Source organism: Staphylococcus simulans (genome assembly GCF_025561465.1).
In the GTDB taxonomy this organism is placed as follows: domain Bacteria; phylum Bacillota; class Bacilli; order Staphylococcales; family Staphylococcaceae; genus Staphylococcus; species Staphylococcus simulans.
This window is the reverse complement of record NZ_CP095100.1, coordinates 865,071-980,413: the sequence shown is the minus strand read 5'-3', so window position 1 is coordinate 980,413 and position 115,343 is coordinate 865,071. Positions and strand designations below refer to the sequence as shown.

The following is a 115,343-nucleotide window of genomic DNA, read 5'->3' as shown; positions in this document are numbered from 1 at the left end:
AGAACTAATGAGCACCCGCCCCCACCTTGTCTTTAATTTTTCATCAACTTCTATATAGTACCACCTTAAGCCCATTATAGCAATCATGCAATTCTCACTAGAAAGTAAAAAAGTCAGTAAGATGATAGGATTTCTCGTAATAAGAAATTTCATCATCTCGCTGACTTTCTAATTAATTTTGTTCTAATAGAGCTTGAGCTACTTCTTCTAAAGCCATACCTCTTGAACCCTTAATCAACACATTATCTTTTGGTTGAACATGTGCTAACGTATATTCGATTAATTGTGTTTTATCATCAAAATGTTCGGCAGTTTCTACAAATGCTTTACCCGCTTGATGAATATGTGCCGCTTCTTCGCCGTAAGTCAATAAATAATCGATACCTTTATCTTCTAAGTATTCACCTACTGAAGCATGCATTGCTGCACTGTTTTCTCCTAATTCTAGCACATCCGCTAAAATCAAGATTTTGCGTCCATCCATTGCAGATAGCGTATCAATAGCCGCTTTCATACTTGTTGGGCTGGCATTATAAGCGTCATTAATTACTGCGACATCTTGTTTAGAATGATGCAACTCCATACGCATTTGCGTCAATTGGACTTGCGCAATATTTGTTTTAATTGTTTCATAATCAAGACCTGACAATTTGCCGACCGTAATCGCAATTGTTGCATTACGCATATTATGAATACCTAAAATAGGAATTTGATAATGTTCTTGCTCATTGATACTAAATGCAATACCTAACGCATCATGTTGTTCAACATGACATACCACTTCATTCTCAGAACTTATGCCGATACTGATGGCTTGATTATTTTCTAACGTATGAACATGCGGTACAAGTAAAGGTTCATCGCCATCATAGAGCAGTACACCTTCTGGTTTTAAACCAGCAACAATTTCAAATTTAGCTCGGGCAATACCTTCTCTAGAACCTAAATCTTGCATATGTGATTCACCGATATTGGTAATCACTGCAATATCAGGTTGTGCGATTTCAGATAGTAGTTCAATTTGATGGAAACCTGACATACCCATTTCTAAAATGGAAATTTCAGTATCCTCATCTAACTCTAAAATCGTTAATGGCATCCCAATTTCATTATTGTAATTTCCTTGTGTTTTCTTCACTTTGAAATTCGGCTTTAAGACACTTTCAATCATATCTTTAGTTGTTGTCTTACCATTAGATCCTGTTACAGCAATTACTTTTGGTTGTACGTGCTGCAAGTAAGCTTTCGCCAGTTCTTGCAGTGCTAATAAGGTATCATCAACCCAGATGACAGGACCTTCTACTGGATGTTCTGGTTTGACATCTTTTTGATAAAAAACAGCGCCTGCACCATCTTGTAATGCTTGTTCTACAAATCGATGACCATCTGTATTTTCACCTTTAAATGGGATAAACAAATTACCTTCATCAATTTTTCTTGAGTCGATTGTGACACCTTTAATTGTATGATCTAAATATTTTTCATCAATTTCACAAGAAATCCACGCTTTAATTTGTTTTAAAGTTACTTCTATCATGTAAGTACACGACCTTAATCAATTTTGTATTTGTTCTTTTGTTTTTCGATATGTTTTTCTTTCGCTAACTCAATTAATTTTGTAATCAAGTCAGAGTATGATAAACCCATGCTTTCCCACAGACTCGGATACATACTGAATTTAGTAAATCCTGGCATCGCATTTGTTTCATTAATGTAGATTTGATTATCTTCTGTCACAAAGAAATCTGCACGTAATAAGCCTGCGCAGTCTGTTGCTTTAAATGCTTCAACTGCCATATTACGAAGTGTTGTACGTACTTCACTGTCTAATTCAGCTGGAATAGATAAACGGATATTACCATCTAAATATTTAGATTTATAGTCATAGAATGCCACATCTTTGATAACTTCCCCTGGTTCCGTTGTTTCTGGGTAATCATTACCTAATACCGCAACTTCGACTTCTCTCGCAACGACACCCTGTTCAATCACAAGTTTTCTATCGAATTGGAAAGCTTCTTCAATCCCTGCTTTTAACTCTTCTTCGTTGTTACATTTACTGATACCGACACTTGAACCTAAGTTTGCTGGTTTTACAAAGACAGGATATTCTAATTTGTCATGCACAAGTTTTAAAATATTGCTTTGATATTTGTCATACTCACTTCTTAAAAAGCTGACATATGGTAATTGCGGTAAACCTCTATGTGCAAATAATTGTTTCATGACAAGTTTATCCATTGTACTAGAAGCTGCTAACACACCATTACCGACATACGGTAAATCTAATACTTCAAATAATCCTTGAATTGTTCCGTCTTCACCATTCGGTCCGTGTAATAATGGGAATACTGCTGAATATGGCTGTCCAGAACTGCTGTTTGTAAGCAAGCTGGAAATTTCACCTTCTTTTACATCTTCTAGGCGCAAAGTTTCTGTATCTTCCACACTATCGACGATGTTATCTTTCTTTTTCCAAGCACCATCATTTGTAATGTAGATAATATCTACTTGGTACTTATCTTTATCAATAGCATTTAAGACATTCTGCGCAGTTAAAATAGAAACATCATGTTCCGCGCTTTTTCCACCATAAATGATACATATATTTTCTTTAGCCATGTTCTTTCCTCCAAACGCATTGTTAAACTTTATTTTATCACGATTTCCTAATTTATTGCATGTCAAACCTGAGAAATTAAAGTCATAATTGGTAAAACGGTATATAATAGGAAATAGCTACAGATGAAAGTTCAAATATGCTATAGTTTTTCATATGGATAACTATACATAACATACAACTATCGAAGAGTAACCTGTCAACATCAATTGAACTGATGTAAAACATGCATTAAAGGAGACTATTTATGAAAGCTTCACGTCAACAACCTAATAAATCATGGATACGGCGTATTGACTGGGTTTTAATCGGCATTTTGGTAATATTTGCTATCATTAGTGTCGTTTTTATAAAATCTGCCATGGGCGGCGGTCAATATAGCGCAAACTTCAGTATTAAACAAATCATTTATTACATACTCGGTTTTATAATCGCCTTTGCAATTATGGTAATCTCACCGAAGCGTATTATGAAATACACTTATACGTTATACGGCATTTTATGTGTTTTGTTAATTGTCTTATTGGTAATGCCGGAAACAGCGATAACACCTATCATCAACGGTGCAAAAAGTTGGTACAGTTTTGGTCCGATCAGTATCCAACCTTCTGAGTTTATGAAAATTATACTGATTTTAATGCTTGCGAAGATTGTATCTCGTCATAACAAATATACATTTAACAAATCATTAGAAACTGACTTTAAGTTATTCTTTAAATTATTAATAGTCACAGGTATTCCGATGGCTTTAATCTTTTTACAAAATGACTTAGGGACGACGTTAGTCTGCCTAGCAATCTTAACAGGTGTTTTAATCGTCAGTGGGATTTCTTGGAAAATCCTTGCACCTATTTTCTTAACGATTTTATCAATCGGTGCATTCTTTATTTTATCTATTATCTTCAAACCATCATTAATTGAAAATGGGTTCGGTATTAAAACCTATCAATTAGGGCGTATCGCTTCATGGTTAGATCCTTATTCTTATAGTTCAGGCGATGGTTATCATTTAACAGAGTCGCTGAAAGCAATCGGTTCTGGGCAATTATTAGGTAAAGGACTTAATCATGGTGAAGTTTATATTCCTGAAAACCATACTGACTTTATCTTCTCTGTTGTTGGTGAGGAATTCGGATTTATCGGTGCTGTATTATTAATCATTTTATTTATTGTGCTGATGTTCCACTTGGTACGTCTTGCGAATAAAAACACAATTATTTACAACAAGATTTATATTATTGGATTTATGACACTTGTTTTATTCCATGCAGTCCAAAACATGGGAATGACAGTTCAATTATTACCAATTACAGGTATTCCGCTTCCATTCATCAGTTACGGCGGTAGCTCTTTATGGAGTTTAATGACGGGTGTCGGTGTGATCTTATCAATCTACTATCACCAACCTGTCCCTTATCAACCAGACTTCTTACGTTCTAAATCTTATACAAACTAAAAAAACAGGTTATCGGTTGAACATTGCATTCAATGTCCGAATCGATAACCTGTTTTTTATTACTTTAATTTTGGTGTCGCTACTGAAGTATTCGGTAACGTATGCATAATCTCTAATCTGGATTTCGTTTTCTTAATATTGACACCGAGCGAAGATAACAATTGAACGACATTACGTAGTTTATCTGTATTATTATTCATTCGTGTTCACCCCATCTTCGTATTACTATAGAATAGTTACTTTTATTCTACCCTAAAAATTTTCATTTTACTACATTATTTTTATATTTTCTTTTGTGGTTTAACTTTTTGTAGTCTTAATGCATTGAGTACGACTGAGACTGAACTGAATGCCATTGCAGCGCCAGCCACCCATGGGGCAAGTAAACCGAATGCCGCAATCGGAATGCCGATTGCATTGTAACAGAATGCGAAGAATAAGTTTTGTTTAATATTCTTCATCGTACGCTGACTCATATCTAACGCATCTTCTACTTTTTCAATATCTCCACCGACAATCATAATGTCGCCTGCTTCAATCGCAATATCAGAACCTGTACCCATTGCCAAGCCGATGTTACTTTTTGCTAATGCTGGTGCATCATTGATACCATCACCGACCATCATCACATTTTTACCTTCGTCTTGTAATTTCGTAATCTCTTCAGCTTTATGATCAGGTTTCACACCAGCGATGACACGGTTAATGCCTAACTCTTCAGCAATGGCTTCAGCTGTACCTTGGCTGTCACCACTTAACATCACAATGTCATAATTTGGATTTAAGCGCTCAATTAATGCCTTGGCACTTGTTTTCGGTTCATCTCTTAAGGCAATCAATCCCGCAAATTGATTATCGATTGAAGCTAATACAACCGTTGAACCTTGATGTTGTAAATCTTTTATTTCTGCTTCAAGCTGCTCATCCCAATCATTCAAATCAGGTTGAATAAAGCTTTGTGATCCGATTTTGATAAACTGTCCATTAATATAACCACTGATACCATTACCTGGATGTGTTTGATACTGTTCTACTATCAAGTTTTGCGCATCTTGATAATAGTCTGTAATTGCTTGTGATAATGGATGTTCAGATTGTACTTCTAAACTTTTTACAAGTGTTCCGAACTGTTGATTATCTGTATTATCGATGACTTTGTATACTGAAGGTTGCCCTTCTGTTAATGTGCCTGTTTTATCAAATACGATTGTGTCCACATTTTGCGTTTGTTCTAACGCTTCAGATGATTTGAATAACACACCTAATTCTGCTGAACGTCCTGATCCAGCCATAATTGAAGTCGGTGTCGCAAGACCTAAAGCACATGGACATGCAATAACTATGACTGCGATAAAGACCTCTAAACTAGATTGAAAATTAAATGGTGTGATAAAACTGAACCAAATAATAAACACAACAAGCGCGATACCGAGTACTGTCGGCACAAAGATTCCAGAAATCTTATCTGCTAAACGTTGAATATTTGGTTTTTCTCCTTGTGCTTCTTCAACAATTTTAATAATTTGATTTAATACTAAATCATCGCCTGTATGTGTCACTTTCACTTTAATAAAGTTTCCATGGTTTAATGTGGCACCGATGACTTCATCACCAATCGTTTTATCTACAGGAATACTTTCACCAGTTAACATTGATTCATCTAAACTAGTCTCCCCTTCGATAATTTCACCATCTAAAGGCACATATTCACCGCTTTTAATCAGTAAAACATCACCTTTCTGTACTTGATCGACTGGTAAAGAGACCGCTTCTCCATCTCGTTCTACACGCGCTTCTTTAACTTGAAGTGATAACAATTTATTAATCGCATCACTCGCATGGCCTTTAGCTTTCGCCTCAAAGTATTTACCAAGTAAGATTAACGTAATTAAAACTGCACTGGTTTCAAAGTACAATGGAATGTGTTTTTCACCTGCATGAATAATCCACATATAGATACTATAGAAGTACGCTGCGGAAGTCCCTAATGCGACCAAGACATCCATATTAGCACTCTTATTTCTTAATGCACCATACGCACCTTTATAGAATTGCCAACCTAGAATAAATTGGACTGGCGTTGCTAAGATAAATTGGAACCACGGTTCTGTCATCACATGAGGGAGTGGCAAGAAGCTTAAGAAGCTGAAATGCCCCACCATGGTATATAACAATGGCAATGATAAAATCATCGCAATAATAAATTTCATTTTTTGACGATTTAACTCTTGGTTTTTACGTGCTTTTGCTTCATCTGCAGTTTCAAGCGCAATGGGTTCATAACCGAGCTGTTTCACTTTTTCAAAGACTTGATCCATATCGACATGGCTTTGATCATATTCGATAGATGCTTTTTCAGTGACTAAGTTCACATTCGCTTGGTCGATCCCTTCTGTACGACTCAAAACCCGTTCAATTCGTGATGAGCAAGCAGCACAAGTCATACCTGATATTTTAAACTCTGCTTTTTCCATATTTCACCCGCTCCTATACCCTATATAGGTATATTTTTATTTAAAAAAGAAGGCTCAGCCATAGAGATAACTTGAGCCTTTATAATTCTGTCTTATTTTACAACGTCATAACCTGCGTCATAAATTGCTGATTCAACTTCAGATAATACTTTATCTTCACCATTGAATGTTACGTCTACTGTATCATTATCTGGGGTAGCCGTTACTTGGTCAACGCCATTTACTTTACCAACAGCATCTTCTACAGCTTTTTTACAATGACTGCAACTCATACCTTCAACTTTTAATTGTTTTTCCATATCACAACACTCCTCTTTTTAATTTAATATTTGGTAACCTTGATCATAAATTTCTTTTTCCAAATTGTTTAAACTGATTGGTGTCTGGTAACTCGCTTTCACTTCTTGTGATTTCAGATCCACTTGCACTTCTGACATACCAATCATTTGCTGCAAATGTTCTTGCAAAATATGCTGTTGTTCTTCAGTTTCCATACCACTGATTTGAATCACACTACTATGCATGTCTGACTCCTTTATTAATCTTTAATTAATTTTTGGACGGTAACTAATAATTCTTCCATTGCAGCTTCTGCTTGTCCATCTTCAGCTTTATGCAAAATACAGCCTTTCATATGATGATCCAGCAATTTTACAGCAACACTATTCAAAGCTGAACGTGTCGCTCTGATTTGTGTTAAAACATCATCACAATAAACATCTTCGTCTATCATGCGATTAATCGCTCTGACTTGTCCTTCTATACGATTCAGTCGTGCTTTAAGGTTAGATTTGATTTTTTCTGAATGATGTGCGCGTTCTTCTTGCGTCATGTTTGAACCTCCGTCCTGTTAGGTTTCTATCTCTAGAATATACCCTATATAGGTATATGTCAAATGTATCGTGAAAGGTGTGCCTGTGTTACAATAAGTTCAACATCAGCCAAAGTAAAAACATACATAATTGCTGATTAAAAACACGGAGGTTACTTATGTATAATTTCGACTTTATACCTTTTCAAGCCAATTTAGTTATCAATATTATTTTAATCGGCTTATTCATATTAAACCTCGTATTCGGTTTCGTTATTGTATTTATGGAAAGAAGATCTGCAGGATCGATTTGGGCATGGTTGCTCGTACTCGTATTCTTGCCTGTTATCGGGTTCATACTTTATTTATTGCTGGGCCGTCAAATCCAAAGAGATCATATCTTTTCCTTAGATGAGGAAGACCGTATTGGATTAGAGGCAATTGTTAATGAACAATTAAAAGCATTACAAACCAAAGAGTTCTCTAAAGGGAACCATGAAATCGTCAAACATAAATCAATGGTACAAATGTTGTTGTATAATAACTCAGCCTTCTTAACTACTGATAATGAAATGACGATTTTTACAGATGGTCATGAAAAGTTTGATGCGTTGATTAAAGATATAGAAAACGCCACAGATTACATCCATATCGAGTATTACATTTTTAGAAATGACAAGCTTGGTAAACGTATCTTAGCTGCCTTAGAGAAAAAACTTGAAGAAGGCCTTGAAGTAAAAATGTTATACGATGATATGGGTTCCAGAGGCTTAACTTTAAAAGACTTTGATGAGTTCAGAAGAAAGGGCGGACAAGTTGAATCTTTCTTCCCTTCTAAATTACCGCTTATCAACTTTAGATTAAACAACCGAAATCACCGCAAAATTGTCGTGATTGATGGTTATATCGGATATGTCGGCGGTTTCAATGTTGGTAAAGAATATTTAGGCTTATCCAAACGTTTCGGATACTGGAGAGACACGCACTTACGTATTGTCGGAGATGCGGTCAATGCCTTGCAATTACGCTTTATTTTAGATTGGAACTCACAAGCTAAGCGTGATAACATCACTTATTCTGATCGCTACTTCCCTGACATTGATACAGGTAGTTCTATCGGTATCCAAATCGCATCAAGCGGTCCAGATGAAGATTGGGAGCAAATCAAATACGGTTATTTGAAAATGATTACTTCAGCGAAAAATTCGATTCAAATTCAATCGCCCTACTTTATTCCTGACCAAGCCTTTATGGATGCTGTGTCTATTGCTGCATTAGGCGGTGTAGATGTATCGATTATGATTCCAAATAAACCAGACCATCCATTCGTCTACTTTGCGACATTGAAAAATGTTGCATCACTGTTGGCATCAGGCGTCAAGGTTTATCATTATGACAATGGTTTCTTACATTCAAAAATGATGATTATTGATGACGAAGTCGCAAGTGTGGGAACAGCGAATATGGACCATCGTAGTTTTACACTGAATTTTGAAATCAATGCGTTTATTTATGACCGTCAAATTGCTGCACAATTGCGTGACCAGTTCAATCAAGATTTAATGTTATCTTCAGAATTAACACAAGAGCGTTATAATCAACGCAGTTTATGGGTGAAATTCAAAGAAGCCATAGCCAACTTAATTTCACCGATATTGTAAATCATAAAGGAGTACACAAAGTCATGAATCAATATCAACAATTAAAATCAGCTGAACAATATATGAAAGACTTCCATCAAACAGATCACACAGGGCATGATATCAACCATGTCATGCGGGTCGTTAAAATGGCACTCTTCATCTCTGAACAAGAAGGCTACGGCAATCCTTACATTATTCAGATGGCTGCATTATTACATGATACGGTAGATACCAAATTAACAGATGAAACTGCTGCTGAAAATCAACTAATTGATTTTTTAAACCGTATTGAAGTTAGTGGACAGGATCAAGAAAAAATTATGCATATCATCAAAAACATCAGCTTTCGTCATAATGTGGATCAAGAAATCCCCTTATCCAAAGAAGGTTATATTGTTAGAGATGCAGATCGCTTAGATGCGATTGGTGCAATTGGTATAGCGCGTACGTTCCAATTTGCGGGTCACTTTGATGAGCCGATGTGGCAAGGGCCTATTCCTGATAGTATTAGTTCTGATAACGAATTAGAAGGTTATGATCCTTCAGCGATTAAGCATTTCTATGATAAATTGTTTAAACTTAAAGATTTAATGCATACTGAAACAGCTTCAGAAATTGCGCAAGAACGTCATCGTTTTATGGAATTCTTCGTCGCACAATTCTTTAACGAATGGCAGTTTACAGAACAATAAGCAAATAAGATGAAGAAGCGGTTGAGAACAAATCTAAATTCTCAACCGCTTCTTTTTTATTCGATATTATATGCTAGGATTAAATCTGTTTGTCTATCATTCCCCATCATGAAATCATGTTCTGAGATCTTCTTGAATCCTAAATGTTTATAGAAACCTAATGCTTGTTCATTTTTCTCCCATACACCTAGCCATACACATTTTTTACCATCTTCGACTGCTGTCTTTATAGCAAAGTTCAATAATTTTTTACCATAACCATAGCCATGATAATTCTTCAAAATATATAAGCGTTCTATTTCAGTACAATCAGATGAAACTTGCTCTGTTTGTGAATCCCCTTCATTCAACTTTAAATATCCGACAATTTTATCGTTATCATACAAGAAATAGAAATTCGAATGTGGATCTTCTAATTCACGTCTTAGTTTGTCTTGTGTAAATGCTGTATCTAAATAATCTTTAATATTTTCTGGGCTGTTCATTTCTCTAAATGTGTCATCAAAAGTTCTATAGCTGATTTTCTGTAACTCTAAAATGTCAGCAGTTGTTACTGATTTAATTTCCATTGGTATTCCCCTCCAATTTTAAAATAACACTTTTAGTTACTATTACTATTCCCTATTGTACAAATCCTAAATAAAAAATCAGCTGCAATTTTAGTTGCAACTGATTTTAAGTCATCAATGATGTATTATTTTTTCTTTCTGTTTTTCTTACCTAAGACTTGCGCACCTTTTTGTTTACCGTCTTTACCATGTTTCTTTTCATATTCTCTAATCATTGGAGCGACTTCTTCTTTCGCTTTCTTAGAGTAATATTGGTTCGCAACATATGTTTGAACAATCAAGAACGCGGCACTGACTGACCAGTATAAACCTAATGCAGCTGCTGAACTTAATGATACCCAGATAATCATAATTGGTGAAATGATCATCATCATGTAACTCATTTGTTTTTGTTCAGGCGGCATACTGAATGTTGATACGTAAGCTTGTAGGAAGTATAACACACCGGCAATAATTGTAATCCAAATATCCGGTTTTGCTAAGTTGAACCATAAGAAATCAGGATGTTCTACAATACCACCTGGTGATGGGTATTTTAATACGAAGAATAAGCCCATGATTACAGGCATTTGTATTAACATTGGTAAACATCCAAGCATACTTTGCATTGGATTCATATCGTATTTTTTATAAACTTCCATCATTTCTTGGTTTGCTGCCATTTTTTCTTCTTGTGTGCGTGCACGTTTTACTTTCTCTTTCACTGCGTCCATATCTGGTTTTGCAATCACCATTTTTTCGCGCATTAAGTGACTGTTCTTATAGTTAGAAAGCATGAATGGCAGAACGACAATACGGATTGCTAAAACTAAGACAATAATCGCTAATCCATAATCGTTATTAAAACTAGAGCCTAGCCAATGGATGATGTTATCCATGTTTTTCACAAATGTATTATAGAAAAAACCTGTTCTGTTTTCAGGTTTAGAATAATCACATCCTGCAAGAAAAACCATAACCCCAAGAAGCAAAGGCAATAATGCTTTTTTATTCATTTTTCCACCTCTATTGGTATTATTCACATAAAAATAATTTTATCACATTCTATGAGGTGTAGAAAACAAAAACATAGAATTAAGGGCATTATTTAAAATATTGTAAGAAATTGCGAACGGTTTCTTTAACATTTGAACTCTGAGCAATCGCTGAAATAACTGATACACCTTGTGCATGTGTTTGCGCAATCGGTTCGACATTATTTAACGCAATACCGCCAATTGCGACAATCGGCATACCATTTGTTTTCTCATGCAATGTTTCAATCATTTCTGTGCCGACAGGATCACTGGCATCGTCTTTAGACCCTGTTTTAAATATCGGACCAACGCCAATATAATCGACATCTGTTAAATCAGATTGCGCTAATTCTGTTTCATTGCCGACACTTAAACCGATAATTTTATTTTTAAAGTGCGTCTTAAAAGTATTCACTTTCGCATCATCTTGTCCAACATGAATGCCATCAGCATCAATCAACTCTGCTAATTCAACATCATCATTTACGATAAAAGGTACATGATATTGTTCACATAATTGTTTCAAAGATTGTGCCAGTTCTTTCTTCGCATTACCTGTTTTAGCGTTAGGCCCTTTTTCACGAAATTGATACATCGTAATGCCGCCTTCTAATGCTTCAGTTAATACTTCATGAATCGTACGGTCTTCAGGTATATCTTGTGTTCCGCAAATAAAGTAAACTTTTAAATCCTCTGGTTGAAACACTTATTTCACCTCTTGTGCTTTACGATTTTCTACTGCTGCTTCACTGTCTATTTTATATAATGCATCAATAAATTGAACTAAGAAAGTACCTGGTCCTTTACTTTCACTTAATTGTTCAGCACGTTCAGCTGCAATATTATAAACAGAAACTGCTTCAATTAAATCTTCAATCTCTGGATTTTCATTTCTAAATAAGAATGCACCTACAATAGCACCTAATAAACAACCTGCACCTGTAATTTGCGTTAAGAAACGTGAACCATTATTCAGCTTAACAATTTTATTGTTTTGAGCAATGACATCTGTTTCACCAGTTAACACAATTGCAGTTTGATATTGTTCATGTGCTTTTTTCGCAATGGATACAACATCTAAGCTTTCAGCACTATCTGTACCTTTCATTGTTGTTGTATCATCTATAAGCGTTAAAATTTCTGAAGCATTTCCTTTGATTACAGTTGGTTTCACTTGCTCTAGGAATGTTTTGCAGAATTGTTTACGATACGTTGATGCGCCCACAGCAACGGGATCAAACACTAACGGTGTGTTTGTCTTATTCGCAATTTTTCCAACTTCTAACATTGCTTGTTCATTCGCTTTTGTCAGTGTGCCAATATTAATTAAGACTGTACCCGCGTGTGGATAAAAATCTTCTGCTTCTTCTGGTGCTTCGCTCATTGCTGGACTCGCACCTAAACTTAAGAGTCCATTAGCTGTAAAATTTTTGACGACATCATTCGTAAAACAAATAACTAATGGATGTTCTGTTCTGATTCTATCTAAACCTTTACTCATCATCTAATCCTACTTTCTTCATATATGCGAAATGGTTAACTGGTCCTCTGCCTTGTCCGATCTCAGGTGTATATTTAATACTTAATGCGATAAAGTCTTTTGCTTTTTTAACCGCTTCATAAATCGTTTTCCCTTTCGCTAGCTCAGCCGCAATTACAGCTGAAAAAGTACAACCTGTACCATGTGTATGTTTTGCTTCATATCTTTCACTTTCAAAAATTTCTAAACCATCTTTCGTAAATAGATAGTCTTTTGCGATATTGTCATCTTCGATATGACCACCTTTAATGACTACACCTTTACTGCCGATTTCTTCTATGAAGATTTTACCTGCTTTTTTAATCGCATCTTCATTATCTAATTTGAATCCTACAATTTCCTCTGCTTCAGGTAAGTTAGGTGTTGCAACATCAGCAAGTGGTAACAAGATACTTTGTAAGGCATGTTTACCTTTATCATCCATTAAAGAGTCTCCACTTTTGGCTAGCATTACTGGATCAATGACATATGGAATTTCAGGATGCTTTTCTAAATAAGTACGAATTAATTCCATCATTTCTTTTGTCGCAATCATGCCAGTTTTAATCGCTTGCGGTAATTCGTCATCAAACACACTATCTAACTGTTCTTCTAACCAAGATAATTCTAAGTTATGAATGTGTTGAACCCCTTTTGTATTTTGCGCTACGATACTTGTGATTGCGGCCATCCCGTACACACCGCATGCATGAAATGACTTTAAGTCAGCCATTACACCTGCGCCGCCTGTTGGATCTGTGCCTGCAATCGTTAAAGCAATTTTCGGTTTGTTCATAATTATTTACCTCCAAATTCCCATTGTTCTTTTGTATAAGCCATATTAAAGAAGTTTCGTTCATGTACTGTACTTTGTAGATAATTCTCTCTGACTTCTTGTCTCTCTGTATCTGTCATATGTTTAGTTAACTCATTCATTAATTGATTTAAAACATCGATTAATGCATCCATTTCTGTTTGATAGAATTCAAACCATTTTTTCAATATAGAAGATTGATTTAATCTGTCATCCTGCATTGCGCGTTTTGCTACTTCTGCATAGACATAAGGACAAGGTGCCATTGCCGCAATCGCATATGCAGCATTTTCATGGGCATAAACGTTGTAATACATATGTTTAATATAATGGTCACCACTTGGCGGCCACACTTTTTGTTGTACGATTTCGTGATACGGTTCACCCACGTATTCTGCCATGAATTCATGTGCTTCCACTTCACCATTCACAATGAATTGAATTTGATCAACTAGAAATCGAACACTTTCTAAATTCGGCATTTTAGGAATTAATAAAGCATAGATATTCGCAAACTCTCTTAAGTACGAGGCATCTGCACGTAAATATTGTCTAATTGACTCTTTATCTATATTCCCTTTTAACAATGCTTGAATGAAATTATCGTCATAAATTTGATCAATAATCGGTTGTGCATCTCTTTCAAGTGTTTCAGCAAAAGTCACTTTTATTCCTCCAATAAAAAAACTGCATTCCAACCTAGGAGTGCAGTTTCAGTATTTTTGCATCATGCATACTATGTATCTACTTTCCTACGTTGGTCTTAACCAAATCAGGTTTAAAGGGTCTAGTTTCCTATCTCAGCCAAAAGGCGCCCCTAGCAGTTTTTATTTAATTTATTTACATACTAAACATATCAAAGCCCTTTCATACTTGCAATGAATCTGTTTTCATAAAAAAAGCCGAGACCTTAGTCTCGACTTGAATTTTAACTATTTAACATTAATAACCCCAAGCACTTAATCCTTGTACGTTATATGCATGTACAGCTGAGTTGATTTGATCTTGAACTGTTGCTGTAGAACCATGACCAGGCATTGTTTGGAATAAACCGCTGGCACCTGATGGATTATACGCATTAACTTGTCCATTTGATTCACGTGCAATGATGTTTTCCCATACTGATGCAGATACGCCTGTACGAGCTTCCATTTGTGCTGCTGCGTATGCACCTGTAGAACCTGCAGTATTACCGTTAGCTAATCTTACTGAACCTGAACCATAAGATGCATATGATGGTGCACTGTATGATGCTTGTGGTGCGTTATAAGATTGTTGTGGTGCTGTATATGATGATTGTGGCGCATTGTTTGATTGCGCTTGGTTATAATTATTGTAAGATACTTGTTGCGTATTGTATGCATAGTGGCTGTCTGATTGTACAGCTGTTTGTGTTGTCGCAACTTTTTTAGGTTCTTTAACTTTTAAACTTTCATCTACTAAGATTAAGTCAGATTTTTTATCGTTCCATTTTTTTAATTCTTTGACTTTAACGTCGAATTTTTTAGCGATTTTATTTAAAGTGTCACCTTTAACTACAGTGTATTCACCTTTTTCGTTTAGATACTTTTCAGCGTCTTTTACTTTCTTCGCATGTTCAGCTTTTGATGATGATTTTGCTTGTACGTCTTGAGTTCCAATTCCTGTTGCCAATACTGCTGCAGCAGCTGTCACCGCTGTCGATGCTACTAGTAATTTCTTCATGTAAAATATGTCCTCCCATAAGGTGTTTGTATTAAATCATTTATTTGATGTCTTTATAATAGCATCTATCCTAATAACATAGGTTACAACAATATATATTTCTTGTGTCTTTCTTTACATACATATTACAAAAGGCAGGTTACCTCCTAAATTGGAGATAACCTGCCTGATAGATTTTTAACTATTTATTTATAATCAGTTAGCTGAATTATGCAGTAACCCAGTGACCTGCACCTGCGCCACCGTCATATAATTTAACAGCTGCTGCGTCTTGTACGCTTTCTGGTGCTGATGCTGGTGATTTACCTACCCATTCAGCTGGTGCTACTGAATCCCAAGTTGATTGTAAGAATTGGAATTTACCTGCTGCACCTGATGATGGGTTGATTGCGTGGATGTCGCCACCTGATTCACGTTGTGCAATTGCACGTAAGTGATCATTTAAACCAGCTGATGAACCAGTGCTTGCTGATTGTTGTGGAGCAGCTTGTTGAGCTTGAGGTGCTGCTTGTTGTGCTGGTGCTTGTTGAGTTGTTGCTTCTTGTGCTTGTGGTGCTGCTTGCTCAGCTACTGGAGCTTGTTGAGCTGCTGGTGCTTGTTGAGTTGTAGTTTGAGCTGCTGGTGCGTTACCGCCTGCTTGACCATAGCTCCAGCTCCAATATTGACCGTCTGATTCAAAGTTGAAGTCTAAACCATTATATTCAAAGTTAATATTATAAGCGCCTTCTTGTACAGGGCTTTCGTTTAATTGTTCAGGATTGTTTAATGCTGTTTCTGCTAATTGTGCTTGATCTGCATTTCCTTGTTCAGATGCGTGAGCTTCTGCTCCTACTCCTACTGCGAATAATGCTGCTGTTGCTGATGAAGCTACTAATAATTTTTTCATTTCTAAAAATCCTCCTATAAGGTAATTGTTTTTTCGTGTGATTAATATCATCAATTTGCAATTACAACTATATCATCTGAAATCAGGGTGTAGGTTACAACCAAATAAAAAAATACAGCTTAATTTTACGTGTAAATTACATTAAAATAAAATAGTTAGGTATCTTACTATCACTTCAAATCCTATTAATATCACATTCTAACTGAATTTTGACTCTTAACCTATGTAACATTTATGTAATCTTTCAGATAATTGAAGGGTTATTTTACCCTTTACATCGGCTAAAATTTCTAGAAAAAACCGCAATAAAACATGGTTTTTTCTCTGTCAAACGTCTTTTTATAAAAAAAGACCCTGCATAAAGTGAAATTTATGCAAAGTCTTGGTGAGTATTAGTATATTTAAAGAGTTTTTTATGGATTAAGTTGAAAGTACAAAATTGAAAATGGAGCAATCCAAGCATCTTTCGCAGTAAAAGCTATGCGTTGGACTAAATAGAGTTTAAAAATAGAGTTTGGAATAGATTATAGGAATCTTCCTATAATAGAAAGAAGGATAATTCTAACATCATAATGAATTACTTTTAATTAACGAGAGGACAGCATGATACTTTGAACAGGATAGAGATGAATACATCATGCTGGTTGTTGCAATTTGATTTTGGGAGATATGCAGTTAAGCATATATAATGTCAATGGATAACTTGGTAGTTAGAGATGAATGGCGTCGAAGGACGGGCTTCCTTCATATTCACCCATCAAAGTGTCCGTTTGTGCATGGTGTGATGAGAATTGACAACTTGAATTGTCATTCGGATGCGAGATAAATTTGATTGTTTCTACAACCAGCTCCATACCGAAATGTGTTTGATTATCTTTTTCATATTTGTAGGAATGCATATAGCCAGTAATACCGACAAGCGATCCTTTTTGTGTATAGCTGGCAATATTTCGGGCAATCTTGCCAAAAGCCTTACAATTAATAAAGTCTACAGATTGTTTGTTCTGGCCTTGATAGTTATAATGACGTTCTGTCGCAACACTAAAGTATACAATGTCTGATTCCTCCTTTGCTGTCAATTGAGGTTGTTTCGTCAATCTTCCTACAATAACGATTTTATTTAGCATTTTGTCACCTCCTTGGTTACTATCATATTCAGATTGATACATATCGTCAAAACACAAATTAAGAGAAATTTTATAGTTGATTGGTTAATTTTCTGTACTATTTCTCAAATATTTTTATCTTTTACGCTATACTAGAATCAGAAAGAAAAAATTTGCAGATTTTAAAAAGATTGGAGTGACTTCAATTGAAAACATTTAAAGCAGTCAGATTCCAAATTGTCACTGAACACGGTGGCGTTATAGAATATGAACTCTATGATGGTGTAATTATCAATAAAGAACAAAGCGGCACCGGCTGGTTGTTAGAAATTGTAATCTCCAGTAACCACTACGATATTATGAAAGAATATATGGATGATGAAACATTATTAGATATACGTGTTGTGATCACACGTCCTTCTAATGATCCTGCATTATTCGATGCAACAATTAAAAATATTTCATTATACGATAATGAGCGTATGTCTATTATTTTTGATTGCCACGTCTATACATTAAGACAAGTTTATGCTGAAAATTTATTAGCACAGCTTGTAGATGATGGATTATCTGGTGAAGAATTGAAGACTTCATTCAACCGTATGATGCAATCAAAACCACGTTTAAAAGACGAAAAAAGAGAAGATTAAAAAAAGACTGAGACAATATAGATGAATTAAAGCAATGCTTTATATCTATTGTCTCAGTCTTTTTATATCAGCTTATACATCTTGGATTGCGAATGTTAATTCACAGCTACATGCCAATTGACCATCAACAGTTGCTTTCGCAGTGCCTTTACCAATTGGTCCACGCATTTTAGTAATTTCAACTTCTAACTGTAATGTATCACCAGGTACAACTTGTCTTTTGAAACGACATTTATCAATACCAGCGAATAATGCGATTTTACCTTTGTTTTGTTCACTGTTTAAAATCGCAACTGCACCAGTTTGTGCTAATGCTTCAGTAATCAACACGCCTGGCATAACCGCGTATTCTGGGAAATGACCTTGGAAGAATGGTTCATTACCTGATACTTGTTTAATAGCCACACAACGTTGACCTTCTTCATACTCAACAACTTTATCAATTAATAAAAAAGGTTGACGGTGTGGGATAATGTTTTTAATTTGGTTATAGTCAAAAATTGTTTCCATGTTACTAGCCTCCAAAAATTTGCTTGAAATGATACCAAGTCTGGTATTCAAATATATTAAGCGGATTTTGATGATTCAATATAAAACCGATACACATACCGATGAAAAACATCAAAAGCATCATAAGCATAACGATGAGTATGTGAAAACCAATCGGTAATTTTATCACTTTAAAATAAAAGCGTTTAATCATCTTAATCCCCTACTTACTTATTTATTAACACGCTCAATATCAGCACCTAAAGCTTTAAGTTTACCGTTAAAGTTTACGTAACCTCTATCTAAGTGTTGTAATTCTGAAACTTCAGTAGTACCTTCAGCCACTAAACCGGCTAAAATCAATGCTGCTGCAGCACGTAAATCAGTTGCTTTCACTTGTGCGCCTTGTAAATGGCTTTTACCTGTAATTTTTGCATTGCGTCCTTCAACCGTAATTTGAGCATTCATTCGTTTGAATTCAGCAACATGCATAAAGCGATTTTCAAAGACAGTTTCTGTAATGACTTTATGTCCTTCAGCTGTTAACAATAACGCCATCATTTGTGATTGCATATCTGTAGGGAATCCTGGGTGTGGTAATGTTTTGATATCTACTGGTTGCAATTCACCTTCTGCAGATACTCGGATACCTTTATCTTCATATGATAAGTTGACACCCATTTCTTCTAGTTTATACAACAAGCTTGTTAAATGTTCTTTAATTGCACCTTTAACTAAAACATCGCCTCTTGTAATAGCGCCTGCTACAAGTAATGTACCAGCTTCAATACGATCTGGGATAATCGCATGTTCTACACCATGTAAAGCTTCGACACCATGAATCGTAATTGTATCTGTTCCTGCACCAGTTACATTACCGCCCATTTCGTTGATGTAGTTTGCTAGGTCAACGATTTCTGGTTCACGTGCAACATTCTCGATAACAGATTTACCTTTTGCTAATGAAGCCGCCATGATGATATTTTGTGTAGCACCTACACTTGGGAAATCTAAGTGAATCTCTGCACCTGTTAAACCATTTGCAGTTTCTGCAAAGACAAAGCCGTTTTCTAAATGAATTTTGGCACCTAGTGCTTCAAATCCTTTGATATGTTGTTCAATCGGTCTGCTTCCGATAGAGCAACCGCCTGGTAAAGCTACTTTTGCATGACCTAAACGTGCAAGCAATGGACCCATGACTAAAATACTCGCACGCATTTTACTGACATATTCATAAGGTGCTTCTGAATTCAATTGTTTCGTCGCATCAACTGTCACGCTGTTATCCTCTTTATGATACTCAATTTCAGCATTAAGCGTTGAAAGTACATTATTAATCGTTTCAACATCGCTTAACTCAGGCACATTATGTAATGTACTCGCTCCCTTTGAAGCTAACAATGATGCAGTTAAAATTGGCAATACTGCATTTTTTGCTCCCTCAACTTGTACTTCTCCTACTAGACGATTTCCGCCTTTAATAATCATTCTATCTCTATTCATTACTACTCCTCCACTTTTTAACTCCTGAACATCTTCAATTTAAAAATTTCTCATCTCTTCTATTACCTATTATTATATATGGAAAAACATTTGAATTACACTCAAACGATTAGCGGCCAAGATATTTAAGTTGCGTTGAAAATTGCAATAAATCTATGATGAAATTACTAACTCCTGTTCCGATTAAAATCGCAAGAAATATAATCAATACTTGTACTTGGACAGGATAACCCTTTTTAAAGAATTGATCCAACCTAATCGCATTCAATGCCCAATATGCGACACAGATACAAAGCACATGCATAATCAAATGCGCAATCGCAAATTGCCCTAAATATTCCATGATCTTTGTCGTCTCCTCAATTGTTTACTGTCTCATATTGTACATGAAAATAGAGTAAAATCATACATTCTTACTTAGAAATTCAAAATCCTAATATCTGTTCACTCATATGTTTACCCTAAAATTTGACATTAAAAAATAGGATATACCTCAAAGTGAGATATATCCTATACTTTATGGTTGTTATTATTTCATTTCCGAAACTTTAATGCGGTTTTCCGCACGTTCTAAAGCTCGTTCTGCTCTGTTAATGTCAGTATCTTCGTCATTGTTATTCAAATGTGATTCTGCTCTTTCTTTAGCCGATTTAGCACGTCTGATATCAATATCTTCAGCTTTTTCTGCTGTCTGTACAATAATTGATGTGCTTTCATGTCTGATTTCAACGAAACCATCACTGACCGCAATGAAATCAATCCCATCTGTATAATTTACTTTAACATAACCTGTTTTAATTGCTGTAACAGTTGGTAAATGGCCGGCCATTACACCAATGTCGCCTCCAACTGTCTGCAGAATCGCAATTTCAACATCATCTTGGTTATAAACAGAACCATTAGGAGTAACAATATTAACGTTCATTGTGTTCATTAAACTTTACCTCCTAATATTATACTTCAACACCCATGTCTTTAGCTTTTTCTAATACATCGTCCATGCTGCCGACTAAACGGAATGCATCTTCAGGGATGTGGTCATATTTACCTTCAAGAATGTCCTTGAAGTCTTCAACTGTACGCTTAACAGGTACGTATGAACCTTTTTGACCAGTGAATTGTTCTGCAACGTGGAAGTTTTGAGATAAGAAGAATTGAATACGTCTTGCGCGTTCAACTGTGCTCTTATCTTCATCAGATAATTCATCCATACCTAAGATTGCGATGATATCTTGTAATTCTCTGTATTTTTGTAATGTTGATTGTACACGACGAGCAACATCATAGTGTTCTTGACCAACGATGCTTGGTTCAAGCGCACGTGAAGTTGACGCTAATGGGTCAACGGCTGGGTAGATACCCATTTCTGTTAATTTACGCTCTAAGTTAGTTGTTGAGTCTAAGTGAGCGAAAGCTGTTGCTGGCGCTGGGTCAGTATAGTCATCGGCAGGTACGAATACCGCTTGGATAGATGTGATAGAACCTTTCATTGTAGAAGTGATACGTTCTTGTAATTGACCCATTTCTGTTGCCAATGTTGGTTGGTAACCAACGGCTGATGGCATACGGCCAAGCAATGCTGATACCTCAGAACCTGCTTGTGTGAAGCGGAAAATGTTATCGATGAATAAAAGAACGTCTTGTCCTTTAACATCACGGAAGTATTCAGCCATTGTTAAACCTGATAAAGCTACACGCATACGTGCACCAGGTGGTTCGTTCATTTGTCCGAATACCATCGCTGTTTTCTTGATAACACCACTGTCGCTCATTTCGAAGTACAAGTCGTTACCTTCACGTGTACGTTCACCAACACCTGCGAATACTGAAATACCGCCGTGTTCTTGAGCGATGTTATTAATTAATTCTTGGATTAATACAGTTTTACCTACTCCGGCACCACCGAATAAACCAACTTTACCACCTTTGATATATGGTGCTAATAAGTCTACTACTTTGATACCAGTTTCAAGTAGTTCAACTTTTGTTGATAATTCATCAAATTTAGGTGGTTGTCTATGAATTGGTTCACGTGGAACTGATTCAGAAATCGGTCCATCATTATCGATTGGATCACCTAAAACGTTAAATACTCTTCCTAACGTATCTTCACCGACAGGTACACTGATTGGACGACCAGTGTCTTTAACGTCGTCACCACGTTTAATTCCGTCTGTAGAGTCCATGGCGATAGTTCTAACTACGTCGTCGCCTAATTCAAGTGCTACTTCTAATGTAAGAGATTCAGTCGTGCCATCTTTCTTAGGTACATCTAGCACTAATGCGTTATTAATCTTAGGCAGTTCATCATGATTGAATCTTACGTCAATAACTGGACCCATGATTTGTGTTACGCGGCCTACACCCATTCTTTTTTCCTCCTTTAATATACTATTCAAGAGCTGTTGCGCCACCGACAATCTCAGTAATTTGTTGTGTGATTGCTGCTTGACGTGCTCGGTTATATTCTAATGATAAATCGTCAATAAGGTCGCTCGCATTATCAGAAGCATTCTTCATGGCAGTCATTCTAGATGCGTGCTCGCTGGCTTTCGCATTCAGAATTGAGCCGTAAATTAAGCTTTCTACATATTGCGGCAAAATAATATTTAAAATTGATTCTTTATCTGGTTCGAATTCATATGAAGACATTTGTCCATGTCCTGAACTTGTATCTTCTTCTGCTAATGGTAATACTCTTCTTGCAGTTGGCGTATTTTCAAGAACGTTGACGAATTTGTTGTAGTAAATTTCCAACTCATCAATATCACCGTTGCTATATAAATCGATTGCTTTCTTCGTTACAGAAGAAATATCTTTGTATGACGGTTGATCTGGAACATCCGGCAGTGCAAAGTCTACTTCATAGTCTCTGTTTTTGAAGAAATCAATACCTACTTTACCAAGAACGAGTAATTTATAATCGCTCTGACTTTCACCACGCGCTTCGATATCTTGTACCACTTTCTTCAAGATATTTGCGTTATATGCACCAGCTAATCCACGATCACTTGAAATAACTAAGTAACCACGTTTTTTAACCGGACGTTTCTTCAGCATCGGATGATTAGAAGTCGTTTGGCCTGCAACTGCTGTAATCGCATTTTGCATTTTTTCCATGTAAGGTTTGAACTGGTTCGTGTTACGTTGTGCTCTGTTGAGCTTAGAACTCGCTACCATGTTCATCGCTTTGGTAATTTGATTCATTTTTTTCGTCGACTTGATTCTTGAATCAATATCCTTTAGAGATCCCATTATTTCACCACCTTATTTATACTTCGCTTCATCTTACTCTTCAGAAATACTGAAACTGCGTTTGAAGTTTTCAATTGCGCTGTTCATTTTTTCTTTGTCAGGTAAAGTACCTTTTGTTTTGATTTCATCTAAGATTTCTGGCGCATTGTTTTTAGTCCAGCTGATGATTTCTGCTTCAAAACGTTGAACGTCTTGAACTGGGATATCATCTAAGAAGCCATTAACTAATGCGTAGATGATTAATACTTCATTTTGAACTGGTAATGGTTCGCCTTGTCCTTGTTTAAGAACTTCAACTGTACGTTTACCACGTTCTAATTTTCTTGCTGTGAATTCATCTAAGTCTGAACCGAATTGCGCGAATGATTCTAACTCACGGTATGAAGCTAAGTCTAAACGTAAAGTACCCGCAACTTTTTTCATTGCTTTAATTTGCGCTGAACCACCTACACGAGATACTGAGAATCCGGCGTTGATCGCTGGACGTACCCCTGAGAAGAACAAGTCTGATTCTAAGAAGATTTGTCCATCAGTGATTGAGATTACGTTTGTTGGAACATAAGCAGAGATATCTCCGGCTTGTGTTTCAATGATAGGTAATGCAGTAATTGAACCGCCACCTAATTCATCGTTCAATTTAGCTGCACGTTCTAATAATCTACTATGTAGATAGAAAACGTCACCTGGGTATGCTTCACGACCTGGTGGTCTGCGAAGTAATAATGAAAGTTCACGGTAAGCTGCTGCTTGTTTAGTTAAATCATCATAAACGATTAACACTTGTTTACCGTCGAACATGAATTCTTCACCCATTGCTACACCTGCATATGGCGCAATGTATAATAATGGAGCTGGGTCAGCTGCTGACGCAGTTACAACGATTGTGTAATCTAAAGCACCATGCTGTCTTAATTTTTCTACAGTCGCACGTACTGTTGATTCTTTTTGACCAATTGCTACATAGATACAAATCATGTCTTGATCCGCTTGGTTCAAGATTGTATCGATTGCAATTGTTGTTTTACCAGTTTGACGGTCACCGATGATTAACTCACGTTGACCACGACCGATTGGTACTAATGCGTCAATCGCTTTAATACCTGTTTGTAATGGTTCGTCAACTGATTTTCTTGCCATAACGCCTGTTGCTTTTTCTTCAACTGGGCGTGTTTTATTTGTTTCAATTGGACCTTGTCCATCAAGTGGTTGACCTAATGGATTCACGACACGACCGATTAATTCTTCACCTACAGGCACCTCCATGATACGTCCTGTACGTTTAACTTCGTCGCCTTCTTTAATGTCAGTGTATGGTCCTAAAATTACAATACCGACGTTAGATTCTTCTAAGTTTTGAGCTAGTCCAAGCACACCATTATGGAATTCTACTAACTCACCAGCCATAACGTCGTTTAATCCGTGAACTAATGCAATACCGTCACCAATCTGAATTACTGTACCAACATCAGTAACAGACATCTCTGACTCATAATTTTCAATTTGTGAGCGAAGTAATGCACTAATCTCTTCAGCTTTTATGGCCATCTATGTCACTCCTCTATAATTATTATTTCGTTCTAGTAAATCTTCTCTCTAAGTTAATAAGATCATTTTGAATACTGCCGTCATATACTTTAGTTCCTACAGTTGTTCTCAACCCGCCGATGAGTGCTGGATTGATTTCATTTGTAAGAATGACTCTTTCAAGTCCTGTACGTTGAATTAAAGACTCCCCTACTTTGTCCAGTTCTTCTGGAGAAAGCTCATATACAGACTCAACCGTTGCAAAGTCTTGATTATAGTGTTGATTGTATAAACCTTGGAATGCTCTGAATACTTCAGAGATAATCGCAAGATTTCGATTTTCAGCTAAGACATATAACATGTTTTTTAAGTATTCATTGATATCTTGGAATGTTGCATCAACAAAAGCTTTGCGGTTTTGTGCAATATTCTTTGGATCTTCATCGAAAGATTTTAATTTCTCTTTATAAGGAATTACTGCTTCATCAATAACAGCAAATTCATCGTACATTAAATCTAAAACATCTTTATCGAGTGACGTTTCATACAGTGCTTGGGCATATTTTTTAGCAACATCTGCCATTATTTATCCCCTACCTCTTTAATGTACTTGTCGATCAAGTCTTTTTGATCTTGTTCTGAGATATCTTTTTGTAAAATTTTAGATGCAATCAGAACTGATAGTTTAGAAACTTCATCGTTGATTTCAGAGATTGCACGTTCTTTTTGGCTGTTGATTTCACTTTGTGCAGTTTCAATCATGCCGTTTGCACGGACGTTAGCTTCATGAATGATTTGTTCATGTTGGTCACGCGCTTGAACTTTTGCTTCTTCTAAGATTTTTTGAACCTCTTCTTGAGTTTCTCTTAGTGTTTGTCTATTTCGTTCTTCTAATTTTTGAGCATTAATTTTAGCTTGTTCTGCATCATCGATATCTTTGTTGATATCGCGTTCACGTTTATCCATGACTTGTTTCAATGGACCCCATGCGAACTTTTTAAGCAATGCTAAAAGGATTAAGAAAGTAATTAATGTTACTAATGCTGAACCCCATTCAACACCGCCGCCTGCAGCACCTAAAACTAATGTGTTTGTAGTCGCAGTCACAGTACTTGGACACTCCTTTCATTCAAAGTCCTCTATTGGCTCTTACGATAGTTGTTTACGAAAGAAATGGCGAGAGTCGATGTGAGACTTCGCCGTTAGTATCGATGTATAAATTACATGAATAAGACGATGAATGTGATAACAAGGCCAAGGATAGGTAATGCCTCAACTAAACCGATACCGATGAACATGATTGACATTAATTGTCCACGTGCTTCTGGTTGACGTGCTACACCTTCAACTGTTCTAGATACAATAAGACCGTTACCAATACCTGCACCAAGTGCTGATAAACCAATTGCGATTGCCGCTGCGATTAAATTCATATTAAAAAATCCTCCTAAATATTTTTATAAAATTTTAATGTGGAAAAACTAGTGGTCGTCCGCAACTTTGTGGGACATGTATACCATGGATAACATGATAAAGATATACGCTTGGATCGTACCGATGAAAATCGAGAATGCTTGCCAAGCAATTAAGCCTGGAATACCGATAATCCAACCCCAAGCTGCATGGCCTATGATTAAAGTAGATAATAAGCCGATTAAAATTTCACCAGCGTAAATATTACCGTATAAACGTAGACCGAGCGTCAATGTATTTGTAAATTCTTCAAATATATTGACAGGTGTTAACGCTAAGAAAGGCTGAGCATAATTTTTAAAGTAACCTTTCGCTCCGCGCAACTTGATACCGTAGTAATGTGTCAACAGAATCATTAACATTGCCAACGTCAGAGTAACTGTGGCATCAGCTGTCGGAGATTTCCACCATAGCGTATGGTCGATGACTATCGCAAATGGCAGTCCTAACATGTTACCGATAAAGATAAACATAATTAATGTTACTGCCAAGAAGTGGAATTGACCGCCATGTCTCCATGCAAGGTTACTCTCGATGATGCCTCTAACAAAGTCAAAGACCCATTCGATGAAGTTCTGTTTGCCAGTCGGTCGTTTCTGTAAGTTACGTGTACAAGCTATGGCTATTGCTAAAACAATAATTGCTGTAATAATTACCATTAAAATACTAGCCAAGTTGAATTTGATATCTAAACCAAATAGCTCCCATGTAACTACAGGGCTTTTATGTTGCATATAATACTCACCTCTTTCATTCGTTGATTTGTATTACATTTTGTGAAGAAATGGTCGAAAAATGATTAATAAGTATGAAATCATTAAACCAATCATTACACCAATAATATTCACTTGGTTTTTGAAATAAACCCAGATAATACAAGCAGCAAGTGCCACTAAAAAGCGCCATATCCCACCTGTAGATATCTGAGACGTTTCTTGTTTCTGCGCCTGAGATAAATATAATTCAAAGATGTATGTATTGATCAAGGAACCAAATGAACCGATGATAAGACCAATAATGAAAGGCTTTGGTATAAAAATTGCTATTACAACCAAGGCTAACAACCAATAAATGTAATATTGAAGATATTGCTTAAAAATTAAGTTGAACTGTTTCATTTATTGTGCCTCATTTCACATGGAGATACGAATCATTTGTAAACCATTTCATCCATACATTTTTAATCATAATATAGCAATGGAACGCGTGTCAATTACATTCAAAACATGCAATTCTTATGAGTGATTTTTGTCACAAATTAGACACATTTTTAACAAATCATTCATAATTGTCTTTATTTTCATTAAAATCTACAGGTTTTTCGCTTGTCAGATTAAAATAATACTTAATATTGTCACAAATGCGTTTCGAAGCTTTACCATCTCCATAAGGATTGGCAGTTTCACTCATTTGCTGATAAAGTGCTTGATTCGTTAATAATAATTCAGCTTCTCGATACACATCTTCTTCCTCCGTACCAGTCAATTTCAAGGTACCCGCTTCTACACCTTCAGGTCGTTCTGTTGTATCTCTTAATACTAAAACTGGTTTGCCTAAAGATGGTGCTTCTTCTTGAATACCGCCTGAATCTGTCAGTATCAAATAAGACTGATGGGCAAAGTTATGAAAATCTACGACATCTAAAGGTTCTATCAATTCTATGCGATCATGATCACTGAGATACTGTTGTGCAATTTCACGTACTTTAGGATTCTTATGCATAGGATAAACCAACACCACATCCTCATGAGCTTCCACTAATCTTCGTGCTGCACTGAAAATATGTGCCATGGGTTCACCTAAATTTTCTCTACGATGCGCTGTCAATAAAATAACGCGCTTGCCTTTATGACGTTTCATCACTTCTGAATGATAATCCTTTTGAATTGTAGTATTCATAGCATCAATGGCAGTGTTGCCTGTAATTACAACTTTAGCGCTAGGTATATTCTCTTTTAATAGATTCGCTTTCGCTTGTTTTGTCGGCGCAAAATGAATATCTGATAAACAGCTGATCATTTGGCGATTCATCTCTTCAGGATAAGGCGAATACTTATTCCAAGTTCTTAATCCAGCTTCTACATGACCTATAGCGACTTGATTGTAAAATGCTGCTAAACCGCTGGCAAATGCAGTCATCGTATCACCATGGACTAATATCATATCTGGTTTCTCTTGTTGAATAATAGCTTCCAATCCTTTTAAAACTCTAGAAGTAATATCTGATAATGTTTGCCCTGCCTTCATAATATTTAAATCATAATCTGGTTGAATATCAAACGTTTCTAGTACAGCATCAAGCATTTCTCTATGTTGAGCCGTAACGACAACCATAGGTTCTAGCGCTTCTTCATGTTTTAATTGATTGACTAATGGCGCCATTTTGATTGCTTCAGGTCGCGTGCCGAAGATTGTCATTATTTTCTTCAAGTCAATGCCTCCTATACAGAGAAAGAGTATGCAATGTTATGGCATCACAGATTGAACTTTCTGTTCATCTACGCTAAACAATTTGCATACTCTTATATCTATTTATCTCTTATTTCCATTTAAAGCATGCACATAGGTTAATATGTGTGACTGCTGAACACTTCTTATTTTGTACCGAATAAACGGTCTCCAGCATCACCTAAACCTGGGATGATATATGCTTTATCATTCAATTTTTCATCAAGTGCTGCAATATAAATATCAACATCCGGGTGCGCTTCTTGAAGTAATTCCACACCTTCAGGCGCAGCAATCAAGCACATGAAACGAATATGTTTCGCACCACGATTTTTCAACGAGTTGATAGCTTCAATTGCTGAAGCACCTGTTGCTAACATTGGATCTACGACAATAATTTGTCTTTCCTCAATATCTTGAGGCAATTTAACAAAGTATTCGACTGCTTCCAATGTTTCTGGGTCACGATATAAACCGACATGACCGACACGCGCTGCAGGGATTAAGCTTAAGACACCTTGTGTCATACCTAAACCAGCTCTAAGAATCGGTACAAACGCTAGTTTTTTACCAGATAATCTTTTCGCTACCGTTTTAGTCACGGGCGTTTCGATTTCAACATCTTGAAGTTCCAGATCTCTTGTCACTTCATATGCCATTAACATACCGACTTCGTCTACTAACTCTCTGAACTCTTTTGTTCCAGTGTGTACGTCACGGATGTAACTTAATTTGTGTTGAATTAACGGATGATCAAATACATGTACTTTTCCCATAAAGGAATAGCCTCCTTGTTCTCTTATTTATATAGTGGATGTTTTGAAGTCAAAGCTTGTACGCGTTCAGAAGCTTCTTTTAACTTCGCTTCATCTTTAGGATTTTGAACAACTAGGCTGATGATTTTACCTACTTCTTCAAAGTCTTTTTCATCGAATCCACGTGTTGTTGCAGCTGGTGTACCTAAACGTAAACCGCTTGTTACGAATGGTTTTTCTTGGTCAAATGGAATTGTGTTTTTGTTACAAGTAATGCCCACTTCATCTAATGCTTCTTCCGCTTCTTTACCTGTAATACCAAATGAACCTTTAACATCAACCGCTACTAAGTGGTTTTCTGTACCACCAGAAACAACTCTGAAGCCTTCATTGATTAACGTATCAGCTAATGCTTTTGCATTTTTGATGACTTGTTCTTGATAAACTTTGAACTCAGGTTGCAATGCTTCACCGAATGCTACTGCTTTTGCCGCAATAACATGTTCTAATGGTCCACCTTGAATACCTGGGAAAATTGTTTTATCAATTTGTTTCGCATATTCTTTTTTAGTAAGAATCATACCGCCACGAGGGCCTCTTAAAGTTTTATGCGTTGTAGTTGTCACAAAATCAGCATAGTCTACTGGGTTTTGATGTAAACCTGCAGCTACTAAACCAGCGATATGTGCCATGTCTACCATTAATTTAGCACCGACTTCATCAGCAATTTCTTTGAATTTCTTGAAGTCGATTTCTCTTGGGTAAGCTGATGCTCCCGCAACGATTAATTTAGGTTTGTTTTCTTTCGCAAGACGACGTACCTCTTCGTAATCGATGCGTTCTGTTTCTTTATCTACACCGTATTCGACAAAGTTATAAAATTGTCCGCTGAAGTTGACTTTAGCACCATGTGTCAAGTGACCGCCATGGCTTAAGTTCATACCTAATACAGTGTCACCGTAATCCAATGCAACTAAATAAACTGCCATGTTTGCTTGTGAACCTGAATGTGGTTGTACGTTAACGTGTTCTGCACCAAATAACTCTTTCGCACGTTCAATCGCTAATGTTTCTGTTACATCTACAAATTGGCAGCCGCCATAATAACGGCGTCCTGGGTAACCTTCAGCATACTTGTTAGTCAATACTGAACCTTGTGCTTCCATTACTGCTTCTGACACAAAGTTTTCTGATGCGATTAATTCAATGTTGTTATTCTGACGATTGTATTCGTTTTGAATAGCTTCAAATACTGCTTTGTCTTCCTTTTCGATAAATGACATGACATCATTCCCCCAATTCATTTAGTTATAAAGTATAGTGAGCACGTTCGCCGCCGATTAGCTTAGGTCTAGAAGTCGCAAGTGTCACGACCGCATCCCCGACACGCTTCACTGAAGTACGTACAGGTACTGCAACATGTTTGATATGCATACCGATCATTGTTTGACCGATATCAATACCGCAATCAGCAGTGATATGTTCAACAACCATCGGATTGTCTAAGTGACGATAAGCATATGTCGACATACTGCCGCCAGCATGCGTTGCGGGCACAACTGTAACTTCTTCCATTGTAAGTGGATTGAAATGTTCTCTTTCGATAGTAATTGCCCTATTGATATGCTCGCAACCTTGGAATGCAAAAGTGACACCTGTCTCTTTACGGATTTCCATCAAAGCATCAAAGATTTCTTGTGCTACTTCCATTGAACCGACTGAGCCGATTCGCTCACCGATAACCTCAGATGTTGAACAACCAATAACACAAATTTCTCCGGGTTTGAAGAAATCTTGTTCTTTTAACTCATTAAGCAATAACTTCAAATTTTCCATTTAATTCCACCCCTTTGTAAACTCATCTCAAGCGAAAACAGAAAAGTTCTCGCTTATGTAAAGCAAACGATGCTATATAGTTGCTATTATAACGCATTTAAAGCTCAACTCATACTAATTATTAACATCTTTTTCCAATCTTAACTTCACTTCGTTCAATAAGTAATTCAGTTCATTATAAATCTGTTGGTATTGATTGAGGTCTCCGCCATAGGGATCTGAAACTTCACCTTTTTGGCCTGCAAACTCATAAAGCGTATATACCGGTAATGGTTGCGCATACATCATTTCAAGTTGTTGCTTATGTCCTTCAGTCATTGTCAAAATCAAGTCTGCATCTAAATCACTTTCAGACAACTGACAAGCCTTTGTCGGCGAATCTAAATTTTTTTCTTCTAAAATAGATTGTGTATGTGCAGCTGCAGTTTGACCATTCATCGCAAATAAACCTCTTGAATAAAAGGTATGTTCAGGCATTAATGATTTCGCAATACTTTCAGCCATTGGACTGCGACATGTATTTCCTGTACAAACAAAGATTATTTTCACAGTTGATCCGCTCCTATTTGTTGATTACCTGTTGCTTTTTCTAAACGATTTAAGAAAGCTGTACTTTCATCTGTAGGTTCAAAACGATAAATATAACCTTGTTCAATGGATTCATCCGTATCAAGCTCGTGCAGAATTTGATATAGCATATGATTTGCGGATTTTAAATCAGTGACATCTTTTGCAAGTTCGCGATAAATAGCATCTTTTGGCAAGTAAGCTTGCAATGTCGCAGGTACCGCAAACAATGTATGCGACCAATCTTTATCCTCTGAAATAGCTTGTGTTAAACTTGTCAGCATCGCTACAGGTGTTTGTGGTGAATAATGTTTATACTTCATACCTGGTGCGATTGGTTTTTCTGTATTTAATTGTGCATCGTGGTCTACAGAACCTGGCAATACAGAGTCAATCATTTCTTCTGTTATCGCACCTGGTCTTGCAATTCTATAAGGATATTGTGTGCAGTCAAGTACTGTACTTTCTAAACCTTCTTCACTTTGATCACCATTTACTATTCCTTCTACCCGTCCGTCCATATCATTAAAGACATGTGAGAAAGTTGTAGGTGAAGGTCTGCCGCTAATATTAGCACTCGGTGCAGCAATCGGCAGATTTGTATATTTCAAAATAGCACGACCAATAGGATGACTCGGCATTCTCACTGCGATAGAGTCAAGACCTCCTGAGACACGTTCACATAAGTAACCTGGTTTCAACGGTAAGATAAAAGAAATCGGCCCTGGCCAAAACGCATCCATTAATTGTTCCACTTCTTTTGAATAAGAAGCCACAAAATCATTCAATTGGCTTTTATCATGAATATGAATGATTAAAGGATTATCAGATGGACGTCCTTTCGCTTCATAGATACGACGTACGGCTTGATCATCACATGCGTTAGCTCCTAATCCATAAACTGTCTCTGTCGGAATTGCGACTAAACCGCCCGCATGATAGATGTCACTGATTTCATTTAATGCACGTTGACCTTGTTCTGTCTGTAATTGGTTACGTAAATCCCATGTTTTTGTCATCATTTTCTGCTGCACGTCCTTTCAATTTAATTGTAAAACAAAATAAGAAGTTATGCGAGAACAGGGAATGTGCGATTCCCCTTCTTCTCCCATAACTTCTCATCCTCTGTTTAAGCTGACCATTTAAATGCGACAATTCGATCATTTTGATTAATATCAGCGACGACTTCAACTTGTACTTTTGGATACATGGTTTCAATCATCGTTTTTAATACTGCGCCTTGATTATAACCGATTTCAAAGACGACAAGTGCCTGATCATTTAAAACATACGGCAATTTTTCAATGATCGCACGATAAATCGCTAAACCTTGTTCATCTGCGAATAAAGCTTGATGTGGTTCATAATTCAAAACTGTTTCGGCCATATCGACAGATTCACTTTCATCAATATACGGCGGATTAGAAATCAAACCATCTAAACGAATACCTTGTTTAATGTAAGGTTCCAAGTCACTGCCTTGTATAAAAGCAATTTCTGTTTGATGCAGCTTCGCATTAGCTTCAGCAATAGTTAACGGTCCTTCATATAAATCTGACGCATACACTGTCAAACTTGGTTCTAAACGTTTTAAGGAGACAGCTAAAATACCGCTTCCCGTCCCAATATCTGCCGCCACACTTTGCTTAGGCAAACGTTCTAAAAAGTACATGAGCACTTCTTCTGTTTCAGGTCTTGGTATTAAGCAACGTTCATCTACTTGAAACTTTTCTCCTAAGAAACTTTGAAAGCCAGTGATATATTGAATCGGTTCCCCTGTCAACATACGTTCGACCGCTTGTTGATATAACCGTTCATGTTCTTCTGGCATGGTATCCTGCATATGCATTACATAGTCCGTCAACGACCAATCTAATAAATCTAGCAACAGCCATTCTGCGCGTTTCGATTCATAACCACGAGCAGTCGCTTGTTTTGAGGCAGCTTGAACCGCTTCTTTATAATTCAACGTTGTTCAATTCTTTCAATTTCTCTGTCTGTTCAGACATTGTTAACGCATCGATAATTTCATCTAATTTACCTTCGATAATTTGATCTAACTTTTGAATTGTTAAACCGATACGGTGATCAGTGACACGATTTTGTGGATAGTTATACGTACGAATACGTTCTGAACGGTCCCCAGTACCCACTGCTGATTTTCTTTCAGATGCGTATTTTTCTTGTTCTTCTTGTAATTTCATATCATACACACGTGCTTTCAACACTTTCAATGCTTTTTCACGGTTTTGAATTTGTGATTTTTCAGATGATGTCGCAATAATACCTGTTGGTAAATGCGTAATACGTACTGCTGAGTCAGTCGTATTGACGTGCTGACCACCTGAACCACTTGAACGATATGTTTCAATTTTCAAGTCTTCATTTCTAATTTCAATTTCTACATCTTCCGCTTCAGGCAGTACCGCTACAGTAGCAGTTGACGTATGAATACGACCGCCTGATTCAGTTTCAGGTACACGTTGTACACGGTGTGCGCCATTTTCGTATTTCAATTTAGAATAAGCACCTTGACCATTGATAATAAAGCTGATTTCTTTGAAACCGCCATGGTCACTGTCATTCATTTCAATGACTTCAGTTTTATATCCTAGTGCTTCACTGTAACGTGAATACATACGGTATAAATCACCCGCAAAGATGGCTGCTTCATCTCCACCTGCTGCGGCACGGATTTCAACGACAACGTTCTTGTCATCATTTGGGTCTTTAGGAATCAATAATAGTTTTAATTGTTCTTCTAAATCAGGTAATGTATTTTTTAATTCGCTGATATCTGATTTCAACATGTCGACTTCTTCTTTGTCTGTTGTTTCATTCAGCATTTCATTCATTTCTTCAATATCTTCTTTGTTTTGTTTATACTCACGATAAACATCTACTGTTTTTTGTAAATCAGATTGTTCTTTTGAGTATTCACGCAGTTTATCAGAATCACTGACCACATCTGGATCACTCAGTAATTCGTTCAACTGTTCATAACGTTCTTCAACAATGTCTAATTGATCAAACATGATTATAATTCCTCCTTCTCAGTCTCACTTGGTGCGACAATATGATGTGCACGACATCTTGGTTCATAACTTTCATCTGCACCAACCATAATAATCGGATCATCCGCTTTGGCAGGTCTGCCATTAATCAAACGTTGCGTTCTGCTGGCAGGTGCACCACAGACTGCACAAACGGCTTGTAACTTTGTGACAAGTTCACTGACTGCCATTAGTTGAGGCATCGGTTCAAAAGGTTCACCTCTGAAATCCATATCCAATCCAGCAACAATCACACGATGACCTTGTTCAGCCAACTCTTGTGCGATATCTACTACTGAATGTTCAAAGAATTGTACTTCATCAATACCGATGACATCTACCCCTGTTAAATCCTGTTCAAAGATTTCTTCAGCTGCTTTAATTGTAATGGCTTCTATCGCATTACCATTATGCGATACCACTTTTTCTTTATGGTAACGATTATCTATTGCAGGTTTAAATACAACGACTTTCTGTTTTGCATACATGCCGCGTTTTAATCTGCGGATTAATTCTTCAGATTTACCGCTGAACATGCTGCCGGTAATACATTCAATCCAGCCGGAATGATAAGTTTCATACATTATGCTTTTCCTTCCTTTTCAAAACAAAATCATCTCATTATATCATATTTTTAATTTTGATAGAGAAATAACTGCAAGAAAATCCAAATGAATTCGGACAAAAAAGTAAAAAAACTCTCGCTTCAAAAGCGAGAGTAAATGACATTCAATATTATTGATTGTTGTTTGATTTAAGACCGAATTTTTTGTTGAATCGTTCAACACGGCCATCCGCTGCTGCGAATTTTTGACGACCTGTGTAGAATGGATGTGAGTCAGATGAAATATCTAAACGGATAACTGGATATTCATTACCATCTTCCCATTCCATTGTTTCTGATGATGTTTTAGTTGAACCACTTAAGAATTTATAGTTAGTAGTAGTATCTAAGAAAATTACTTTGTGGTATTCAGGATGGATTCCTTGTCTCATTATTATTTTCAGCTCCTTTGCCCTGAACCATCTGGAACAGAGTTATTTGTGAGTTTTTACCCAATACTTAGTAATTATAATTGTTACCAGAATAAATTGCAACCCATTCTGGAAGACAAATCAAATTTATATTTAAATGATCGGCTTGCCTGTACGCTTGCTGTCTTCAGCTGCTTTTTGTAATTGTTGGAAGAATTCTTCATTATTTTTCGAACGCTTTAACTTTCTGATGAAACGTTCTGTGAAGTCTGTAGAATCTGTAAACATATTACGTAATTGCCATAAGCTTTCTAAATCTTTCTTATCTACCAGCAATTCTTCTTTACGTGTTGAGCTTCGACCAATATCAATAGCTGGGAAGACACGTCTTTCAGCTAATTTACGATCTAAATGAAGCTCCATGTTACCTGTTCCTTTGAATTCTTCATAAATTAAATCGTCCATTCTAGAACCTGTATCAATCAATGCAGTGGCTAAAATCGTTAAGCTGCCGCCTGCTTCAATATTTCTTGCCGCACCAAAGAAATGTTTAGGTTTGTGTAATGAAGCCGGATCTAAACCACCTGATAAAGTACGTCCGCTTGGTGGAATAACTAAGTTGTATGCACGTGCTAATCGTGTAATAGAGTCCATTAAAATAATGACGTCTTCTCCGATTTCAACTAAACGTTTCGCACGTTCTAGTAATAATTCAGCAACTTTCACATGATGTTCTGGCGGCTCATCAAATGTTGAATGCACTACTTCTGCATCATCACTTGAACGTTCAATATCTGTTACCTCTTCTGGTCGTTCTCCAACTAATAAAATGAACAATTTAGCTTCTGGTTTGTTTGCTGAAATGGCGTTCGCAATTTCTTTAAGCAACGTTGTTTTACCTGCTTTAGGCGGTGCGACAATTAAACCACGTTGGCCTAAACCAATCGGTGAAACCAAGTCCATAATACGTGTGGAATAGTTAGTTGATTTTGTTTCTAATCGAATACGTTCATCTGGATATAGTGGTGTAAGTGCTTGGAAGTGAGGACGTTTTTTGACTTCTTCTGCATTGTGATCATTAACGAAGTCAACTTGCAGTAAACCATAATATTTCTCATTATCTTTTGGCTTTCTGACTTTACCTGTAACCTTATCCCCTCGTTTGATTTCAAAACGGCGGATTTGGCTTGCAGAAATATAAATATCTTTTTCGCCCTTGGAATAGTTGACTGTTCTTAAAAAACCGTAACCGTCAGGTTGAATATCATCTAAGATACCTTCCATATAATAGTTGCCGTCTTTTTCCATTTGAGCTTCCATGATAGCTAATACTAATTCTTTTTTATTAAGTTTACTATAATTTGTAAGTTTAAGAGATTTTGCTTTTTGAGTTAGCGCTTTAGTAGTGTTGTTCTTATAAAGTTCGTGGAAAGACTCGTATTGAGGAGATGTACGTTCTCTTTCAGGCATGTTTGACACTCATTTCGTTTTAATTTTACGTATTTACTTATTATAAAGTATTTTTCATAAGATAACCATAGCAAATTTCCATTTTAATTACAAAAACAATCATTGGTCTAACGTTATCAATTGCGTATAATTAACTATTTCTCCATTAAAAAAGCTGGACACTTTCGTGCCCAGCAAATAGTATTCAAAGGTTATTCATTATAGTAACCTGCAATTGATTTGATTTCTAAGAATTCTTCAATACCATAATCGCCCCATTCTCTACCGATACCTGATTGTTTATAACCACCGAATGGTAAATCTGGTTTGCGACCTGCTTCATTGATTTCAATTGTACCTGCTTCAACTTCACGTGCAACTTTGCGTAAAGTGTTTAAGTCTTTACCATATACATAACCAGCAAGACCATATTTTGTTTCGTTCGCAATTTCAATTGCTCCTTTAAGGTCTTTGTAAGTGATAATTGACATTACAGGTCCAAAGATTTCTTCTTGTGCGATAGTCATTTGGTTATCAACATTCGCAAAGATTGTTGGTTTTGCGAAGTAACCTTTGTCTAATCCTTCAGGTTTGCCTACACCGCCAAGAACTAATTCAGCACCTTCATCGATACCTTTTTGAATATAATCTTCAACTTGATCAAATTGTTTTTTGCTGATGATTGGACCCATTTGAACGCCTTCTTCTCTTGGATCTCCGACTTTTACTTGGCTCATTTTTTCTTTTGCTGCTTCAATGAATTTATCTTTCATTGATTCAGGAATAATAGTTCTTGTACCTGCAGTACATACTTGGCCTGTGTTGTTATAAACTTTGCCGACTGCAGCTTCAGCAGCTTCTTCTACATCTGCATCATCTAAAATGATATAAGGTGATTTACCACCAAGTTCAAGTGAAACTTTTTTGAAGTCTTGTGCTGCTTTTTCCATAATTTTTGCACCTGTACGTCCTGAACCTGTGAATGACATCATGCGTACATCTGGATGTTCACTTAATGGATTGCCGACACCTTCGCCGTCACCATTTACTAAGTTGAATACACCTTTTGGTACGCCAGCTTTATCAAAGATTTCAGCTAAGATAATTGCTGCGTATGGTGTTAATTCAGAAGGTTTTAATACGACTGGACTACCAGCTGCGAATGCTGCTGCTAGTTTTAATGATGTTTGGTTAGTTGGGAAGTTCCATGGTGTGATTAAACCAGCAACACCAATACCCTCTTTCACCACTAAGTCATTACCGCGTCGTTCTTCAAATTGGAAATTATCCAATGCATCTCTTGCTTCTGAGAAGTGATTAAGCCCCATTTGATAATGCACATTTTCGGATTTTTCAAGCGGTGAACCTAGTTCATCAGTAATCGCTTCTATAATATCTTGTTTTCTATTTTCATACTCTTTGACAATTTTATCGAGTAAGTCTCTTCTATATTCTACACTGCTGTGACGGAATTCAAGATAAACATCTTTTGCAGCTTGGACTGCTTTATCTACGTCTTCTTTGTTACCTTTCGCAACTTGACCGAGTACTTCTTCAGTTGCTGGGTTGATGACATCGATTGTTTCGCCACTTGCACTATCAACCCATTCACCATTGATATATTGCTTAGTTTGAATTCTCAATTCAGTCACTCCTTAGTATTACGTCTTACTTTATAGTTTATCCTTTCTCAGATTTTTTTAAACGTTTCTGCTTATAACGCAAAATAAGAGCTACTCCAAAAGGAATAACTCTTACTTCTCTCAAATCTATATTAAGAATTGGACACATTATCTGTTTGATTCTCAGATTCAAGTTCAATATATTTTTGTGCCCATTCTTCCATCGGTACTAAAGCCTCAGCTAAAGCAGCACCTTTATCAGTTAAATGATAAACGATTGATAAGGGGGCTTTTGATACGATGTTCTTTTCTACTAACTCCCATTCCATCAGTTCAGAAAGTTTTAAGCTTAAAGAACGTGGTGTAATTGTCTTCAAATCTTTCTTCATATCACTGAAGTGTGCAGACTGTTCTGGACATCTAGATAAATAATTTAAAATTAATCCATTCCAGCTTCGACCGATGATTTTGAATGTTTCTTCTAGATATGGACAAATTTCCATTTAAATCACCTCTCATGATTACTAGATCATGCAAACCTACTATACAAAGTATACCACGTTTTCTAAATTTTTTCAGTCCAAATGTTTGCGCCGAGAGATTTTAAATTCTCTACAATGTTTGTGTAGCCGCGATAAATGTGATTTACATTATAAATTGTTGTTACACCCTCTGCGATTAAACCTGCAATAATTAAGCAAGCACCGGCACGTAAATCACTCGCATATACAGATGCACCATGTAATTGAGACGGTTTAACTGTTGCTGTGTTTTGATCCACAGAAATTTCTCCGCCCATTTTTCTTAACTCTTCGATATGACGGAACCTTTCAGGATAAATTGTATCTGTTACAAATGAAGGTCCATCTGCTAAGAATAATAATGGTGTGATTGGTTGTTGTAAGTCAGTCGCAAAACCTGGATAAACCAACGTTTTGATGTTGACGCTGTTAAATGGTAATTGGCCTTTAAGTTTTACGCGATCATCATCAATCTCAACATCTACACCCAGTTCACGTAATTTAACAGTTAAAGGTTCGATGTGTTTTGGAATGATATTATCAAGTTCCACTTCAGCACCACAAGCTGCTGCCATACACATATATGAACCCGCTTCAATACGGTCTGGAATAATTTGATGTGTCACACCATGCAAATGATCGACACCCGTAATTTTAATAGTACTTGTACCTGCACCTTTGATATTCGCACCCATTCCTGTTAAGAACGTCGCAACATCTACAACTTCAGGTTCTTTCGCTGCATTTTCGATTACTGTTTGTCCCTCTGCACGGACAGCAGCTAACATAATATTGATCGTTGCACCGACACTAACCATGTCTAAGAAAATATTCGCACCTTTTAATTCTTCCGCTTCAATCTTCATAGAAGTCGGGCTTGATTCATCAATCGTCGCACCTAATGCTTTGAATCCTTTAATATGTTGATCTATCGGACGTGGTCCTAAAGGACAACCACCTGGTAGTCCGATGACGCATTTTTTAAATCGACCTAACATTGCTCCCATCATATAATATGATGCTCTTAATGACTCTACCTTATGGTTTGGTAAAGACGCATTTTTTATTTCCGTCGGGTCTACTTTTAATTCTGTATCTTTTAAATCTGTTTTAATGTTTAAATCCTCTAACAAGCTTACTAAAGTAGCAACATCTGAAATTTGCGGTAAGCCTTCTAATGTTACAACATCCTCTGCAAGTAATGCTGCTGGGATAATCGCCACTGCACTATTTTTAGCGCCGTTGATTTTCAGTTTCCCTTTTAATGGCTGTCCGCCTCTGATTTTTATTACTTCTTGAGCCATTCGATTGTTCTCCTTTGTTATTCAATCTTTATTCCACAGTTCTATGTATAGTCTACCTTGTTTCTGATACGACTACACCCACTCTTTCATCATTTTCTATGAAAATAACTGTTATCCACATACTTCATATTAATTATAGTTGAATGTACTAGCGATTGTATATTCATATTATAGAATACAAAGCCATTTGTTAAAGTATTTACAACATGTTGATATGTTGCACCCATTTTATGCGTTTGTCTTAAGTTGTCAGTCTCAACAAACTTTTTTGTTTCATTCAAAAAATCACTTAAGACATTATAGCACAAGTCACGTTAAGACTGCGAAATAATTTCAGGCAATACACCATTTTTGCCTAACATTATTGTCATATAGATATTTCCGCAATCTTTTGTATCCTAACAAATGGTTGACGAGAACACAATCTTTTGGTGTTGTCTCACAACACAAAAAAGAGCATCCGATAAAGATGCTCTTTCAATACTTAATTATTCAAAATTAAGCGCGGTTAGAAGTACCGAATTCTTTGATTTTACCAGTTACTGTAGCTTTGATAGCTTCACGAGCTGGACCTAAATATTTACGTGGATCGTATACTTCTTTGTCGTTGTTTAATACTTCACGAACTGCTTTCGCTGAAGCAATTTGGTTTTCAGTATTTACGTTGATTTTAGCTGTACCTAAAGAAATAGATTTTTGGATATCTTTAGTTGGGATACCAGTACCACCGTGTAATACTAATGGTAAACCAGTTGATTGACCGATTTCTTCCATTTCTTTGAAGCCTAAGTTTGGTTCACCTTTGTAAGGACCATGAACAGAACCTAATGCAGGTGCTAAAGTATCGATACCTGTTTTTTCAACAAGTTCTTGACACTCTTTAGGGTCAGCATAGATAACGCCGTCAGCTACTACGTCGTCTTCTTGTCCGCCAACAGTACCTAATTCAGCTTCAACTGATACACCGCGTGCATGTGCATATTCAACCACTTTTTTAGTGATTTCAATATTTTCTTCGAATGGGCTGTGTGAAGCGTCGATCATAACTGATGTGAAACCAGCGTCGATTGCTTCTTTACATTTTTCGAAGCTTGAACCGTGGTCTAAATGGATAGCAACTGGTACAGTGATTTTTAAATCATGTAATAAGCCTTCTACCATTTTAACTACAGTGTAGAATCCGCTCATGTAACGAGCAGCACCTTCAGATACACCTAAAATAACTGGTGCATTTTGTTCTTGTGAAGCTTCTAAAATAGCTTGAGTGAATTCTAGGTTATTTAAGTTGTATTGACCAACTGCGTAACCTTTTTCTTTTGCATCGATTAACATTTCTTTCATTGAAACTAAAGGCATGAAAGTTCCTCCTTGCGTGCATTTTGCACGTGATTTTTATACGTTAAGTATATCAAAGTCACCGCCGTAATGCATTGCAAAACTAAATGTAAGCGGTTATAAATGATAAAATTGTGTGAATTTTCAAATGAAAACGTATACAACATGTGTATATGTGTTTCACAACCACTTTGTTCTGTGCTTAACGTTGTATTTTTTATTATTACCCATTTTCATCTGCGTCTTATACATTTTTCAGTCAATTGAATTAAAGATAAGCTTCATTTAAAATTGAAATATCGATAATATAGTTGGAGGCTACTATGGCGAATATCTTACAAACACAACTTACTGGTATATTCAATCGCTTAAATCAACAAGAATTGGATATACAAATGGCAGCACAATGTTTAATTCAAGCTATCGGCGGAGAAGGTCATGTTTATGTCAAAGGTTATGGCGACTTAAATTGCTTCGAAGATTATGTGCTTAACAGCAATGAAAAATTAGAAGCAAGCAAACGTCTAACTGACTTAGAAAGTTATGATGCATTAGATACAACTGACCGCGTCTTACTCTTCTCTCCTTTTTATACAGAAGAAGTTCAAGCGGATACACAACGCTTAATTGATTTAGATGTTGATTTCGTTTTAATCTGTAACAAAAATAAAGAAACACCTATTCCTGACCATCTTCTTCATTATATAGATTTATGTACACCAAGACCGATTGTCTATACAGAGGATTACGACAAAATCGTTCAACCTCATCCTATGGCATTCACTTACGTTTACTATGAAATCTATACACAAATGATTGAAATGATCAGAGACTTGGATTTGAACGTAGAAGAGTAACTAAATAATTTGAAAATACAAAAGCGGCAAAGCTGTTTCACCTAGTTGTGAATCTGCTTTGCCGCTTCTTTATGCTTTATAATAGACGTATTTTGCCTTATTTACTTTTATTTTGTTGATATTTGTTAGCCGCTTCGATAAACGCTTTGAAGATTGGTTGCGGACGGTTTGGTCTTGATAAGAATTCTGGGTGGAATTGACTCGCGAAGAAGAAGTCATTACCAGGAATTTCAATCATTTCGATTCTTCTGCCGTCTGGGCTGATACCTGAGAAGACCATACCTGCATCTTCCATTTGTTGACGATAGTCGTTGTTAAATTCATAACGGTGACGATGACGTTCTTCGATTTCTTTTTTACCATAGATATCATAAGCTAATGTACCCTCTTTAACTTCACTTGGGTACAAGCCTAAACGTAATGTTCCGCCTAAATCTTCGATATCTTTTTGTTCTGGTAATAAGTCAATGATTGGATATGGTGTATCAGGATCTAATTCTGCAGAATGTGCACCTTCTAAACCAAGAACGTTACGCGCAAATTCTACTGTTGCCAACTGCATACCTAAGCAGATACCGAAGTATGGCACATTGTTTTCACGCGCATAACGGATTGCTGAAATCTTACCTTCACTTGCACGGTAACCAAAGCCGCCAGGCACTAAGATGCCGTCTACATCTTTTAAATATTCTGCTGCGTTTTCATCTGTCACTTCGCTAGAATCAATCCATTTAACTTTAATGTCTTTATATAATGGATAGCCTGCGTGTTTTAATGATTCTACAACTGAAAGATAAGCATCTTGCAAGCTTACATATTTACCGACTAAACCGATTGTGATTTCACCATCAAGATTGTTTACGATTTCTAATAAATGTTTCCATTCATCTAATTGTGTATCGTATTTCGCATCTAAGTCTAAGCGATTGATGACTAAGTCATCCATATGTTGTTTGCTTAATTGTAAAGGAATTTCATATAAAGATTCAGCATCACGACATTCGATAACATTTTCTTCAGGAATGTCACAGAATAATGCAATTTTATCTTTTAAATCTTGTGTCATTTCATATTCAGTTCTTACCACAATCAAATCAGGTTGGATACCTAAACCACGTAATTCTTTAACACTATGTTGTGTCGGTTTTGTTTTCATTTCACCTGCTGCTTTGATGTAAGGTAATAAAGTACAGTGGATATACATGACATTATCTCTGCCTAAATCACTACGAATTTGACGAATCGCTTCGATAAATGGCAGTGATTCGATATCACCTGTTGTACCGCCGATTTCAGTAATAACAACGTCTGCATTTGTGCTTTCGCCTGCTAATAATAAACGTTCTTTAATTTCATTCGTGATATGAGGAATAACTTGAACCGTACCGCCTAAGTAATCACCACGGCGTTCTTTTTTCAATACGTGAGAGTAAACTTTACCAGCTGTCACGTTTGAATATTTATTTAAGTTTATGTCGATAAAACGTTCATAGTGTCCTAAGTCTAAGTCTGTTTCCGCACCATCATCTGTCACAAAGACTTCCCCGTGCTGATACGGACTCATAGTACCTGGGTCTACGTTTAAATATGGATCGAATTTCTGTATCGTTACGGATAAACCTCTATCTTTTAATAATCTGCCTAATGATGCCGCTGTAATTCCTTTACCAAGTGAAGAAACTACTCCGCCAGTAACAAATATGAACTTAGTCATTCTTTTTCCTCCTACTTTTCAATTACAAATTAATTTAACATTCCATAACTTGTTTGTATTCATGTTAAGACATAAAAGTCTTAGCGCTTATTTTAAATATCGCTTAAAAAATAAAAAAACGCTCCCTCTCACATCTCATGTAAAGGGGGAGCGTATGATTTATACACGTTGTCCTAATTAAAGGAGCCCGAATAAAATTTTATCATTTTTCTAGAAAAAGTCAATTATTATTCTTCATCGTCTGGCTCATCATTAAAACCAGCCGCATCTTCAAATAATTCTTCTGCTTCTTCTAATTCATCTTCGTCTTCTTCGATAACGATATCAGATTCATTGACTTCTTCTTCATCTTGAGGATCGTCTAAATTTTCTTCGTCGTCCTCAACATCTTCTTCAGTTCTTGCTTCGTCTTCCTCTTCTTCCTCTTCGCCAAGAAGTTTAAGATTTTTATCTTCTTCGTCTTCTTCATCCAAGATATCGAATTTTTGAATTGTAGGTGCGATTTTTTCTTCAATATCATCTACTGAATACCAGTCACGTAATCCCCACATATTTTCTCCGACATTTAAGAAACGTCCATCTGTGTTTAAGTCAGTGTAGAATTGAACAATACGATTTTCTAAATGTTCATTATCTTCATAGTGTCCTAAAGCTTTAAATTCATCAATGATATCGTATAAGTTCATTGTAGTCCCTTTTTCTTCTAATAAAGTATGGGCCATATCGATGAATGATTTTTCGTCTACCATTTCTTTTGTGTAGTCTTGAATTTTCATATGTTCTATTACTCCCTTTCAAAGGCTTTATCAATTCAATCACAAGTTTACTTATTTCTCATGTTAACAAATGTAAATTATAAATGACAATGCCCTATTTCGCAATGCTAATGATTACATTTTTAATAAACGATATATTTTTCAAATTTTACATAATCTTCAGTTTGCAAGGTTGCGACAAAATTACTGTTCAAACATAACGGTTTTAATTCATTATGTTCACCAAATAAAACAATATCTAAGACTTCTATTTCAGGATATGTTTTTCTGATATATGTCGCTAACTGACGTAATGCACTTTCTGCGATACCTTTATGTCGTTTATCCTTATCCACTTCTATACCTCTGATATGCATACGGTTTTCTGTTGCTTGCAAGGCAATAAAACCTGCTTTTTGACCGTCCAGCATTAAATGTACTGTATCGATTTCTTTATCAGGTTGTTCATCGGGTGCTTTCAACTTTAATGATGAAACATATTTAGAATCTAAATCTAAATAGTATAAACGTTCTTCACCGATTGGTCCTTCTTGTTTTGTCGCAGTATGCATAAACCCTGCACGTTCATACACATTCCACGCTGCTTTATTTTCAGCATCGACCACAAGGTATAAATGGTTGAAATCACTATAAAGTGACTGAACATAATTCGGCAGATTCATCATAATCTTCGTGCCGTAACCATTTCCTTGGAATTTTTCATTAATAGATAACGAACGGACATAGACGACATGTTCTGGTGTGTCGTAACCTTCGTGTTGATAATATTGATGTAAAACAAAGAAGCCGACCACTTCCCCTTTTTGATTAATAGCTATATTCGCGATACGGTCTTTGTCTTTTAATGCATCGTCTAATACTTGTTTTGGTAAAGAAGAATAAATCATCTGTCTTTCTGACAGTTCGAATTCTTCGACTTCTTTATGGTACTTTGGTTCGTATGGCTGAACGATAATATCTCCAAATTGCTTACTGTGTTTCATATACATCCCCTACATTTCTTATTTACTGCAAGTTCAATTAGTGTTTCCCTATGCACTATGCTGAGAAACAATTTGAGAGCCAATTGACACCGTATTGGTCTCTGACTTGACCATGCATTGCGTTGAAAAAAGTTTTAGTAATCGGCATGTGTGGATCTCCACCAACACTCAACGCATCAAATACACGTTGTTGTTCTGTAGAATCTTCAAATGTCAGAAGCAGATTCACATCTTCATTACTGAATGGTTTGCCATAATTGCTCGATAAGTGCAATACAATAGCATCAGTAATGTGAACTTCTGCGTGCAACACTTGTTCTTTTTGTTGATTTAATACTTTAATCTCACCGCCGAAAACACTTTGATAGAATTCAGCTGCTTTTGCAACATTTTCTACGATAAGGTATGGACTTAATTTCATTTTTTATTGTACACTCCTTAACTTTGCTTTTTTCTTTCTCTTTTGATTATACTATTAATGATTACATGTCATACATAATTTTGAGGTGAAACTATGAAAATCGGTATTGATGCCGGTGGTACATTAATTAAAATTGTCGAAATCGACAACGGGCACCGTACTTTCAGAACGAAACGTACTGATGAATTAACAGAAGTGATTGAGTGGTTGAATCAACAACCTTGCAGAAATGTTTCTTTAACCGGCGGTAAAGCACAAATGATTAAAGATCAATTAGATTTCTCTGCACAAGAATTCGTTGAGTTCGATGCAGCTTCAAAGGGTTTAAATATGTTATTAGAAGAACAAGGTCATTATTTAAAAGACTACATCTTCGCCAATGTCGGAACAGGCACATCTATGCACTATTTTGACGGCCAGACACAAAGACGTGTCGGAGGTATCGGTGCCGGCGGTGGTATGATTCAAGGTTTAGGATACTTATTATCTGGGATTACAGATTATCAAACTTTGACAGATACCGCAGAACAAGGTGATCGTGAATTTATTGATTTAAAAGTAAAACACATCTATAAAAATAGTGAACCGCCAATTCCAGGTGATTTAACAGCCGCAAACTTCGCACACGTGATGCGTCATCTAGATAAAGAAGTATCAACGGCAGATCAATTAGCATCAGTAATGGGTGTCGTTGGAGAAGTTGTCACAACCATGGCCATCACACTCGCAAGAGAGTTCCAAACTGAAAATGTGGTGTATATCGGTTCTTCATTCAACAATAACCATCTTCTGCGTAAAGTTGTAGAAGATTATACTGTCTTACGTGGTTTCAAGCCTTACTATGTTGAAGGCGGCGCTTTTTCAGGCGCTTTAGGCAGTATCTACTTAGGAAATCCAGCGTAATGTACATCAAATAAATAGGGAATAAGGCAGATTTTAATCATAGCCTTATTCCCTATTATGTTCTCTATCTAATTAAACAATTTTAATAAGATAATTCATTTTTCAATGTTTGGGCTGAAACTATCGAACCTACAACATTCGGTTTTAAGTTGATGCCGACGCCGTTATCATCATCTCTTAATTGATCAAGCCATTCACTGAAAACTTCTCCTTCAACTTGATCTACATCGCATTCTTCAAAATCTTCATCGCGCACTTTCAATGCAGATTGGTAATCACTCCACACTGGCATGAAGTTAGGTTGGTTTTCCCCGTTATTGCTGATAATAATAAACTGTTTATTTCCTCTATCAGTCAGACCATAAACATCATCTGTTTTCGCAGTAATTCGCGCAAATTCAACTGTACGAATACGATCCAGTTCTGTCATAATTTGTTTTGTAGCTTCATAAATATCAATGAAATGTCCGTCTAGTTCATCTGTAACATTGACTAAGACTTTATCCCCTTTATCAAATAAGTCATCCATTTCACTTGTCACAAAGCGATCTAAATCACGAATAATAATTTTATCGTAAGCATCTTTACGGTTTTCAAAATAAGCTTCTGCTAATTCTTTCTTTGTCCAAAATAGCGCAATGGCATGTCCATCTACATCTCTTCTAACCATTTTTCTATCTTTGACTGCAATATAGTACGTTTCATTTACAAGCAAATCTTTGAAAAACGTTTCGTATTTATAATCCATAGTAAACCCACTTTCTCTATAGTTGTGTATCAATGCAAATATAAAATAATAAACTTAAACAGTCAATCTAATACGATTTATGTTAAAACAAAACGGCTAAAATCACACAGGATTTTAACCGTTTCACTAAAACTCTATATTAATCGCCTAATTCTTTTAAGAAGGCTTTTTCATTTAATTCAATTTCTTCTCTTGAGCTGCCATGCCAGATACACGCAAAACGAGAATTCACTTTATCCTTACCATACCAATCACCATCATAATAAGATAATGGATAAATTTTGCCCTGGCGGACATATTTCATAATCGTACGATAAAATTTCGTATTATCACCGCGTGAGAAATAACTATAGAATTTATGGAAATCTCCAGATAATTCATCATCTAACAGCAACATGCTTGTTGACCCGTTTTGACGGAAGTTTAAATCAATCGCATAAACATGACCATACTTATCATAAAGCAAGTCGAAACCTCCGACACCATAGAAACCTTCTTTAATACCGTTTTCCATAATTTCACGACCCGCTTCAATCACAGCTTGCGGCACCTCTTCCACTGGTACACTTTGATTTCCGTTATAGAAACCATAATCATCTGTGATTTGTTCGGCTGTTCCTAAATATTTCAAACCGATTTGATCTGAGTAAGCAAATTGTACACAGTAATTGGCGATATCATCCACTTTTTGTTCAATAATCATTGTTTCTGTTTCATCTAATGCTTGATGAACACGTTCAATTGCTTTTTCTAAATCTTCTTGGTTATAACAGATCATCACGCCATAGCCGCCGGCTGTCGGTAAATCATCGCCCGGTTTTAATACAATCGGTAAATCCCACTTCTTCACTGCTTCTTCAAAATCTTCTACCGCCACAACTTCACGTTTCGGCAAATATTTACCGTTTGTCCACTCTGGTATACGTGCTTTATTGTTGAGCGCAACAAACGTATCTTTATCCAGCGCATAATCTTCTTTAGGTACAATGTCTTCACTATGCACATATTGGAAGTATATCTTCTTGTTGTCTTCTTTCGTTAACGAACGTAATAAATGTTCATAACTAGCTTGGTTATGGAATTTATAAACATTGCTTGGCACTTCTTTACCGACTTCGTTGAATAACTGTTTCAACTTATCAGTGACACTCGCTTCATGCACAATCACCGGCATTTTATTTGCGATTAATAATTCACGACCTGTTAAGAAGTTAGATTGATGCTCATCAGGCTCTAACCAAGGATTAGAAACATACGATGGACGAGACGTATAAACAATAGACTCATCATATAAATCACTTAAAGTGACCTTAGGTTGTTCTGAATGTTTTCTAAGTTCTTTTAATGATGCTTGCTTCACTTTTCTGACATGTTGTTCTTTAATTTCTCTCAACAATTCATTGTTTTGAATTAAATCTAAGCCCATACGTGCTAAAATATCCGCACCTTTAATTAAGGCACTATCACCATGGTCAGATGCAGCAGCTTCTTTAAATTTGTAAGTATGTCCTACTAAATTGCTTGGCCCGATTTTAATATGTGCATGTAACGTCGGTACGATATGACTGACGTTACCCGTATCAGTAGAACCGTAACCGAAGTCATCTTCACTGACTTCTTCGCCTTTTTGACGTGCATAATGTGCAAACAGTTCATCCAATTTAGGTGTTAAGATAAATTCGTTCACACCATTTTGAATCGGTTTGAATGAATAGTCACAACCTGTCTGCAATGCGGCACCTTGAGCAATTTGACCTACTCGGTGTGTTAACACATCTAAATCTTTACGTGTTGTTGCACGTGTATAGAAACGTGCATGTGTAAAATCAGGAATAATGTTGGCTGCTTCTCCACCATTTAAAATCACACCATGTACACGTTCACCTTTTTTAATTTGTTGACGTAATTGTGCTACACCATTGAAATAGCTGATCATCGCATCTAAAGCGTTAATCGCTTCATCTGCGTTTTCAGAGGCATGCGCACTTTTACCGTAGAATTTAATATCCAGTACATCTACTGCTAATGTATGGATTGTTTTGTATGTTTCATTACCAGGGTGCAGCATCAAAGCAACATCTAATTCATCAATGATACCTTCTTTAACATAACTCGCTTTCGCACTCCCGTTTTCTCCGCCTTCTTCAGCTGGACAACCTAACACAACCACTTGTCCGCCTACTTTATCGATAACTTGTTTTAAAGCGATACCAGCTAACACACTTGTTGTACCGATAATATTATGACCGCATGCATGACCTAATCCAGGAAGCGCGTCATATTCTGCTAGGAAACCAATCGTCGGCCCTGGCTTGCGACTATGATATTGAGCAATGAAGCCAGTCGGATGACCTGCGATATCTTGTTCAATTTCAAAGCCGTATTTCTTTAATTCTTGCATTAATAAACCAGAAGCAAAGACTTCTTGGTTTCCTAGTTCTGGTCTTTCATGGATTTTATGACTGATATCAATAAATTCTGACTGTTTCGCATCTATAAATTGTTCAATATGAGTTTCAAATGACATTTTAGTGACTCCCTTTATTTTTCAAAGATATATGTGTCTTTAAGGTCGTTTTAACACGATTTGGAACGCTTTTACCTTGCGTTCTCATCCCCTTTTATATCTTTATCAGTAAAATTGATTACTAAACATTTTAAAGGTTTTTCATGACTTTGTCATCCTTTTTCTTAATTTTCAACAAATTTATTCCGAGTAAACTGATAAACTTTTCATTGAAAGTGTATTCGGTAAAATTGTAAATGCTGCTTAGCCTTGTTACAATAAGACATGAAGAACTAAAGGAGGTTTAGTTTTATGCCTAAAATGAACGTTGAAAGTTTCAATTTAGATCATACTAAAGTTGTTGCACCATTTGTGCGCTTAGCAGGTACAAAAGAAGGTCAAAACGGAGATGTAATTAAGAAATATGATATTCGTTTCAAACAACCAAACAAAGAACACATGAAAATGCCTGGTTTACACTCATTAGAACACTTAATGGCTGAAAACATCCGTAACCACACAGACAAAGTCGTAGACTTAAGTCCAATGGGTTGCCAAACTGGTTTCTATGTATCATTCATCAACCATGATGACTACGAAGATGTATTAAACATCATTGAAGCAACATTGAAAGATGTTGTTGCGGCTAAAGAAGTCCCTGCTTGTAATGAGGTACAATGCGGTTGGGCAGCAAGCCACTCATTAGAAGGTGCACATGAAATTGCACAAGAAATGTTAGAAAAACGTGACCAATGGGATAAAATCTTCAGCGAAGACTAATCCTGGTCACTTGATGCGTTAATAGTATGTGAAGCCCCGCTTCAAATCAAAAATTGATTTGAGACGGGGCTTCTTTTTTGTTTGCTATTAAAATTATGAATAGATTGCTTTCATCTATTCTCTGTTTTTTAGTTTGTCTAATAATAATGAGAGTTTGTAGAGCATTGGGCGAAGCGGTTTAATAAAATCTCCAATATACTCTTCTACGTGTGCATTAAATCCTTCTTTGAATTTTTGTACACCATAGTCTTCTGCATTATCAGAGAAATCTCCTGTAATACCGTAGAAATTATAACGGTCAATACCTTTCTTCTTCGCAAATTTAATCATTTCCCATTGTAAACGGTATGCGCCCATAAACGCATTATATTGAGGATTCGAACCACTAGAGAGATAGTAAACTTCGTGCTCATTATAAAGATAAAGCGCAGCTGCTAAGTTTAAGATGTTGCCATCTTTTTCTATCATCGCTTGTGTTTCTTTGATTTTACGTTCGTTACTATTAAATTGTTGCTGCAGTTGATTAGCTCTGCTTTTTGATTTCTTAGAGTTCGGACTTTCTTTCAACTTCTCATTCACTTCATCTAAATCACTTTGTAATTGTGCGTGTTTCTCTTTCAACTCTTTTAAGTACGTATGCAAATCGACATATGCTAATTTTAAGAAACCACGATGACCATAAACCTTTTGCATTTGTTTAAAATAATCCAAACCTCTAAATGTGAAACCGTGTTTCTCTTCTGCCATTTTAAACAATTCGAAGAATAAAGGTGTTTCATCAATAGAAAGTGTACGGACTTGTACACCCATTTCATAAGTCTTTTTAATATTACGTCTTGTTTGATAGTCCATTTCATTGAGTAACTGCGTTTCTGATTTTCCTTTTAAATCTAACACAGACAACCATCTGATTTGACTCATAGAAGAATAACCAGTGGAATAGCCTTGATGTTTGTAACCTAACTTTTCCAATGTTTGAATCAACTGATGATTATCAAATTGTTCAATGATTTCACCATCAGTTTCCCTAATGCTTTCTAATACATAAGGATCTACTAACACATATATTCCTTTTTGCTTTCTTAAATACAACGTAAGTGCCGCAAAAAAATATTTTACAAGTTCAGCATTCTTATAATCCATGACCGGTCCGCGATGTGTATAGAAGTATTTAAAAAAGCGCATACTTCTCGCTTCTGTTAATAAACACGCCGCAATGACTTCATTTTGATTATCTTTAACACCTACAATATGTACATCATGTTGTGTTTTATTGCGATTATGATAATGTTTCACTGACTGTGTATAATGTGAAAAATGTTGTTTTGTATAATTCTCAAATTCTGCTTCAGTTAAATTAGTAAAATACATGGTGCATCTCCTTTGATGATGTCGCTCCCTTTAACTGTATCATTCTACAACACGTCACACAACATAGTCGTACATAATTGTTTATTTATTTTAATTTTTAATAAAAACACCTCAAAAAAAGATACGATACCTAATCATATTTACAATTAAGCATCGCATCGCATCTTTTCTTTCATCTATTTCTATTAATAATCAGAATCTGATTCTAGTCCTTGGATAATTTGTACACCTGCACTTGCGCCTACACGAGTTGCGCCTGCATCTAGCATAGCTTTGAAGTCTTCTAAGTTACGAACGCCGCCTGAAGCTTTGACTTCTAATGCGTCGCCAACGACTTCTTTCATTAATTTTACATCTTCAACTGTCGCGCCGCCGCCAGCAAAGCCAGTAGAAGTTTTCACAAAGTGTGCACCTGCTGCTTTACTTAATTCAGATGCTTTACGTTTTTCTTCATCTGTCAGTAACACTGTTTCGATAATCACTTTAACGGTACGACCATCAGCAGCTTTAACAACCGCTTCAATATCTTGTTGTACCTCATCATAGCGTTTGTCTTTTAATGCACCGATATTAATAACCATATCTAATTCATCTGCACCATTTTTCACTGCATCTTCTACTTCAAATGCTTTTGTCGCTGTTGTATTTGCGCCTAATGGGAATCCGACGACTGTACATACTAGTACGTCAGAATCTGCTAATGCTTCTGCCGCATGTTTCACGTAAGTCGGGTTGATACATACAGATTTAAATTGATATTCCTTTGCTTCTTCAATCAACTTATCAATTTGTTCTAAAGTAGTATCTGGTTTTAATAAAGTATGATCAATATACTTCGCATAATTCATTTGTATACATCCTCCAATTTGGTTGTTTACTTTCACATATAATATAACGTATTCAATTATCATTTTACCAAATATTTTAACTCGCTAAAATATAAGAGATGTTCAACTTGTTTCAATTTCACTCTTTTAATGAAATCATACCTGAATTGTCATTAAATAAGCCCAACTGTGTATAGTAATTCTCGCAAATTATAGGCTTGCGTGTTATCTTTAACTTAACTTATTTTTTATTAAAGGAGCAGATAAATATGACTCAAGGTACACCGCATATTCAACCAAATGGTGCTAAAATCGCGAAAACAGTTTTAATGCCAGGTGACCCGCTGCGCGCAAAATATATCGCAGATAATTATTTAGAAGATGTCGTACAATTTAACGAAGTTCGTAATATGTTCGGTTATACAGGCACATATAAAGGTAAAGAAGTTTCAGTAATGGGTTCAGGTATGGGGATTCCAAGTATTGGTATCTATTCATATGAGCTTTATAACACGTTTGATGTAGATACAATTATTCGTATCGGTTCATGTGGTGCATTACAAGAAGACGTAAATCTTTACGATATTATTATTGCACAAGGTGCTTCTACAAACTCTAACTATGTAGATCAATACAACATTCCTGGTCATTTCGCACCATTAGCTGACTTTGATTTAATGGTCGAAGCTAAAAATGTTGCAGACAAAGTCGGCGCAACGACTCATGTTGGTAATATCCTTTCTTCTGATACGTTCTATAACGCTGACTCAACATTCAACCAACAATGGCAACGTATGGGTATTTTAGGTATTGAAATGGAATCTGCAGGTTTATACTTAAACGCAACTTATGCAGGTAAAAAAGCATTAGGTATCTTCACAGTAAGTGACCACATCTTACGTGATGAAGCTACAACACCTGAAGAACGTCAAAACTCATTTACACAAATGATGGAAATTGCGTTAGAAATCGCATAATCTATTCAATATATTTTAAGGCGAAGCTCAACTCAGCTTCGCCTTTTTTTATAATTTCATTTAATATTATTTCTTATCATAACCATAATCTAGATATTCTTCTAATGTCTGATGTTGATTATGGATGTCTTTCGCATGTTTAAGGCCGACATATCTGAAATGCCAAGGTTCATATTGATAACCTGTAATATGTTCTTTACCTTTCGGATATCGAAGAATAAAACCATATTCATGCGCATGTTCAGCAAGCCATTTACCTTCAGGTGTTTCACCATATGCTTCTAAGAAATCTTTATTTCCTGGTGGTGTGCCCACATCGAAAGCTAAGCCTGTTTGATGTTCAGAAAAGCCAGGTCTAGCACTATATTTATCAGCGGCTTTCTGACCATCACGAGCCACATAACTATTATAAAGTCCGACTTGTTCTTGATAAGATCTGAATCCGCTGCGATAGACAATATTTAATCCTTCTTTTTTCGCATCTTGCATCATTTCATTTAAATGTTGTCTCGCTGTTTGATTTTCTCCACGATTATAGTGTTTTGAAATCGATACCTTTTTATTCACTAACATTAAACCATCAACAGTTGTCACACCATTTTTCTTGTTCACTTGATGTTGTTGTTTAGGTTGTGGTGCTTTTTTAGTGTCTTGTTGTGCTGATTGCTTGTTCTCCTTGTTGTCGTTTTGTTCTGATGTACTGCCGCAAGCTGTTAATAATAAACTAGCAGCCAAAGTACCCGCAATTAATTTATTCATCCCGTTATCACCTCATCAACTTTCACATCTATATTATAGAACGCATAATATATTTTTCAACATCCTTTTATGAAACTTTAAAATACTTTCACAAAAGAAAAACCAAGCCATGGTTCTTCTTGACCACGGCTTGGTTTTATCATTATAAGTTATTTGATTGGTGCTTATTTGCCTAGGAATGATTGGAACATCCAGTTGTGTTTATCAACTGATGTTTGTAATGCGATTAACATATCTTGAGATACATCATCTTCTGCATCTCCTGCAACTTCTACTGCTTTAGCAAGTTGTTCAGAAATGTTAGTGAAGTCTTTAGAAATTGATTGAACCATATCTTCAGCAGTTTTTTCTGATTCTGCTTCATCTACAATTGCTACATCTAAGCTATTTTTCAATGTCGCAACTGGGCTGCCGCCGATTGCTAAGATACGTTCTGCTAATTCATCAATGTGTTCACTTGCTTCGTTATATAATTCTTCAAATTTAACGTGTAATGAGAAGAAATGAGGACCTTTCACAAACCAATGGAAGTTGTGAATTTTTGTATATAATACTGTCCAGTTTGCTACTTGTTCGTTTAATACATTTACTACATCTTGTTTATTTGCCATAAAAATAATCGCTCCTTTAAGTTGTCGTTTTCTCTCTTTGTAATAGTTATTATATTATAATCATTCTAATCTGTAAAGCTATATCTCCTCTAATTTAAAATTATTATAAACTAGAGTTCTAAGATGTTGTATCTGCTTTCTCTATTACTTTACCCTGCTTGGAAGCTTTTAACACATTAATAACACTTATTACTAAGCCATTTAAAAGGATGTGACATTTAATGCTTGCCCATTATAAACAAGTAGTTCATTTTATTTTCATTCTCAATTAAATATTCTTAGGCAATTCAATAAAGAATGAGCGTTCATAATCAGTAGGTTCTTGCCATTCTGCATGCCACATCTTATCTCGGTTATTCGCAAATAAATCATAACCGAAGTTACGCAATGGTTTCGGTACAAGCGTTAATAGGACACCTATCCATTTTTCTTCTGTTAATGACATCAACAATTTTGCGATAGCTGTAGATTTGAAATAAAGATGGTCCCCTTCTTGCAGTACGACAGTATTCATTTTTAATATACCTGGATGTCTGCGTTCTAATTCTTGGCCTGCAGTACCTTTTAATGTCGCAAACTCATAACTTTTAGATAAACCGTGTCTAATTAACCATATCGCATAGTTATAGCAATACACACAGTTTGCATCATAATAAATAATCGGCATTCTATTACTCCTTTCTCGTTCAGTCTTTCATCTATTATTTAATATACCCGTTTAGAATTACCATTAATTTTTCATTAAAAAAAGTCTTAGATGGGACGTAACCCTCTAAGACTCATATCTATATTAGTCGTGATTTACTTTGACAATTCGTGCATATTTTAAGAATTGTTCTGAGTATTTTTGTTTAATCGTTTCTAAATCATCATATGTGACACCGATGATATGCCAGTTTGGATTAAAGTGATAGAAAGAATCTTTATCACGTGACCATCTGATCATAGAACCATCTCGATTATAACGTGGCAATGTCACTTCATAACCTTCTAACACATTGATATACGTTTGGAAAATATCTGGATCAATACGATTGAAGTTATCAATGACTAAATAGCTACGATCTGTTCTCGGCATCAATTCTGTAATGAAACCTTCTCTGTAATAAAGTGCTCCTGCTTCATTTGGTAAATACTTTCCATATAACATATCTTCAGAGAAGTCAGGATGTCCTGTGGTAATAACAGGTTTTGCATTGGTTTTTTGTAGTAGATTCTCTGCAGCTTTTAAGCCTTCTGCACGATCTTTATCTTGAATCACTAATAAAATAAATGGTTTAATTTCATCTTCTGTTTGTGCTACAGCATCATCTTTTTTGATGGCTTCAAATTGTGGTTTCACACTATCATTGCGACTCATTTCAAGAATCGCATCGAATTGTGCTTGAGACATACTTGCGATGGCCTGTTTGGCATTTTCTTGTAAGTAGTATAAGTTCTTTAATCTTGGATGTTTATTTAACGTCGCTAAATTTACCGGATTGATATCTTCATCATAGCGGACTTCAATTGCAGTACTATTTGTACGTCCTTGAATTGGCGGCAACTCACGAATATGTTGTGTTACTTCACCTAAACCTACCACAGAATGATCCGCATTACGGTTATAAAAAACAAGTTTATCGCCAATTTCAAGTTGCGTGTAGTAATGATAGCCGTTACGTTTAATCCCGTTGAACGTATGTGTAAATAATGTATACGTTTCACCCGGTTCAAAGTCTTTGGTTTCAGCTAAGAAGAAGTATCTCGGCACTTGTGTAGTCCCTTTACCAAGTTGTTCAATTAATTCAAATTCTTCTTTAGCGATTTGATTGAACAATGTTTCTTTCATGTTATTGATACGAAATTCTAACTGTTCACTGCGTTTTAAGTAATCTGCAGTTAATGGTTTCAAAGCTTCAGTTAAACGAAATTGTACGCGGATTTTGTGTTGTGCACCTGTTTGGACACTGATGATTTCACCGCTTCCAAGCAAACCAGCATCTGTTTGAACTTGATAAAAGATGACTTTATCACCTGGTTCTGCTTTTTTAAATGCTCGAAAGCCTTGCGTAGGATTGAATTGTGCCCCTGATTCAAACAATGTCGTCTGGCCTACTAAAGGTTCATTATGATTCCAACGATTATAACCACAGTTCAGCCAGAAATAGTTTGTTTCTTCACTCATTTTGATACTGCTCCTTCTTCATAAATATATTGATTTAAGTGCAATATACGCATTTCGCGGCTGTTAGCTTCAACCCTATATTGCAAATCTCATTCTAGCTATTTATATCAAATGCCTCTCTTTGATACAAGTCAAACTCATTATCTCGGCATTAGTAAAATTGCCATCAACGGCATGAAATTAATTAAAAATCCGCCTAACTTCAACATGTTGCTCGTTTGTTTATCTGGAATAGTAAGTAATACACATAGAATTCCTAAAATTGAAAACGCAGCTGGAATCATCAAGTTTGGATACTTAGGGAAATTCATAAAGACCCCTGCACCTGATAAAATACCGCAAATTAAAGTGATATATAAAAACTTGCGCATGCTGTTACACCTCTGTTTCTTTAAACATACGTAATCATAACTGTTAAGTCACCTTCAAAGATGTTATCTAAATCCTCAGATGTCAGTATAAAACTGCTGCCTGACGCAATTTCATAAACATCACCATCTGTAATCAATTGGCCTTCGCCATGTAACACTGTGACTAAACAAAACTCTCTTGGTTTCATATAATTTAATGTTCCTGTGATTTCCCATTTAACGACTGTAAAGGCATCATGTGTAATGTATGTTGTTCGTTTATGATTTTCAATAATTTCTGATTCTGGTATCACATTCGGACTATCTTCACGTACTTCAACGACATCTTTGGCTTTATCGATATGCATATCACGCGGCTGCCCTTGTGCATCTACACGTTCATAATCATAAATACGATATGTGACATCAGAAGCTTGTGTTACTTCATACACGACTAATCCTTTACCAATCGCATGGACAATACCATTAGGTACAAAGAAAAAGTCACCTGCTTGAACTGGGATATGTTTAAATAAATCCTTGTGTTCACCTTGATCTAAAGCTTTTACAAAATCATCTTTAGACTCTGTATTCAAACCATAGATAATTTCAGCATCTTCATCCGCTTCAATAATGTACCAGCATTCCTTTTTACCGAAATCACCGTCTTCATGCTCATAGGCATAAGCAGTATCTGGATGTACTTGTACCGACAATGCTTCTTGTGCATCTATCATTTTAACCATTAATGGAAATTGCGCACTTGGAAAATCTCCAAATAATTCTTTATGTGTTTGCCAAACATAGCTAAGTGTTTGACCTTTAAATGGACCATTTGAAATGACACTGTCACCATGTGGGTGCGCAGAAATCGTCCATATTTCTCCAATATCTGATTCAGGTAATGAATAACCATATTTTGATAAATGGTGACTCCCCCAAATTCTTTCTTTAAAAATCGGGTCTAAAAACAATGGCATTGAAACTGTCCACCTCCGCTACTTTTTCAAACCGTACCTTATTATGTATCGATATCTTTATCTCTGATTTCTTGATGGATTCATTCATGTTAGCGTTATCTAGCATATTATAACAATATTTTGTTCAGGGTGGTAGTATCCATAATTTTTTTACAAAACTTAATCATCAAAATTTCAATCAATGTATGTTTTTTTCACATTCTTTTTTATACTTTTGATATTTTTTATCATTTTCTCTATTAAATCTACATTTTCTGTTAATTATTGCTTGTGCTAGCTGTCTGTTAACCTTTATAATAGAAGTATGTTAATAATACCTTAACATATGCTACATAAGGTAATAAAAATGATTAATATCGAACGGGTTGCTGATGCAGCTCACACTGATAAAAAATTTGCATAAGGACCTAAGCTCTGGAAAAGCTTAGGTCTTTTTAAATACAGAGAAATCCCCGAGTCATACTGTTAATTGTATGGTTCGGGGATTTATGCATTTTTATATAATTAATTTATGGTTTCTAGATATCTTCTACAACAATATAAGCCGCTTTCACTGGACCATGTACACCCACAACTAAATTCATTTCGATATCAGCTGAGTTAGATGGACCAGTAATGAAGTTTACACATGATGGGAAACGTGCATCTTCTTGGTTTTTATCGAATAAGCCGTCTGCTGCTTGAGTAAATCTTGGAACAATATTCGATTTAGGAATAATCGCAATATAAGTTTCAGGCATTAAACTTACTGCACGACCGCGTCCTTTGCCTGAGAATAGCACGATTGTGCCGCTTTCACTTAAACAATAATCACTGAAAGTAATACCCACTTGTGCAGTTTGCGCTGCTGCTTTACTTTCTTCAGGACGCGCTTCATCCCATACTGTTGTTTCAAATGCGCTTAAATCAATGTGGTATTGATCAAAGCGTGGATCATCAAAACGTACAACTGGGTTGCCGCCAAACTGTTCAATTGTTTCTTTCAATGTTTCATTCAATTGTGCTGTAGTTGTTTTCACAAATGCAGTATGAATGTTTTTACATTCTTGTTCTAAGTGGTCGACTAATTCATCTTGTGATAAGTCAGATAAAGTTTTGTATTGTGGTTGAACTGACCATTCAGGTTTGATGACTTTCTCTGGTGTTTTACGTTCTAAGGCGTTTTGAATATTTGCTAGGAATTTGTCTTTATTAGAAACTGAACCAGTCATTAGTGATTACCCTCTTTCTGTTTCAAATGTTCTTTCATCCAGTGATTGAAACGTTCTTTTTCAGGTGTTGGGAAATCTCTGGATTGTGTCCAAGCGTGTAATGGTTTTGGACCTTTTTCAACCCAACCGTCTTTATTCGCAAACGGTTTGAGGGCTGGTCCTGCCATTTTGATACTATATTGGAAAAGATGCGGTTTAGTTGTACCGATACCGAAACCTTTCATAACCAGACGTTCACCTAATGCTGATTTTTTAAGTTCTTCTGCTTCGACTTGACGGTGTTTTAAGAGTAAGTCGTGAAGCGGAATTTTAACTGGACATGCTTCAGAACATGCGGCACATAGTGATGATGCATATGGTAATTGACCATATTCTTCATAACCGCCGAGTAATGGTGATAAAACTGCACCGACTGGTCCTGGATAAATAGAACCATAACTGTGGCCGCCTGAATGACGGTACACTGGACATACGTTCATACATGCACCACAACGGATACATTGTAAGATTTCTTGGAATTGTGTACCTAAAATTGTTGAATGTCCATTATCTACGATAACTAAATGGAATTCTTCTGGTCCGTCGATTTCACCTTCACCACGAGGACCTGTTAATGTAGTGACGTAACTTGGTAATTTTTGACCTACTGCACTACGAGATAACATACCGACTAATACTTCCATTTCTTTAAATGATGGTACGATACGTTCCATACCCATAACTGTGATTTGTGTTTTAGGTACAGTTGTAGACATACGTGCATTACCTTCATTGGTAACTAAGCAGAAGCTGCCACTATCAGCAACCGCAAAGTTACATCCTGTAATACCGACTTCTGCAGCTAAGAATTTTTCACGCATAATTTTACGTACAAAGCGTGCCATTTCTGTCGGATCATCAGTACCTTCATAGCCTTCTTTCGCATGTAACACACGACGGATTTGACCGCGGTTTTTATGCAATGCAGGTGCAACGATATGTGATGGCGGATCTTCTTCATCAATTTGTAGTAAATATTCACCTAAGTCAGTTTCAACAACTTCCGCACCTGTATCTTGTAGGACATGGTTCATATTGATTTCTTCAGTAACCATGGATTTTGACTTCACGATTTTTTTAGCATTTTTCTTTTTAACTACTTCAGCAATATAGTTAGAAGCTTCTTCTTTTGTTTCTGCGAAGTATACATGACCGCCAAGTTTCGCAACATTTTCAGATAACTGATTCAAATAATAATCTAAGTTTTCTAATGTATGTTGACGAATTTCTGCAGAAAGTTGACGCCATTCTTCCCAGTTGCCAAGTTCTTCTTGTGCTTTTAATTTTTTAACTCTTAAGCCATCTTGTGCAGAACTTACCGCACCACGCATGAATTTATTTTGTTTCTCAACTTTGAAGGCTTCTTTGAATGTTTTTTCTCCGATACGCATACCCATCTTAATGCACCGCCCCTTCAAGTTGATGATTCAACACTTCCGCAATATGAAGTACTTTTACTTTACTATTGATACGTTTTAAACGTCCTTCGATATTCATTAAACAGCTGGCATCAGCACCGATTAAGTAATCAGCCCCTGTTTCATCAACGCAATGTGCTTTTTCATCAACCATTTCACTAGAGACATCAGCCATTTTTACAGCGAATGTACCACCGAAACCGCAGCAGTTATAATACTGAGGTAATTCTACTAATTCTAATCCTTTCACATGACTTAATAGTTCTTTCGGTTCATTCACAACGCCTAATACACGTGTGATATGACAAGATGGATGAATTGTTGCTTTACCTTCTAATGATGCACCAACATCTGTTACACCTAATACATTAACGATAAATTGAGTAAGCTCATAAGATTTATCTGCCAATGCGATAGCTTCTTTATGCATTACAGGATCCTTTTCAAATAAACTTGGATAATGTTTAAACATAGTAATACAAGAACCAGATGGTGCGACAACATAATCTGAATCTTTAAATGCTTTAATCATTTGTTTAGCTGATTGTCTTGCATCATCAAAATAACCTGAGTTGTAAGCTGGTTGTCCGCAGCATACTTGTGCTGTCGGATAATCTACTTCACAGCCTAGTCTTTCAAGCAATTCCACTGTCGCAACACCAATGCGTGTATGGAAAGCTTCAACTAAACAAGTTGAGAATAAACTGACTTTCATATTTTACACCCTTTCCCCGCTCGCGCATGTTACGTGAACGTATATGCCCTATTAAATTTTTAATGATTTCTAGATTCTTAATCATGAAAGCAGCAGTAATCATCCCCACAACAATTACTGTTTAGATTAAGAATAGAAACGATTACTCGTACATTATAGCGCTATTTAAACATCTAGTCATCAGATGTTTAACAATTTGTTCAAACTTTTTTGATTTCGCGAACAGTTTTTAAGCAAAATAAAAACAAGCCTCTATTTCATGAGACTTGTTCCTAATGTTTATTTTTGGCGAATATTTTCTAGAATTGTATCACGTACTTCTGCTAAATGTGATTTCATTTGTTGAACAGCTTTATCTGAATCTTGTTGTTCAATCGCTTGATATATCTTTTGATGTTCTTCATATAAACGGCGTAATGCTTTCTCTTTATCAAATAAATACACTCTGCGCGTTTCTTTCATTGTTTCTTGAATCACATCAGAAATATTATTCAATAAATCAAATAACATCTCATTTTGTGCTGATCTGGCAATTGCTAAATGGAACTTTAAATCAGCCGCTTCACCTGATGTTCCATCACCTACTGCTTTCTGCATCAATTGCAATGCAGAAGATAATGCTTCTAAATCTTCATCTGTTCGATGTGTCGCAGCTTTTTGTACTGTCGCAAGTTCCACAACTTCTCGTAACTCTAATAAGTCTTCAATTTGTTTGCGCGTCAAACTTGATTCATTCAAATCAAAGAACACCGGTTCTTTTTTAGTCACGAACGTCCCATAGCCTTGTTTGATTTCAATGACTCCGATTGTACGTAACGCATTAAAAGCTTCTCGTACAGATGCCACACTGACACCGTAGTCTTTTGCTAACGCTTGAATGGAAGGCAATTTGTCCCCGACAGCATATTCACCAGATTTAATTTGTTCTAACAAGATGTCGGCAATTTTTTCATATATCTTTGTTTTCGAAATTTTCATCGACTTTTGACCTCCATAGTTTTATCTTCTTAATTATAACAAATTCCTTCACAAACTTACTATATTACATATAAAAAAGAAGGCCATCAAAGACCTTCCTAAACAAATTTTATAATCATGATTATTTGTTTTGATAATATTGAGTCAACGCTGTATCAATTGCTTCATCGCCACTAACGACTTGGAATTCTCCGCCTTGATATGCTTTGTCGCTCAAGACATTTACTATGACAGAAGCAACGTCTTCACGTGGCACACTGCCTGCTTCTTCTAACTGAGCAACAATCGTTACTTTGCCAGTACCTGGATCATCTAATAAAGCACCAGGATGCACAATCGTATAGTGCAAGCCTGAATCACGTAAATGATTATCTGCATAATGTTTCGCAATAGTATAAGGTTTTAGTTCTGGTACACTATCAAACGCTTCACGACGAGAATCAAATGTAGAAACCATCACAAAGTGTTTCACGCCTGCTTGTTTACTTGCTTCAATAGCTTTAACTGCACCATCTAAATCAACAATGATTGTTTTATCTGCACCAGTACTACCACCTGAACCAACAGAGAAGACCACTTGTTCAAAGCCTTTAAACTTCTTCGTAAGATCATCAATCGTATCATTTTCAACATCTACAAGTTCTGCTTGATAACCTTCTTCTTTTGCATTACTCACTTGTTCTTCTTTACGATAAGCTGCTGTTACATCTTGGTTTGCTTCTTTTAATTGTTTTACTGCATAATGGCCAACACCACCATTGGCACCTAAGAATAAAATACTCAATGACTTCACTCCTTATCTGTTTTAACTCTTTTTATTAGTTATATGGTATGACTGTTCCCTTCATTTGTTAACCCAAAACAGACATTGTTTTCTGATATTGACTTATACATACAATCGATGTACATTATATATGAATACATGTTCATATATTAATAAGAGGAGTGAAAGTAATGTCACATCAAGAATTAAGCGGCCGTACACTCGCACAAGTGACGGACATTTTCAAAGCCTTAAGTGAACCCAATCGTATCCGAATTATGCATTTACTTGAACAAGGACCTTGCAGTGTAGGTCACATCAGCCATACGCTCAAACTTTCGCAATCAAATGTATCGCATCAATTAAAGGTACTGCGTCATGCTGAATTAGTTAAAGATCAACGACAAGGTCAATCTAAAATTTATATGCTTGATGATCAACACGTAGTTACACTGCTTTCACAAGCCATCCATCATGCAGAGCACCCGGTTGATTAGAAAGGAAGTTTTATTATGAATCATTCTCATGAACATGCACATCATCACCACCATCATCATGTGCATACCGACAACAAACGTGTTTTAGCTTTTTCTTTTATTATTATCGCATCCTTTATGGTCGTTGAATTAATCGGAGGATTTTTTGCGAACAGTTTAGCCTTGCTATCAGATGGTGTACATATGCTTAGTGATGCTTTTTCTCTTGGCTTAGCATTATTCGCATTTAAATATGCTGAACGTCATGCGACCATGAACATGACCTTTGGTTATAAACGTTTTGAAATCTTAGCTGCTTTATTTAATGGTGTTTTATTACTCGTTATCAGTATCGGCATTATGATTGAAGCCATTCGAAGATTTGCAGCACCTCCTGAAGTCCTTTCTACTGAAATGTTTATCATCAGTGTCATTGGTTTAGTGGTCAACATTGTAGTGGCTTGGATTATGTTGCGTGGCGGAGATACGGAACATAATATTAATATGCGCGGCGCATTCTTACATGTCTTAGGTGATTTACTTGGTTCATTAGGTGCGATTGTTGCCGCATTCTTAATTTGGGCTTTCCATTTTACTATCGCTGATCCTATTGCAAGTATGTTGGTGTCTTTATTACTCCTTAAAAGTAGTTACGGTTTAATCAAAGATTCACTTAATATCTTGATGGAAGGTACACCCAAAGATATCGATATTGATCAAGTGGTTGAAACGGTACGTGCTGAAACAGAAATCCAAAATGTGCATGACTGTCATATTTGGACGATTTCTAATGATTTAAATGCATTCAGTTGTCATGCGGTCGTGAGTGATACATTATCTATCAAAGAGTGCGAGGCATTGCTTAAACGTATTGAGCATCAATTAAACGAACTTAATGTGCATCATATGACGATTCAATTAGAGTCTGACCAAAATGAACATAGTCGCGAAACATTATGTTCACATGTCGTGACACCTTAAAACATTCAAATGAATATTTATATGATATTAAAAAACGACGTCTCAGCAATCACTGAAACGTCGTTTTTTTAGTCTTTTGTTAATAAGCGTTCTCTATTGAATAAATTTATCAAATATCAATTGTTGGCCTGGCACATCTTTTTGTTCGAAGCCATCAATGAAACGTGTATTATCATAAGCTACTCTGACATGTTCGATATTGAATTGTTCAGGTGTAATAGTCACAATACCATATACTGTATAAGGTGCACGATTCAATCCTACTGAACCTGGATTAAAGTAAGCAACATCTTCATAAATAAAATGATGCAACGTATGATTATGACCGAATAGAATCAAATCCGCTTCTTTATCTTTAAATAGATGTGCCATATGCGATGCTGTCGGTTCAACAATTGGACTGAACGGCACTTTATCTATAGGTTGTTCTAACATCATATTTTCAATTTCATAATGAATACCTAATACTTTTTGGCCGGCCACTTCTAAGTTAAACGTTCTCGGTAATTGATTTAAATACTCGTAATACTGTGGGTTTAAATGTTCAGCAATCCAATGATGATGTTCGTAAAACTTATCTTTTAAATCTTCTGGATATGGTGTTTGATTGATGACTGACATAATTGCTTCGTCATGGTTGCCTGCAATTGATGTAATATCATCGCGTGAAGTGACCATACCTAAAACTTCATTCGTATTATGACCGATTCCAATAATATCTCCTAAATTGTAAATATGATCAATATCACCTCTTCTATCAATGTCTCTTAAGACTGTAGCCAATGCATCCATGTTTCCGTGGACATCTGTAAATACTGCAAATTTCATACTATCACCCTCATTAAAGTTTATAATGAAACAAAACATTACATTTTGCTTATAATCTTGATTTTTTAATTTGAAACCAAGCATTTTTTTGATATTGTGTTTATATCATATCAAAGGAGTGCTAAGCCATTGTTTAAATTTCATAAACATGCAATACAAAACGCAAAACCGCAAAATGTTAAAATAGCTCTTTTTAGTATTCTAACATTTATTGTCTTTCTATTACTGACTGGATTGACATTACAGCCGTTAACACAGAGCATCTCGATGTTTATTATGGCGATGATGTATCAATCTATGTCACCGCAAATTTTATTACCGGTGATTATCAGTCTTATCATACCATTAGCTTTCTTTATTTTTGCTGGATATCACCTGGCTGCAGGTGCCATCAATATTATTTATAAAGGTATCCATAAAGAAAAAGTCAGCTTGCTTGATGCTTTAGAAGCATTTAAAAAAGGCAGCTATTTAAGAGCTGTTAAATTAGCATTGTTTACTTTACTCTTTATCGCGATACTGAGTCTGATTCGTTACTTACTGACTCAATTGTTCAGTTTAGGTATCGGAGCGTTGTTGAGAAGCGGACAAAGTTACTTTATGGAACATGTCGGTGTATACATCGCTGTTCAATTGATCGCGCTAACTATTTTAGCGATTGTATTATCATTCTTTATTTGGACATTCACATACATCATGATTGCATATACAGTCGCATACTTTAAAGACCGTCAGGCCGGTGCATTCCAAGATGTTAAACACGCATTTAAATCTATGAAAAATGGTCATCATTCATGGTTCAAACTATTACTTGGACTTGTAGTATTAGATTTAATTGTTATTATTCTAGAAACACCTGTTTCTCAACTTGTCGCATTCTCTACAAGAAGTATTTCACAAAATGTGGCAGGCGTTTTAACAGTTGTTTTACTAGTCATTATTATCATCGTACGAATTGTCGTTTATTACTTAAACGTTAATGCGATTATCGCATTCTTCAGTACAGTGACTGATGGGGTTGTACCTCACCGTGCACCTTCTCGTCAACAACGTAAACAACAAGCAAAAGCAGAACAAAAAGAACAAGAAGAAACAACAGCTCCTGTTAAAGAAACAGAAACGAAAGAAACTGCAAAAGAAAATGATAAAGAAGTTTATCAAGATACAACTTTTGATCACTTACAATCAAAGAATAAAGAGATTGATGAACGTTCTGATGAACGTTCTGATGAATTTAAAAAATAAGCAATAAGAAAGCGTATGAAGGAATTATAACAAGTCCTTCATACGCTTTTTCTATTTATTGATTCAAAAGATTAGATTCTAAATAACGTGCTGCGCCATCTTCATCATTTGTATAAGAAGTGACGTCTTTTGTCAGTGCTTGAATTTCAGGGCGTGCGTTTTTCATTGCGACTGTATAATGACCGAAAGCAAACATAGAACGGTCGTTATCACTGTCACCAATTACAAGTGTATCTGATTGAGGAATATTAAAGTGTTCAATCATTTCTTTAATACCTGTTCCTTTATCGATACCTTCTGCCATTGTTTCTGCATTAAAACGTGATGAGTTGGAAACTGTGATTTCTAGTTGTTTCTGTTCATCAATTAAATGTTCTCTGAATTTCGTGATTTTCTCTAAATCTGGTGTGAACATATAAATTTTAGAAAATTGCATTTGCGGTAATGTATCTACCCAGTTCACGTTGCCATTTAAAGCATGCTTACGAGAATTCCATTCACTGATACCTACATTATTCGGTGGTGTATCGCCTGCACAAGTTGCTTCAATCCATTGTCGGTCTTCTTTTAAAATCATACGTTTACCGCTAAATGGAAAGACTTCATAATAAATATGTTGTGCTTTCGCACTTTCTACAATTTCAGTTACTGCTTCATATGTCAGACTATGTTCAAAAATAGTGACACCCTCTGCGTCTCCTCTTGTACCGTTAGATGAGATAACACCATCAATTTCAAAGTTTTCAGGTGTTAAATGTTCAATTTCATCAAATGAACGTCCTGTTGCAATAAAGACTTTGTATCCATTTTGACGTAATTGTTTGATTGTTTCTGTTGTTTTATCTGATACTCTATTATTTTCTTGTAAAATCGTTCCATCCATATCTAAGAATATCGCTTTTACATTATCCATTACTTTTCCTCCAAGTTGTTGTTATCGCCTTGATTATGGCATTTTCAGACTGTTTTCGCAACTTTCTTCAAATAAAAAAACTGCCACTCTGCAAAGAGAATGACAGTTTCGTTAATAATCAATTATTCTACTGTGACTGATTTTGCTAAGTTACGTGGTTTATCCACATCTAAATCACGGTGTAATGCTGCATAGTATGCAATCAATTGTAATGGAACTACAGATACAAGTGGTGTTAACAATTCATTTACTTGAGGAATGACATAAGTGTCTCCTGCTTTGTTTAATCCATCCATTGAGATAATGCAAGTATGCGCACCACGTGCAGCAACTTCTTTTACGTTACCGCGAATTGATAGATTAACATTCTCTTGTGTTGCTAAAGCAATCACTGGTGTTTGATCTTCAATTAAAGCAATTGTACCGTGTTTTAATTCACCGCCAGCAAATCCTTCTGCTTGAATATATGAAATTTCTTTTAATTTTAATGCGCCTTCTAAGCTGACATTATAGTCAATTGTACGACCGATAAAGAAGGCATTACGAGTTGTTGCTAAGAAATCTTTCGCAATTTGTTCCATGTATTCAGCATCGTCTACAATTGCTTCCATCGCATTTGCGACTTTCGCAAGTTCTTGTAATAAGTCTACAGTTTCTTCTTGGCCATGACGTTTAGCCACAATTTGAGACAAGATAGCAAGTACTGCAATTTGTGCTGTATAAGCTTTTGTAGAAGCTACAGCGATTTCTGGTCCAGCATGTAATAATAACGTATGATCCGCTTCACGTGAAAGTGTTGAACCAGGTACGTTTGTTACTGTTAATGCTTTATGACCACGTTTTTTCATTTCAACTAATACAGCACGGCTGTCTGCTGTTTCACCTGATTGTGAAATATAGATGAATAATGGTTTTTTAGATAATAATGGTGTGTTATATACGAATTCAGAAGCGACATGTACTTCTGTTGGGACACCTGCCCATTTTTCGATAAATTCTTTACCTACTAAACCTGCATGATAACTTGTACCTGCTGCGATAATATAAATACGGTCAGCTTGTGCGACTTCATCGATAATCGCATTGTCCATTTTCAAGTCGCCGTTGTCATCTTGATATTCTTGAATAATACGACGCATAACAGCAGGTTGTTCATGAATTTCTTTTAACATGTAATGATCATAAACACCTTTTTCAGCATCAGCCGCATCGATTTCAGCAGTGTACGTTTCACGATCTTGTACATTGCCATCTAAATCTTTGATTTCAACTGAATCGCGTTTAACAATAACAATTTCATGATCGTGAATTTCTTTATATTCATTTGTTACTTGCAACATTGCTAAAGCATCTGATGCAACAACGTTGAATTTTTCACCAACACCGATTAATAATGGTGATTTATTTTTCGCCACGTAGATTGTATCGTGGTCTTCTTCGTCTAATAATGCTAAGGCATAAGAACCATGTAGTAATTTAACGACTTTAGTGAAAGCTTCTTCAGTAGATAAGCCTTCATTTGAGAAATGTTCTACTAATTGTACGATAACTTCAGTATCTGTTTCAGATAAGAAATTCACATCTGATACGTACTGATCACGTAATTCTTCATAGTTTTCAATCACACCATTGTGAACTAAAGTAAAGCGTTTAGATGCTGATTGATGCGGATGAGAGTTTTCATAGTTCGGCACACCATGTGTCGCCCAACGTGTATGACCAATTCCTACTGTTCCATCTACATCACTGTTGTCAGCTACATTTCTTAAATCTGCAATACGACCTTTTTCTTTAAATACTGTCGTACCTTCATCATTCACAAGTGCAATTCCTGCAGAGTCATAACCTCTGTACTCTAATTTCTCTAAGCCTTTTAACAATACTTCTTTCGCATTATCATATCCGATATATCCTACAATTCCACACATAATTCAATTCCTCCGTATTCTTCATTCCTAACGGTTACCCTTTTCACGGGGAATCTTTCAGTTTCATATTAAATTTTTTGTATCGAATATAAATTGATTCCGCCTAAATTTACTTTATAGAGTCCCTTCTCACTTGAACTCTACAAAATAGACGTACTAATCCCCTTGTGTGAGTACCGTTCAAAAATATAAACTTGGGTCTGTTTACAAACTTTGTGCATCGAGTCACCTCAATGTTTTACCTTGTAAACTTACGACTGACCTTATCCGAGACAGCATCCGCCGATAATCCGATCACTGTCTTCCTCGTCGACAATTTAAAGCTATGCTTGCTATTACATCTTCTGCTCTAAGATATAAATCTACGCAAATTCCAGCTTGTCATTGTACGGGCGCTATAATTATGGTTTAACCTGTCTATCCCCCTTTTACACGTAATATAAGTATTTTACAATGAGTGATTTTATAAATGCAACTATTTTCACAACCTGTATCCGCTTACACTCTAAAGTTTTTTGCTAACTGCAATTTTTTCTATTTCAAATTATGTTTCTACTATTAACTAATATTGTTTCATCAAAGTTATCATTAATTTTGAATAATTTAGTTTAGCTGTTCTATTCTTTAAATTAAAAAGAACTGAGACTTTCTTACCAGTCTCAGTTCTTCAAAGTTAATTATTCATTTAAACCCATTTTTTCTTTAACTACATCTGCGATTTGTTGTGCATAGCTTTCAGCTTTTTCATCTGTTGCAGCTTCTACCATGACACGTACTAATGGCTCTGTACCTGAAGGACGTACTAAAATGCGTCCTTCACCGTTCATGTCAGCTTCTACGCGGTCCATTTCTGCTTTAACATCAGCATTATCAGTCACTGCATATTTATCTGTTACACGTACGTTAATTAATGATTGTGGGTATTTTTTCATTTGTTCAGCAAGTTCGCTTAATGGTTTACCTGTTAATTTCACAACAGCTGCTAATTGTACACCTGTTAATAAACCATCACCTGTAGTATTGTAGTCCATCATTACGATGTGGCCTGATTGTTCACCACCAAGGTTGTAATTGCCTCTACGCATTTCTTCTACTACATAACGGTCGCCAACTTTAGTTTTATTAGATTTGATGCCTTCTGCTTCTAATGCTTTGTAGAAACCTAAGTTACTCATAACAGTAGAAACAATCATGTTATCGTTCAATTCTTGGTTTTTAGACATTTCTTGACCAATAATGAACATGATTTGGTCACCATCAACAATGTTACCTTTTTCATCGACAGCAATTAAACGGTCTCCATCTCCATCAAAAGCTAAACCAAAGTCGCTTTCAGTTTCCACAACTGTTTGCGCTAAAGCTTCTGGATGCGTTGATCCGACACCGTCATTGATATTGTAGCCGTCTGGGCTGCAACCAATAACTTCTGTATCAGCTTCTAAATCACCGAATAAGAATGGTGCAAGTTGTGATGTTGAACCATTTGCGCCATCTAACGCAATTTTTAAACCTTCAAAATTAACATCGACAGTTGATTTTATATAGCTTAAGTATTTTTGAGTACCTTCGAAGTAGTCCGAATACTGAACAATATCATTTCCGATTGGACGTGGTAAGTCAGGATTTTCTTCGTCTAATAATGCTTCAATTTCTTGTTCTTGATCATCAGATAATTTAAAGCCGTCTGAGCCGAAGAATTTAATTCCGTTATCTGCCACTGGATTATGAGAAGCTGAAATCATAACACCTAATTCAGCATCCATTTCTTTTGTTAAGTATGCTACACCTGGTGTAGAAATAACGCCTAATCGCATTACCTCAGCACCGATAGAAATTAAACCTGCGATTAACGCAAATTCCAACATTTCCCCAGAAACACGTGTATCACGTCCTACAAGGACTTGTGGATGCTTCTTGTCTTCATTGTGCGCTAAAACATAACCGCCGTATCTACCTAGTTTAAAAGCCAGCTCTGGAGTTAATTCTTCGTTTGCTACACCTCTGACTCCGTCTGTCCCAAAATATTTGCCCATTTCAAAATTCTCCTTTAATGCTTAATTTATTTCGCTGATATAGTAGCTTTGATATCGCCCGCATCAGCATCTTTAACTTTGTTAGGTAATTCCATCTTCACAGCAGCTTCATCTGAATTTTCGAAGTCTGCTAAATCAACTACTGCTGTTACACTATGGATATCACTTAACTCATCTCTATTTCCAAAAATTTCAATTTGTTGTTTAGACAAATTAACATTATCAGCATTTAACTTAGAATTTGATTTACCGATAACTTTCTTTTTAATATCTACTTTCTTGCTGTAAGGTTCTAACTCTACAGTAATATTAACAGTGCTTGGTTTTGTAATCACATCAAGTTTCTTCAAGTTTTTATCAAAAGCTACAATTTCACCGACATCTGTTGTATCGTCGTTGATATCTGTATCATTTTTGAATGTTGCTTTTAAGTAAGCAATACTATCTACTTGATGTTGTCCACCTATCACTTTAACTTTCTTTGGTGTCACAGTTTGATTTTTGATTTGATAGTTAGAATTGATGTACGATTCACTCACATCAGGCGTTACTGTCATCATCTTTGTTACTTTCTTCTCAAGATTAACAGTCGCTTGTTTAGGATTAACAGTACCCTCTACTTCATTATCCAAACCTTTAATAACGTAATCAACTTTGTGACGACCTAATGATGTTTTAGTTAGATCTAATTCGACTTTAATGTCATCTGATTGTTCTGCTTTCAACACTTTGGATTGCGTACCTTTAATTTGAACGTCTACGCTGTCAGGTATGCCTGAAGCGTATAAATTTTTACTGTTATATGTAGCTTCTACAGGTACATTCGAAATTGTGCGTGTTGAAGTTTGTGATAGTTTAGATGTTCCAAAGATATCTCCAAAGACATTGTTCACTGTTAAAAAGAAAGCTAATGCTAAGACAAATGCTACAAATCTTAAACCCCATTTGCTCTCAAACATTCTACTTCACGCCTTTCTTTGGAAGTCTTGTATCAAACCAATGTTCAGCTAATAATTCTTCAAAGACTTCTAGTGAGATGTCTTTACGTAATTTTCCATCAAACGTCACAGAAATAGAACCAGTTTCTTCAGATACCACTGCGGTAAATGCATCAGAAACTTCTGAGATACCTACTGCAGCACGGTGTCTTGTTCCTAAACTCTTTGAAATCTTAGAACTATCAGAAAGTGGTAAATAACAAGCAGCACTTGCAATCTTTGTTCCTTGAATAATCATTGCACCATCATGCAACGGTGTATTAGGAATAAAGACATTCGTCAAAAGCTCTTGTGAAATATCAGAATCCATTGGTATACCTGTCTCAATGTAATCTTGAAGACCTGTCTTTTTCTCAAACACAATTAAAGCACCAATTCTTCGTTTGGCCATGTATTGTACTGCTCCGCCAACTGCTTTAATCAATTTCTCTTGATCTGCTGATGAATTAGCAACATAGCGTTTAAACAGGTTACCTCTACCTAACTGCTCAAGTGCACGTCTGATTTCTGGTTGGAAGATCACAATGATAGCTAAGAACCCCCATTGGATAACCATATCAAACAATCTTGCAGTAGTAGTCAAGTCTAAAGCAGCACTGACCCAACGACCAATTACAATAACAATGATACCTTTGAGTAGTTGGATTGCTTTAGTACCTTTGAATACTGTGATTAACAGATAAATCACATACCAGACTATAAGCAAGTCTAGAATACTTGTTATTAACTTTACCGTATTGAAATTTTCAAAAATGCCGCCAAAATTCATAGCATCTCCTCCGGTAACCTAATTACAATGAATGCTGTATGATTGATTATTACAGCGCTCATACATATAAATTATAGCATACATCCCCCTTTAGCTTAGAATAAAAATACATACACAATTGAATTATATACTTGAATTCAAATAGCAAAGGAAAAAATGCAATAAAAAAAGCACCCTTATCACAAGGGTGCAAGAGTGAGCCATAGAGGATTCGAACCTCTGACCCTCTGATTAAAAGTCAGATGCTCTACCAACTGAGCTAATGGCTCTAATGGCTGGGCTAACTGGATTCGAACCAGTGAGTGACGGAGTCAAAGTCCGTTGCCTTACCGCTTGGCTATAGCCCATTAGATGGTGGAGGGGGGCAGATTCGAACTGCCGAACCCGAAGGAGCGGATTTACAGTCCGCCGCGTTTAGCCACTTCGCTACCCCTCCGACAAATATATAATTCAAAATGGTGGAGAATGACGGGTTCGAACCGCCGACCCTCTGCTTGTAAGGCAGATGCTCTCCCAGCTGAGCTAATTCTCCAATATGTAATGACCCCGACGGGACTCGAACCCGTGTTACCGCCGTGAAAGGGCGGTGTCTTAACCGCTTGACCACGGGGCCATATGGCTCCACAGGTAGGACTCGAACCTACGACCGATCGGTTAACAGCCGATAGCTCTACCACTGAGCTACTGTGGATTAATATCATTGCCTGGCAACGTCCTACTCTTGCGGAACGTAAGTCCGACTACCATCGGCGCTAAAGAGCTTAACTTCTGTGTTCGGCATGGGAACAGGTGTGACCTCTTTGCCATTGTCGCCAGACAATGGAATGTTTATACATTCAAAACTAGATAGTAAGTAAATTTCAATTCGACCAATCAAAACTTGAAATTTGATTAAGTCTTCGATCGATTAGTATTCGTCAGCTCCACATATCGCTATGCTTCCACCCCGAACCTATTAACCTCATCATCTTTGAGGGATCTTATAACCGAAGTTGGGAAATCTCATCTTGAGGGGGGCTTCATGCTTAGATGCTTTCAGCACTTATCCCGTCCATACATAGCTACCCAGCTATGCCGTTGGCACGACAACTGGTACACCAGAGGTATGTCCATCCCGGTCCTCTCGTACTAAGGACAGCTCCTCTCAAATTTCCTACGCCCACGACGGATAGGGACCGAACTGTCTCACGACGTTCTGAACCCAGCTCGCGTACCGCTTTAATGGGCGAACAGCCCAACCCTTGGGACCGACTACAGCCCCAGGATGCGATGAGCCGACATCGAGGTGCCAAACCTCCCCGTCGATGTGAACTCTTGGGGGAGATAAGCCTGTTATCCCCGGGGTAGCTTTTATCCGTTGAGCGATGGCCCTTCCATGCGGAACCACCGGATCACTAAGTCCGTCTTTCGACCCTGCTCGACTTGTAGGTCTCGCAGTCAAGCTCCCTTATGCCTTTACACTCTATGAATGATTTCCAACCATTCTGAGGGAACCTTTGAGCGCCTCCGTTACACTTTAGGAGGCGACCGCCCCAGTCAAACTGCCCGCCTGACACTGTCTCCCGCCATGATCAATGGCGCGGGTTAGAAATCCAACACAGCTAGGGTAGTATCCCACCAGCGCCTCCACGTAAGCTGGCGCTCACGCTTCTAAGGCTCCTACCTATCCTGTACAAGCTGTGCCGAATTTCAATATCAGGCTACAGTAAAGCTCCACGGGGTCTTTCCGTCCTGTCGCGGGTAACCTGCATCTTCACAGGTACTATGATTTCACCGAGTCTCTCGTTGAGACAGTGCCCAAATCGTTACGCCTTTCGTGCGGGTCGGAACTTACCCGACAAGGAATTTCGCTACCTTAGGACCGTTATAGTTACGGCCGCCGTTTACTGGGGCTTCGATTCGTAGCTTCGCAGAAGCTAACCACTCCTCTTAACCTTCCAGCACCGGGCAGGCGTCAGCCCCTATACATCACCTTACGGTTTAGCAGAGACCTGTGTTTTTGATAAACAGTCGCTTGGGCCTATTCACTGCGGCTCTTCAGAGCGTGAACCCTAAAGAGCACCCCTTCTCCCGAAGTTACGGGGTCATTTTGCCGAGTTCCTTAACGAGAGTTCTCTCGCTCACCTTAGAATTCTCATCTTGACTACCTGTGTCGGTTTGCGGTACGGGCACCAGTTATCTAGCTAGAGGCTTTTCTCGACAGTGTGAAATCAACGACTCGAGGAAAACATGTTTCCTCTCCCCATCACAGCTCAACCTTGAGAATGGCGGATTTGCCTACCATTCAGTCTCACTGCTTAGACGTGCACTCCAACAGCACGCTTCGCCTATCCTACTGTGTCCCCCCATCGCTTAAAACGATAAATGGTGGTACAGGAATATCAACCTGTTATCCATCGTCTACGCCTGTCGGCCTCGACTTAGGACCCGACTAACCCAGAGCGGACGAGCCTTCCTCTGGAAACCTTAGTCAATCGGTGGATGGGATTCTCACCCATCTTTCGCTACTCACACCGGCATTCTCACTTCTAAGCGCTCCACATGTCCTTGCGATCATGCTTCGACGCACTTAGAACGCTCTCCTACCATTGTCCTACGGACAATCCACAGCTTCGGTAATATGTTTAGCCCCGGTACATTTTCGGCGCAGTGTCACTCGACTAGTGAGCTATTACGCACTCTTTAAATGATGGCTGCTTCTAAGCCAACATCCTAGTTGTCTGGGCAATACCACATCCTTTGCCACTTAACATATATTTTGGGACCTTAGCTGGTGGTCTGGGCTGTTTCCCTTTCGAACATGGACCTTATCACCCACGTTCTGACTCCCAAGTTAAATTGATTGGCATTCGGAGTTTGTCTGAATTCGGTAACCCGAGAGGGGCCCCTCGTCCAAACAGTGCTCTACCTCCAACAATCATCACTTGAGGCTAGCCCTAAAGCTATTTCGGAGAGAACCAGCTATCTCCAGGTTCGATTGGAATTTCTCCGCTACCCTCAGTTCATCCGCTCACTTTTCAACGTAAGTCGGTTCGGTCCTCCATTCAGTGTTACCTGAACTTCAACCTGACCAAGGGTAGATCACCTGGTTTCGGGTCTACGACCAAATACTCAACGCCCTGTTCAGACTCGCTTTCGCTGCGGCTCCGCATTTGCTGCTTAACCTTGCATCAGATCGTAACTCGCCGGTTCATTCTACAAAAGGCACGCCATCACCCATTAACGGGCTCTGACTACTTGTAAGCACACGGTTTCAAGTTCTCTTTCACTCCCCTTCCGGGGTACTTTTCACCTTTCCCTCACGGTACTGGTTCACTATCGGTCACTAGAGAGTATTTAGCCTTGGGAGATGGTCCTCCCGGATTCCGACGGAATTCCACGTGCTCCGTCGTACTCAGGATCCACTCAAGAGAGAATAAACTTTCGACTACAGGACTTTTACCTTCTCTGGTTCAACTTTCCAGATGATTCGTCTAATTTATTCCTTTGTAACTCCGTATAGAGTGTCCTACAACCCCAATGAGCAAGCTCATTGGTTTGGGCTCTTCCCGTTTCGCTCGCCGCTACTCAGGGAATCGATTTTTCTTTCTCTTCCTGCGGGTACTAAGATGTTTCAGTTCTCCGCGTCTGCCTTCGGACATGCTATGTATTCACATGTCGATAACACAACATAACTTGTGCTGGGTTCCCCCATTCGGAAATCTCTGGATCAACGCTTACTTACAGCTACCCAAAGCATATCGTCGTTAGTAACGTCCTTCATCGGCTTCTAGTGCCAAGGCATCCACCGTGCGCCCTTAATAACTTAATCACGTTATTAATATTGTGAGTAATCGCTTGCCGTCGGCAATTGATTACTAGCGATTCATTTAAATGAATAAAGCTTTTAAAACTCTAATTCACTCGGTTTTGCTTGGTAAAATCTATTTTTTACTTACTTATCTAGTTTTCAATGTACAATCTTTGAATGTTTCAAATAAACATTCAAAACTGAATACAATATGTCACGTTATTCCGTTTCAGTTTCCTGCGAAACTGTTCCGAATATATCCTTAGAAAGGAGGTGATCCAGCCGCACCTTCCGATACGGCTACCTTGTTACGACTTCACCCCAATCATTTGTCCCACCTTCGACGGCTAGTTCCTAAAAGGTTACTCCACCGGCTTCGGGTGTTACAAACTCTCGTGGTGTGACGGGCGGTGTGTACAAGACCCGGGAACGTATTCACCGTAGCATGCTGATCTACGATTACTAGCGATTCCAGCTTCATGTAGTCGAGTTGCAGACTACAATCCGAACTGAGAACGGCTTTATGGGATTTGCTTGACCTCGCGGGTTCGCTGCCCTTTGTACCGTCCATTGTAGCACGTGTGTAGCCCAAATCATAAGGGGCATGATGATTTGACGTCATCCCCACCTTCCTCCGGTTTGTCACCGGCAGTCAACTTAGAGTGCCCAACTTAATGCTGGCAACTAAGCTTAAGGGTTGCGCTCGTTGCGGGACTTAACCCAACATCTCACGACACGAGCTGACGACAACCATGCACCACCTGTCACTTTGTCCCCCGAAGGGGAAAGCTCTATCTCTAGAGTTGTCAAAGGATGTCAAGATTTGGTAAGGTTCTTCGCGTTGCTTCGAATTAAACCACATGCTCCACCGCTTGTGCGGGTCCCCGTCAATTCCTTTGAGTTTCAGCCTTGCGGCCGTACTCCCCAGGCGGAGTGCTTAATGCGTTAGCTGCAGCACTAAGGGGCGGAAACCCCCTAACACTTAGCACTCATCGTTTACGGCGTGGACTACCAGGGTATCTAATCCTGTTTGATCCCCACGCTTTCGCACATCAGCGTCAGTTGCAGACCAGAAAGTCGCCTTCGCCACTGGTGTTCCTCCATATCTCTGCGCATTTCACCGCTACACATGGAATTCCACTTTCCTCTTCTGCACTCAAGTTTTCCAGTTTCCAATGACCCTCCACGGTTGAGCCGTGGGCTTTCACATCAGACTTAAAAAACCGCCTACGCGCGCTTTACGCCCAATAATTCCGGATAACGCTTGCCACCTACGTATTACCGCGGCTGCTGGCACGTAGTTAGCCGTGGCTTTCTGATTAGGTACCGTCAAGGGATGCATAGTTACTTACATCCTTGTTCTTCCCTAATAACAGAGTTTTACGATCCGAAGACCTTCATCACTCACGCGGCGTTGCTCCGTCAGGCTTTCGCCCATTGCGGAAGATTCCCTACTGCTGCCTCCCGTAGGAGTCTGGACCGTGTCTCAGTTCCAGTGTGGCCGATCACCCTCTCAGGTCGGCTACGTATCGTTGCCTTGGTAAGCCGTTACCTTACCAACTAGCTAATACGCCGCGGGTCCATCTATAAGTGACAGCAAAACCGTCTTTCATCATGAAACCATGCGGTTTCATGTGTTATCCGGTATTAGCCCCGGTTTCCCGGAGTTATCCCAGTCTTATAGGTAGGTTACCCACGTGTTACTCACCCGTCCGCCGCTAACGTCAGAGGAGCAAGCTCCTCGTCTGTTCGCTCGACTTGCATGTATTAGGCACGCCGCCAGCGTTCATCCTGAGCCAGGATCAAACTCTCCATAATAATTTATGATGTTTGACTAGCTCATAAAAACTAATTGTTTTAAAACGTCCATAGGACGTTTGTTAATTTGGAATTAACGTTGACATATTGTCATTCAGTTTTCAATGTTCATTTTTTTCAGTAACGTTATTTATTGTAGCACTTCGTGTTTTCGAAGTCAACACTTAATTAACATTACTTTTACAATTTTAAAATGTTTTCTTCATTTCCGCAAGAGTAAGTTTTACACTCTTGATAACTCGTCGTTTTTTAGCGACTTTATTATCTTAGCACCTTCAAAGTGTTAAGTCAATAACTTTTTTCAGGTTTTTTAAGTGTTTATTTAACTTGTTTTTCTCGCTCACAAAAATATATTCTAACAGGATTTCAGAAAAACGCAAGAGAAAAACGCAGATTTTTTGAAAAAACCTGCGTTTTATTGAGACTTCTTATTTTTTCATTGTTTTAGTGATAACTTTTTGCGCGATTTGTTGATAAATTTCACCAAGTTGATCATCAGGTTGATAAATAGAAGGTGAAAAATCTTTAGGATCCCATGTAGGTTGTGCTAATGGTAATTGACCTAATAAGTCAGCATTAAGTTCATCTGCTAGTTTTTTACCGCCATCTTTACCAAAGATATATTCTTTATTTCCAGTTTCCTTACTTTCGAAATAAGACATGTTTTCAATAACACCTAAAATAGAATGTTCTGTATGTTTTGCCATTGCTCCAGCACGTGCTGCTACAAATGCTGCAGTTGGATGAGGTGTTGTTACGATAATTTCTTTACTTGATGGCAACATTGTATGTACATCCAATGCCACATCACCTGTACCTGGTGGTAAATCTAATAGTAAGTAATCAAGATCTCCCCATTTTACGTCTGTAAAGAAGTTCGTCAACATTTTACCTAGCATTGGTCCACGCCAAATTACAGGTGCATTCTCTTCAACGAAGAATGCCATAGACATTACTTTTACACCATGACGTTCAACTGGTTTTACTGATTTACCTTCAATGCCTGGTTTATTATCGATACCCATCATATCAGGAACACTGAAACCATAAATGTCAGCATCGATTAAACCGACTTTTTTACCTTCACGTGCTAATGCCACAGCAAGGTTAACTGCTACTGTAGATTTACCTACGCCGCCTTTACCAGATGCAATCGCAATAAATTCAACAGGATTACCTTTTGAAAGCAGACCTTCGATTGTTTGCGGTTGGTCTTCTGCTGGATCATCGCCAGTAAACTTAGCAACCGTCTCAGAATCTAATTCTTCAAAACGAATACCAACTGTGTTTGCTCCATTTTCTTTCAATGTTTCAACAATTGCCATTTGCAAGTCTAATTGAGGTTTTCCACCTAATTTTGCCATCGCAATTTTGACACTGACATGTTCAATTTCTTCTTTAATCGTGATATTCACAATACCACCTGTATCTTTAAATGGTACATCTAAAATTGGATCTTTCAGATTCCCCACTAGTTCGTTGACTTGTTCAACTGTTAACAAAGTACGTCACCCCAAATATAAATTAATGTTTACTCTTATTATTTTAACAAACTTAATGTATAAGTGGTAACGAATAATCCAAAGAACTTCCCCTTTCCTAGAAAACCTAACAAAAACCAGCAAAACAATCTATATATTGCTTTGCTGGTTTTATGTTTAAAGATTGATTCAGTTTTAAATTTTACGTGCATTCATTTGCTTTTTAGTTTCACCTTTTATTCTATCTCTAATGAATAAACCTATAATGAAGCCAATTAATACAATAACTGTCACTACACCAAATGATAAATCCACACCACGCGCAATTGCTTCGCGATGGAATAATTCTTTAGAAGCCACTTCATTTGGATTTGGCGCAAATGTTCTTGTTCCTAATGTCATTAATGCAACCATAATCGCTGTACCAATTGATGAAGCCATCATACGAGCGAAGTTCATAATTGCTGTACCGTGTGAAATATCTTTATTCGGTAATGCATTGACGCCCGCTGTATTAAGCGGCATCGCAAGTAATGACACTGAGAACATTCTTAACGCATAAATTAATACAAGATACCAGAATGGTGTATCTACTTTTAAGAATGCTAAGACTCCAGTAAATATAGTCAACATGGTAAAGCCGATAATCACTAATGGTCTAACACCGTATTTATCGTAGAACTTACCGGTGTAGATAGACATCACGCCATTGACCACTGCACCAGGTAATATCACAATACCTGATAAGAAAGCTGATAAGCCCATCGCATTTTGTACATAAATGGGAATCAACAGTGCTGGGCCAATCATTGATGTCATTACGATCATTGAACAAATAGCTGATAGCGTAAATGTTTTGTTTTTAAAGACGCGCAAGTTCAAGATTGGATTCTCGATTGTTAATTGACGTTTCACAAACACCCAAATGACAAATAGGCTGGCAATAAATGGTACATAGAACGTCCAGCTGTCAAAGCCTGAAGAACCCGCACTACTGAATGCTAATAACATTACACCGAATCCGATTGTTGAATAAATCACAGATTTCATATCTAATGTAATATCTTTAGGTTCATTGAAGCTTTTAATACTGATTGCTCCGAAGATATATCCAATTAACGCAATCACAGCTACTGCGATAAATGGTGTACGCCAACTTGAAACATCAATAATCAAACCTGAGACTGTAGGTCCGATAGCTGGTGCGAAGGAAATAACGAGACCAGCTAATCCCATTGCGAAGCCACGTTCATTTTTTGGGAAAAGTGTAAATAAAGTGAATTGCATCAACGGCATAATAATGCCTGCACCCATAGCTTGGATGACACGTGCAGTCATTAAAACACCGAAGTTCGGTGCAATTGCCGCTAATATAGTACCAATTAAAAATATTCCCATTGATGCTAAATATAACGGTCTGGTTTTGATTTTATCCATTAAGAAGGCAGTTAAAGGAATCATGACTCCGTTAACTAACATAAAACCAGTTACTAGCCATTGGGATGTGTTCTCTCCAATGTTGAAACTACGCATGATAGCAGGCAGTGCAGTATTAAGTAGCGTTTGGTTTAATATCGCAATGAATGCGCTCGTAATCATAACTGTGACAATCAAATTTCTTTTTTGCTTAGAAATAGTAGCCTGCTCTGGCATAGATATAAACACTCCTTTATAAACTTACCATAATATAATGCACTAAAAATAGTTAGCAAAGCAAACTAATTGCTCATGCAGGTCACTTATTTCTATTCAAGTCTTCACTATCAGGATAAAAGACTTCCTTACATACGTAAAAGAACGCCATAATCAACATAATGACCCAAAAATCAATGTTGATATATGCATAATGAATATGGACTACAAAATAGAACATTACCGTTGTAACGGAGTATGAAATCAAATGAAAGATTTCACCATGAAAATATGGGCTATGCGGTAATTTCTTTTTGAAATAATCCATCAGATATTCTACTAAGAACATTGTGAAGTAACCTAATACAATATAGCTGCCGTAGTAAAATAAGTTTTGGTAGAAACCTTTGTTATATCCGAAATACCCTAGATGCCAAAAAATAAGCAAACGACTCAATCCAAATAATACAAAGCCTAAAAGTGTGAGGAAAATCGCACCGGAAATCACAAACACTAATAGCACAATTAATGTAGATATTAAATTGAATATATTGAATTTCAAGTTTTCCTCACTCCTTTCGCTCTTTCTTTATACACCCGTATAATAACACAATATGATTTAAGTTATTAATTAAAAATATCCCGCATTTCAGCGGGATACCCAATTAGTCGTTTTGCGTTTGATTTCGATAAAAGACTATCCATAATAGGAATAGCATCATAATAAAGATGATAATCAAAACAACGTTATTTAAAATTCTTGCGCCTCCTACAATAAACGGTAAGGCATACATGCCGCCCATGATTGTAGAACCGATAGAATTACCTAAGTTCTTAGAAAGAGAATAAAACGACATCATCCGCTTCATCTCTCTCGGTGACGTTTCCTCTTGCACAATCACACTGTCCTTCGTATAAACAATACCGAAACTTGCGCCTGCTAACATCAATGTTGCGGCTAATAATATCGGTGCTGCATGTGTAACAAAGACAATCACACTACATAATAGTAAAGAAGTGAATGCGACAAGATACAACGCTTTTCTTGTTAATCCCGCTTCAATACGATGTAAATTGAAGTTAATCAACAACCAAGCTGCTGAAATCGGGAAAACCACAAATCCACTTTGGAGTGGCGATAATCCAATTTCTTCTTGTAAGTATATCGGCATGTATAAGTTATAGCCCATTAAGATCATCGCATATATAAAATCAGTAATAAAAATAATAGTGATGCGACGATTAAATTCTTCAATAGGTAAAAACGGTGTCGATACTTGTTTCTCAACTTTGACAAGTTTATAGGCAAATACGATACCAATCACAATCATGATACCTTTCAACCATATTGATAATGGTGTTGTAATCGCACCTAATATAAAGATAAGAACTAAATAGAAGAAGAACAGACCTTTTTGATCAAATGCTTCTCCACTTGATACTTGTTCCTCATCAAAAATAAAGGTCGTAAATGCCAACACACCAGCAACCACAGCAATCGGAATATTAATAAAGAATAACCAATGCCATGTCGCAAATTCTAAGATTGCACCACCAAGTAAAGGACCGATGATACTTGAAATCCCCCATACACTGCCGACAATCCCCATTATTTTATATCGTAACGGAATTTCAAAGGCAAGTTTCGGTACAATTTGGCTGAGCACCATCATGACACCTGATCCTAAACCTTGGATAAAGCGAGAGATAATTAATAAAGTAAATGTACTGCTTAATCCAGACATCAAACTACCGACGCTGAATAATAATAGTCCACCAATCGTTACATGTATAAGTTTAAAACGCGAAAGCAACTCCCCGACTAATGGATTCACAATAACTAGGGCAATAAAATAAATTGAGAACACAAGCGGAATCGAGCTCGTCACGTTTAAATCTGTTTTGATCGTAGGCAATGCTAAAGAAATGATAGATGTTTCGATAGCCGCCATAAACATAATTAAAATCAATGCGGTCACTACACCGATTGACTTCAAATCCATTTTCACACTTTGACACCTCTTTCTTTTTCTCAAATAAGAAAGAGGTCAAGGCTTCTATTCAACAAGAGCCTCAGCCTCTCCCCCTACATAAAATATAAAATTCCGATGAAATGACATAACGATGCTATCACAATAAAGATATGCCAGATCATATGAAAGTACGGACGATTCTTTTGTGCATAGAACCATGCACCAATCGTATAAGCAATACCGCCAAGCAAAATAAATAACATAAATTGCCATGAGGCTTCTCTCCAAATAATCGGAAGATATAAAATGCCGACCCAACCCATAATTAAATACATGAACAAACTGAGTTTAGGATTTACATTTTCAGCAATTGCTTTATACAAAATGCCCCATATCGTAATTCCCCATAGCAACACCATTATAATCCAGCCGAACCATCCGCCGACTACGACTAATGATACTGGTGTATATGTACCAGATATTGCTATATAAATCATACTGTGATCGATTATACGCATAATATATTTATGCGGTGAGTTATTTTGCATCACATGATAAATCGTTGATGAAATCAGCATTAAAAAGATACTGATGACATATATAGATACACTGACTGATGCCAATGTACCGCCATGAATATAACTATGGACTGCCGCATAAGGCAATACGATTAGTGTAATCAAAGCCGCTGCCCCATGTGAGACTGCATTACCGATTTCTTCACCGAATGATAAAGGAATAATATCTTTAAAACGATTGAGACCACGTTCACTATGTGTATTTGAAGTCTGTTTCAACTATGACTCCACCTTTACAATTAAATAAGATTTAAGCGTTTTAAATCTTGCGTTGCAGTTTCTACACTATCTTTGCCTTCACGATTTTTTAAAGGTGAAAACTCTTCTTCTCTAGGAACTTGCAGTGTAATAAAACTAGTTGCGTATTTAAAGATATCAAAATAGAACAGTTCAAATTTCAATGCAGGTGCTTTCACTACATTAAAGTCTTCATCTAATTGATTCAATTGTTTGATTGCTAAATGATATGGCAATTCACGATTGACTGCTGATTGGATAAATGCAAGTTTGAACGCATGAATACCGATATTCGCATTATGGAATGCATTTACATCTGAATCACCAAGTTCTGAGTATTCTAAGACACTATCTTTACAGTCAATATTGACTAAACGTCCAACACTTTCACCTTGTTTTGGTTCAATAGATTTTGTGCTGATATCACGATTAGCTTCTGCAGTAAATCCTGCAAAAACTGGATCCAATACACGTGCTAAAACATTATCAATATTGTTCATAAAGATAAACTTCACACCGTCTTCTTCCATTTTATCAAGATAGCCGTATGCATCTAACGCTTTAAATACGCCGCCATTTCCGTTTGGCGTTTCCATGACTTCAGCATTTTCTGTTAAGACAATCTCGCCTTTTTCGTTTAAAGCGACAATATTATCTTGTTTGAAGAAATGGATATAGTCAGGGTTATAGCCAAAATAGTTTTGTTGTTCAAAGAATTCTTGCGTTGCTTCATCATTGATATCGCTAGTCATAATATACCAGTCAATTGTACGTCCAGTTTCTTCGGCTAATTTTAATAGCTGTCTTGCTTGTAGTTCAAATAAGCTGACACCTTCAATTTCAAATGAACCTTTCGGACCATCATAACCAAGACGTGTACCTTGGCCACCTGCCATTAAGACAACCGCAAATTCACCCTTCTTAATCGCATCGATACCTTGAGCATAAAAGTTATTTAATTCTTCTGTTGAATAATCTTTGCGTACTCTATATTTAACTTCAGTCGCTTCAGATACTTCTTCAGTTTTATTTTGAGATTGTTCTACATAAAGTGATTCATACAAATCTAAAATTGCAGATAAGTCTAATGATTGTAATTTAGAAGCAATATTTTCTTTTTCGTTGGAACTCATTAATTTCTCCAATTCTAACAAATGTTGCTGATTGAATTTCTCTAATTTATTCTTATCTAACATGATACCTCTCCTTAAGTTTCTCCGCGATTACCAAGGGTTCTGTCTTTAAATATGTATTTGGCCAACATAAACCCTTCAATATTCTTGAATTATATCACAAATCAATTTTTCAAGCTTGAACCCCCACTTTAAAAAAGCAGAGGTTCTTAAAATCTTCTTTAATCATGTCGACAACACCTTGTCGTTCATTCTTTTATATATTCAAATGAAACCAGTGCATGAACCATTGATTGATGACTTCGCGGAATATAACATATGTTCCGCCAAAAGTAAATGCAGTGGCCAGTGATAAATCTACCATTCCACCAGTTTTAAATTGCATCGGCAGTTTAACTGATAATGGAAATGGATATAATAACTTAACACCTCTCGGCGTCAACATATCTAGAATGATATGAGAAACCATACCGCCGATAATTGCTGTCATATATACAGGAGGTGTATGTATAGTAGATAACAGCAACGCCACAAGTAGCGTAAATAAAATTGAATGTGTAAATGTTCGATGACCGAACAAAAGACGAACAATTAAGCTTAAAAACTTAAAACGACGCCCGATTTTACTTTGTGCATGACAAATGTCAGGCAATAAGCTTCCAGCCCCTGCTAAGACTACAGTGGTGATAGAAGTAAATAAATCGGGATGATAATAGTTGATGGCGAGTGTTCCTATGAGAAACCCGCATGATAAGTGTGTTTTCCCTGTCATCTCTATACTCCTTTCTAGTTGTTTTATTTTATCACAATTTCTTAATAAACACGAACATATTTTCGGACTGTATGTTCGGTTTTTAATTAGTATGACACATTTATAAAAAAGTATCTCACATTGCTTGAAAACGGTTTCCAAATAGTGTATAATAGCAATACAAAAATAATTAAAGGATGTGTTCCATAATGGCAATGACAGTAAAGAAAAATAATGACGAAGTTCGTATCCAATGGAGAGTAGCAGACATCAAAATCCCAACAGCAGATATTAAAAACATTAGAGAAGATCAAGATATCCATGCGGTACCAGAAGACGATGGCAGAGAGGTATCTCGTATTGGTTCTACATTTGGTAAAACTAACCGCGTTATTATTGATACTGATGATCACGAATACATCATCTTCACTTTCAATGACAAGAAAGTCTATAATGAACTCACAAAATAAATGAATTAAAAAAGTATAAACTAAAACCTTCCGCTTCTAATTCTGAAGTGGAAGGTTTTTTATTGATTAAGTTCTTTTAACTTAATCTGTCAATATATCCCTATTTTCAATATAATACATGCTGCATAGTACGATAATACCTATGATTTGAACTACTGTTATCAAGTGAATATTTGGAATGATAAATCCAATGACTGTAGTTACTAAGATAATGCCAATATACAGACCTTTTTTCTTTGTAATATTGCGATGTAAAATCGTATCAAAGAATACACCAAATAAGAAAACACAAAATGCGACGGTATAACCGATGCCTTCCGCAAAACTTAAAGGATGATCTGATAAGCCTTTATTCATAATCAAGAAAATAAAGTTTGCAGAATAAATAATGAATAAATGCAGGAACATCGTTAAAAAGCCTGTTGCTTCATCTTTCTCCTGATCCAAGCTACCTTTGTAATGGAACGTATAAATCACAAATAAACTAATGACCATTAAGAAATAGACAACATCTAGTGCTTTAAATTGAGAGAGTTCCATATTATTGACGATTTGAACAATCCCTTCTCCAAACAATAAAATCATAAACAAACTCAGTCGTTCAGTTAAATGTTTAAAAATAACTGGATTCTCTTTAGAAGCATTCGCAAAGAATGCAGGGAATGTCGCTGAAATCACGATACCGATAAAATATACCCAAAAGTTAATGCCTTTCGGTAGAAGTAAACCGACTACTGAAAACATGACAGTTAAAACAAGACCTGTTACATACACTTTTAAGAAACGCGCATTAATAGAATGGTCCACAAATTTATAACTTAAAACATACTGAATTATAATACTGATAAAGATAACTGTAGTTGTTGATGCAAACGCAACAAATGTTTCTTGGAAATTACCATTAATCGCTTTAGACAGATATAAAATCAGAAACATATCTATAAATAAAAAGACATATTGATACCATTTCTGTTCAAAGAATCGATTGACCAGCAATGTATGATAAATCCAAATTGAGAAAAATACTAAAAACAACATAAAATTTTTGCCAAGACTTTCCAAGTCGACTAATGAAGTAGAAATATGTTCCACTGTAATATTAATCGTCGAAAGTACATAAACAAAGACCAAATCAAAAAACAGTTCGGCCATACTGACTTCTTTTTTCTTCATTCACTTTTCCCCTATTAATTAAGATTCTTCTTTTTCTTTTTAAATATTGTACCACATGTTTTATAATCAAAATACTGATAATTACACACAATGAACATACAAAAAATCGGGTAAAGAAGATTAACAATGATTTTGAAAGGATGATAGTCTTGTATATTGTCACAAACCAAATAGAAGTGAAAAAAGGCTTTGCTGAAAAAATGGCAGGTCGCTTTACTTCCAACCCTCAATTAAAAGAAATGCCAGGATTTCATCGTGTTGAAGTTTCTTTAGTAGAAGGTGATCAAAAAGATACTGAGTTCATGCATGTTTCAACATGGTGGGCATCTCAAGATGATTTTGAAAATTGGAAGAATAGCGATGCTTTCAAACAAGCACATCAACGCCCTAAATCTTCTGAGTCAAATGCCTCATCAGAATCTCCTGTTATCGGAAACAACGTAGTAAAATCTCGTGTGTTATCCTCTTTAGGTACATTAGAATAATAAAAAAAGCTGAGTCGAGCAGTTTCTACTGCAAGACTCAGCTTTTATATTTAGAAGTATAAATGTGCCATTAAAGCAATAATTGGTAATACGATAATCGTTCTGAATAAGAAAATCACAAATAATTTCCAGACACTGACAGGAATCTTAGAACCTAAGATAACCCCACCGACTTCTGATAAGTAAATCAATTGTGAAATACTCAATGCACCGACAACAAATAAGGTAATTTGACTCTTCACACCATCAATTAAAATTGAAGGTAAGAACATATCCGCAAATCCGATCAACATAGTTTCAGATGCTCGTTCTGCTTCAGGAATGTGTAAGAGTTCAAGCAGCGGTACAAAAGGTTTCCCAATAATCTCAAAGACAGGTGTATATGTTGCGATAATCGTCGCAAGTGTCCCGATTGCCATAACAACTGGTAAAATTGCGAACCACATATCTGCAACAGTGACCAACCCTGATTTAAAGAATTGCAAAAGGCCTGGTGATTTGATTCCTTTTTCAGTCGCTAGATTAAATCCATGTTTGAAAGCTGATATGCCTTCAGGTTTAGATTCATCTTTCGCATATTCACTGTTTTCAACCGCATATTCATCTGGTACACTGCGTAACGGCCAAATTCTCGGCATAATCACTGCAGCAACTAAACAAGAAACGATAACTGTTAAATAGAAATAGAAGAAATGATTCTGCATCCCTACTGTTTCAGCCACTACAATCGCAAACGTCAGTGAAACAACACTGAATGTTGTTGAAATAACGGTCGCTTCACGTCTAGAGTAAAAGCCTTGATCATATTGCTTACTCGTAATGATAACACCAACTGTACCATCACCGATAAATGATGCAAGGTTATCCACTGTAGAACGGCCAGGCAAAGTGAATAATGGTCGCATGACTGGTCTGAAAATCGGTCCTAACATTTCTAATAAACCGAATTCCATCAGTAACGGTAAAAAGAGTGCCGCAAAAAAGAACACTGAGAATAACGTCGGCAATAAACTAGAAAAGATTAAATTTCCAGTATCGTCTGAATAAATCACTTTTGTACCAATATGTAAAAATGTCATCCATGCAAACACTACCGCTAATAATCTGACAACCAACCAAATCGGCGTCACATTAAACGTATTATTCAATAACCCATCAGACTTTAAGCGCTTCTTTAAGAAAGTCGAACAGCATAAAGTCAAAATACCAGATAATGTAATTACAATTAAAATTAAATACGGCATTGCTGGACCTAATACGTCCTTCAACCAACCTGCTAAAAATGCTACCAATAATGTCGTTTGTTGCTTTCCGTCTTGTGTCACCGGCACCGGTACTAAGAACAACATGATACCGAGCAATGACATGATAATGAACTTCAAACGTCCCTTGAAGATTTCTGATTTTGTATATTTTTCCATAGTCTCTCCCTTTCATTACAATACATTATAAGCGTATTGTAATGGTTAAGCAATAAGAATTTTAATACTTATACATAAATCTGTATAAATTTAACACCTTCAAATTCTAATACCCCAACTTCCCCTATAAAAAAACTGCCTCTCATGTTAATAAGAGACAGTTGTCTATTTCCCTATTACATTTTGCGTAAAACATAAATAAAGTATGGTGCACCGACAATCGCAATAATCACACCGACTGGAATGTCTAACGGCGGGTGAATGCCGCGTGCTAATGTATCACTGACTATAATTAAAATCGCACCGACTAATCCAGACATCATAATGATATGAATATGTTTATGGCCGACAATCGAACGTGCAATATGTGGTGCAATCAATCCTAAGAAACTCAGTCCGCCGACAACCGCAATAGAAGAACCTGCCAGCATAACCGCAAGTATCAACATTACCATTTTAACTGAACGAACTCTCGTACCAAGCGCAGTCGCTACTTGATCACCTAAATGAATAATATCTAAACGTTGCGCAAAAAATAAAATAAGCGGTACGGTCACAATAAACCACGGCAAGATTGAAATCACATGATCCATGGAACGTCCGAATAAACTTCCTGTTAACCATACTAAAGCTAAGTTGGCTTCTAATGGGAATCGAATGAGTAAGTATTGCACAATTGCCATACAAATCGCACCGATGGCTAAACCGATTAACGCTAAGTTTGAACCTTGTACTTCTTTACGTGCGATTAAATAAGATAATAATAAGCTGATGACTAAAGCTCCGATAAACGAAGCAACCGGCAATACATAAATCGGTGCTTTCGGGAAGAGAATCAAGACTGAAACAGCTGCTAAACTCGCACCTTTAGTAATCCCGATAACATCTGGTGATGCTAAAGGATTTCGTACAACACCTTGAATTACTGCACCTGAAATTGCTAAACTGCTGCCGACTAATAAACCGACATAAAGTCTTGGTTCTCGGTATTCATTGACGATAAAGTCATCTTGCATAATCCAGCCTTTGAGGGCTTGAAGCGGATTTACAAATACGGCACCTACACATAATGAGAAGATGGAAACGACGATCAATATCGCAATCACAATTATATATTTACGTCCTAAATGTCTTGTCATACTCGTTTCACTCCTCTCAATGTTAAGCCTAAGAAGTAAACCGCACCGACGAAGGATGTCACAATACCTACCGGTGTCTCAAATGGAAATGCAATTAAACGGCTGATGACATCTGATAATAATAAAATGGCAGCACCGAAAATCATCGTCAGCGGTATAATCACAAAGTAATTATGAGAAGTATAATATTTTACAATGTGCGGAACAATCAAACCGATAAATCCGATAGGTCCGGCAATTGAAACGGATGCTCCGGCTAAAATTACCACCAACACCCCTAACAATAATCGTGTTAACTTAATATTTTGACCTAGTCCTCGTGCTAACTCATCGCCAAGTTCTAACACTGAAATTTGACGTGCCATGAATAATGCACCGATGAATGCACCGATAATCCATGGTGTGATAGACAATACATCTCCCCATTTCAATGTTGAGAGTGTACCAACTAACCAGAAATAAACTGTCGTTGTAGAATCTTCATTTAATAAAATGATACCTTGTGTCAAACTTGTAAAGAACAAATGAACCGTCATACCAGCTAAAGCTAATTTGACTGGTGTCATGCCTTTCGTTGAGTCAGACAACATATAAACAATACTACCGCCAATAAACGCGCCGATAAACGCAAGTAATGTTGAAATTGAAGTCAATGCCGGAAAAATGACTGTAATCACAACAATAATAAATGATGCTCCGGCATTCACACCGAAGATTTGCGGAGATGCCAATGGGTTACGCGTCATTGCCTGCATAAATAAACCAGCAACTGCTAAAGCTGCACCAATCAATAGCCCGCCTGCCATTCTTGGCATACGGATATTATGTATAATAAATGTATTTTTCGTGTCATGATGCCATATTAAATAATCTGCAATATCTTTAAATTTCATATGTGTTGTGCCGACAGTCAAATTGAAATACATCACGATAAAAAGAAAGCACACACTCCCGATAAAGAGGAGTGTGGTGCGTTTTCTTTGTTTCTTTTCAATAAGGCTGTGGCTAGATTGGTTTGTCATAGCCATTCACCCTTCTAATCATCTTAATCGCTTATTTGTTGTTTTGTTCTTTAGATAGTTCTACTAACTCTTTCGCAATTTCTTCTGATGAAATTAAACCACGAGAACGAGACCAAGTACTACGATCTACAGTGTAAACACGTTTATGTTTAACTGCGTCGATTGTTTGCCATACTTTGTCATTTTGTTGTTTCTCTAATAATGGTTTATCTTTTTCATCAATCATGATGAACATTTGTTTTGGATTTACTTTCGCAATTTGTTCCGTACTCATTTTCAAGTATGGACCATCTAGGTATTTAGGTAAATCTTTTGATACATCTTTATTTAATGCTTCTTTAAAGCCTAATTGATGGAACACTTGACCAACATAAGATTTATCTGAGTGCGCCATAATATCTGTTTTAGTTAATACAGCAGGTAAAGCAGCTAAGTCTTTATCTAAAGTAATATCTTTTGAGTATTTATCCATTTTCTTATTATGTTCGTCTAAACGTTTTTCGCCTTCTTTTTCTTTATTCAAGGCTTTTGCGATTGTTTTGAATGATTCGATGTTTGCATCATAGTCACCATCAAAACTTGGTAATAAGATAGTTGGTGCAATTTTGTTTAATTCTTTATAAATACCTTTATGACGTTGTGCATCCGCAATAATCAAGTCAGGTTTTTCTTTACTGATTACTTCTAAGTTTGGTTGTTTACGTGTACCGACTGATTCGTAATTTCCGATTTTCTCACGGATAGGTTTGATAATACGATCTTTTTTATTATCGTCTGCAACCCCTACAGGTTTCACATCTAATGCAGCTAAAGCATCAACGAATGAATATTCTAAAGCAACGACACGTTTCGCATCTTTTTTCACTTTCGTTGTGCCCGCTTCATTTTTTACTGCGATTGTATCATCTGAAGATTTACTATCAGACTCTTTTGAACTATCTTTGCTGTTATTGCCGCAAGCCGCAACGACAGTCAAAGCAAGTACTAACATAAGAATACCAAGAAACTTTAATCTATTCATGTTTCCACTCCTTCATATTGTTAGATGCTCTATGAGACAACAAATGAAATGTAGCTGAAGGTCAACTCAGTTATCTTTCTCGTGCCAAGTTATGTATGAAGGTCGTATGTATCTACGTACCATCCATTTAGATATATCCCATTTATCGCTCATTCAATCATCTTACTTTTTATTTTATTGATAACGATTCTCAATGTCAACATGGTTTTAGCAATAATAAACAAAAAACCGAACAAATTTTGTTCGGTTTACAATATTGTCAATTTTTTTGCCTATATCTATCAAGGATTAATTTGAACATGATCATGATTGACTTCAAAATGGTCCACTAAAATTTGTACACCAGCATCTCTGATATACACATGTTTCAGCGTCTTTTGATACATACTTTGTGCTAATGCATTATAACCTAGCGTAAACTCAATGATATCTCCTGTTTGATAATAATCTGTGTTTTGTAAATCAATCATGAGGTGATCACTTGTCGCACCCATAATTTTCACTTGATCATTTAAAGGAGTAATATCTTCTATCACAGTATCAATATGACCGATGTCTAAGATGGCCTGTAAATATGAGCGATCATGTTGAATATCTATTCTTGGTTTGACTTCAATAATTTCTGCTTTCAAAGTAATCGCATTTTGGAAGAGATAATGAATCGGCTTTTGATCTACTGTACTGATACCGCGAAATAATGACTCGCCTATTCTTAAATGGTTGATTCTGCCGAACGTACAATAATCAAGTAATGGTAACGCACTTGAGTTGCCACCTGAAATCATTTTTAAAGTATAACCCGTTTCTTTTTCAACTGCTTGTACAAATTGATTCATACGTAAAATATCTTCTTCAGTCGGCGGAATATCTAAAAAGCACATAAAATTAAAAGCCAGTCCTGTTAAACATATATGAGACATATACATGATTTCTTCTATGTACTTAACAACGTCATACGTTAAGACACCTTCACGACTGTCCTTCCAATCTACCATTAATAATATTTTATGTTTTTTGCCCATTGATTTTGCAGTTTCATTCAATAAGCGAATCGTTTCAAGATCCGTTTGGATACTAATATCAGTTTTCTCAATACAATCTTCTAATTCACTGCGATTAGGCGTGCGAATCAACATATAAGAGAGTGCACCATCATGAATTTGGTCAATATTGACCATACGTGCGTCACCCATCTGATCAAAACCAAGTGTTTTCAATGATTCAACAATCAGCTTATCTCCAGCGATACATTTAATCACTGGCATCATTTCTAAATTTCTTTGTGCCAGCTTTTCTTTCAACATCAATGCATTGAATTGGATTTTGGCTAAATCTATTTCTACATAAGCCATGGGGTTCACTCTCCTTCTTTCAATGGGTTATCTAAAATCGTATTTACGTATTTTTTTACTTTGCCTTCCATGCGCATTCTTAATAAAGATTTCACAGTAATCGTCGTTCCAAAGAGAATTTGGTTCAAGACTGTCGCATGTGGTTTATTCGGATCAATCGCATGGCGTGTAATTTCTTGAACAATCGTAAACAACTCTTGTTCTGTCACATCCTCATGCTGACTCAAATGATAAATTAATTCACCCATTTGATTTTGAATGACTGCGTGTTGAAATTTCGCAATCACCGCTTCAATATCTTCCGCAATTAAGCTTTCATTTTCAACTTTGACGTTTGGAATTTTCTCTTCCATCGTTTCTAAATCTATACGAGAGCCGCCTAAATCTCTGACCATAAAGGCCATTTTATAGTCCTTGCCAAGTTTCACAATTGTATTTTGCATGTGCGCTTCTAACGCAATGCCATACTCTTGGATATAGGCAATTAATGGTGGAATTAAAGTATGTGCATAGACTGTCATGAAATGCTTGATTGATTGTGCTGAAATTTCACGATCAACCCATTCTAAGTAACTGTCCACCACTTTCATGTCATCTACAGGATTTTGATTTACTAAACTTGCGGTTACGACAGTTACACCTTCACCATCAATCATCGGACGTTCTCTGACAATATAAGCTAATTGTCGTGCTTGATCTGGTTCAATAGCCGCATGTAAGCCGAACGGTTCTCTCGCCACTTTAAGTTGCGGATAGACGTTCAACATATCTTGTAATTCATAACTCAATTTCGGTCCATCTACTGTCGTGACTGAAGAAACCGTACGAATGGCACTCGTTGCCTGTACTTGAACGGGCAATTTAATATGATAAGGACGCTCTAATAACGCCATCGTTCTAAATGATAAAGTTGCCTTTGACTTCAAAGTGATGGGTGTCGGTATTAAACGTTGTTCCTGAATCCAAGTTTTAAATTGTTCTACAATGACATGTTCATATTGCCATGGATGAATTATGACAATTTCAAAGTCATCGATATCATAACCGAGCGCTTTCGCATAATCTTTCAATTGGGCTTTATCATCTTTTAGAACTTCATTCAATATGAAATCAGGATCAGAAGAAGCGCTGGTTGTCACTGCATCTTCTTTTCTCAGCAGCATGACTTTTAGTGGAATGATTTGTTCGAACTCTGGCGCATAACGCATCACTTCTTCGTTCGTTAAAGGCAGTTTGGTTTTGGATAATGGATGAGTCGGATGTCCTTCGACAACTAAACTCTCTGAATATAATAAATCATCCATTCCACCTAATGCATTCATATGCGACATCCAAGCAAAATAATTCAAGCTCACTGGCATTCTCGAAAATTTCATACTATCTTGAATGAGCTGATTGCGTTTCTCCATTTGCGCATAAGTTAAATCAAAGCCACGTCGACTATGAATCAACTCTTGTTTTAAACGAGTCGGGAACGCTACTTCAAAATCTTGTTCTAGCGTGTCGATTAGTTGTTCTAAGGATGCTATCGTCTGTTGTTTGTCTCCCTCTTGCAGTTCCAGCGGCCCTTGCATTTGATAGCGTTCAAATGCATATACACCATTAAAGCTGACTGAGAGTACTTTACCTTGATATTGAACTTCTAACCGATGATTTTGTTTCGTAATACGTGTGCCTTCGTTAAAAATGTGTTCTTTAATCATGGCGTTGAACACACGATGCTGCATATTGATATCTGCTTGTTGTAATGTTGTTTGTCTCATATTACACTTCCTCTATTCTTAAGTTCTTTCATCCCATAAAAGAGCGCTGCAATGAGTAATGTACTAAGACCCATTGTAATAAATGTCGGTACAATGCCGATAAGTTCTGTTAACGCACTCATAATAACTGCACCTAATGGAATCATGCCGCGATCCATCATCACAATACTTAAAATTCTGCCACGTCTTTCAGGTTCAATATGTGTTTGAAAATATACACGATTCGTTGTCCGTGCACATTGACTAAATAAACCGATTAAAAAGATAAAGCCGAACAGCAGAATTGTATTCGGCATAACTACCATCAGTAATGCGATACCAAACAGGATAGAACTTAAATAGTATACATTAATTGAATAAAATAATTTCAGTATCTGCGGCAATAATAACGTTGCGGTAATACCACCGATAGCACTGAAAGTCATTGCGATGCCAAATACTGAAGCCTGACCAGGAAAATTCAAACTGGTTAATACCGGTAATAAGGTGGTATAAGAGAAGCCAGTGGCCATAATCAACAATGACGTAATAAAGATATGGAGTCCTTGTCCATGTGTTTTAAAATAATCTTTGACGACCGTTGCAGAGAAACGTGCTGCACCTTCTTCATCTGAAGCTGAAGCGACTTTGAAATGAAGTGGCAAGCATAACAGCATAGCACCTATGTAAACCAAGGTTTGTGCTAAAAATGCATATTTCACATTCAACACTGCGATAATGCCCCCTGCAATCGCTGGTCCGATTGATCGACAAATATTAATGATAAACGAATGATACGATACTGCTTTGACTGTACTGATTTTATCAGATAAATCAGGCAAAATCGCCTGTCTGACAGGTGTCTCTACAGCATTAAGTATGCCTCTTAAACAAGCATAAATCAAAATAATATATATAGGTAATTCCCTGTATTCAAAGCTCAACAAACATAAGATTGCTGTTAAAGTTGTAGAACCTGTGACAGTTATTCGAATTAATCTCCCTCTATCGAATTTATCAGCTAAAGCCCCTGCCCAGATACTTAGAAATAAGATTGGTATCAGTCTGACGAAATTGACCAATCCCAAATAAAAAGCATTGTGATATTGCTCGTATACATACCAATTCAATGCGATTTGTCCGATCCAATTCCCCAAAAACAGTAGGAATGAACTTGGGAAAAAATATTTTGCCATTTTTTATTCCACCTGTCTTTTTAATTGATAATGATTATCATTACCGATATGATGGATTATACAAATCTTTAGTTGTTTTGTAAAATAATTAAATAAGAGGTGTATTATGGAAAATATATTACAACAAACAAATGAACAACCTATAAAGCTCACAGCAGAAGAACAATCTGCTTATGATTACCTTTCTACATCCCATCCACAATGGGCTGAGCAATTTAAAACTATTTTACTAACTGCAAGAGACTTGGTTACGAAACGTTTAGTCGTTTCAATTTATCGAGAAAATATGGTCAATCAAGGCCGACAAGCACAAATTATAAATAATACAGATTTACCTTTTGAGTTATCATCGAACACAGGCAAAGTCATGAAGATGGATTGGCCGACATCTAGACTGACACTCTATGCGCCAATTTCAGGATTTCATGCTTTTGACCGTATTGATATGGATGGTCCATTTTATTTCACAGAAATGGATAAACCAGAGACACACCAACGCATTATGCATCCAGAAGAAGTATTAGAAGTGATTTTAACAGAAGCACCTAAATTCAAAGGACCAGCAAGTGATCAATTCAGTGACGATATGATGAATAGTGTAGCCAATATGGCACTCGCACTCAGCTATCAACATATCACTTTAAAAGATGATACACGTGCTATGTTCGATATTATCGCACACGCATCAGATAGTTATTTATGTTCTGAGCAATCAGTCATTGAAGGTCACCCGCTTCACCCAGGTGCCAAATTACGCAAAGGTTTAACACCACAAGAAAACATTCAATATTCATCTGAATTCCAACAACCCATTGCATTAAAATGGATTGCGGTACACAATGACCTCGTTCGTACACAAACACTTGAGCATACATATAATGAAACGCTCTTTAAAAACTTCGAAGGTTTAGAAAGTGCCTTTAACCAAGCAATCCCTTCAGATGAACACAATCATTACAGCATTATTGTGTTACATCCTTGGCAATATGATGAGATTTTAGAACGTGACTATGCACAAGAACTTGATGCAGGTCAAATTAAGACAATCCCTTACGAAACATCTTATTATGCAGGACTGTCATTTAGAACTTTAATGCCGAAATGGCCAGAAACAACACCGCATGTCAAACTCTCAACCAATGTGCATATTACCGGAGAGATTCGAACATTGTCAGAACAAACAACGTTTAATGGTCCACTTGTGACGCATATCGTTAACCAGATATTGACTGAAGACCCTTTATTTAAAGATATTCAAGCTTCTGGAATTTCTGAACTAGCGGGTATTCATTTCTATCACAAACAAGATCAAGGCGACTATCAAACAGAACGCAGTGAACAGCTTGGTTCACTCTTAAGAGAAAATGTTTATCACTTAACAGCACCTGATACTATTAACATCATTCCATCAAGTTTAGTAGTTAGTAATCCTAACGCTGAAATTGCAGTGATAAATTCGTTAATTGAACGTTATCAAAGTGCGAAGCAAACAGAATCTTTTGAAGCTGCTTCAGAAGCTTGGCTTGCTGAATATGCGCAAGCATTAGTCGATATTGTGATTCCATTAATGGTGAAATATGGTATTGCTTTAGAAGCACATTTACAAAATACAGTGGCTTCATTCAATGAAGATGGCAGCTTAAATCATATGTTCATTCGTGACTATGAAGGTTTACGTATTGATGAACAACAACTCAACGACAGTGGTTTCTCTTCAGAACATTTCCATGAAAAATCACGTATCTTAACTAGCAAATCAACTTCAGTATTCAACAAGGCGTTCTATTCAACTATCCAAAACCATCTTGGAGAGCTAATTTTAACAATCGCGCAACATACACAAGAAAGCGTGATATCAGAAAACAAATTATGGGATGTCGTTAAACAGATTACACAAAAGAAATTCAATCAAATGCAAGCAGATCATACGATTGATAATGAACGTTTAGCTGACATCAAACACACATTCTTTGATGAAACGATTGATTATAAATGTGTTACTACTATGCGCTTAGAAGATGAAGCACATGACTATACGTATGTAAAAGTTAAAAATCCTTTAGCAACAGAATAAAAAATGTATCAAAAAGAGGGCGGTATTTTGAAGTTATCTTCAAATCCGCCCTCTTACTTATTTATATTACTAAATCACGATGCAACGCTGAATTATTGTAAACCTTTATCTTGGTTCTTTTGTTGCTCTTGATTATTTTTTTGTTTTTGTTCAAACTCTTTACGAGTCATAACATCTTCAACACGCATGTTTACTTCAACTACTTGAAGACCAGTCATATATTTTACTTGTTCTTTAATTAAGTCTGTCACTTTATTGAAGATTTTTGGTGCTGATTCACCATATTCTAAAACTACTTTTAAGTCTACTGCAGTTTGTTTTTCTCCTACTTCTACTGAAACACCTTGTGTCACATTTTCAGTGTTAGAGAATTGATTACTGATACTATCAACAAAGTTGCCTTTTAATGATAAGATACCGTTAACTTCACGTGCAGCAATACCTGAGATTTTTTCAATAACTTCATCTGCAAATGTTAATTTATTTTGGAATTTCGGTTGTTGGTTTTGTTGGTTTTCTTGTTGTTGCTGTTCCACTTTATTCACTCCAGTTTCTTGATCATATGCTTGTTTTGCTTTTGTATTATCTACTGCCATAGTACATTCTCCTTTTCAAACATATTATATTTCGTCTATACCCTTAAACTAATTTTCAAATTATAAATTAACTCCATCGATTTAAAAAGTTGAGAAATTGTTGCTTACGGTCTTTAATATACCCAATTCCTATTCCAATCAAACACAACACGATAATCAGGATGGTTTTCCAAAAGCCGAGTGTTAAGAATAAGATTGCGATAACTAAAAACACTAAAAATCCGACAATTCTACCAATATAACTTTTAATAAAATTCACCACGTGTTGTGTTGAATCATTTGGTTGTTGATTATTTTCGTTTGGCATCTGGGTCTCCCTCCTTTATAGTACTCTTGGACTTGATGGACTTTTCTGATCTTTCACATTAACCTCTAATTTTCTTACAGGAATTTCTGTGAAATATTCTACGTTTTTCTTAATATCTGTTCTGACATTTTCTGTTAAAGTTCGTGCATGAGTATCATCTGGTAAAAAGAAGTCCGCTTTTACATCTATGTACGACTTTTTCTTTTTACTGTAGCACTTCGTAACAACATTCGGTTGCATCAACTGCTCGTAATTAGCCATTGTGTCATACACGACTTTCTCGATTGATTTTCTTGAAATATATATATGACCATCTTTATAAAATTTATAAAGACCTGGCTTGCGATGTGTCGGCGCAAATAAGCTGAACACCAAAATAATACCTAACACAATTAACAGTCCAGCCAACGTAAAGAGTACTGGTAAGAACCATGCAAATGTCAGTAATTGTTGTTGGTAAGTTTCAACTTGTGGAATCTGCGGTACTTTAGCGAGCATAAACACTAACATTCCGACAACCACCACAATGATTAATCCTAAGATGAAATTCTTCAATCTTCTCACGGTGCTGCACCTCCTCATATCAATGTTTGTGACGTTACTTTTTTATACCCCGACTCATTTATAAAAAAACACAATAAATTTTATTGTAAAAAATAAAAGCATAAGTTTGTTTATCTTATGATAAAGCAACTTATGCCTTCATTTTTTTAACTATTCTTCTATTTCTTCTCTGTTACTTTTATGCGATAAGACTTCCGAATGTTTAAATCTGGGTTGTTGGTACCGTGGTTTTTCTTCACTTAATGCTCTAAACAACGACCACATCATTAAAATAATAACGATTGAGAATGGCAGTGCTGCGATAATTAATAAGTTTTGAATCGCTTGTGTTCCGCCTGTATAAATCATAATCAACGCAAATAGTGCTAAAATCACACCCCAAGATACTTTAATTGCTGAAGCTGGGTGGATACTTCCTTTTGCACTTAACATACCAAGCACATAAGTTGCTGAGTCTGCTGAAGTGACGAAGAAAATCATGATAACTACTAACGAAACCAGACTTAATAAAAAGCCGAGCGGATAGTGTTGTAAAGTTGCGAAGGTAGCTGTTTCTGTTGCTTCTTTCGCAATATCCGCAATACCGTTTTTCTGTAAATAGATTGCAGCTGATCCGAAGACTGCAAAGAAGAAGAAACAAACTAAGGCTGGTACAAATAAAACACCTAAAATAAACTCTTTAATAGTACGACCGCGTGACACACGCGCAATAAAGATTCCTACGAATGGTGCCCACGAAATCCACCATGCCCAATAGAAGACCGTCCAGTTCTGCATCCATTGGAATTTTTCTCCGCCGTTTTGCGGAATACGTAAACTCATCCCAAAGAAATTGTAAATATAATTACCTAATGAGTTTGTAAAGTTATTTAAAGTAAAGAGTGTCGGTCCGACTGCGAATAATACAATTAAAACGATAAACGCTAAAATCATATTAATATTACTTAAAGTTTTAATCCCTTTATCGATACCTGACCATGCACTCCATGTAAATAAGAACGTCGCAATAATCACGATAATAACTTGCATGCCGAAGTTAGATGGTACTTTGAATAAATAGTTTAATCCTTCGTTAATTTGCAACGCACCAAACCCAAGTGTTGCCGCAACACCTGTTACTGTCGCAATAATTGCTAATACATCAATGGTACCGCCTAGCGGTCCATTCATACGTTTTTCACCTAATAACGGTACCAACGTTGCACTCACTAAACCTGCATAACCACGATGGAAACTGAAATAAGCGAATACTAACGCAACAATACCGTATACGGCCCAAGCATGAACGCCCCAGTGGAAGAACGCAAACTGCATCGCATCATCAATGGCTGCTTGAGTTCCAGCTTTATGTATCGGCGTTTGAGTAAATGCATGACTGATAGGTTCAGCTGTTGTCCAGAAAACTAAACCGATACCCATACCTGCACTAAATAACATCGCAAACCATGATTGCAGTGAAAACTCTGGATCTTCTCCTTCTTCTCCCAAAGTGATATTTGAATAACGTGAGAAGAGTAAGTAAATACATACAATCAATATCACTAATAATAAAATCAGATAATACCATGTAAAGTATTTAGCGATGAAAGTTGTAATTTGTTGTGTCCCTGCTTCAAGTTGTTTTGGGAAAATCGCACCATAGATTACAAATAATGTACAAATGACGAGCGCAAACCAAAACACTTTGGTAATCTTTTTCTCTTTCATACCAATAATCCCTTTCTAAATTTGTTGATAACATGTAATTACCCGCTATGACGCTTTTCAATCTCATTTATACAATTATTTTTCTTCTCATAAAAAAACTTATCAAATTTATTATGTACTAAAAATAGAAGCACTGAGAAAATGATTCCCAGTGCTTCAAAAATAATTATTCGTTTTCCATATTAATCACTAATTTACCAATCATGGATTGATTTTCTAATAGTTGATGCGCTTCATATAATGTTTCTGTAGTTAGCCCTTGTATTTCCTTCGTTTTCGTATGTTGATACGTACCCGCTTCTACCTTCTTAGTCAAATCTGTCAAATGACGATGGAACGTAATCACATTTAAACCATAGTCCGCACGACCAAACATATAATCATGTGTGAATGTCACGCTCTTACCTTTCAATAAGTTTAAATCTTGTTTTTCATCAAAGGCCACAATTGTGACAATATGACCACGTGCTTTAACTAAATCAATCATTAATTCATAATAGCCATCCGTGTCATACGTACAGAAAACATAATCAAATGGCGCAACTTGATGTTCATCTAATTGTGCTTTGATATCTTCTTTATGATTAATCACTAAGTCAGCACCCATTTTTTCTGACCAAGCTTTTGTTTCTTCACGTCCAGCAGTTGTCACTACTTCTAATCCATAAGCTTTCGCAATTTGTGTTGCGATACTGCCGACACCGCCAGCACCGTTAATAATGAATAATGATTTGCCTTTATTATTTTCAGGATTAGATGAAATGTTGAACGTATCGAATAACACTTCATACGCTGTTAGTGCTGTTAACGGTAAGCTAGCTGCTTCTGTAAATGTTAAGTTACTTGGTTTTTCACCTACATAACGTTCATCCATCACTTGGTACTCTTCATTTGAGCCATCATAAAAGCTCGCACCTGAATAGTAAACTTCATCGCCGACTTTAAATAGTTCACAATCTGGTCCTGTTGCTTCTACCACACCTGCCGCATCAAACCCTAAAATCCGTGGTGCTTTTTCAACAGGCGCTTGGCGAATTTTAGTATCTACAGGATTAACACTGATGGCTTTGACTTTTACTAATAATTCATTGCCTTTTGGTTCAGGCTTCGTTTTATCAAATTCATAGAATAAATTACCTTCAGATAATTCAAATCCTCGTTCTGCACCGATTGCTTTCATTTATATCGTTCCTTTCTTTATATGTTTGTGCCCTTATCATAGAATGACCTATATGAATAAGCAATTTTTCCGTCTTATAACAAAATGACACTAGAATTTCGCTTTGTCAGCATGCTTCTAGTGTCATTTATATTTTAATTATGATTCCATATCAAACACAATTTTACCTTTCATCACATGGTCTTCTAGTAATTGATGCGCTTCAAATAGCGTTTCTGGCGTTAATTCATCGAAGACTTTCGTCACTGTCGGTTGATAAACACCCGCTTCTACTTTTTTAGAAACGTCTGTTAAATAACGGTGATATTGAATCACATCTATATTATTCAATGAACGTGCAAACATATTTTCATGTCCAAATGTTAAACTTTTACCTTTCAACAAGTTCAAATTTTGTTTTTCATTGAATGCGACAATCGTCGCAAGTGTACCACGTGCTTTTACAAGATCAATCATTGTTTCATAATATAAATCTGTATCGAACGTGCAGAAAATAAAGTCAATGTCTTTAACATTGTTAGCTTCAAGTTGTGCTTTCATATCTTCTTTATAATTGATTACTAAATCTGCACCCATTTTTTCTGACCAGGCTTTAGTTTCTTCTCTGCCTGCTGTCGTAACGACTTTAAGTCCGTATGCTTTAGCGATTTGTGTCGCAATACTGCCGACACCGCCTGCACCATTGATAATTAATAAGGTTTTCCCTTTATTATTATCAGGGTTCGTAGAGATATTGAAAATATCGAAAAGAACTTCATACGCCGTAATAGAAGTTAATGGAAGACTTGCCGCTTCTGTATAAGATACATTGCTAGGTTTGGTCGCCACATAACGTTCATCCATCGTTTGATATTCGGCATTAGAACCATCAAATTTCAATGAACCAGAATAAAAGACTTCATCGCCAACTTGGTAAAGTTCACAGTTATCTCCTGTTGCTTCAACAACACCTACTGCATCATATCCTAAAATTCTAGGCGGTTGTTCAATAGGTCTTTGACGTTGTTTAGTGTCAATCGGGTTTGCGCTGATTGCTTTAACTTTAATTAATAATTCTCTATCTTTTGGCGTTGGTTTTTCTTTATCAAATTCATAAAATAAATTGCCCTCTGATAATTGAAAGGCACGATCTGCTCCAATTGCTTTCATCATCTATACACCTCATTTATCTAATACATCAGAAATTTTTATCACTTGTTTACCAAAATTCTCACCTGTGAAAAGATTATTGAAGGCTTTAGGGACTTGGTCAAAACCTTCTGCTACAGATGTTTTCGTTTTAATCTTACCTTCTTTAACCCATTGTGCTAATTCTTGACCTGCACGCGCAAAGTCATCTTTGAATTGATGCACTAAGAAACCTTGCATCAATGCTTGATGTTTAATTAACATCGGTTGCACTGCGGGTTCGTAAGAAACTTCTGTATCATTATATTTAGAAATAGAACCGCATACCGGTATACGTGCGAATGTATTTAAGTGTTTAAATACTTCATTTGCGACAGTTCCGCCAACGTTTTCAAAGTAGACATCTACGCCGTCCGGTACTGCTTGAGCTAAGGCTTTTGCATAATCTTCTTTCTTATAATCCACCGCTTCATCAAAGCCTAGTTCATCAACAAGATAGCTTGTTTTCTGATCTCCGCCTGCAATACCGACAACACGGGCACCTTTGATTTTTGCGATTTGGCCAACCACTGCACCGACTGCGCCAGAAGCCGCTGAAACCACGACTGTTTCACCAGCTTTTGGTTGACCGATATCTAACAGGCCATGGTATGCTGTTTGACCAGTCATGCCTAAAACCCCTAAGAATAAATAAGGTGGTACATCTAAATCTGGCAAATGCATTAAATCATCAGCTTTCACTGTACTGTATTTTTGCCATGGCAACATACCAGACACTGTGTCACCTTTTTTAAAGTCAGAATGATTGGATTCTGTTACTTGTCCAACTGCTAAACCTACAATCGGCTGGTCTAATTCAAAACCGCCGATATAAGAATTCGTATTCGGCTTCATACGATTACGCATATAAGGATCAGCTGAAATATAAGCTGTTTCAATTGTGACTTCTCCTTCTTCAGGTGAAGCAATATCAATCGTTTCAAAGCGAAAGTCCTCTGCTTTAGGCAATCCTTCTGGATATTGTGCTAACACAATTTGTTCATTTTGTGTCATTTCATCCGCTCCAATCTATGAGTCATTATATTATTAGTATTGCCGAATTATGATTTTTCTAACCTTGCTTACTGCCCCATAAGAACTTAAAGATATTTTCCGCAACTTTATCACTCTCATGAAGTTGACTATGTTGACCTTGTTTACCTTCTATCAAAAGTTCACGATAACTTTTCGCATGATCTTTCATAATATATTTTAAAGATTTAGAAGAAGCATTTGTCACACGACCATCACTGTGTGTACCATCTTGGATATCTCCATAAATATTTAAGATTTCTACATTTTTATAGGCAGGATCTTTTTTCAACTTCAATATTTCTACATAACCATCTGTCATTTGATCAGGCTTCCCATTTTTATCTAATGTTACTTTTCCTGGTTCATCTCCCATACCGATGATGCCATTAAAGATACCTGCGATATTGACTTGTTTATGTAAAGTCGGCAAGTCTGGATTATTACTATTGTCTAACATGTACTTCGCAAACGACATATTACTCATAGAATGTGTCACAATGTTGAATTGTTTAAATTGATAATCTTGTTGTAACGCTTCAAGTACATTTTTAATCCAAAATGCATTCAGTTTCATGTCACCATTTTCGTTATCCTTCAAATTAACTAAAACAATCGGGTGTTTATCTTTCGTATCAAATTTACCTTTTAAAGTGACATGGCCATTTGCCCCTACTGTCGCGACGACCGGCTTTTTCGTATAGCCTTCTTTTTGTGCCTGTGTTTCAAAGAAGCGTAATGAATTCACACTGCCGCCATAACCATGCATAAAAATTGTAGGTGTATTGATTTTTGTTTCTTTATCTAACGGATTTGTGGGGTGATATTCAGCCCATATATACTTAATAATACCTAGTACGCCTAAAACAATCGCAATAATGGCGATAATTCTAATCGTTTTCGCATCAGGTTGATTTTGTTTCTCCATCTCTATCCCCTCGTTCTTTCCTGCTGATTGTATATTTTCACTTAAGTATAGAGGTTTCTTTAAAGGACTGCAATGAAAAATAGGCATTCTAAAAGTGGTGTATCACCTTTAGAATGCCTAAATGATTAATCTAATACGGAAGAAACTTGAACGATTTGTTTGCCAATTTCTTTACCTGTAAAGAGTGCTCTGAATGCACTTGGGATGTTGCCGAAGCCTTTTACTAATGACGTTTTTGTTTTGAGTTTTCCATCTTTGATCCATTGTGCTAAGTCTTTTTCAGCACGTTCAAAATCATCTTTAAATTGAGAAGCTAAAAACCCTTGCATCAATGCTTGATTTTTAATCAACATTGGTTGAACAGCGGGTTCATATGATATTTCTTTATCATTATAGTTAGAGATTGAACCACACACAGGTATTCGCGCAAATGAATTTAAATGCTTAAATACTTCATTCGCAACTGTACCGCCGACATTTTCATAGTATACATCGACACCATTTGGTACTGCTTTAGCTAATGCTTCAGTATAATCCTCTTTTTTGTAGTCGACTGCGTCATCAAATCCAAGTTCATCTATGAGGTATTGTGTTTTAGCTTTACCTCCGGCAATACCTACTACATAGCAATCTTTGATTTTCGCAATTTGGCCGACGACTGAACCGACAGCACCTGATGCTGCTGAAACAACAACCGTTTCACCAGCTTTTGGTTGGCCAATTTCTAACAAACCATGATAAGCCGTTTGACCCGTTGCACCTAAAGCACCTAAATACCAATGCACTGGTATATCATCATCTACATTTAGCACTTCTAAATCTTCTGCCGGCATTGTATTATAACGTTTCCATTCAAACAGACCTCTGACAATGTCTCCTTCTTTGACTGTATTGTCTTTTGATTGAATTACCTTTGCGAGCCCTCTTCCCCATATTGGTTGATCAATTTTGAAGGCTGTCACATAAGAAGCCCCTTTAATCATGCCATTACGAAAATAAGGATCAATTGATAGGTATGCTGTTTCTAATAACACTTCACCTTGTTTTGGCTCTATGATTTCAGCTGGTTCATAACGAAACGTTTGTTCATCTGGTAATCCGTCTGGAAATTGTGCGAAGACAATTTGTTCATTTTCCATTTTAACCGCTCCTTTTTTTTACTTATACTTCTAAATTAAATGTGAAATGCATAAAGTTCAATATAAGCAACTTAAAAAGCCGTAACTGAATGGAGGCAGTTACGGCTTCGTTTATATTTGTGAGAAGTTATTAAGGAATTTTCTATTATGTTTAATGGATGAATAGAATGGTTGTTATTTGTTCAGGTATTTTTCAATGTAAAATGCAGATTCTTCGATAGATTTATATTCCGTGTTAATGACAATGGCATTAAATTTATCAAAGACTTCTTCCGCATAACTTAATTCTTTTTTAATGCGATGTAAACTGTTGTAGTTGGCTGAACCTTTCATACCCAGTACACGGATGCGTTCTGTACGGATATTCATAATATAATCGGGACTTGCGGTTAAGCCGAATACTAACATTTTCTTGTTGAAGACTTCTTCAGGAATCGGTGCTTCAGGTACTAATGGAATATTGGCGATTTTATAACCTTTGTTCGCAAGATACATACTAAGAGGTGTTTTAGATGTTCGGGACACACCTAGAATCACCGCATCTGCTTCTTCAATACCGGTAAAAACTTTGCCGTCATCATATTTGACTGAGAATTCCATTGCCTCAATACGTTCAAAATAGTGCTGATCCATTTTGCGTAAGGCACCGCTTTCGCGTAAGGCTTTTTTATGTGTTTTGTTTTCAATTAAATTAAGCAAATCTGTCATATAATCTACATAAAGGATACCTTGCTCTTCAGCATAAGCTTGACCGATTTGATTAAATTTTGGATTCACGAGCGTTGTGATGACAATCGCATCACGCTGCTTTGCTAATTTTAAAATCGTTAGAAATTCTTCTTCATTTTTAATGAAGGGGAATTTCTTAATTTCTACGTCATCTTCTATATCAGGAAACTGCGTTAATGTCGCATGAATCATACGCTGCGCAGTTTCTCCGATAGAATCTGACACTATATATAATGCTAAATGTTCGTTATTGTTTTGCACCGATTGCTCTCTCACTTTCTGCTTGGCTTTGAGCAGCAGCCAACATTGCGCCAGGAACTCTGAATGGTGAGCATGAGACATAATCAATCGCTAAGTTATTGAAGTAATGAATTGATTTCGGATCACCGCCGAGTTCACCACAAACCCCAATTTTGATGTTTGGATTTGCAGCTTTAGCTTGCTCTACTGCTGTTTTAATCAACTGACCTACACCATCAACATCCAATGTTTGGAATGGGTCGACTTCAAGTAAGCCTCTGTTGATATATTCACTGATAAATTTACCTGCATCATCACGAGAGAATCCAAATGTTAATTGTGTTAAGTCATTCGTACCGAAACTGAAGAACTCTGATTCTTTCGCAAGTTGCCCTGCAATCAAGCAAGCTCTTGGTGTTTCAATCATTGTTCCGATTAAGTAATCGATCGACGTATTGTCTTTTGCTAACATGCTTTCAGCTGTCGCTTGGATTGTGTCTTTTAATGTTTTGAATTCTTCTACTGTAGATACAAGCGGTATCATAATTTCAGGTTGACTTTCGATACCCTCATTTTTTAATTTTAACACACTGCCGATAATCGCTTCAGTCTGCATTTCAGCAAGTTCTGGATAAGTTACTGCTAAACGGCAGCCACGGTGACCAAGCATTGGGTTAGTTTCATGCAAGTCAACAATACGTTTACGCAGCACGTCTTTATCAACATTTAATTGTTGTGAAACTAATTGAATTTCATCATTTGTTTTCGGTAAGAATTCATGTAATGGCGGATCCAGTAAACGTACAATTGTCGGACGGCCATTAGATAATCTGAAAATCTGTTCGAAGTCTTCAATTTGATATTTACGGATTTCATTTAATGCTTCGATTCGTTCCTCTTGTGAAGAAGCTAAGATGAAACGACGCATTTGAACTAAACGTTCTGCACCGAAGAACATATGCTCAGTTCTGACTAAGCCGATACCTGCTGCATCAAATTGGTAACCTGATGCGATGTCTTGAGGCGTTTCAGCGTTCATGCGTACATTTAAACGTGCAGTTTCTTGTGTCCATTGCATGAAGCGATCAAAGTCTTCACTGTGGTCAGCATCTGTTTTTTCAATATCGCCTAAATAAACGTTACCTGTTGAACCATCAACTGAAATGATGTCACCTTCATTTAACGTTTGACCATGATATGTTACAACTTTATTTTCAGTATCGATATTTAAGTTTGAACAGCCTGTTACACAACATTTACCCATACCGCGAGCAACAACTGCCGCATGAGATGTCATACCGCCATGTGTTGTCACAATCGCTTCACTTGCGACCATACCTTCAATATCTTCAGGTGATGTTTCAGGTCGCATTAAAATTACTTTTTCACCTTGATCCGCTTGTACTTTCGCATCTTCTGCTGAGAAGACTACTTTACCTGTTGATGCACCTGGACTTGCAGGAAGACCTGAATCAGAAATTGCTTCTGCCGCTTCAATCGCTTCTGGTTTGAACGTCGGATGCAATAATGTATCAATTGATTTTACATCTACCTTTGTTAGCGCCTCTTCTTTAGTGATAACCCCTTCATCTACTAAATCAACCGCAATTTTCATTGCTGCTTTGGCTGTACGTTTCCCATTTCTTGTTTGTAAAATATAAAGTTTACCGTTTTCAATTGTGAATTCGATATCTTGCATATCTTTATAATGTGCTTCTAATTTCTCAGTCACATCTACGAACTCTTGATAAACCTCAGGCATTTGTTGTGCCAGTGTTTCAATTTCTTTTGGTGTACGAATACCTGCCACAACGTCTTCACCTTGTGCATTTAATAAGTACTCACCAAAGACATGGTTATCACCCGTCACAGGGTTTCTTGTAAATGCAACACCTGTACCACTGCGGTCTCCACTATTACCGAAGACCATTTCTTGGATGTTGACACCTGTACCGATATCGTGCGGGATATCATTTAAATCACGGTATACACGCGCACGGTCGTTATCCCAAGATTTAAATACCGCTTCAACTGCTTCAGTCAACTGTGTAAATGGATCTTGCGGGAATGGTTTATATACTTCTTCTTCATAAATTTCTTTAAAACGTGCACTGATGACTTTTAAACCTTCTGCTGGAATTTCAGCATCTGTTTCATAACCATTATCTTCTTTATATTTGTCGAAGTAGCGATCAAATGCTGTCATGTTGATACCGTATACAACTTGTCCAAACATTTGAAGCAAGCGACGATAACAATCATACGCAAAGCGTGCATCATTTGTTTTTTCAGCTAACTTCTCAACATTTTCATCATTTAAACCTAAGTTTAAAATCGTGTCCATCATACCCGGCATTGAAATTTTCGCACCACTACGGACAGAAACTAACAACAAGTTGTCGTCAGATGAAAAAGATTTCCCAGTACGTTCTGAGAAAGCTTTGAGCTGTGTATGTAATTCCTCTTTTAACTCGTCAGATAATGTTGCGCCTTGTTTCAAATATTCAATACATGCTTCTGTAGTTATTGTAAAGCCATCTGGTACTGGTAAACCTAAGCGCATCATTTCAGCTAAGTTTGCACCTTTACCGCCAAGCAAATCCTTCATGGATTGACTACCTTCTTCAAATGCATAAATATATTTTGTCATTTGTAGATCACCTCATCTATTTTTATCAATGTGTCATACTAATTAGTTTATAGTATGTCATACTGAAAACGCTTTGACAATTAAAAACATACAATTGTTTCAATTAATTTGTTAAATATTTCACTAATTCGTTACATTTTAGTTAAAAGCAATGTTATTTACCCTTTTAATTAAATGAATTAAGCTAAAGATAAGAAGATTAAAGGAGCATCCATAATGAAAGGTTATGAATTATGTGTCAGTAAGGTACCCTTATTCCAAAATTTAGATACAGAAGCATTAGAACATGTCTTTTCAAAAGTTCATGCGACAAAAGTGCGTAAAGGTGATTACCTCTTTATGGCTGGAGATGATGTGCATACTTTATTTGTGATTCATTCCGGCAAAGTACGCATCTATAGACTGACGGATGAAGGGGATGAACAATTAATCCGTATTTTAGAACATAGTGATTTTACAGGTGAGTTGACTTTATTTAATGCATCAGATAGTGCTAATACGTATGCAGAAGCGTTAGAGGACAGTGATGTATGTACGATTAACCAATCCTCTATTCATCAATTAATGACAGATTATCCTGAAATCGGAATTAAAATGATTGAAGGTTTGGCAGAACGATTGAATCAATCTGAAACGATGACGACACAAATCGCATTGATGAGCAGTAAAGAGCGTTTACTGGAATACATCCAACTAGAGACAACAGACGGTTTATTAAAGCTTTCAATGACTAAAAAGAATTTAGCGACTTATTTAAGCATGCAGCCAGAAACACTAAATCGTACCTTCAAACAACTGGAACAAGAAGGTATTTTAGACAAAATCAATCACAATACCTATAAAGTACTGAAAAATTGATCTAGGTCAATTTTATTTCTCTCCTTCTCTCGTATCATTAAAAGTGAAAGCAGACATCACTTCATATGAGAGGAGGAGTTTTTTGATGTTTACAAAATGGATTTATCGTTATGAACAAACATTGACATTAGTCGCATTCATTGCCATTGTAGCTGGCATCTTGATACGTATTTTTCTAAAAGATATTGCTGTAATGGGAGATGCCTTGCTTATCTTTGCGACTGCCATTGCGATGTTGCCTATTGGATTACGTGCAATACAGGCACTAAGATTTAAAATGTTCAGCATTGAACTGCTGATTAGTATCGCAGTTATCGGTGCACTCTTTATTGGTGAATTTATCGAGGCAGCTGTTGTAACGTTTCTATTCTTATTTGGAAGTTATTTAGAGAAAAAGACATTAGAACGGACACGTCGCTCCATTCAATCTTTAACGGAATTATCACCTGAAGAAGCCTTAATTAAACAATCAGATGAATCACGTACTTTAGTATCAATCGAAGAAGTCTCAAGAGGTGATCGCATTATATTAACAGCGGGCAGCCGTGTACCTGTTGATGGTCACATCATTGAAGGTGAAGGTACATTTAACGAAGCTTCTATTACAGGTGAATCGGTTCCACTGACAAAGCGTCAACAAGATACGTTATACAGCAGTACGATA

General features: G+C 36.6%; 111 protein-coding genes, 6 tRNA genes, 3 rRNA genes, 1 pseudogene and 1 riboswitch (1 of these 122 only partly in view). Of the genes and pseudogenes, 16 read left to right on the top strand and 105 right to left on the bottom strand.

Annotated features, from left to right (window positions below):
- Positions 1-172: 172 nt before the first annotated feature.
- Both MUA87_RS04350 and MUA87_RS04345 read right to left on the bottom strand, forming a co-directional pair.
- The gene (locus MUA87_RS04350; protein ID WP_262551329.1) at positions 173-1,537 is read right to left on the bottom strand and encodes a UDP-N-acetylmuramoyl-tripeptide--D-alanyl-D-alanine ligase; all 1,365 of its coding nucleotides are present in this window, start codon (positions 1,535-1,537) and stop codon (positions 173-175) included.
- Between the two features lie 14 nt (positions 1,538-1,551).
- Positions 1,552-2,622, bottom strand: a complete 1,071-nt coding sequence (locus MUA87_RS04345; RefSeq protein WP_002481759.1) for a D-alanine--D-alanine ligase — start codon at positions 2,620-2,622, stop codon at positions 1,552-1,554.
- A 245-nt stretch (positions 2,623-2,867) separates the two neighbouring features.
- On the opposite strand from MUA87_RS04345, the gene MUA87_RS04340 reads away from it, so the two are divergent.
- A complete protein-coding gene (locus MUA87_RS04340; protein WP_002481760.1) occupies positions 2,868-4,076 on the top strand; it encodes an FtsW/RodA/SpoVE family cell cycle protein in 1,209 nt (402 codons plus the stop codon).
- A gap of 59 nt (positions 4,077-4,135) precedes the next feature.
- Here MUA87_RS04340 and MUA87_RS04335 read toward each other — a convergent pair whose 3' ends face one another.
- From MUA87_RS04335 to csoR, 5 genes are all read right to left on the bottom strand, one after another.
- Positions 4,136-4,276, bottom strand: a complete 141-nt coding sequence (locus tag MUA87_RS04335) for an Lmo0850 family protein (protein WP_023016106.1) — start codon at positions 4,274-4,276, stop codon at positions 4,136-4,138.
- Between the two features lie 81 nt (positions 4,277-4,357).
- A complete protein-coding gene (locus tag MUA87_RS04330; RefSeq protein WP_119564154.1) occupies positions 4,358-6,550 on the bottom strand; it encodes a heavy metal translocating P-type ATPase in 2,193 nt (730 codons plus the stop codon).
- Between the two features lie 92 nt (positions 6,551-6,642).
- Positions 6,643-6,849: a copper ion binding protein gene (locus MUA87_RS04325; protein WP_002481763.1), complete on the bottom strand. Its 207-nt coding sequence runs from the start codon at positions 6,847-6,849 to the stop codon at positions 6,643-6,645.
- Between the two features lie 18 nt (positions 6,850-6,867).
- The gene (gene csoZ, locus MUA87_RS04320; RefSeq protein ID WP_002481764.1) at positions 6,868-7,074 is read right to left on the bottom strand and encodes a putative copper chaperone CsoZ; all 207 of its coding nucleotides are present in this window, start codon (positions 7,072-7,074) and stop codon (positions 6,868-6,870) included.
- 14 nt (positions 7,075-7,088) lie between these two features.
- A complete protein-coding gene (gene csoR, locus MUA87_RS04315; RefSeq protein WP_002481765.1) occupies positions 7,089-7,382 on the bottom strand; it encodes a copper-sensing transcriptional repressor CsoR in 294 nt (97 codons plus the stop codon).
- 158 nt (positions 7,383-7,540) lie between these two features.
- On the opposite strand from csoR, the gene cls reads away from it, so the two are divergent.
- Positions 7,541-9,022, top strand: a complete 1,482-nt coding sequence (cls, locus tag MUA87_RS04310; RefSeq protein ID WP_002481766.1) for a cardiolipin synthase — start codon at positions 7,541-7,543, stop codon at positions 9,020-9,022.
- A gap of 23 nt (positions 9,023-9,045) precedes the next feature.
- Positions 9,046-9,696, top strand: coding sequence for an HD domain-containing protein (locus tag MUA87_RS04305; RefSeq protein ID WP_060804054.1), 651 nt, complete (start codon positions 9,046-9,048; stop codon positions 9,694-9,696).
- A gap of 56 nt (positions 9,697-9,752) precedes the next feature.
- Here MUA87_RS04305 and MUA87_RS04300 read toward each other — a convergent pair whose 3' ends face one another.
- The 9 genes from MUA87_RS04300 to MUA87_RS04255 all read right to left on the bottom strand — a co-directional run bounded on the left by MUA87_RS04300 (position 9,753) and on the right by MUA87_RS04255 (position 17,331).
- Entirely contained in the window at positions 9,753-10,265 is a 513-nt protein-coding gene (locus MUA87_RS04300; protein WP_002481768.1) for a GNAT family N-acetyltransferase, read from the bottom strand.
- A gap of 125 nt (positions 10,266-10,390) precedes the next feature.
- Entirely contained in the window at positions 10,391-11,260 is an 870-nt protein-coding gene (gene yidC, locus MUA87_RS04295) for a membrane protein insertase YidC (RefSeq protein WP_002481769.1), read from the bottom strand.
- A gap of 88 nt (positions 11,261-11,348) precedes the next feature.
- Positions 11,349-11,987, bottom strand: coding sequence for a thiamine phosphate synthase (thiE, locus tag MUA87_RS04290; protein WP_023016110.1), 639 nt, complete (start codon positions 11,985-11,987; stop codon positions 11,349-11,351).
- Positions 11,988-12,782, bottom strand: coding sequence for a hydroxyethylthiazole kinase (thiM, locus tag MUA87_RS04285; protein WP_023016111.1), 795 nt, complete (start codon positions 12,780-12,782; stop codon positions 11,988-11,990).
- Positions 12,775-13,596, bottom strand: a complete 822-nt coding sequence (thiD, locus tag MUA87_RS04280) for a bifunctional hydroxymethylpyrimidine kinase/phosphomethylpyrimidine kinase (protein ID WP_262551328.1) — start codon at positions 13,594-13,596, stop codon at positions 12,775-12,777. Before thiD ends, thiM begins: the two co-directional genes overlap by 8 nt.
- Before the next feature lie 2 nt (positions 13,597-13,598).
- Complete coding sequence (tenA, locus tag MUA87_RS04275; protein ID WP_060804051.1) at positions 13,599-14,279, bottom strand: thiaminase II; 681 nt, start codon at positions 14,277-14,279, stop codon at positions 13,599-13,601.
- 67 nt (positions 14,280-14,346) lie between these two features.
- A riboswitch (TPP riboswitch) is annotated at positions 14,347-14,443 on the bottom strand.
- Between the two features lie 113 nt (positions 14,444-14,556).
- On the bottom strand, positions 14,557-15,318 hold the full coding sequence (locus tag MUA87_RS12800; protein WP_002481774.1) for a LysM peptidoglycan-binding domain-containing protein: 762 nt from the start codon (positions 15,316-15,318) through the stop codon (positions 14,557-14,559).
- Between the two features lie 208 nt (positions 15,319-15,526).
- On the bottom strand, positions 15,527-16,204 hold the full coding sequence (locus MUA87_RS04260; protein WP_002481775.1) for a transglycosylase family protein: 678 nt from the start codon (positions 16,202-16,204) through the stop codon (positions 15,527-15,529).
- A gap of 710 nt (positions 16,205-16,914) precedes the next feature.
- A complete protein-coding gene (locus MUA87_RS04255) occupies positions 16,915-17,331 on the bottom strand; it encodes a single-stranded DNA-binding protein (protein WP_002481776.1) in 417 nt (138 codons plus the stop codon).
- A gap of 185 nt (positions 17,332-17,516) precedes the next feature.
- Between MUA87_RS04255 and MUA87_RS04250 the strand changes: the two genes are divergently transcribed.
- The gene (locus MUA87_RS04250; RefSeq protein WP_002481777.1) at positions 17,517-17,960 is read left to right on the top strand and encodes a YwpF family protein; all 444 of its coding nucleotides are present in this window, start codon (positions 17,517-17,519) and stop codon (positions 17,958-17,960) included.
- Between the two features lie 72 nt (positions 17,961-18,032).
- On the opposite strand, the gene fabZ is transcribed toward MUA87_RS04250, so the two are convergent.
- The 28 genes from fabZ to fdaB form a co-directional block, all read right to left on the bottom strand.
- Entirely contained in the window at positions 18,033-18,470 is a 438-nt protein-coding gene (fabZ, locus tag MUA87_RS04245) for a 3-hydroxyacyl-ACP dehydratase FabZ (RefSeq protein WP_002481778.1), read from the bottom strand.
- A 4-nt stretch (positions 18,471-18,474) separates the two neighbouring features.
- On the bottom strand, positions 18,475-18,600 hold the full coding sequence (locus tag MUA87_RS12860; protein WP_353422199.1) for a DNA-directed RNA polymerase subunit beta: 126 nt from the start codon (positions 18,598-18,600) through the stop codon (positions 18,475-18,477).
- A gap of 80 nt (positions 18,601-18,680) precedes the next feature.
- On the bottom strand, positions 18,681-19,952 hold the full coding sequence (murA, locus tag MUA87_RS04240; RefSeq protein ID WP_002481780.1) for a UDP-N-acetylglucosamine 1-carboxyvinyltransferase: 1,272 nt from the start codon (positions 19,950-19,952) through the stop codon (positions 18,681-18,683).
- A 109-nt stretch (positions 19,953-20,061) separates the two neighbouring features.
- Entirely contained in the window at positions 20,062-20,295 is a 234-nt protein-coding gene (locus MUA87_RS04235; RefSeq protein ID WP_002481781.1) for a DUF1146 family protein, read from the bottom strand.
- Positions 20,296-20,481: 186 nt separating this feature from the next.
- Positions 20,482-20,886 carry a F0F1 ATP synthase subunit epsilon gene (locus MUA87_RS04230; RefSeq protein WP_002481782.1) on the bottom strand — a complete coding sequence of 135 codons (405 nt, stop codon included), beginning with the start codon at positions 20,884-20,886 and terminating at the stop codon, positions 20,482-20,484.
- A gap of 19 nt (positions 20,887-20,905) precedes the next feature.
- Positions 20,906-22,321 carry a F0F1 ATP synthase subunit beta gene (gene atpD, locus MUA87_RS04225; protein WP_002481783.1) on the bottom strand — a complete coding sequence of 472 codons (1,416 nt, stop codon included), beginning with the start codon at positions 22,319-22,321 and terminating at the stop codon, positions 20,906-20,908.
- Positions 22,322-22,343: 22 nt separating this feature from the next.
- Positions 22,344-23,207, bottom strand: coding sequence for an ATP synthase F1 subunit gamma (gene atpG, locus MUA87_RS04220; RefSeq protein WP_002481784.1), 864 nt, complete (start codon positions 23,205-23,207; stop codon positions 22,344-22,346).
- Between the two features lie 33 nt (positions 23,208-23,240).
- Complete coding sequence (gene atpA, locus MUA87_RS04215; RefSeq protein WP_002481785.1) at positions 23,241-24,752, bottom strand: F0F1 ATP synthase subunit alpha; 1,512 nt, start codon at positions 24,750-24,752, stop codon at positions 23,241-23,243.
- A 22-nt stretch (positions 24,753-24,774) separates the two neighbouring features.
- Complete coding sequence (locus tag MUA87_RS04210; RefSeq protein WP_002481786.1) at positions 24,775-25,314, bottom strand: F0F1 ATP synthase subunit delta; 540 nt, start codon at positions 25,312-25,314, stop codon at positions 24,775-24,777.
- Positions 25,314-25,838 carry a F0F1 ATP synthase subunit B gene (locus tag MUA87_RS04205; protein ID WP_002481787.1) on the bottom strand — a complete coding sequence of 175 codons (525 nt, stop codon included), beginning with the start codon at positions 25,836-25,838 and terminating at the stop codon, positions 25,314-25,316. Before MUA87_RS04205 ends, MUA87_RS04210 begins: the two co-directional genes overlap by 1 nt.
- A gap of 113 nt (positions 25,839-25,951) precedes the next feature.
- On the bottom strand, positions 25,952-26,164 hold the full coding sequence (gene atpE / locus MUA87_RS04200; RefSeq protein ID WP_002481788.1) for a F0F1 ATP synthase subunit C: 213 nt from the start codon (positions 26,162-26,164) through the stop codon (positions 25,952-25,954).
- A 48-nt stretch (positions 26,165-26,212) separates the two neighbouring features.
- Positions 26,213-26,938, bottom strand: coding sequence for a F0F1 ATP synthase subunit A (gene atpB, locus MUA87_RS04195; RefSeq protein ID WP_002481789.1), 726 nt, complete (start codon positions 26,936-26,938; stop codon positions 26,213-26,215).
- A gap of 33 nt (positions 26,939-26,971) precedes the next feature.
- On the bottom strand, positions 26,972-27,322 hold the full coding sequence (locus tag MUA87_RS04190; protein ID WP_002481790.1) for an ATP synthase subunit I: 351 nt from the start codon (positions 27,320-27,322) through the stop codon (positions 26,972-26,974).
- Positions 27,323-27,482: 160 nt separating this feature from the next.
- A complete protein-coding gene (wecB, locus tag MUA87_RS04185; RefSeq protein WP_262551327.1) occupies positions 27,483-28,634 on the bottom strand; it encodes a non-hydrolyzing UDP-N-acetylglucosamine 2-epimerase in 1,152 nt (383 codons plus the stop codon).
- A 164-nt stretch (positions 28,635-28,798) separates the two neighbouring features.
- Complete coding sequence (gene upp / locus MUA87_RS04180; protein WP_002481792.1) at positions 28,799-29,428, bottom strand: uracil phosphoribosyltransferase; 630 nt, start codon at positions 29,426-29,428, stop codon at positions 28,799-28,801.
- 23 nt (positions 29,429-29,451) lie between these two features.
- A complete protein-coding gene (locus MUA87_RS04175; RefSeq protein ID WP_002481793.1) occupies positions 29,452-30,690 on the bottom strand; it encodes a serine hydroxymethyltransferase in 1,239 nt (412 codons plus the stop codon).
- Between the two features lie 25 nt (positions 30,691-30,715).
- The gene (locus MUA87_RS04170; protein WP_023016114.1) at positions 30,716-31,243 is read right to left on the bottom strand and encodes a TIGR01440 family protein; all 528 of its coding nucleotides are present in this window, start codon (positions 31,241-31,243) and stop codon (positions 30,716-30,718) included.
- Positions 31,244-31,357: 114 nt separating this feature from the next.
- A complete protein-coding gene (locus MUA87_RS04165; protein WP_002481795.1) occupies positions 31,358-31,792 on the bottom strand; it encodes a low molecular weight protein arginine phosphatase in 435 nt (144 codons plus the stop codon).
- Positions 31,789-32,832, bottom strand: coding sequence for an L-threonylcarbamoyladenylate synthase (locus MUA87_RS04160; RefSeq protein ID WP_002481796.1), 1,044 nt, complete (start codon positions 32,830-32,832; stop codon positions 31,789-31,791). Before MUA87_RS04160 ends, MUA87_RS04165 begins: the two co-directional genes overlap by 4 nt.
- A 107-nt stretch (positions 32,833-32,939) precedes the next feature.
- Positions 32,940-33,779 carry a peptide chain release factor N(5)-glutamine methyltransferase gene (prmC, locus tag MUA87_RS04155; RefSeq protein WP_262551326.1) on the bottom strand — a complete coding sequence of 280 codons (840 nt, stop codon included), beginning with the start codon at positions 33,777-33,779 and terminating at the stop codon, positions 32,940-32,942.
- Positions 33,769-34,845: a peptide chain release factor 1 gene (gene prfA, locus MUA87_RS04150; RefSeq protein ID WP_023016117.1), complete on the bottom strand. Its 1,077-nt coding sequence runs from the start codon at positions 34,843-34,845 to the stop codon at positions 33,769-33,771. The genes prmC and prfA overlap by 11 nt, the downstream gene beginning before the upstream one ends.
- Positions 34,846-34,847: 2 nt before the next feature.
- The gene (locus MUA87_RS04145; RefSeq protein ID WP_002481799.1) at positions 34,848-35,447 is read right to left on the bottom strand and encodes a thymidine kinase; all 600 of its coding nucleotides are present in this window, start codon (positions 35,445-35,447) and stop codon (positions 34,848-34,850) included.
- A gap of 151 nt (positions 35,448-35,598) precedes the next feature.
- A complete protein-coding gene (locus MUA87_RS04140; RefSeq protein ID WP_002481800.1) occupies positions 35,599-35,859 on the bottom strand; it encodes a type B 50S ribosomal protein L31 in 261 nt (86 codons plus the stop codon).
- Between the two features lie 132 nt (positions 35,860-35,991).
- Positions 35,992-37,308 (bottom strand): transcription termination factor Rho, encoded by a 1,317-nt coding sequence (gene rho / locus MUA87_RS04135; protein WP_002481801.1) that lies wholly within the window; start codon positions 37,306-37,308, stop codon positions 35,992-35,994.
- A gap of 191 nt (positions 37,309-37,499) precedes the next feature.
- Positions 37,500-38,930: an aldehyde dehydrogenase family protein gene (locus MUA87_RS04130; RefSeq protein ID WP_057510753.1), complete on the bottom strand. Its 1,431-nt coding sequence runs from the start codon at positions 38,928-38,930 to the stop codon at positions 37,500-37,502.
- 131 nt (positions 38,931-39,061) lie between these two features.
- A complete protein-coding gene (locus tag MUA87_RS04125) occupies positions 39,062-39,412 on the bottom strand; it encodes a winged helix-turn-helix transcriptional regulator (RefSeq protein ID WP_023016120.1) in 351 nt (116 codons plus the stop codon).
- Between the two features lie 62 nt (positions 39,413-39,474).
- Positions 39,475-40,734: a UDP-N-acetylglucosamine 1-carboxyvinyltransferase gene (locus MUA87_RS04120; protein WP_023016121.1), complete on the bottom strand. Its 1,260-nt coding sequence runs from the start codon at positions 40,732-40,734 to the stop codon at positions 39,475-39,477.
- A gap of 498 nt (positions 40,735-41,232) precedes the next feature.
- On the bottom strand, positions 41,233-42,090 hold the full coding sequence (gene fdaB / locus MUA87_RS04115) for a class IIb fructose-bisphosphate aldolase FdaB (RefSeq protein WP_002481805.1): 858 nt from the start codon (positions 42,088-42,090) through the stop codon (positions 41,233-41,235).
- Positions 42,091-42,392: 302 nt separating this feature from the next.
- Between fdaB and MUA87_RS04110 the strand changes: the two genes are divergently transcribed.
- Complete coding sequence (locus MUA87_RS04110) at positions 42,393-42,926, top strand: DUF2529 family protein (RefSeq protein WP_002481806.1); 534 nt, start codon at positions 42,393-42,395, stop codon at positions 42,924-42,926.
- A 97-nt stretch (positions 42,927-43,023) separates the two neighbouring features.
- Here the strand turns inward: MUA87_RS04110 and MUA87_RS04105 are convergent, their stop codons facing one another.
- The 4 genes from MUA87_RS04105 to MUA87_RS04090 all read right to left on the bottom strand — a co-directional run bounded on the left by MUA87_RS04105 (position 43,024) and on the right by MUA87_RS04090 (position 46,820).
- The gene (locus MUA87_RS04105) at positions 43,024-44,640 is read right to left on the bottom strand and encodes a CTP synthase (RefSeq protein WP_002481807.1); all 1,617 of its coding nucleotides are present in this window, start codon (positions 44,638-44,640) and stop codon (positions 43,024-43,026) included.
- Between the two features lie 227 nt (positions 44,641-44,867).
- Positions 44,868-45,416: a DNA-directed RNA polymerase subunit delta gene (gene rpoE, locus MUA87_RS04100; RefSeq protein ID WP_002481808.1), complete on the bottom strand. Its 549-nt coding sequence runs from the start codon at positions 45,414-45,416 to the stop codon at positions 44,868-44,870.
- A gap of 122 nt (positions 45,417-45,538) precedes the next feature.
- On the bottom strand, positions 45,539-46,405 hold the full coding sequence (locus MUA87_RS04095; protein WP_057510754.1) for a GNAT family N-acetyltransferase: 867 nt from the start codon (positions 46,403-46,405) through the stop codon (positions 45,539-45,541).
- A gap of 49 nt (positions 46,406-46,454) precedes the next feature.
- A complete protein-coding gene (locus MUA87_RS04090; RefSeq protein ID WP_057510755.1) occupies positions 46,455-46,820 on the bottom strand; it encodes a VOC family protein in 366 nt (121 codons plus the stop codon).
- Positions 46,821-46,913: 93 nt separating this feature from the next.
- Here MUA87_RS04090 and coaW point away from each other — a divergent pair, with 93 nt between their 5' ends.
- Positions 46,914-47,723 (top strand): type II pantothenate kinase, encoded by an 810-nt coding sequence (coaW, locus tag MUA87_RS04085; RefSeq protein ID WP_107593619.1) that lies wholly within the window; start codon positions 46,914-46,916, stop codon positions 47,721-47,723.
- 82 nt (positions 47,724-47,805) lie between these two features.
- Here the strand turns inward: coaW and MUA87_RS04080 are convergent, their stop codons facing one another.
- From MUA87_RS04080 to MUA87_RS04070, 3 genes and pseudogenes are all read right to left on the bottom strand, one after another.
- Complete coding sequence (locus MUA87_RS04080; RefSeq protein ID WP_057510757.1) at positions 47,806-48,471, bottom strand: DUF2750 domain-containing protein; 666 nt, start codon at positions 48,469-48,471, stop codon at positions 47,806-47,808.
- Positions 48,472-48,610: 139 nt separating this feature from the next.
- Complete coding sequence (ldmS, locus tag MUA87_RS04075; RefSeq protein ID WP_231724100.1) at positions 48,611-49,831, bottom strand: L-aspartate--L-methionine ligase LdmS; 1,221 nt, start codon at positions 49,829-49,831, stop codon at positions 48,611-48,613.
- A gap of 9 nt (positions 49,832-49,840) precedes the next feature.
- A pseudogene (locus MUA87_RS04070) lies at positions 49,841-50,998 on the bottom strand (M20 family metallopeptidase); the annotation flags it as partial.
- 291 nt (positions 50,999-51,289) lie between these two features.
- Here MUA87_RS04070 and MUA87_RS04065 point away from each other — a divergent pair.
- Positions 51,290-51,757 (top strand): S-ribosylhomocysteine lyase, encoded by a 468-nt coding sequence (locus MUA87_RS04065; RefSeq protein WP_002481814.1) that lies wholly within the window; start codon positions 51,290-51,292, stop codon positions 51,755-51,757.
- Positions 51,758-51,871: 114 nt separating this feature from the next.
- On the opposite strand, the gene MUA87_RS04060 is transcribed toward MUA87_RS04065, so the two are convergent.
- Both MUA87_RS04060 and deoC read right to left on the bottom strand, forming a co-directional pair.
- Positions 51,872-53,128 carry an aminoacyltransferase gene (locus MUA87_RS04060; protein ID WP_002481815.1) on the bottom strand — a complete coding sequence of 419 codons (1,257 nt, stop codon included), beginning with the start codon at positions 53,126-53,128 and terminating at the stop codon, positions 51,872-51,874.
- A gap of 185 nt (positions 53,129-53,313) precedes the next feature.
- Complete coding sequence (gene deoC, locus MUA87_RS04055) at positions 53,314-53,976, bottom strand: deoxyribose-phosphate aldolase (RefSeq protein ID WP_002481816.1); 663 nt, start codon at positions 53,974-53,976, stop codon at positions 53,314-53,316.
- Positions 53,977-54,224: 248 nt separating this feature from the next.
- Between deoC and deoD the strand changes: the two genes are divergently transcribed.
- On the top strand, positions 54,225-54,932 hold the full coding sequence (gene deoD, locus MUA87_RS04050) for a purine-nucleoside phosphorylase (RefSeq protein ID WP_002481817.1): 708 nt from the start codon (positions 54,225-54,227) through the stop codon (positions 54,930-54,932).
- A gap of 66 nt (positions 54,933-54,998) precedes the next feature.
- Here the strand turns inward: deoD and MUA87_RS04045 are convergent, their stop codons facing one another.
- From MUA87_RS04045 to MUA87_RS03995, 11 genes are all read right to left on the bottom strand, one after another.
- On the bottom strand, positions 54,999-55,691 hold the full coding sequence (locus MUA87_RS04045) for a D-Ala-D-Ala carboxypeptidase VanY (protein WP_002481818.1): 693 nt from the start codon (positions 55,689-55,691) through the stop codon (positions 54,999-55,001).
- A gap of 164 nt (positions 55,692-55,855) precedes the next feature.
- A complete protein-coding gene (locus MUA87_RS04040) occupies positions 55,856-56,302 on the bottom strand; it encodes a Dps family protein (protein ID WP_002481819.1) in 447 nt (148 codons plus the stop codon).
- 268 nt (positions 56,303-56,570) lie between these two features.
- Positions 56,571-56,969: a thiol-disulfide oxidoreductase DCC family protein gene (locus MUA87_RS04035; RefSeq protein ID WP_002481820.1), complete on the bottom strand. Its 399-nt coding sequence runs from the start codon at positions 56,967-56,969 to the stop codon at positions 56,571-56,573.
- Positions 56,970-57,092: 123 nt separating this feature from the next.
- Positions 57,093-58,469 carry an EVE domain-containing protein gene (locus MUA87_RS04030; protein WP_262551325.1) on the bottom strand — a complete coding sequence of 459 codons (1,377 nt, stop codon included), beginning with the start codon at positions 58,467-58,469 and terminating at the stop codon, positions 57,093-57,095.
- 140 nt (positions 58,470-58,609) lie between these two features.
- Positions 58,610-58,840 (bottom strand): hypothetical protein, encoded by a 231-nt coding sequence (locus tag MUA87_RS04025; protein WP_002481822.1) that lies wholly within the window; start codon positions 58,838-58,840, stop codon positions 58,610-58,612.
- Between the two features lie 20 nt (positions 58,841-58,860).
- Positions 58,861-59,799 (bottom strand): mannose-6-phosphate isomerase, class I, encoded by a 939-nt coding sequence (gene manA, locus MUA87_RS04020; RefSeq protein WP_262551324.1) that lies wholly within the window; start codon positions 59,797-59,799, stop codon positions 58,861-58,863.
- Between the two features lie 518 nt (positions 59,800-60,317).
- Positions 60,318-61,010, bottom strand: a complete 693-nt coding sequence (locus MUA87_RS04015; RefSeq protein WP_023016319.1) for a LutC/YkgG family protein — start codon at positions 61,008-61,010, stop codon at positions 60,318-60,320.
- Entirely contained in the window at positions 61,010-62,446 is a 1,437-nt protein-coding gene (locus MUA87_RS04010) for a LutB/LldF family L-lactate oxidation iron-sulfur protein (RefSeq protein ID WP_262551323.1), read from the bottom strand. Before MUA87_RS04010 ends, MUA87_RS04015 begins: the two co-directional genes overlap by 1 nt.
- A gap of 1 nt (position 62,447) precedes the next feature.
- Positions 62,448-63,182, bottom strand: coding sequence for a (Fe-S)-binding protein (locus tag MUA87_RS04005; RefSeq protein ID WP_023016321.1), 735 nt, complete (start codon positions 63,180-63,182; stop codon positions 62,448-62,450).
- 279 nt (positions 63,183-63,461) lie between these two features.
- Complete coding sequence (locus MUA87_RS04000; protein ID WP_023016322.1) at positions 63,462-64,160, bottom strand: FadR/GntR family transcriptional regulator; 699 nt, start codon at positions 64,158-64,160, stop codon at positions 63,462-63,464.
- Between the two features lie 121 nt (positions 64,161-64,281).
- Positions 64,282-64,944: an SDR family oxidoreductase gene (locus tag MUA87_RS03995; RefSeq protein WP_262551322.1), complete on the bottom strand. Its 663-nt coding sequence runs from the start codon at positions 64,942-64,944 to the stop codon at positions 64,282-64,284.
- Between the two features lie 170 nt (positions 64,945-65,114).
- Here MUA87_RS03995 and MUA87_RS03990 point away from each other — a divergent pair, with 170 nt between their 5' ends.
- Entirely contained in the window at positions 65,115-65,420 is a 306-nt protein-coding gene (locus tag MUA87_RS03990) for an ArsR/SmtB family transcription factor (RefSeq protein ID WP_002481828.1), read from the top strand.
- Positions 65,421-65,432: 12 nt separating this feature from the next.
- The gene (locus MUA87_RS03985) at positions 65,433-66,380 is read left to right on the top strand and encodes a cation diffusion facilitator family transporter (RefSeq protein ID WP_070848210.1); all 948 of its coding nucleotides are present in this window, start codon (positions 65,433-65,435) and stop codon (positions 66,378-66,380) included.
- Positions 66,381-66,473: 93 nt separating this feature from the next.
- Here the strand turns inward: MUA87_RS03985 and MUA87_RS03980 are convergent, their stop codons facing one another.
- Positions 66,474-67,208, bottom strand: coding sequence for a metallophosphoesterase family protein (locus tag MUA87_RS03980; RefSeq protein WP_057510765.1), 735 nt, complete (start codon positions 67,206-67,208; stop codon positions 66,474-66,476).
- Positions 67,209-67,337: 129 nt separating this feature from the next.
- Here MUA87_RS03980 and MUA87_RS03975 point away from each other — a divergent pair, with 129 nt between their 5' ends.
- On the top strand, positions 67,338-68,453 hold the full coding sequence (locus MUA87_RS03975; protein WP_262551321.1) for a hypothetical protein: 1,116 nt from the start codon (positions 67,338-67,340) through the stop codon (positions 68,451-68,453).
- A gap of 55 nt (positions 68,454-68,508) precedes the next feature.
- On the opposite strand, the gene MUA87_RS03970 is transcribed toward MUA87_RS03975, so the two are convergent.
- From MUA87_RS03970 to MUA87_RS03870, 21 genes are all read right to left on the bottom strand, one after another.
- Positions 68,509-69,366, bottom strand: coding sequence for an HAD family hydrolase (locus MUA87_RS03970; RefSeq protein ID WP_262551320.1), 858 nt, complete (start codon positions 69,364-69,366; stop codon positions 68,509-68,511).
- 122 nt (positions 69,367-69,488) lie between these two features.
- Complete coding sequence (gene glmS, locus MUA87_RS03965; protein WP_002481833.1) at positions 69,489-71,294, bottom strand: glutamine--fructose-6-phosphate transaminase (isomerizing); 1,806 nt, start codon at positions 71,292-71,294, stop codon at positions 69,489-69,491.
- A gap of 677 nt (positions 71,295-71,971) precedes the next feature.
- Positions 71,972-73,327: a phosphoglucosamine mutase gene (glmM, locus tag MUA87_RS03960; RefSeq protein ID WP_002481838.1), complete on the bottom strand. Its 1,356-nt coding sequence runs from the start codon at positions 73,325-73,327 to the stop codon at positions 71,972-71,974.
- Positions 73,328-73,353: 26 nt separating this feature from the next.
- Positions 73,354-74,286 (bottom strand): CdaR family protein, encoded by a 933-nt coding sequence (locus MUA87_RS03955; RefSeq protein WP_002481839.1) that lies wholly within the window; start codon positions 74,284-74,286, stop codon positions 73,354-73,356.
- A 1-nt stretch (position 74,287) separates the two neighbouring features.
- Positions 74,288-75,094, bottom strand: a complete 807-nt coding sequence (gene cdaA / locus MUA87_RS03950; RefSeq protein WP_002481840.1) for a diadenylate cyclase CdaA — start codon at positions 75,092-75,094, stop codon at positions 74,288-74,290.
- Between the two features lie 196 nt (positions 75,095-75,290).
- A tRNA-Lys gene (locus MUA87_RS03945) sits at positions 75,291-75,363 on the bottom strand.
- Between the two features lie 3 nt (positions 75,364-75,366).
- A tRNA-Gln gene (locus MUA87_RS03940) sits at positions 75,367-75,441 on the bottom strand.
- 5 nt (positions 75,442-75,446) lie between these two features.
- Positions 75,447-75,530, bottom strand: a tRNA-Tyr gene (locus MUA87_RS03935).
- A gap of 20 nt (positions 75,531-75,550) precedes the next feature.
- Positions 75,551-75,626: transfer RNA gene (locus MUA87_RS03930), tRNA-Val, on the bottom strand.
- 9 nt (positions 75,627-75,635) lie between these two features.
- A tRNA-Glu gene (locus MUA87_RS03925) sits at positions 75,636-75,707 on the bottom strand.
- Between the two features lie 3 nt (positions 75,708-75,710).
- Positions 75,711-75,785 (bottom strand) — tRNA-Asn (locus MUA87_RS03920).
- Between the two features lie 11 nt (positions 75,786-75,796).
- Positions 75,797-75,911, bottom strand: a 5S ribosomal RNA gene (gene rrf / locus MUA87_RS03915).
- A gap of 70 nt (positions 75,912-75,981) precedes the next feature.
- Positions 75,982-78,905, bottom strand: a 23S ribosomal RNA gene (locus MUA87_RS03910).
- A 245-nt stretch (positions 78,906-79,150) separates the two neighbouring features.
- Positions 79,151-80,702, bottom strand: a 16S ribosomal RNA gene (locus tag MUA87_RS03905).
- The 16S, 23S and 5S rRNA genes sit together here with 6 tRNA genes alongside, the layout of an rRNA operon.
- 428 nt (positions 80,703-81,130) lie before the next feature.
- A complete protein-coding gene (locus MUA87_RS03900; RefSeq protein ID WP_002479500.1) occupies positions 81,131-82,204 on the bottom strand; it encodes an Mrp/NBP35 family ATP-binding protein in 1,074 nt (357 codons plus the stop codon).
- A 174-nt stretch (positions 82,205-82,378) separates the two neighbouring features.
- Positions 82,379-83,836 carry an MDR family MFS transporter gene (locus MUA87_RS03895; RefSeq protein ID WP_002479502.1) on the bottom strand — a complete coding sequence of 486 codons (1,458 nt, stop codon included), beginning with the start codon at positions 83,834-83,836 and terminating at the stop codon, positions 82,379-82,381.
- Between the two features lie 82 nt (positions 83,837-83,918).
- Positions 83,919-84,377: a SepA family multidrug efflux transporter gene (locus tag MUA87_RS03890; protein WP_002479503.1), complete on the bottom strand. Its 459-nt coding sequence runs from the start codon at positions 84,375-84,377 to the stop codon at positions 83,919-83,921.
- Between the two features lie 103 nt (positions 84,378-84,480).
- Positions 84,481-85,818 carry a multidrug efflux MFS transporter SdrM gene (gene sdrM, locus MUA87_RS03885; protein ID WP_262551319.1) on the bottom strand — a complete coding sequence of 446 codons (1,338 nt, stop codon included), beginning with the start codon at positions 85,816-85,818 and terminating at the stop codon, positions 84,481-84,483.
- Positions 85,819-85,901: 83 nt separating this feature from the next.
- Complete coding sequence (gene trhA, locus MUA87_RS03880) at positions 85,902-86,585, bottom strand: PAQR family membrane homeostasis protein TrhA (protein WP_023014942.1); 684 nt, start codon at positions 86,583-86,585, stop codon at positions 85,902-85,904.
- Positions 86,586-86,605: 20 nt separating this feature from the next.
- Entirely contained in the window at positions 86,606-87,799 is a 1,194-nt protein-coding gene (locus tag MUA87_RS03875; RefSeq protein ID WP_023014943.1) for a UTP--glucose-1-phosphate uridylyltransferase, read from the bottom strand.
- Positions 87,800-87,992: 193 nt separating this feature from the next.
- Positions 87,993-88,508: a metal-dependent hydrolase gene (locus MUA87_RS03870; RefSeq protein WP_002479507.1), complete on the bottom strand. Its 516-nt coding sequence runs from the start codon at positions 88,506-88,508 to the stop codon at positions 87,993-87,995.
- A gap of 188 nt (positions 88,509-88,696) precedes the next feature.
- Here MUA87_RS03870 and MUA87_RS03865 point away from each other — a divergent pair, with 188 nt between their 5' ends.
- Entirely contained in the window at positions 88,697-88,957 is a 261-nt protein-coding gene (locus tag MUA87_RS03865; protein WP_002479508.1) for a SunI/YnzG family protein, read from the top strand.
- Between the two features lie 81 nt (positions 88,958-89,038).
- Here the strand turns inward: MUA87_RS03865 and MUA87_RS03860 are convergent, their stop codons facing one another.
- The gene (locus tag MUA87_RS03860) at positions 89,039-90,130 is read right to left on the bottom strand and encodes a low temperature requirement protein A (protein WP_060804378.1); all 1,092 of its coding nucleotides are present in this window, start codon (positions 90,128-90,130) and stop codon (positions 89,039-89,041) included.
- A gap of 149 nt (positions 90,131-90,279) precedes the next feature.
- On the opposite strand from MUA87_RS03860, the gene MUA87_RS03855 reads away from it, so the two are divergent.
- Positions 90,280-90,615: a heme oxygenase gene (locus MUA87_RS03855; RefSeq protein WP_002479510.1), complete on the top strand. Its 336-nt coding sequence runs from the start codon at positions 90,280-90,282 to the stop codon at positions 90,613-90,615.
- A gap of 50 nt (positions 90,616-90,665) precedes the next feature.
- Here MUA87_RS03855 and MUA87_RS03850 read toward each other — a convergent pair whose 3' ends face one another.
- The 7 genes from MUA87_RS03850 to MUA87_RS03820 all read right to left on the bottom strand — a co-directional run bounded on the left by MUA87_RS03850 (position 90,666) and on the right by MUA87_RS03820 (position 99,508).
- Positions 90,666-92,036 (bottom strand): YjiH family protein, encoded by a 1,371-nt coding sequence (locus MUA87_RS03850; RefSeq protein ID WP_002479511.1) that lies wholly within the window; start codon positions 92,034-92,036, stop codon positions 90,666-90,668.
- 176 nt (positions 92,037-92,212) lie between these two features.
- Complete coding sequence (locus MUA87_RS03845) at positions 92,213-93,175, bottom strand: FecCD family ABC transporter permease (protein ID WP_002479512.1); 963 nt, start codon at positions 93,173-93,175, stop codon at positions 92,213-92,215.
- A complete protein-coding gene (locus MUA87_RS03840; protein WP_002479513.1) occupies positions 93,172-94,197 on the bottom strand; it encodes a FecCD family ABC transporter permease in 1,026 nt (341 codons plus the stop codon). Before MUA87_RS03840 ends, MUA87_RS03845 begins: the two co-directional genes overlap by 4 nt.
- A 31-nt stretch (positions 94,198-94,228) precedes the next feature.
- The gene (locus tag MUA87_RS03835; RefSeq protein WP_002479514.1) at positions 94,229-95,218 is read right to left on the bottom strand and encodes an ABC transporter substrate-binding protein; all 990 of its coding nucleotides are present in this window, start codon (positions 95,216-95,218) and stop codon (positions 94,229-94,231) included.
- A gap of 281 nt (positions 95,219-95,499) precedes the next feature.
- Positions 95,500-96,570: an alanine racemase gene (locus MUA87_RS03830; protein WP_023014949.1), complete on the bottom strand. Its 1,071-nt coding sequence runs from the start codon at positions 96,568-96,570 to the stop codon at positions 95,500-95,502.
- 5 nt (positions 96,571-96,575) lie between these two features.
- Complete coding sequence (locus MUA87_RS03825) at positions 96,576-98,333, bottom strand: IucA/IucC family protein (RefSeq protein ID WP_262551318.1); 1,758 nt, start codon at positions 98,331-98,333, stop codon at positions 96,576-96,578.
- Complete coding sequence (locus tag MUA87_RS03820; protein ID WP_002479517.1) at positions 98,330-99,508, bottom strand: MFS transporter; 1,179 nt, start codon at positions 99,506-99,508, stop codon at positions 98,330-98,332. Before MUA87_RS03820 ends, MUA87_RS03825 begins: the two co-directional genes overlap by 4 nt.
- 106 nt (positions 99,509-99,614) lie before the next feature.
- On the opposite strand from MUA87_RS03820, the gene MUA87_RS03815 reads away from it, so the two are divergent.
- On the top strand, positions 99,615-101,582 hold the full coding sequence (locus tag MUA87_RS03815; protein ID WP_262551317.1) for an IucA/IucC family protein: 1,968 nt from the start codon (positions 99,615-99,617) through the stop codon (positions 101,580-101,582).
- A gap of 92 nt (positions 101,583-101,674) precedes the next feature.
- On the opposite strand, the gene MUA87_RS03810 is transcribed toward MUA87_RS03815, so the two are convergent.
- The 11 genes from MUA87_RS03810 to ppdK form a co-directional block, all read right to left on the bottom strand.
- A complete protein-coding gene (locus tag MUA87_RS03810) occupies positions 101,675-102,178 on the bottom strand; it encodes an Asp23/Gls24 family envelope stress response protein (RefSeq protein ID WP_002479519.1) in 504 nt (167 codons plus the stop codon).
- A gap of 67 nt (positions 102,179-102,245) precedes the next feature.
- Positions 102,246-102,485 (bottom strand): DUF2273 domain-containing protein, encoded by a 240-nt coding sequence (locus tag MUA87_RS03805; RefSeq protein ID WP_002479520.1) that lies wholly within the window; start codon positions 102,483-102,485, stop codon positions 102,246-102,248.
- A 15-nt stretch (positions 102,486-102,500) separates the two neighbouring features.
- Positions 102,501-103,049, bottom strand: coding sequence for an alkaline shock response membrane anchor protein AmaP (gene amaP / locus MUA87_RS03800; RefSeq protein WP_002479521.1), 549 nt, complete (start codon positions 103,047-103,049; stop codon positions 102,501-102,503).
- 150 nt (positions 103,050-103,199) lie between these two features.
- Positions 103,200-104,756, bottom strand: coding sequence for a BCCT family transporter (locus MUA87_RS03795; RefSeq protein WP_262551316.1), 1,557 nt, complete (start codon positions 104,754-104,756; stop codon positions 103,200-103,202).
- Positions 104,757-104,922: 166 nt separating this feature from the next.
- The gene (locus tag MUA87_RS03790) at positions 104,923-105,936 is read right to left on the bottom strand and encodes a zinc-binding alcohol dehydrogenase family protein (protein WP_262551315.1); all 1,014 of its coding nucleotides are present in this window, start codon (positions 105,934-105,936) and stop codon (positions 104,923-104,925) included.
- A gap of 138 nt (positions 105,937-106,074) precedes the next feature.
- Positions 106,075-107,085, bottom strand: a complete 1,011-nt coding sequence (locus MUA87_RS03785; RefSeq protein ID WP_262551397.1) for a zinc-binding alcohol dehydrogenase family protein — start codon at positions 107,083-107,085, stop codon at positions 106,075-106,077.
- Between the two features lie 12 nt (positions 107,086-107,097).
- Positions 107,098-108,117: an NADP-dependent oxidoreductase gene (locus tag MUA87_RS03780; protein WP_107539722.1), complete on the bottom strand. Its 1,020-nt coding sequence runs from the start codon at positions 108,115-108,117 to the stop codon at positions 107,098-107,100.
- Between the two features lie 58 nt (positions 108,118-108,175).
- Positions 108,176-109,063, bottom strand: coding sequence for an alpha/beta hydrolase (locus tag MUA87_RS03775; protein WP_262551314.1), 888 nt, complete (start codon positions 109,061-109,063; stop codon positions 108,176-108,178).
- A 125-nt stretch (positions 109,064-109,188) separates the two neighbouring features.
- Positions 109,189-110,202, bottom strand: a complete 1,014-nt coding sequence (locus MUA87_RS03770) for an NADP-dependent oxidoreductase (RefSeq protein ID WP_262551313.1) — start codon at positions 110,200-110,202, stop codon at positions 109,189-109,191.
- A 174-nt stretch (positions 110,203-110,376) separates the two neighbouring features.
- The gene (locus tag MUA87_RS03765) at positions 110,377-111,192 is read right to left on the bottom strand and encodes a pyruvate, water dikinase regulatory protein (RefSeq protein ID WP_002479528.1); all 816 of its coding nucleotides are present in this window, start codon (positions 111,190-111,192) and stop codon (positions 110,377-110,379) included.
- Positions 111,179-113,821, bottom strand: coding sequence for a pyruvate, phosphate dikinase (gene ppdK, locus MUA87_RS03760; RefSeq protein ID WP_262551312.1), 2,643 nt, complete (start codon positions 113,819-113,821; stop codon positions 111,179-111,181). Before ppdK ends, MUA87_RS03765 begins: the two co-directional genes overlap by 14 nt.
- 216 nt (positions 113,822-114,037) lie before the next feature.
- Here ppdK and MUA87_RS03755 point away from each other — a divergent pair, with 216 nt between their 5' ends.
- Together MUA87_RS03755 and MUA87_RS03750 are read left to right on the top strand one after the other, a co-directional pair.
- Entirely contained in the window at positions 114,038-114,679 is a 642-nt protein-coding gene (locus MUA87_RS03755; protein ID WP_023014963.1) for a Crp/Fnr family transcriptional regulator, read from the top strand.
- Positions 114,680-114,764: 85 nt separating this feature from the next.
- A protein-coding gene (locus MUA87_RS03750) for a heavy metal translocating P-type ATPase (RefSeq protein ID WP_262551311.1) crosses the window boundary here: on the top strand, positions 114,765-115,343 show its 5' end (the start). 1,356 nt of this gene lie beyond the right edge of the window; only the first 579 of its 1,935 coding nucleotides appear in the window; it begins with the start codon at positions 114,765-114,767; its stop codon lies off the right edge, out of view.

Bases quoted from the DNA above. Each gene is read 5' to 3' on its own strand.
- MUA87_RS04345 (WP_002481759.1), bottom strand. From the start codon at position 2,622: ATGGCTAAAGAAAATATATGTATCATTTATGGTGGAAAAAGCGCGGAA.
- manA (WP_262551324.1), bottom strand. From the start codon at position 59,799: ATGCCATTGTTTTTAGACCCGATTTTTAAAGAAAGAATTTGGGGGAGT.
- csoZ (WP_002481764.1), bottom strand. From the start codon at position 7,074: ATGCATAGTAGTGTGATTCAAATCAGTGGTATGGAAACTGAAGAACAA.
- MUA87_RS04140 (WP_002481800.1), bottom strand. From the start codon at position 35,859: ATGAGACAAGGAATCCATCCTGAATACCACAAAGTAATTTTCTTAGAT.
- MUA87_RS03785 (WP_262551397.1), bottom strand. From the start codon at position 107,085: ATGAAAGCAATTGGAGCAGATCGTGCCTTTCAATTATCAGAGGGCAAT.
- MUA87_RS03980 (WP_057510765.1), bottom strand. From the start codon at position 67,208: ATGAAATTTGCAGTATTTACAGATGTCCACGGAAACATGGATGCATTG.
- MUA87_RS04350 (WP_262551329.1), bottom strand. From the start codon at position 1,537: ATGATAGAAGTAACTTTAAAACAAATTAAAGCGTGGATTTCTTGTGAA.
- glmS (WP_002481833.1), bottom strand. From the start codon at position 71,294: ATGTGTGGAATTGTAGGATATATCGGATATGATAATGCGAAAGAAGTA.
- MUA87_RS03805 (WP_002479520.1), bottom strand. From the start codon at position 102,485: ATGCCAAACGAAAATAATCAACAACCAAATGATTCAACACAACACGTG.
- MUA87_RS03870 (WP_002479507.1), bottom strand. From the start codon at position 88,508: ATGACAGGGAAAACACACTTATCATGCGGGTTTCTCATAGGAACACTC.
- MUA87_RS04120 (WP_023016121.1), bottom strand. From the start codon at position 40,734: ATGGCTCAAGAAGTAATAAAAATCAGAGGCGGACAGCCATTAAAAGGG.
- cdaA (WP_002481840.1), bottom strand. From the start codon at position 75,094: ATGAATTTTGGCGGCATTTTTGAAAATTTCAATACGGTAAAGTTAATA.
- MUA87_RS04330 (WP_119564154.1), bottom strand. From the start codon at position 6,550: ATGGAAAAAGCAGAGTTTAAAATATCAGGTATGACTTGTGCTGCTTGC.
- upp (WP_002481792.1), bottom strand. From the start codon at position 29,428: ATGGGAAAAGTACATGTATTTGATCATCCGTTAATTCAACACAAATTA.
- MUA87_RS04090 (WP_057510755.1), bottom strand. From the start codon at position 46,820: ATGAAATTAAGTCCATACCTTATCGTAGAAAATGTTGCAAAAGCAGCT.
- MUA87_RS04190 (WP_002481790.1), bottom strand. From the start codon at position 27,322: ATGAAACAGTTCAACTTAATTTTTAAGCAATATCTTCAATATTACATT.
- atpG (WP_002481784.1), bottom strand. From the start codon at position 23,207: ATGGGATCTCTAAAGGATATTGATTCAAGAATCAAGTCGACGAAAAAA.
- MUA87_RS04230 (WP_002481782.1), bottom strand. From the start codon at position 20,886: ATGAACACAATGAACGTTAATATTGTTACTCCTAATGGTTCTGTTTAT.
- MUA87_RS12800 (WP_002481774.1), bottom strand. From the start codon at position 15,318: ATGAAGAAATTACTAGTAGCATCGACAGCGGTGACAGCTGCTGCAGCA.
- MUA87_RS03875 (WP_023014943.1), bottom strand. From the start codon at position 87,799: ATGTTAGATAAGAATAAATTAGAGAAATTCAATCAGCAACATTTGTTA.
- MUA87_RS03840 (WP_002479513.1), bottom strand. From the start codon at position 94,197: ATGACAAACCAATCTAGCCACAGCCTTATTGAAAAGAAACAAAGAAAA.
- MUA87_RS03970 (WP_262551320.1), bottom strand. From the start codon at position 69,366: ATGGATAATGTAAAAGCGATATTCTTAGATATGGATGGAACGATTTTA.
- MUA87_RS03820 (WP_002479517.1), bottom strand. From the start codon at position 99,508: ATGGCAAAATATTTTTTCCCAAGTTCATTCCTACTGTTTTTGGGGAAT.
- MUA87_RS04095 (WP_057510754.1), bottom strand. From the start codon at position 46,405: ATGTATATGAAACACAGTAAGCAATTTGGAGATATTATCGTTCAGCCA.
- MUA87_RS04210 (WP_002481786.1), bottom strand. From the start codon at position 25,314: ATGGCAGATGTTGCTAAAAAATATGCCCAAGCACTGTATGAAACGTCA.
- atpD (WP_002481783.1), bottom strand. From the start codon at position 22,321: ATGGGTGTAGGCCGCGTAACACAAATCATGGGTCCAGTTATTGACGTA.
- MUA87_RS04110 (WP_002481806.1), top strand. From the start codon at position 42,393: ATGGCGAATATCTTACAAACACAACTTACTGGTATATTCAATCGCTTA.
- glmM (WP_002481838.1), bottom strand. From the start codon at position 73,327: ATGGGCAAATATTTTGGGACAGACGGAGTCAGAGGTGTAGCAAACGAA.
- rho (WP_002481801.1), bottom strand. From the start codon at position 37,308: ATGCCTGAAAGAGAACGTACATCTCCTCAATACGAGTCTTTCCACGAA.
- MUA87_RS04015 (WP_023016319.1), bottom strand. From the start codon at position 61,010: ATGACTGGTTCAGTTTCTAATAAAGACAAATTCCTAGCAAATATTCAA.
- MUA87_RS03860 (WP_060804378.1), bottom strand. From the start codon at position 90,130: ATGAAGAAAAAAGAAGTCAGTATGGCCGAACTGTTTTTTGATTTGGTC.
- MUA87_RS03955 (WP_002481839.1), bottom strand. From the start codon at position 74,286: ATGTTTGAGAGCAAATGGGGTTTAAGATTTGTAGCATTTGTCTTAGCA.
- MUA87_RS03790 (WP_262551315.1), bottom strand. From the start codon at position 105,936: ATGAAAGCAATCGGTGCAGAACGAGGATTTGAATTATCTGAAGGTAAT.
- MUA87_RS04025 (WP_002481822.1), bottom strand. From the start codon at position 58,840: ATGCGCAAGTTTTTATATATCACTTTAATTTGCGGTATTTTATCAGGT.
- MUA87_RS04045 (WP_002481818.1), bottom strand. From the start codon at position 55,691: ATGAATAAATTAATTGCGGGTACTTTGGCTGCTAGTTTATTATTAACA.
- MUA87_RS03895 (WP_002479502.1), bottom strand. From the start codon at position 83,836: ATGCCAGAGCAGGCTACTATTTCTAAGCAAAAAAGAAATTTGATTGTC.
- MUA87_RS04160 (WP_002481796.1), bottom strand. From the start codon at position 32,832: ATGATGACAAAAACATGGGATTTACGTAACCAATTACAGACAGAACAA.
- thiD (WP_262551328.1), bottom strand. From the start codon at position 13,596: ATGAACAAACCGAAAATTGCTTTAACGATTGCAGGCACAGATCCAACA.
- MUA87_RS04305 (WP_060804054.1), top strand. From the start codon at position 9,046: ATGAATCAATATCAACAATTAAAATCAGCTGAACAATATATGAAAGAC.
- cls (WP_002481766.1), top strand. From the start codon at position 7,541: ATGTATAATTTCGACTTTATACCTTTTCAAGCCAATTTAGTTATCAAT.
- MUA87_RS04145 (WP_002481799.1), bottom strand. From the start codon at position 35,447: ATGTATGAAACTTATCATTCCGGCTGGATTGAATGTATTACCGGCAGC.
- MUA87_RS03770 (WP_262551313.1), bottom strand. From the start codon at position 110,202: ATGGAAAATGAACAAATTGTCTTCGCACAATTTCCAGACGGATTACCA.
- MUA87_RS04060 (WP_002481815.1), bottom strand. From the start codon at position 53,128: ATGTATTTTACTAATTTAACTGAAGCAGAATTTGAGAATTATACAAAA.
- MUA87_RS03755 (WP_023014963.1), top strand. From the start codon at position 114,038: ATGAAAGGTTATGAATTATGTGTCAGTAAGGTACCCTTATTCCAAAAT.
- MUA87_RS03990 (WP_002481828.1), top strand. From the start codon at position 65,115: ATGTCACATCAAGAATTAAGCGGCCGTACACTCGCACAAGTGACGGAC.
- MUA87_RS03865 (WP_002479508.1), top strand. From the start codon at position 88,697: ATGGCAATGACAGTAAAGAAAAATAATGACGAAGTTCGTATCCAATGG.
- MUA87_RS04065 (WP_002481814.1), top strand. From the start codon at position 51,290: ATGCCTAAAATGAACGTTGAAAGTTTCAATTTAGATCATACTAAAGTT.
- MUA87_RS04335 (WP_023016106.1), bottom strand. From the start codon at position 4,276: ATGAATAATAATACAGATAAACTACGTAATGTCGTTCAATTGTTATCT.
- ppdK (WP_262551312.1), bottom strand. From the start codon at position 113,821: ATGACAAAATATATTTATGCATTTGAAGAAGGTAGTCAATCCATGAAG.
- MUA87_RS04040 (WP_002481819.1), bottom strand. From the start codon at position 56,302: ATGGCAAATAAACAAGATGTAGTAAATGTATTAAACGAACAAGTAGCA.
- deoC (WP_002481816.1), bottom strand. From the start codon at position 53,976: ATGAATTATGCGAAGTATATTGATCATACTTTATTAAAACCAGATACT.
- coaW (WP_107593619.1), top strand. From the start codon at position 46,914: ATGAAAATCGGTATTGATGCCGGTGGTACATTAATTAAAATTGTCGAA.
- MUA87_RS03835 (WP_002479514.1), bottom strand. From the start codon at position 95,218: ATGAATAGATTAAAGTTTCTTGGTATTCTTATGTTAGTACTTGCTTTG.
- MUA87_RS03815 (WP_262551317.1), top strand. From the start codon at position 99,615: ATGGAAAATATATTACAACAAACAAATGAACAACCTATAAAGCTCACA.
- MUA87_RS04340 (WP_002481760.1), top strand. From the start codon at position 2,868: ATGAAAGCTTCACGTCAACAACCTAATAAATCATGGATACGGCGTATT.
- MUA87_RS03810 (WP_002479519.1), bottom strand. From the start codon at position 102,178: ATGGCAGTAGATAATACAAAAGCAAAACAAGCATATGATCAAGAAACT.
- sdrM (WP_262551319.1), bottom strand. From the start codon at position 85,818: ATGGATTTGAAGTCAATCGGTGTAGTGACCGCATTGATTTTAATTATG.
- MUA87_RS12860 (WP_353422199.1), bottom strand. From the start codon at position 18,600: ATGCTTATGATGCTTTTGATGTTTTTCATCGGTATGTGTATCGGTTTT.
- MUA87_RS03795 (WP_262551316.1), bottom strand. From the start codon at position 104,756: ATGAAAGAGAAAAAGATTACCAAAGTGTTTTGGTTTGCGCTCGTCATT.
- MUA87_RS04235 (WP_002481781.1), bottom strand. From the start codon at position 20,295: ATGGAATATTTAGGGCAATTTGCGATTGCGCATTTGATTATGCATGTG.
- atpB (WP_002481789.1), bottom strand. From the start codon at position 26,938: ATGCAACATAAAAGCCCTGTAGTTACATGGGAGCTATTTGGTTTAGAT.
- MUA87_RS03775 (WP_262551314.1), bottom strand. From the start codon at position 109,063: ATGGAGAAACAAAATCAACCTGATGCGAAAACGATTAGAATTATCGCC.
- MUA87_RS03830 (WP_023014949.1), bottom strand. From the start codon at position 96,570: ATGGCTTATGTAGAAATAGATTTAGCCAAAATCCAATTCAATGCATTG.
- MUA87_RS03825 (WP_262551318.1), bottom strand. From the start codon at position 98,333: ATGAGACAAACAACATTACAACAAGCAGATATCAATATGCAGCATCGT.
- MUA87_RS04105 (WP_002481807.1), bottom strand. From the start codon at position 44,640: ATGACTAAGTTCATATTTGTTACTGGCGGAGTAGTTTCTTCACTTGGT.
- atpA (WP_002481785.1), bottom strand. From the start codon at position 24,752: ATGGCCATAAAAGCTGAAGAGATTAGTGCATTACTTCGCTCACAAATT.
- atpE (WP_002481788.1), bottom strand. From the start codon at position 26,164: ATGAATTTAATCGCAGCGGCAATCGCAATTGGTTTATCAGCACTTGGT.
- MUA87_RS04035 (WP_002481820.1), bottom strand. From the start codon at position 56,969: ATGCCGATTATTTATTATGATGCAAACTGTGTGTATTGCTATAACTAT.
- fdaB (WP_002481805.1), bottom strand. From the start codon at position 42,090: ATGCCTTTAGTTTCAATGAAAGAAATGTTAATCGATGCAAAAGAAAAA.
- rpoE (WP_002481808.1), bottom strand. From the start codon at position 45,416: ATGAAAATTCAAGACTACACAAAAGAAATGGTAGACGAAAAATCATTC.
- MUA87_RS03780 (WP_107539722.1), bottom strand. From the start codon at position 108,117: ATGACACAAAATGAACAAATTGTGTTAGCACAATATCCAGAAGGATTG.
- MUA87_RS04170 (WP_023016114.1), bottom strand. From the start codon at position 31,243: ATGGAAAATTTGAAGTTATTGCTTAATGAGTTAAAAGAACAAGATTTC.
- MUA87_RS03850 (WP_002479511.1), bottom strand. From the start codon at position 92,036: ATGGAAAAATATACAAAATCAGAAATCTTCAAGGGACGTTTGAAGTTC.
- fabZ (WP_002481778.1), bottom strand. From the start codon at position 18,470: ATGGAAACAATTTTTGACTATAACCAAATTAAAAACATTATCCCACAC.
- murA (WP_002481780.1), bottom strand. From the start codon at position 19,952: ATGAATAGAGATAGAATGATTATTAAAGGCGGAAATCGTCTAGTAGGA.
- MUA87_RS04255 (WP_002481776.1), bottom strand. From the start codon at position 17,331: ATGCTAAATAAAATCGTTATTGTAGGAAGATTGACGAAACAACCTCAA.
- thiM (WP_023016111.1), bottom strand. From the start codon at position 12,782: ATGAGTAAAGGTTTAGATAGAATCAGAACAGAACATCCATTAGTTATT.
- MUA87_RS04010 (WP_262551323.1), bottom strand. From the start codon at position 62,446: ATGGGTATGCGTATCGGAGAAAAAACATTCAAAGAAGCCTTCAAAGTT.
- deoD (WP_002481817.1), top strand. From the start codon at position 54,225: ATGACTCAAGGTACACCGCATATTCAACCAAATGGTGCTAAAATCGCG.
- csoR (WP_002481765.1), bottom strand. From the start codon at position 7,382: ATGACGCAAGAAGAACGCGCACATCATTCAGAAAAAATCAAATCTAAC.
- yidC (WP_002481769.1), bottom strand. From the start codon at position 11,260: ATGAATAAAAAAGCATTATTGCCTTTGCTTCTTGGGGTTATGGTTTTT.
- MUA87_RS04125 (WP_023016120.1), bottom strand. From the start codon at position 39,412: ATGGAAATTTGTCCATATCTAGAAGAAACATTCAAAATCATCGGTCGA.
- MUA87_RS04325 (WP_002481763.1), bottom strand. From the start codon at position 6,849: ATGGAAAAACAATTAAAAGTTGAAGGTATGAGTTGCAGTCATTGTAAA.
- MUA87_RS04030 (WP_262551325.1), bottom strand. From the start codon at position 58,469: ATGAGTGAAGAAACAAACTATTTCTGGCTGAACTGTGGTTATAATCGT.
- MUA87_RS04175 (WP_002481793.1), bottom strand. From the start codon at position 30,690: ATGTCATTTATCGAAAAGGAAGACAAAGCAGTATTTGAAGCTATTCAA.
- MUA87_RS03845 (WP_002479512.1), bottom strand. From the start codon at position 93,175: ATGACAAGACATTTAGGACGTAAATATATAATTGTGATTGCGATATTG.
- MUA87_RS04000 (WP_023016322.1), bottom strand. From the start codon at position 64,160: ATGAAAATTTCGAAAACAAAGATATATGAAAAAATTGCCGACATCTTG.
- prfA (WP_023016117.1), bottom strand. From the start codon at position 34,845: ATGTTTGATCAATTAGACATTGTTGAAGAACGTTATGAACAGTTGAAC.
- MUA87_RS04260 (WP_002481775.1), bottom strand. From the start codon at position 16,204: ATGAAAAAATTATTAGTAGCTTCATCAGCAACAGCAGCATTATTCGCA.
- MUA87_RS04005 (WP_023016321.1), bottom strand. From the start codon at position 63,182: ATGAAAGTCAGTTTATTCTCAACTTGTTTAGTTGAAGCTTTCCATACA.
- MUA87_RS04300 (WP_002481768.1), bottom strand. From the start codon at position 10,265: ATGGAAATTAAATCAGTAACAACTGCTGACATTTTAGAGTTACAGAAA.
- MUA87_RS04080 (WP_057510757.1), bottom strand. From the start codon at position 48,471: ATGGATTATAAATACGAAACGTTTTTCAAAGATTTGCTTGTAAATGAA.